Source organism: Aquimarina gracilis (assembly GCF_035285365.1).
Taxonomy (GTDB): Bacteria; Bacteroidota; Bacteroidia; order Flavobacteriales; family Flavobacteriaceae; genus Aquimarina; species Aquimarina gracilis.
The window spans coordinates 115,343-230,685 of record NZ_JAYKLX010000008.1 but is presented as its reverse complement, the minus strand read 5'-3'; the positions used below and the strand labels follow the sequence as shown (position 1 = coordinate 230,685).

General features: G+C 35.3%; 100 protein-coding genes and 1 tRNA gene (2 of these 101 running past the window's edge). 50 read left to right on the top strand and 51 right to left on the bottom strand.

Translation table 11 applies throughout. From position 1 onward, the window contains the following. The 4 genes from U6A24_RS17690 to U6A24_RS17675 form a co-directional block, all read right to left on the bottom strand. Window positions 1-285: the 5' portion of an antibiotic biosynthesis monooxygenase family protein gene (locus U6A24_RS17690; RefSeq protein ID WP_324181333.1), read on the bottom strand. The gene continues 21 nt to the left of window position 1, outside the view; 285 of the gene's 306 nt are visible here — the first part of the coding sequence; its start codon is at window positions 283-285; the stop codon falls past the left edge of the window. A 105-nt stretch (window positions 286-390) separates the two neighbouring features. Beyond that, window positions 391-5,916, bottom strand: coding sequence for an alpha-2-macroglobulin family protein (locus tag U6A24_RS17685; RefSeq protein WP_324181332.1), 5,526 nt, complete (start codon window positions 5,914-5,916; stop codon window positions 391-393). A gap of 99 nt (window positions 5,917-6,015) precedes the next feature. Beyond that, window positions 6,016-7,086: an isoaspartyl peptidase/L-asparaginase family protein gene (locus U6A24_RS17680; protein WP_324181331.1), complete on the bottom strand. Its 1,071-nt coding sequence runs from the start codon at window positions 7,084-7,086 to the stop codon at window positions 6,016-6,018. Between the two features lie 2 nt (window positions 7,087-7,088). Then, the gene (locus tag U6A24_RS17675) at window positions 7,089-8,072 is read right to left on the bottom strand and encodes a toll/interleukin-1 receptor domain-containing protein (protein ID WP_324181330.1); all 984 of its coding nucleotides are present in this window, start codon (window positions 8,070-8,072) and stop codon (window positions 7,089-7,091) included. 150 nt (window positions 8,073-8,222) lie between these two features. Here U6A24_RS17675 and U6A24_RS17670 point away from each other — a divergent pair, with 150 nt between their 5' ends. Then, window positions 8,223-9,299 carry a PA0069 family radical SAM protein gene (locus U6A24_RS17670; protein ID WP_324181329.1) on the top strand — a complete coding sequence of 359 codons (1,077 nt, stop codon included), beginning with the start codon at window positions 8,223-8,225 and terminating at the stop codon, window positions 9,297-9,299. Here the strand turns inward: U6A24_RS17670 and U6A24_RS17665 are convergent. The 4 genes from U6A24_RS17665 to U6A24_RS17650 all read right to left on the bottom strand — a co-directional run bounded on the left by U6A24_RS17665 (window position 9,296) and on the right by U6A24_RS17650 (window position 12,334). After that, the gene (locus U6A24_RS17665) at window positions 9,296-9,949 is read right to left on the bottom strand and encodes an HD domain-containing protein (protein WP_324181328.1); all 654 of its coding nucleotides are present in this window, start codon (window positions 9,947-9,949) and stop codon (window positions 9,296-9,298) included. The two genes, U6A24_RS17670 and U6A24_RS17665, sit on opposite strands and share 4 nt — an antisense overlap. 10 nt (window positions 9,950-9,959) lie before the next feature. After that, window positions 9,960-10,982, bottom strand: coding sequence for an acyl-ACP desaturase (locus U6A24_RS17660; protein ID WP_324181327.1), 1,023 nt, complete (start codon window positions 10,980-10,982; stop codon window positions 9,960-9,962). A gap of 13 nt (window positions 10,983-10,995) precedes the next feature. Further along, window positions 10,996-11,733 (bottom strand): lysophospholipid acyltransferase family protein, encoded by a 738-nt coding sequence (locus tag U6A24_RS17655; RefSeq protein WP_324181326.1) that lies wholly within the window; start codon window positions 11,731-11,733, stop codon window positions 10,996-10,998. A 190-nt stretch (window positions 11,734-11,923) separates the two neighbouring features. After that, window positions 11,924-12,334, bottom strand: a complete 411-nt coding sequence (locus U6A24_RS17650) for a BrxA/BrxB family bacilliredoxin (RefSeq protein WP_324181325.1) — start codon at window positions 12,332-12,334, stop codon at window positions 11,924-11,926. Window positions 12,335-12,546: 212 nt separating this feature from the next. Here U6A24_RS17650 and U6A24_RS17645 point away from each other — a divergent pair, with 212 nt between their 5' ends. Then, window positions 12,547-13,281, top strand: a complete 735-nt coding sequence (locus U6A24_RS17645; protein ID WP_324181324.1) for a TerB family tellurite resistance protein — start codon at window positions 12,547-12,549, stop codon at window positions 13,279-13,281. 35 nt (window positions 13,282-13,316) lie between these two features. On the opposite strand, the gene U6A24_RS17640 is transcribed toward U6A24_RS17645, so the two are convergent. From U6A24_RS17640 to crtD, 3 genes are read right to left on the bottom strand one after another with little or no spacing between them, the layout of a single operon-like run. Continuing rightward, a complete protein-coding gene (locus U6A24_RS17640) occupies window positions 13,317-14,456 on the bottom strand; it encodes a lycopene cyclase family protein (protein ID WP_324181323.1) in 1,140 nt (379 codons plus the stop codon). Then, window positions 14,457-15,083, bottom strand: coding sequence for a carotenoid biosynthesis protein (locus U6A24_RS17635; protein WP_324181322.1), 627 nt, complete (start codon window positions 15,081-15,083; stop codon window positions 14,457-14,459). It abuts the gene before it with no gap. Next, window positions 15,080-16,570 (bottom strand): 1-hydroxycarotenoid 3,4-desaturase CrtD, encoded by a 1,491-nt coding sequence (crtD, locus tag U6A24_RS17630; RefSeq protein ID WP_324181321.1) that lies wholly within the window; start codon window positions 16,568-16,570, stop codon window positions 15,080-15,082. The genes U6A24_RS17635 and crtD overlap by 4 nt, the downstream gene beginning before the upstream one ends. Window positions 16,571-16,669: 99 nt before the next feature. On the opposite strand from crtD, the gene U6A24_RS17625 reads away from it, so the two are divergent. The 3 genes from U6A24_RS17625 to U6A24_RS17615 all read left to right on the top strand — a co-directional run bounded on the left by U6A24_RS17625 (window position 16,670) and on the right by U6A24_RS17615 (window position 19,933). After that, window positions 16,670-17,095, top strand: a complete 426-nt coding sequence (locus U6A24_RS17625; RefSeq protein ID WP_324181320.1) for a hypothetical protein — start codon at window positions 16,670-16,672, stop codon at window positions 17,093-17,095. Window positions 17,096-17,134: 39 nt separating this feature from the next. Further along, window positions 17,135-18,055: a DMT family transporter gene (locus U6A24_RS17620; protein WP_324181319.1), complete on the top strand. Its 921-nt coding sequence runs from the start codon at window positions 17,135-17,137 to the stop codon at window positions 18,053-18,055. A 111-nt stretch (window positions 18,056-18,166) separates the two neighbouring features. Beyond that, entirely contained in the window at window positions 18,167-19,933 is a 1,767-nt protein-coding gene (locus U6A24_RS17615) for a NosD domain-containing protein (RefSeq protein ID WP_324181318.1), read from the top strand. A gap of 211 nt (window positions 19,934-20,144) precedes the next feature. On the opposite strand, the gene feoB is transcribed toward U6A24_RS17615, so the two are convergent. The 3 genes from feoB to U6A24_RS17600 all read right to left on the bottom strand — a co-directional run bounded on the left by feoB (window position 20,145) and on the right by U6A24_RS17600 (window position 23,259). After that, window positions 20,145-22,241: a ferrous iron transport protein B gene (feoB, locus tag U6A24_RS17610; protein WP_324181317.1), complete on the bottom strand. Its 2,097-nt coding sequence runs from the start codon at window positions 22,239-22,241 to the stop codon at window positions 20,145-20,147. A 14-nt stretch (window positions 22,242-22,255) separates the two neighbouring features. Next, window positions 22,256-22,483 (bottom strand): FeoA family protein, encoded by a 228-nt coding sequence (locus U6A24_RS17605; RefSeq protein WP_324181316.1) that lies wholly within the window; start codon window positions 22,481-22,483, stop codon window positions 22,256-22,258. Between the two features lie 104 nt (window positions 22,484-22,587). After that, window positions 22,588-23,259 (bottom strand): SCO family protein, encoded by a 672-nt coding sequence (locus tag U6A24_RS17600; RefSeq protein WP_324181315.1) that lies wholly within the window; start codon window positions 23,257-23,259, stop codon window positions 22,588-22,590. 156 nt (window positions 23,260-23,415) lie between these two features. On the opposite strand from U6A24_RS17600, the gene rseP reads away from it, so the two are divergent. Next, window positions 23,416-24,735, top strand: coding sequence for an RIP metalloprotease RseP (gene rseP, locus U6A24_RS17595; RefSeq protein WP_324181314.1), 1,320 nt, complete (start codon window positions 23,416-23,418; stop codon window positions 24,733-24,735). A 95-nt stretch (window positions 24,736-24,830) separates the two neighbouring features. Continuing rightward, window positions 24,831-24,904, top strand: a tRNA-Asn gene (locus U6A24_RS17590). A 217-nt stretch (window positions 24,905-25,121) separates the two neighbouring features. On the opposite strand, the gene U6A24_RS17585 is transcribed toward U6A24_RS17590, so the two are convergent. The 3 genes from U6A24_RS17585 to U6A24_RS17575 all read right to left on the bottom strand — a co-directional run bounded on the left by U6A24_RS17585 (window position 25,122) and on the right by U6A24_RS17575 (window position 26,956). Next, window positions 25,122-25,811, bottom strand: coding sequence for a hypothetical protein (locus tag U6A24_RS17585; RefSeq protein WP_324181313.1), 690 nt, complete (start codon window positions 25,809-25,811; stop codon window positions 25,122-25,124). 816 nt (window positions 25,812-26,627) lie between these two features. Then, window positions 26,628-26,795: a hypothetical protein gene (locus U6A24_RS17580; protein WP_324181312.1), complete on the bottom strand. Its 168-nt coding sequence runs from the start codon at window positions 26,793-26,795 to the stop codon at window positions 26,628-26,630. Beyond that, complete coding sequence (locus tag U6A24_RS17575; protein ID WP_324181311.1) at window positions 26,783-26,956, bottom strand: hypothetical protein; 174 nt, start codon at window positions 26,954-26,956, stop codon at window positions 26,783-26,785. The genes U6A24_RS17580 and U6A24_RS17575 overlap by 13 nt, the downstream gene beginning before the upstream one ends. Before the next feature lie 388 nt (window positions 26,957-27,344). Here U6A24_RS17575 and U6A24_RS17570 point away from each other — a divergent pair, with 388 nt between their 5' ends. The 10 genes from U6A24_RS17570 (at window position 27,345) to U6A24_RS17525 (ending at window position 38,909) form a co-directional block, all read left to right on the top strand. After that, window positions 27,345-29,396, top strand: coding sequence for a T9SS type A sorting domain-containing protein (locus U6A24_RS17570; RefSeq protein WP_324181310.1), 2,052 nt, complete (start codon window positions 27,345-27,347; stop codon window positions 29,394-29,396). A gap of 536 nt (window positions 29,397-29,932) precedes the next feature. Continuing rightward, window positions 29,933-30,187 (top strand): hypothetical protein, encoded by a 255-nt coding sequence (locus U6A24_RS17565; protein ID WP_324181309.1) that lies wholly within the window; start codon window positions 29,933-29,935, stop codon window positions 30,185-30,187. A 236-nt stretch (window positions 30,188-30,423) separates the two neighbouring features. After that, complete coding sequence (locus U6A24_RS17560) at window positions 30,424-32,040, top strand: helix-turn-helix domain-containing protein (RefSeq protein WP_324181308.1); 1,617 nt, start codon at window positions 30,424-30,426, stop codon at window positions 32,038-32,040. 146 nt (window positions 32,041-32,186) lie between these two features. Beyond that, window positions 32,187-32,360, top strand: a complete 174-nt coding sequence (locus U6A24_RS17555) for a class I lanthipeptide (protein WP_324181307.1) — start codon at window positions 32,187-32,189, stop codon at window positions 32,358-32,360. Between the two features lie 207 nt (window positions 32,361-32,567). Then, the gene (locus U6A24_RS17550; protein WP_324181306.1) at window positions 32,568-32,741 is read left to right on the top strand and encodes a hypothetical protein; all 174 of its coding nucleotides are present in this window, start codon (window positions 32,568-32,570) and stop codon (window positions 32,739-32,741) included. 80 nt (window positions 32,742-32,821) lie between these two features. After that, window positions 32,822-32,968 (top strand): hypothetical protein, encoded by a 147-nt coding sequence (locus tag U6A24_RS17545; protein WP_324181305.1) that lies wholly within the window; start codon window positions 32,822-32,824, stop codon window positions 32,966-32,968. Window positions 32,969-33,138: 170 nt separating this feature from the next. Beyond that, window positions 33,139-34,359 carry a lanthionine synthetase C family protein gene (locus U6A24_RS17540; RefSeq protein WP_324181304.1) on the top strand — a complete coding sequence of 407 codons (1,221 nt, stop codon included), beginning with the start codon at window positions 33,139-33,141 and terminating at the stop codon, window positions 34,357-34,359. Between the two features lie 183 nt (window positions 34,360-34,542). Then, window positions 34,543-35,754: a lanthionine synthetase C family protein gene (locus tag U6A24_RS17535; protein WP_324181303.1), complete on the top strand. Its 1,212-nt coding sequence runs from the start codon at window positions 34,543-34,545 to the stop codon at window positions 35,752-35,754. Between the two features lie 25 nt (window positions 35,755-35,779). Continuing rightward, window positions 35,780-38,023: a lantibiotic dehydratase family protein gene (locus U6A24_RS17530; protein ID WP_324181302.1), complete on the top strand. Its 2,244-nt coding sequence runs from the start codon at window positions 35,780-35,782 to the stop codon at window positions 38,021-38,023. After that, a complete protein-coding gene (locus U6A24_RS17525; protein ID WP_324181301.1) occupies window positions 38,016-38,909 on the top strand; it encodes a thiopeptide-type bacteriocin biosynthesis protein in 894 nt (297 codons plus the stop codon). The genes U6A24_RS17530 and U6A24_RS17525 overlap by 8 nt, the downstream gene beginning before the upstream one ends. Window positions 38,910-39,181: 272 nt before the next feature. Here the strand turns inward: U6A24_RS17525 and U6A24_RS17520 are convergent, their stop codons facing one another. The 5 genes from U6A24_RS17520 to U6A24_RS17500 form a co-directional block, all read right to left on the bottom strand. Next, window positions 39,182-39,430, bottom strand: a complete 249-nt coding sequence (locus U6A24_RS17520; RefSeq protein ID WP_324181300.1) for a hypothetical protein — start codon at window positions 39,428-39,430, stop codon at window positions 39,182-39,184. Between the two features lie 191 nt (window positions 39,431-39,621). Then, window positions 39,622-40,197, bottom strand: a complete 576-nt coding sequence (locus tag U6A24_RS17515) for a hypothetical protein (RefSeq protein WP_324181299.1) — start codon at window positions 40,195-40,197, stop codon at window positions 39,622-39,624. A 141-nt stretch (window positions 40,198-40,338) separates the two neighbouring features. Then, on the bottom strand, window positions 40,339-40,701 hold the full coding sequence (locus U6A24_RS17510; RefSeq protein ID WP_324181298.1) for a TfoX/Sxy family protein: 363 nt from the start codon (window positions 40,699-40,701) through the stop codon (window positions 40,339-40,341). Beyond that, window positions 40,701-41,366 carry a DUF2461 domain-containing protein gene (locus tag U6A24_RS17505; RefSeq protein ID WP_324181297.1) on the bottom strand — a complete coding sequence of 222 codons (666 nt, stop codon included), beginning with the start codon at window positions 41,364-41,366 and terminating at the stop codon, window positions 40,701-40,703. Before U6A24_RS17505 ends, U6A24_RS17510 begins: the two co-directional genes overlap by 1 nt. Window positions 41,367-41,496: 130 nt before the next feature. After that, window positions 41,497-41,859, bottom strand: a complete 363-nt coding sequence (locus U6A24_RS17500) for a VOC family protein (protein WP_324181296.1) — start codon at window positions 41,857-41,859, stop codon at window positions 41,497-41,499. A gap of 90 nt (window positions 41,860-41,949) precedes the next feature. On the opposite strand from U6A24_RS17500, the gene U6A24_RS17495 reads away from it, so the two are divergent. After that, window positions 41,950-43,341 (top strand): hypothetical protein, encoded by a 1,392-nt coding sequence (locus U6A24_RS17495; protein WP_324181295.1) that lies wholly within the window; start codon window positions 41,950-41,952, stop codon window positions 43,339-43,341. Between the two features lie 5 nt (window positions 43,342-43,346). Here U6A24_RS17495 and U6A24_RS17490 read toward each other — a convergent pair whose 3' ends face one another. Both U6A24_RS17490 and U6A24_RS17485 read right to left on the bottom strand, forming a co-directional pair. After that, on the bottom strand, window positions 43,347-44,036 hold the full coding sequence (locus U6A24_RS17490) for a LytR/AlgR family response regulator transcription factor (RefSeq protein ID WP_324181294.1): 690 nt from the start codon (window positions 44,034-44,036) through the stop codon (window positions 43,347-43,349). A gap of 1 nt (window position 44,037) precedes the next feature. Beyond that, window positions 44,038-45,078: a sensor histidine kinase gene (locus U6A24_RS17485; protein ID WP_324181293.1), complete on the bottom strand. Its 1,041-nt coding sequence runs from the start codon at window positions 45,076-45,078 to the stop codon at window positions 44,038-44,040. Between the two features lie 338 nt (window positions 45,079-45,416). On the opposite strand from U6A24_RS17485, the gene U6A24_RS17480 reads away from it, so the two are divergent. From U6A24_RS17480 to U6A24_RS17465, 4 genes are all read left to right on the top strand, one after another. Further along, the gene (locus tag U6A24_RS17480; protein WP_324181292.1) at window positions 45,417-46,484 is read left to right on the top strand and encodes a DUF2911 domain-containing protein; all 1,068 of its coding nucleotides are present in this window, start codon (window positions 45,417-45,419) and stop codon (window positions 46,482-46,484) included. Window positions 46,485-46,504: 20 nt separating this feature from the next. Then, entirely contained in the window at window positions 46,505-47,083 is a 579-nt protein-coding gene (locus tag U6A24_RS17475; protein WP_324181291.1) for a hypothetical protein, read from the top strand. Window positions 47,084-47,198: 115 nt separating this feature from the next. Further along, window positions 47,199-48,233 (top strand): SMP-30/gluconolactonase/LRE family protein, encoded by a 1,035-nt coding sequence (locus U6A24_RS17470; RefSeq protein WP_324181290.1) that lies wholly within the window; start codon window positions 47,199-47,201, stop codon window positions 48,231-48,233. Further along, complete coding sequence (locus U6A24_RS17465; protein WP_324181289.1) at window positions 48,226-48,726, top strand: hypothetical protein; 501 nt, start codon at window positions 48,226-48,228, stop codon at window positions 48,724-48,726. Before U6A24_RS17470 ends, U6A24_RS17465 begins: the two co-directional genes overlap by 8 nt. Window positions 48,727-48,813: 87 nt before the next feature. On the opposite strand, the gene U6A24_RS17460 is transcribed toward U6A24_RS17465, so the two are convergent. Together U6A24_RS17460 and U6A24_RS17455 are read right to left on the bottom strand one after the other, a co-directional pair. After that, the gene (locus tag U6A24_RS17460) at window positions 48,814-51,108 is read right to left on the bottom strand and encodes an N-acetylmuramoyl-L-alanine amidase (RefSeq protein WP_324181288.1); all 2,295 of its coding nucleotides are present in this window, start codon (window positions 51,106-51,108) and stop codon (window positions 48,814-48,816) included. 181 nt (window positions 51,109-51,289) lie between these two features. Next, window positions 51,290-52,867, bottom strand: coding sequence for a solute:sodium symporter family transporter (locus U6A24_RS17455; protein WP_324181287.1), 1,578 nt, complete (start codon window positions 52,865-52,867; stop codon window positions 51,290-51,292). A 556-nt stretch (window positions 52,868-53,423) separates the two neighbouring features. On the opposite strand from U6A24_RS17455, the gene U6A24_RS17450 reads away from it, so the two are divergent. Then, window positions 53,424-53,963 (top strand): hypothetical protein, encoded by a 540-nt coding sequence (locus U6A24_RS17450; protein WP_324181286.1) that lies wholly within the window; start codon window positions 53,424-53,426, stop codon window positions 53,961-53,963. Between the two features lie 15 nt (window positions 53,964-53,978). Then, entirely contained in the window at window positions 53,979-54,470 is a 492-nt protein-coding gene (locus U6A24_RS17445; RefSeq protein ID WP_324181285.1) for a nuclear transport factor 2 family protein, read from the top strand. On the opposite strand, the gene U6A24_RS17440 is transcribed toward U6A24_RS17445, so the two are convergent. The 6 genes from U6A24_RS17440 to U6A24_RS17415 form a co-directional block, all read right to left on the bottom strand. Further along, window positions 54,467-55,102 (bottom strand): HAD family hydrolase, encoded by a 636-nt coding sequence (locus tag U6A24_RS17440; RefSeq protein ID WP_324181413.1) that lies wholly within the window; start codon window positions 55,100-55,102, stop codon window positions 54,467-54,469. The two genes, U6A24_RS17445 and U6A24_RS17440, sit on opposite strands and share 4 nt — an antisense overlap. A gap of 30 nt (window positions 55,103-55,132) precedes the next feature. Then, a complete protein-coding gene (locus U6A24_RS17435; RefSeq protein ID WP_324181284.1) occupies window positions 55,133-57,541 on the bottom strand; it encodes a TonB-dependent receptor plug domain-containing protein in 2,409 nt (802 codons plus the stop codon). A gap of 4 nt (window positions 57,542-57,545) precedes the next feature. After that, on the bottom strand, window positions 57,546-58,265 hold the full coding sequence (recO, locus tag U6A24_RS17430) for a DNA repair protein RecO (protein WP_324181283.1): 720 nt from the start codon (window positions 58,263-58,265) through the stop codon (window positions 57,546-57,548). 44 nt (window positions 58,266-58,309) lie between these two features. Continuing rightward, the gene (locus tag U6A24_RS17425) at window positions 58,310-58,837 is read right to left on the bottom strand and encodes a DUF4136 domain-containing protein (protein WP_324181282.1); all 528 of its coding nucleotides are present in this window, start codon (window positions 58,835-58,837) and stop codon (window positions 58,310-58,312) included. A gap of 132 nt (window positions 58,838-58,969) precedes the next feature. Further along, window positions 58,970-60,313: an NADP-specific glutamate dehydrogenase gene (gene gdhA, locus U6A24_RS17420; protein ID WP_324181281.1), complete on the bottom strand. Its 1,344-nt coding sequence runs from the start codon at window positions 60,311-60,313 to the stop codon at window positions 58,970-58,972. 103 nt (window positions 60,314-60,416) lie between these two features. Further along, on the bottom strand, window positions 60,417-61,556 hold the full coding sequence (locus U6A24_RS17415) for a cystathionine gamma-synthase (protein WP_324181280.1): 1,140 nt from the start codon (window positions 61,554-61,556) through the stop codon (window positions 60,417-60,419). Window positions 61,557-61,671: 115 nt separating this feature from the next. On the opposite strand from U6A24_RS17415, the gene U6A24_RS17410 reads away from it, so the two are divergent. Continuing rightward, window positions 61,672-62,451 (top strand): DUF3298 and DUF4163 domain-containing protein, encoded by a 780-nt coding sequence (locus tag U6A24_RS17410; protein WP_324181279.1) that lies wholly within the window; start codon window positions 61,672-61,674, stop codon window positions 62,449-62,451. Here the strand turns inward: U6A24_RS17410 and U6A24_RS17405 are convergent. Both U6A24_RS17405 and U6A24_RS17400 read right to left on the bottom strand, forming a co-directional pair. After that, a complete protein-coding gene (locus U6A24_RS17405) occupies window positions 62,427-63,935 on the bottom strand; it encodes a serine hydrolase domain-containing protein (protein ID WP_324181278.1) in 1,509 nt (502 codons plus the stop codon). The two genes, U6A24_RS17410 and U6A24_RS17405, sit on opposite strands and share 25 nt — an antisense overlap. A 75-nt stretch (window positions 63,936-64,010) precedes the next feature. Further along, window positions 64,011-64,466 carry a DinB family protein gene (locus U6A24_RS17400; RefSeq protein WP_324181277.1) on the bottom strand — a complete coding sequence of 152 codons (456 nt, stop codon included), beginning with the start codon at window positions 64,464-64,466 and terminating at the stop codon, window positions 64,011-64,013. 88 nt (window positions 64,467-64,554) lie between these two features. On the opposite strand from U6A24_RS17400, the gene U6A24_RS17395 reads away from it, so the two are divergent. Together U6A24_RS17395 and U6A24_RS17390 are read left to right on the top strand one after the other, a co-directional pair. Further along, a complete protein-coding gene (locus U6A24_RS17395) occupies window positions 64,555-64,902 on the top strand; it encodes an arsenate reductase family protein (RefSeq protein ID WP_324181276.1) in 348 nt (115 codons plus the stop codon). A 3-nt stretch (window positions 64,903-64,905) separates the two neighbouring features. Continuing rightward, window positions 64,906-65,799: a DMT family transporter gene (locus U6A24_RS17390; protein WP_324181275.1), complete on the top strand. Its 894-nt coding sequence runs from the start codon at window positions 64,906-64,908 to the stop codon at window positions 65,797-65,799. On the opposite strand, the gene U6A24_RS17385 is transcribed toward U6A24_RS17390, so the two are convergent. Beyond that, the gene (locus tag U6A24_RS17385) at window positions 65,791-66,267 is read right to left on the bottom strand and encodes an acyl-CoA thioesterase (RefSeq protein WP_324181274.1); all 477 of its coding nucleotides are present in this window, start codon (window positions 66,265-66,267) and stop codon (window positions 65,791-65,793) included. The two genes, U6A24_RS17390 and U6A24_RS17385, sit on opposite strands and share 9 nt — an antisense overlap. Before the next feature lie 93 nt (window positions 66,268-66,360). Between U6A24_RS17385 and U6A24_RS17380 the strand changes: the two genes are divergently transcribed. The 18 genes from U6A24_RS17380 (at window position 66,361) to U6A24_RS17295 (ending at window position 83,661) form a co-directional block, all read left to right on the top strand. Further along, the gene (locus U6A24_RS17380) at window positions 66,361-67,269 is read left to right on the top strand and encodes a helix-turn-helix domain-containing protein (RefSeq protein WP_324181273.1); all 909 of its coding nucleotides are present in this window, start codon (window positions 66,361-66,363) and stop codon (window positions 67,267-67,269) included. Between the two features lie 358 nt (window positions 67,270-67,627). Further along, a complete protein-coding gene (locus U6A24_RS17375; RefSeq protein WP_324181272.1) occupies window positions 67,628-67,822 on the top strand; it encodes a hypothetical protein in 195 nt (64 codons plus the stop codon). Beyond that, window positions 67,823-68,518, top strand: coding sequence for a hypothetical protein (locus U6A24_RS17370; RefSeq protein WP_324181271.1), 696 nt, complete (start codon window positions 67,823-67,825; stop codon window positions 68,516-68,518). Window positions 68,519-68,895: 377 nt separating this feature from the next. Beyond that, on the top strand, window positions 68,896-69,663 hold the full coding sequence (locus U6A24_RS17365; RefSeq protein WP_324181270.1) for an SDR family oxidoreductase: 768 nt from the start codon (window positions 68,896-68,898) through the stop codon (window positions 69,661-69,663). Window positions 69,664-69,743: 80 nt separating this feature from the next. Then, entirely contained in the window at window positions 69,744-70,745 is a 1,002-nt protein-coding gene (locus U6A24_RS17360) for a bestrophin family protein (protein WP_324181269.1), read from the top strand. Then, window positions 70,745-71,716 (top strand): YheT family hydrolase, encoded by a 972-nt coding sequence (locus U6A24_RS17355; protein WP_324181268.1) that lies wholly within the window; start codon window positions 70,745-70,747, stop codon window positions 71,714-71,716. Before U6A24_RS17360 ends, U6A24_RS17355 begins: the two co-directional genes overlap by 1 nt. Window positions 71,717-71,905: 189 nt before the next feature. After that, window positions 71,906-75,550: a S8 family serine peptidase gene (locus tag U6A24_RS17350; protein WP_324181267.1), complete on the top strand. Its 3,645-nt coding sequence runs from the start codon at window positions 71,906-71,908 to the stop codon at window positions 75,548-75,550. 156 nt (window positions 75,551-75,706) lie between these two features. Beyond that, the gene (locus tag U6A24_RS17345) at window positions 75,707-76,321 is read left to right on the top strand and encodes a hypothetical protein (RefSeq protein WP_324181266.1); all 615 of its coding nucleotides are present in this window, start codon (window positions 75,707-75,709) and stop codon (window positions 76,319-76,321) included. Between the two features lie 104 nt (window positions 76,322-76,425). Continuing rightward, complete coding sequence (locus U6A24_RS17340; RefSeq protein WP_324181265.1) at window positions 76,426-76,848, top strand: hypothetical protein; 423 nt, start codon at window positions 76,426-76,428, stop codon at window positions 76,846-76,848. A 91-nt stretch (window positions 76,849-76,939) separates the two neighbouring features. Continuing rightward, a complete protein-coding gene (locus U6A24_RS17335) occupies window positions 76,940-77,227 on the top strand; it encodes a DUF6958 family protein (protein ID WP_324181264.1) in 288 nt (95 codons plus the stop codon). 59 nt (window positions 77,228-77,286) lie between these two features. After that, window positions 77,287-77,625: a DUF2834 domain-containing protein gene (locus tag U6A24_RS17330; protein WP_324181263.1), complete on the top strand. Its 339-nt coding sequence runs from the start codon at window positions 77,287-77,289 to the stop codon at window positions 77,623-77,625. Between the two features lie 60 nt (window positions 77,626-77,685). Further along, a complete protein-coding gene (locus tag U6A24_RS17325) occupies window positions 77,686-78,450 on the top strand; it encodes a cyclase family protein (RefSeq protein ID WP_324181262.1) in 765 nt (254 codons plus the stop codon). 122 nt (window positions 78,451-78,572) lie between these two features. Then, window positions 78,573-79,340, top strand: coding sequence for a molybdate ABC transporter substrate-binding protein (gene modA / locus U6A24_RS17320; protein WP_324181261.1), 768 nt, complete (start codon window positions 78,573-78,575; stop codon window positions 79,338-79,340). After that, window positions 79,337-79,735, top strand: coding sequence for a TOBE domain-containing protein (locus tag U6A24_RS17315; protein WP_324181260.1), 399 nt, complete (start codon window positions 79,337-79,339; stop codon window positions 79,733-79,735). The genes modA and U6A24_RS17315 overlap by 4 nt, the downstream gene beginning before the upstream one ends. Next, complete coding sequence (modB, locus tag U6A24_RS17310; protein ID WP_407654069.1) at window positions 79,735-80,406, top strand: molybdate ABC transporter permease subunit; 672 nt, start codon at window positions 79,735-79,737, stop codon at window positions 80,404-80,406. Before U6A24_RS17315 ends, modB begins: the two co-directional genes overlap by 1 nt. Then, the gene (locus U6A24_RS17305; protein WP_324181258.1) at window positions 80,403-81,278 is read left to right on the top strand and encodes an ABC transporter ATP-binding protein; all 876 of its coding nucleotides are present in this window, start codon (window positions 80,403-80,405) and stop codon (window positions 81,276-81,278) included. The genes modB and U6A24_RS17305 overlap by 4 nt, the downstream gene beginning before the upstream one ends. Window positions 81,279-81,704: 426 nt before the next feature. Further along, window positions 81,705-83,246 (top strand): glycoside hydrolase family 71/99-like protein, encoded by a 1,542-nt coding sequence (locus U6A24_RS17300; protein WP_324181257.1) that lies wholly within the window; start codon window positions 81,705-81,707, stop codon window positions 83,244-83,246. A gap of 4 nt (window positions 83,247-83,250) precedes the next feature. Then, window positions 83,251-83,661, top strand: a complete 411-nt coding sequence (locus U6A24_RS17295) for a hypothetical protein (protein WP_324181256.1) — start codon at window positions 83,251-83,253, stop codon at window positions 83,659-83,661. A gap of 4 nt (window positions 83,662-83,665) precedes the next feature. Here the strand turns inward: U6A24_RS17295 and U6A24_RS17290 are convergent, their stop codons facing one another. From U6A24_RS17290 to hemB, 7 genes are all read right to left on the bottom strand, one after another. Continuing rightward, window positions 83,666-84,379: a 3'-5' exonuclease gene (locus U6A24_RS17290; protein ID WP_324181255.1), complete on the bottom strand. Its 714-nt coding sequence runs from the start codon at window positions 84,377-84,379 to the stop codon at window positions 83,666-83,668. Continuing rightward, window positions 84,369-85,529, bottom strand: coding sequence for a serine hydrolase domain-containing protein (locus U6A24_RS17285; protein WP_324181254.1), 1,161 nt, complete (start codon window positions 85,527-85,529; stop codon window positions 84,369-84,371). Before U6A24_RS17285 ends, U6A24_RS17290 begins: the two co-directional genes overlap by 11 nt. 131 nt (window positions 85,530-85,660) lie before the next feature. Continuing rightward, window positions 85,661-86,140, bottom strand: a complete 480-nt coding sequence (locus U6A24_RS17280) for a methylated-DNA--[protein]-cysteine S-methyltransferase (RefSeq protein WP_324181253.1) — start codon at window positions 86,138-86,140, stop codon at window positions 85,661-85,663. Next, on the bottom strand, window positions 86,133-87,212 hold the full coding sequence (locus U6A24_RS17275; protein WP_324181252.1) for a CNNM domain-containing protein: 1,080 nt from the start codon (window positions 87,210-87,212) through the stop codon (window positions 86,133-86,135). The genes U6A24_RS17280 and U6A24_RS17275 overlap by 8 nt, the downstream gene beginning before the upstream one ends. 61 nt (window positions 87,213-87,273) lie before the next feature. Continuing rightward, window positions 87,274-87,663 (bottom strand): c-type cytochrome, encoded by a 390-nt coding sequence (locus U6A24_RS17270; RefSeq protein ID WP_324181251.1) that lies wholly within the window; start codon window positions 87,661-87,663, stop codon window positions 87,274-87,276. Between the two features lie 7 nt (window positions 87,664-87,670). Then, on the bottom strand, window positions 87,671-88,057 hold the full coding sequence (locus U6A24_RS17265; protein ID WP_324181250.1) for a tellurite resistance TerB family protein: 387 nt from the start codon (window positions 88,055-88,057) through the stop codon (window positions 87,671-87,673). A 190-nt stretch (window positions 88,058-88,247) separates the two neighbouring features. After that, on the bottom strand, window positions 88,248-89,222 hold the full coding sequence (gene hemB, locus U6A24_RS17260; RefSeq protein WP_324181249.1) for a porphobilinogen synthase: 975 nt from the start codon (window positions 89,220-89,222) through the stop codon (window positions 88,248-88,250). A gap of 241 nt (window positions 89,223-89,463) precedes the next feature. Here hemB and U6A24_RS17255 point away from each other — a divergent pair, with 241 nt between their 5' ends. From U6A24_RS17255 to U6A24_RS17235, 5 genes are all read left to right on the top strand, one after another. Then, complete coding sequence (locus U6A24_RS17255) at window positions 89,464-90,348, top strand: ABC transporter ATP-binding protein (protein ID WP_324181248.1); 885 nt, start codon at window positions 89,464-89,466, stop codon at window positions 90,346-90,348. Beyond that, complete coding sequence (locus U6A24_RS17250; RefSeq protein ID WP_324181247.1) at window positions 90,345-93,944, top strand: ABC transporter permease/M1 family aminopeptidase; 3,600 nt, start codon at window positions 90,345-90,347, stop codon at window positions 93,942-93,944. Before U6A24_RS17255 ends, U6A24_RS17250 begins: the two co-directional genes overlap by 4 nt. A 542-nt stretch (window positions 93,945-94,486) precedes the next feature. Further along, entirely contained in the window at window positions 94,487-94,708 is a 222-nt protein-coding gene (locus tag U6A24_RS17245) for a DUF6261 family protein (RefSeq protein ID WP_324181412.1), read from the top strand. Window positions 94,709-94,830: 122 nt separating this feature from the next. After that, complete coding sequence (locus U6A24_RS17240) at window positions 94,831-96,333, top strand: carboxypeptidase-like regulatory domain-containing protein (RefSeq protein WP_324181246.1); 1,503 nt, start codon at window positions 94,831-94,833, stop codon at window positions 96,331-96,333. Window positions 96,334-96,410: 77 nt separating this feature from the next. Further along, complete coding sequence (locus tag U6A24_RS17235) at window positions 96,411-96,821, top strand: endonuclease domain-containing protein (protein ID WP_324181245.1); 411 nt, start codon at window positions 96,411-96,413, stop codon at window positions 96,819-96,821. Between the two features lie 29 nt (window positions 96,822-96,850). On the opposite strand, the gene U6A24_RS17230 is transcribed toward U6A24_RS17235, so the two are convergent. From U6A24_RS17230 to U6A24_RS17190, 9 genes are all read right to left on the bottom strand, one after another. Then, window positions 96,851-97,513, bottom strand: a complete 663-nt coding sequence (locus tag U6A24_RS17230) for an ABC transporter ATP-binding protein (protein ID WP_324181244.1) — start codon at window positions 97,511-97,513, stop codon at window positions 96,851-96,853. An 81-nt stretch (window positions 97,514-97,594) separates the two neighbouring features. Beyond that, window positions 97,595-100,105 carry an ABC transporter permease gene (locus U6A24_RS17225; RefSeq protein ID WP_324181243.1) on the bottom strand — a complete coding sequence of 837 codons (2,511 nt, stop codon included), beginning with the start codon at window positions 100,103-100,105 and terminating at the stop codon, window positions 97,595-97,597. Window positions 100,106-100,116: 11 nt separating this feature from the next. Next, a complete protein-coding gene (locus tag U6A24_RS17220) occupies window positions 100,117-102,522 on the bottom strand; it encodes an ABC transporter permease (RefSeq protein WP_324181242.1) in 2,406 nt (801 codons plus the stop codon). Between the two features lie 18 nt (window positions 102,523-102,540). Beyond that, window positions 102,541-104,955 carry an ABC transporter permease gene (locus tag U6A24_RS17215; RefSeq protein WP_324181241.1) on the bottom strand — a complete coding sequence of 805 codons (2,415 nt, stop codon included), beginning with the start codon at window positions 104,953-104,955 and terminating at the stop codon, window positions 102,541-102,543. 35 nt (window positions 104,956-104,990) lie between these two features. Continuing rightward, on the bottom strand, window positions 104,991-107,414 hold the full coding sequence (locus U6A24_RS17210; protein WP_324181240.1) for an ABC transporter permease: 2,424 nt from the start codon (window positions 107,412-107,414) through the stop codon (window positions 104,991-104,993). Between the two features lie 28 nt (window positions 107,415-107,442). After that, on the bottom strand, window positions 107,443-109,809 hold the full coding sequence (locus U6A24_RS17205) for an ABC transporter permease (protein ID WP_324181239.1): 2,367 nt from the start codon (window positions 109,807-109,809) through the stop codon (window positions 107,443-107,445). A gap of 55 nt (window positions 109,810-109,864) precedes the next feature. Continuing rightward, window positions 109,865-112,285: an ABC transporter permease gene (locus U6A24_RS17200; protein ID WP_324181238.1), complete on the bottom strand. Its 2,421-nt coding sequence runs from the start codon at window positions 112,283-112,285 to the stop codon at window positions 109,865-109,867. A 12-nt stretch (window positions 112,286-112,297) separates the two neighbouring features. Further along, complete coding sequence (locus U6A24_RS17195) at window positions 112,298-113,398, bottom strand: S41 family peptidase (RefSeq protein WP_324181237.1); 1,101 nt, start codon at window positions 113,396-113,398, stop codon at window positions 112,298-112,300. A 27-nt stretch (window positions 113,399-113,425) separates the two neighbouring features. Continuing rightward, on the bottom strand, window positions 113,426-115,343 hold the 3' portion of the coding sequence (locus U6A24_RS17190; RefSeq protein ID WP_324181236.1) for an ABC transporter permease. It continues 497 nt past the right edge of the window; the window shows 1,918 of its 2,415 coding nt (coding positions 498-2,415); the start codon falls outside the window, past its right edge; its stop codon occupies window positions 113,426-113,428.

The window sequence follows — 115,343 nt, the reverse complement described above, 5'->3', positions numbered from 1 at the left end:
AACCGATTTATAATGTTGAACTGTTGGGAAGGGATCATAAAAGTGATGCAATAGCTCTGTCCATTCTTGATATTCATTAGATTTTCTAAATCCAATTTCATGATCCTCAAGAGTTTCCCACGCGACAAGAAGCAAATATTTATTTTCTTCCTCGATACACTTAAGCACATCATGGCGTATATATCCTGACATGGATGCTATTATCTTTTGGGCTTCTTTAAATGCTTTTTCAAAAGCTTGTGAATCACCTGGTTTTATGTTTAAGGTTACCTTTTCTAGGATCATTGTAAAAAACTAATTTTTAATAAAAACACCTCTCTAACTCTCCTCAAGGAGGGAATCCAATAACTATTCACTCTATACAAACTACTAACTACTAAAAACTAACTACTATTTAACCACCTCGACCCATTTTCCTTGTGTACGCACCAAATACGTATTGTCATACATCGCCTCACATTGTATGCCCGGTAAATAATATCTACCCAAATAAGAAGCATTCAACAGAATAGTCATGGTTTTACTTTCATTTGCCTTCAGGTCAAAATAGAAATTTACTCGGTCATCCCTAATATCGGTATGTGTGACTTTATTGGCCTTAAATGACCCAAAATCTGTAAATCGAGTATTAACCACTTCCCATCCTGATGGGAAGATTTCGCTAAGGGCTATATCCCTAATCTTGATATCTGTAGTATTGGTAATTGTCACTTCGGCTACAAAATCGGTTCCTTGCATAAGCTTTGCTGGATTAATAATCTTACCCTCTCTATCTTTATAATCTATAATAGCCCTGAACTTACTTTGTATCACCTTTTCTTGTCCTACAGGAAGAATACCACTTGTCGCTAATTGTACAAAAATTGTATTATCCTTATTGTTCTTGAGAACGAGTTTGTTGTTTTTCTGAATTACCAACTCTCCTGAAGTGGCAAGTGTTTTATTGGTACTCGTACTTGCTAATTTACCATTCAATGTGTAGTTAATAGCTACTCCCTTACCTCCTACATATAACGCATACTTTGCCATAGCCATCAAGGCATACGACGTAGTTTGTGTACTCATCCACTTTTTTGACGACAACGCCGCGGCCAGATCTACTGCCACCTGTTGCGCTTTGACCTTTTGGTCAAGCATTACCAATGTCTCTAATGCCATAGCTCGATTCCGGTTTGCAGAACCATAGGTATAATAATAGTTATGCAGCTCCCTAAAATTAATTTTGGCCGAGTTCAATAATTTTTTGGCTGCATTTTTCTGACCTATTAGCGCATAAGCCTCGGCAAGTCGAAGTTTGGCATTGTTAGAAAGGTCTGAAGTTTCTCGTAGGCGGTTCATAGAAGCCATATCGGGGCTTTCTGCCAGGGCCAAAGTATATAAACGATAAGCCTGTGCCAGGTGATTACCTCCGCTCCTCCAGCGTTTGGCCTGTTGTTGTTGATAATTGATCCAGTTACTTTTAAATCCTATAGGTAAAACATATCCTTTTTTGTTGGCTTCGAGCAAAAAGTGACCGGCATATGTGGTACCCCAATCATTAGGGTTACTGTATCCTGGCCAATAGGACAATCCGCCCGTAGGTTGGATATAACGTTTCAATTTATAAATTGCAGCTTCAACATTTTTTTGAATTTTATTTTGCTGTTCTGATGATAAATCGAAGATGTCTGACAAATATAATTGCGGAAACGCTGCAGAAGTAGTTTGCTCTACACAACCGTGTGGAAATCTGATAAGATACTTTAATCTACTTTCAAAATTCATTGGTGGTAGTGACGACATTTCTATCGTAGCACTATTACTCCCGTCGATGCCAAAAGCAGCAAAATCCAATTCTTGCCCACTATTGGGCTCCAAAATTATAGAAGTTAATTCGGTTGTAACAGGATTAGGATTAACAATATCTATCGGAACTTTGTAGGAGGCTTTTTCTCCGCCACCACTGGCAACAACTTCGATATCTGTAATTGAAGCTCCTTCGAGAACTTCAATATCAAAATATGTCATTTTTTCGTCGGGTTGCGAGAACGAAAGGCTCTTTTGGGTTTCACCCAAAACTGTAAACCCTTTATTTGGTTTAAGCGTTACATTTACATTCTTTACCTTGTTTTCCATTGCAAAAACCGTTACTGGGATGGTTACTTTTTCGCCAGGTGTTATTTTCCGAGGAATTGAAGTCAATACCATCAGTGGTTTTCTAACAGGTGTGGTTTTATCTGTACTACCATAGGCGGCATTTGTAGCATCTGAGGCCACAATCATGGTACGCACCGATCCAACATATTTTGGGATTTTGATTTGGTGTGATCTTGTTTCTCCCTTCTTTAATTCGAATGGACCTTGATACACCACCATTGGTTTAAAGCGATTTGCTTTTTTGGATTTGCTTCCACCAGCTTCTGCGTCACCACCAATACTAAAAATCTGATTAATGCTTCCTCCATAAGCACCAATTACGTCATCATAGATATCCCATGTTTTTACCCCTAATGCTTCTCGAGCGTAAAATGTATTCCAGGGGTTTGGTGTTTTAAATCGCGTAAGATCCAATAATCCCTCATCTACAATTGCGATAGAATAGGTCATTGGTTTTCCTTTGGTTTCTCCAACTTTTACAGTAATTGTTTCTTCCGGTCGCAGTACATCTGGCATCGTAAGTTTTGGTTGTACCCTGGTATTTGGATCCTCAACCGAAATTGGAACTACTCCATATAAACGAATAGGTAAATCATTTGCCGTAGAGGCATGCGGTTGTAATAAGGTAATATGAATATACACATTTGGTGTATACATACCCTCGATGGGTAACTCGAATTTGGTTTCATCTTTTTGCGGTGTTACCCACTGTGACGATAGCACTTCGGTTCCATTTTCTACCGTTACCAAAGCCCTTCCACCTTCACTAGAAGGAAACGTAACAATTGCCTTTTCTCCAACATTATATGTTTTCTTATCGGTAGAAAAAATTAACATTGTTGCTGCCGATGGATCATTCTTTCTAGATTTTCCTGCCCATCCCGGCCAATCGATATACATTGTTTTACCTGTTGCATGCCCGCCATTGGGATCAACTACTCTAACCAAATATCTTCCCCATTCGGGGTATTTTAATTGAAAGGTAAAATTACCTTTACCATTACTATTTGTATTTACTTTGGTATTGAATATCTCTTTGCGATAAGATCCACGATTGTAAGTCGACAAGTTATCTTCTGAGGCATCCCACCACCATCTCCAGCTTACTTTGTAAATATAGACCTCAAGGTTTTTGACAGCTTTTGGTTTTCCTTTTTCGTCTACGGCAATCACTTCAAAATTGTGATTGGTATCTGTTAACAGCATTCCCCTGGCTTTATCCCCTTTTGGAACATTAAGTCCAATGTAAGTATTATATGGCGAGTATTGTTTGGATATTACATCTGTGCTAAAATCACCTCCATTTTCGTATACTTTGGTAATAAAAGATGCTTTTAACATCCCTGCTGCTTTATTTTTTAGTTTTGGTTTTACGCTAAAAGACGCTTTCCCTTCTCCAGAAATTTTTCCTTTAAAAATTTCCTGTTCTTCGGTTCCAAAACGTCGTGTTGGATCATCAAAATTATAGCCAGGAAAGTTTTCGAAATTGGTTTTTGCAGGCGTGAAACGAACATTAATGTCTGCTTTTAAATTCTTGGCAACTGCACCATGTAACCAAAGGGCTTCAAGATTTCCCGTTATGTTTTTATTGACTCCTAAGACCTTATCATCAAAGGTTGTTTTGATTTTAAGACGATTAGGTTTTATGGTTTCAATTTTTAATGATTTCGTGAAACTGGCTCCCCCAACATTTACTTTGGCTTGCCAATTTCCGGTAGGGGCATCATCTGTAGTCTTAACTTCGAACTTATAAAAATTATTAACTCCATTAGTTCTGGTTTCCTGGTGTGTTACCTTTCCGTAGGGGTCCTTAAGTTCAAACTTAACCGGATGTCCAGATGGCAATTTATTGGCATTATCATTGAGCATAAAAGACAAAAACAAAGTATCACCAGGTCTCCAAACTCCTCGTTCGCCATAGATAAATCCTTTAATTCCTTTTTGCAATCTAACCCCAGAAACGTCAAATTTACTTACCGATAGAGCATTACCGTCACTTAGTTTTACATAGGTTTGTTGTTTTCCTGATCTGGCAATAGCGAAATAAGCTGGGCGATCGGCATCAAAACCAGTAATACCTTCGGCATCTGTGGTTGCTACACCCATTTCTTGTTGCTGGTAGTTATAAAAAGTAACTTTTACATTGGACACCGGGCTTGTAGTAACGATGTCATTTACGGTGATCTTGTATGAATGGTTAAGTCCTTTTTTCACTATAACCCCGAGATTAGAAGCTAAAATGTTTGCTCCAACTTTGCGATCTCTGTAATATGAATTATTACAAGGATTGTCTCGTTCTTGCCAGTTATAACCGTAATAATCTTCGTAATAATATTGCGAAGAATCCCAAAAACTTGATTCTTCTTCTTCATCATAATTTTCGGTCAGCTCGGTAATCGAAGTATCATCGGCTTTTTGACCATCACATTTGTATAGTGAATATGCTTTTCGGTAATTAAGTTCTACTCTATAAATTGCTCCTTGATCTGGTGAAATTAATGGTGCAAGATCTACTGCAAAGGCATTCCACTTGCTTAAATTTAAGGAAGCATTCTCTTGTAGATTAATTAGTTTTTTGGCCACAGGTCGTGCTACGCTTCTTAAATTTCCGTAACCATCCAGATTATTATTTTGAAGAAACTGAAGGACATTATCTTCAAATATCTTTATCACCTTGACTTCAACTGCTCTAAGGTTGATGGCTTCAAAATTAAACTTCAAATTATCTGAAGCAGGAAGAATTACGCCACTTTGTAGTAGTCGAACTTCAGGTTTTGGTTGTTGAAACGAGATGTTTTCAGAATATGTATTCTTTAATCGATAATTATCCTCACTCTGAATACCTTCAAAAACTTTCACCTCCAAAGTTCCTTTTAATTCTTTTTTTGGATATACTTTGAGAACATTTCCACTTACTAAATATTTCAAATTGTTTGCTTTCCCAATACTAACCAAGCCTTTGAAATCTTGTTCTTTTTTAAGGGGATCTGAAAAATTAATCTCTACATATTGATTGTCTACATTGGCAACAGAAATACTGATTACAGAGAAGTTATTCTTACCGGGAATAGGCAATGTCCCTTCTCCCTCAGTATCTATATCGAAAGCTTTCCCGGACCATTTAATTTGTATTTCAGAATCATCATCGAAACGTTGAATACTATCAATTCTGAAGCTAAATTGTCGACTTTTAGTAATAGATTCTCCAAACTTTACCGATACCTCTTTACCTTTTTGCGAAGCAGTAATCAGTTTCTTTGCCGTCTCCAACTCTAATTGGTCTGCAGCTGTTAATGTACCATCTATATATTGCCATTCTTTATTATAAGACTGAAGATTATCGGTAAGTACTGAAAATTGTTGTTTTAAGGTTTTGACACTAAATACAAATTCCTCATCAAGATCATCCTGTAAATTTTTGACCAAATCTTCAAGGTCCAGTGTAAATGTATATTGGGTATCCTGATCAAACTTTTCTTCGGGTTGAAAAGAAATAGTTCGATTGTTGATGGCAATTACCTTTCCTTTTATACCCGGCGAAACTTTTAATATTTTTTTTGATAGTTCCTGATTATCATCCCAGCCTTCTACCGGAGTTTGTAAAACAACGTATACATTATCCAATACCGAAATCACGCCAGTAGACACATCAGAAATATAGTCCTGATACTTATTAAGCTCTGAAGCGTTAGCCTCGGCTATAGCCTGTGCATCTTTTTTCTTGCATGAGAAAACTAGTGTTACCAAAAGTAACGCGCAGAAAAATTTTGAGAATCGCATAGAATAGAAAGGATTTAGTTGACCTTATAAATGTAAGGTATTTTACAAAAAAACCCTCCTAAGGGAGGGCACTTATTATTTTGAATAAAAATTCGACTGTTATTCCTTATAAATTCCAATTGTTAAATCCCCATTGGCATTCATAGTGGCGCGATACATCCCTGCAGTATTAAATTCCATAGCAACATTTCCTTGGTGATCAATTGCTATGATTCCTCCGGTTCCACCAAGTTTAGTTAGCTTATTTTGTATAACTTCTTTGGCTGCTTCTTGAAGAGATACTCCTTTATATTCCATCATTGCAGAAATATCATGAGCCACTTGAGCTCTAATAAAATACTCTCCCCAACCTGTACTCGATACCCCACAAGTAGCATTATTGGCATATGTACCCGATCCTATGATAGGCGAGTCTCCAATCCTGTTCCATTTCTTATTTGTCATTCCTCCGGTTGAAGTTCCTGCGGCGATATTACCGTGTTTATCTAATGCTGCACATCCCACGGTTCCGTATTTAGAATTTTTAATCACAGGATCATAAAATGAGGTAGCGCTTTTTGCATCGGGATGATCTGGTTTCTTTTTTACCTTTTCTAGGGCTTTCATACGATTTTCGGTATAGAAATACTTAGGATCCACAATTTCCAATCCTCTTTCGGCTGCAAATTGTGCTGCTCCTTTTCCAGATAACATTACATGGGGTGAGTTAAGCATAACTTCTCTAGCCAAATTGATTGGGTTTTTTACAGTTTTCACTCCTGCTACTGCTCCAGCATTAAGATTACTTCCATCCATTATGGATGCATCCAACTCATTAATCCCTTCATTGGTAAATACCGCCCCTTTTCCTGCATTAAACAATGGTGAATCTTCGAGTACATTGATTGTTTTTTCTACCGCTTCAAGACTTGTTCCTCCGTTGTTAAGAATAGTATGCCCCACTTTAATAGCTTCTTCAAGCTTGGCGCGATACTCTGCCTCTTTTTGCGCAGTCATATTTTCTTTTAAAATGGTACCTGCTCCACCATGGATCACAATACCAAAGGTATTTGAAGGTTTTTTGATTTGTTCTGTTACTGTATCCGAAACCGTAGTTTCTGCAGTTTCTTTTGGTTGTTCCTTGCATGCAAAAAACAACACAAAGCCCAAAAAGATGAATATCCTTTTCATATTTAGATTGATTTGTGTTTACAATAATCGGCCAATGCAATTCTTCCTTGAAAGAATCTGAAGGTTAAATGTATGATATTTCCACCGTTATCTTCTAAGGATAAAGATTTATTTAACTCGAAATCACAAGGTTGATTTGCTCCACCATCGATCGCTATATTGTCGGCATATAAGGCAAAGCCTTTATCGGTCTTGCGTATAGGTTCTATCTTACCCACAATACCCGGCACTTGACCAGATTTATTGATTACGACAGAACCAAAACCTATGGTTTTTTCGATAGTTACTTCGATATCTTCTTTTGGATTAATGTTCTTAAATAGTACGGCCGGATATTCTGGATGGGCAATTAGTACGGTATACATCTTACGGGTTCGAATTATAAAATGCGCAAGTCCTTTTTCATCGGATCGCCCCTCGATATATGTAGAATTGTTTGCCACCAAAACTACATGAGCATTTTTCACTAATTGCGCCTTTTGATCTATTATTTTAATAGAAAAAATAAAAGGTTTCGCATTTATCATAGTAGAGAGTTTCGACCATCGCCTTCTAAAAAACGTTTGATCTTTTTTTAACTTTTTTTCGATCAACATGGCTAATTCTTCAGGTGTTTTTTGTTGAAGATCGATATACCCTACCGTTTTAAGAATCCCCGGGATTTCTGTATCATCAAACCTAACGGGTAATATGTACTCCCGACTTTCTTGAAACGCTCGAGCTTGCATCGAAACTCTCTCATGATTGGTCCATAACTTCTTATTGTAAAAATTAGAGATAAATAGTATTGTATATCTGGCTTTGTTTTGATAGATCTCAGACAAATATTCATACAAATTTTTACCCCATAAATTTGCTTCTTCAAACAAATCATAGAATACTTTGATTCCTTTTCTATTCAGGCTATTTGCAACTTCTTCTACATAAGCCCGATCCTCTCCAGCAAAGGAGAGCGCAACATCATACTCATAGCTATTATTCTTCATCACTGACTTTTTTTTTAACCTAAAACCGACTTGTTTCTCTTTTGAAAAACTTCTATTACAAAATTACTTCGTTTATTTGGAAATATTCCATTTTTATTAGGAAATATTCCAACAAAAGTTTTACTTTTAAACCGTAAAAAAACCATACTCATGAGACCGAAAAACCACATTAAAGGAAGAGGTGCACAGGAAAAAATACACAACCGATTTTCTGAAAACACCTATGAAATAAGGGATGACTTCTTGAACTATTGCATGCAACAAGGAGAATCCATTAACAAGCATCAAACCACATTTATTGAAACATTTCCCAAAACTATTGTAAACAAAGTGACGAGTCCAGATGTTGGAATGGCATATTCCCTTAACCCTTATCAAGGTTGCGAACATGGCTGTGTATATTGCTACGCCAGAAATTCACATGAATATTGGGGGTATGGAGCCGGGTTAGATTTCGAAAGTAAAATTTTGATAAAGAAGAATGCCCCCTATCTGCTTGAAAAAAAATTGAAAAGTAAACATTGGCAAGCATACCCCATATCGCTTTCAGGAAATACCGATTGTTACCAACCTATCGAGAAAAAACTCAAGATCACGCGTAATCTCCTTGAGATCTTCTTGAAATATAAACATCCTGTAGGAATTATTACAAAAAATGCATTGATACAAAGGGATATGGATATTCTTTCCGATTTGGCTAAAGACAATCTAGTGGCCGTTTTTTTGTCTATAACATCTCTCAAAGAAGAAACCAGAAGAATTCTTGAACCTAGAACGGCGAGCATAAAAAAAAGGTTAGAAACTTTAGAAAAATTGAATGCTGCAGGAATCCCAACCAATGTGATGATGGCCCCCATTATACCTTCGATAAATAGTCATGAAATACTTTCTTTAACAAAAGAAGTTTCAAAACGGGGAGCCAAAAGTGTTGGCTATACTATAGTGCGTCTTAATGGGGCCATTGGAAAAATCTTCACTACTTGGCTCGAAAACGCCTTACCAGAGCGAAAAGACAAGATTCTTCACCAAATTAGGCAATGTCATGAAGGAAACTTAAATGACAGCGAGTTTGGAAGACGTATGACCGGATCTGGCAAAATAGCAGATCAAATTCACCAACTTTTTGATCTGGCCCGAAAGAAGTATTTTCCGAAAACAGAAAAACTAACGTTAAACTGTGATCTGCATGAACAATACAAGGATGGGCAGTTAAAGTTATTTAACTAGAACTCTCCTTCCCACTCCTTATAAAACTGATCCAGAAACTGCTCCATAAAAACGTGTCGTTGTTGTGCTAACTTCTTCCCTGTTTTGGTATTCATTCGGTCTTTAAGCAACAATAATTTTTCGTAAAAGTGATTAATGGTTGGAGCAGTAGATTTTTTGTATTCTTCTTTACTCATGTTCATATTGGGTTTAATTTCTGGGTCATACAACGCTCTATTTTTGAAACCCCCATAATTAAAACACCTTGCAATTCCCACGGCACCAATTGCATCTAGTCGATCGGCATCTTGAACAACATCCAGTTCTGGCGAAGTAAATTTCTGAGTTTCATTACCTCCTTTAAAAGAGATATTTTCTATAATCAAAACAACATGCGCAATAATCTCTTGATTTACTCCAATATTGCTTAAAAAATCTGCTGCAATTCTTGGGCCTATGGTTTCATCTCCGTTATGAAATTTGGAGTCGGCAATATCGTGCAATAAAGCGCCAAGAGAAACAATTAAAATGTTAACGTTTTCAGCTTTGGCAATGGTTTGAGAAGTTTTAAACACCCTTTGGATATGAAACCAATCATGCCCACCCTCTGCATCTGCCAACGTTTCTTTTACAAAATCTATGGTTTTCTTTATAATTTGCTCTTCAACCATATTATAAAAACTACTTAATCAAGGCAGGTTGTACCCATTTGAATTCAAAAATTTCCTCGGGTACTACTAGTCGTTCACTTATCCTTTGCATTCTGGCCGGTAATTTCATCACAAAATCTCTTGCTTTTTCTGCCTCATCAGTTAGATCGGCTAATTTGTCAATCTCCCATTTATCGATCAGGCGTTTCATAATATCGACATAATCTTGTGCAGTATATACTCCTAATCGTTGTGCTGAATTCGAAAATTCATCAAATGCACTTCCGATAGCCTCTCCTGTTTCTCTAAGAAAATGCGCAGGCATTACAATTTTGTGTTTCATCATATCACTAAATGCGAGCATCATCTGGCTAGGGTCTACTTCAAAAATGTTTTTTACAAATTCACTATATGCATTAAAGTGACGCATCTCGTCACCTGCAATAATTTTGCACATTTTGGCCAATGATTTATTAGAATATTGTTTGGCCAATTTTGCCACTCGGCTATGCGAAATATTTGTAGCCAATTCTTGGAAACTTGTATATACAAAATTCTTATACGGATCTTGATCTGTACCAATATCAAAACCATCACTGATCAAATGTTGCGTGGTTCTTTCTACTTCGATCATGTTTACCCGCCCTGATAAGTATAGATATTTATTTAGAGTATCGCCATGACGATTTTCTTCACCCGTCCAATACCTTACCCAACGGGCCCATCCATTATCGATCCCATTTTCATAGGGACCACTTCCTTTTTCTTGTTGGCTTATTCCAACTACATCCATCAACCATGATTCATAGGTTGGCAGGGCTTCTTCGGTAATGGTATCACCAACCAAAACTACCCAAAAATCATAGGGCAACTCTTTTGCCAGTTCTCTAAGTTCTTTTACTTCTTCAAAAAAAGTATCTTCATTTTGCGAGTCTGGCAGAAAATCTGTAGGCTGCCATACTTTGTCTATCGGAATCAAAAATTTATCAATAAAAGAATCAATCTTCTTTTCCAATAACTGCATTACTTCTAATCTAATATTATCTAAAGCCATTATGATAAGTGTGTTACGTTTTTACTGCTGATGTTACTTTTTGTTCTATCGTTTCTATGAACGATTCAATATCTGTAGAATTTATGGGTAAAGGTTCGTGAACATCAAGTGTCAAATGTATGCCCACTCCCATTGGAAAACTTCCAAATTGAACCAATTTCCAACTGTTATTTATGGTAACTGGTACTACTAACGCTTCCGGCGCTTTTTTAAATAAGATTTTTAATCCTGTCGCTGCAAACTTTTTAGGAACTCCGTTTCTACTTCGTGTTCCCTCAGGAAAAATAACTGCGGCAAACTTATTTTCTGCGATAAATTTTCCGAATCTTGTAAGTTCGGGAATAGATTGCTTTGGGTTTTTTCTATCAATCAAAGCATTTCCTCCATTTTTTAAATTGAAAGAAATACTAGGTATCCCCTTGCCCAATTCGATTTTTGAAATAAATTTTGTTTTATGTGCCCGCATAAACCAAATGATCATGGGGATATCAAACATGCTTTGATGGTTTGATACAATTATCTTTTCTTTGTTTTTGGGTAAGTTTTGTTTGTTTCGATAGCTTATTCGTACTCCAAGTATCAAAAGACACCCTAAAAGGCATAAATTCATGGCATTTACAGATCTTCTGTGAGCGCGGGGGCCCATTAACCGAAGAGCTCCCCATTGAATTGGGTGAAAAACCACCAATGTAAGCCCAAAAAACAGATAAAACAATATGCTTAATGGATAAGACAGTATCTTCTTAATCAATTTCATTTTATTTTGTGTGAATACCTAAAAAACAGTCCTTACCTCTACTAAAAAGGACAGTGCAAGGTCTAATATTATTTTTAGTTGACCAACAGTTTAACAGACTAATTTATGGCATCTAAAAAAACAAAAAACCGTTCCAGATCTGGAACGGTTTTAAGCTTTAATTCTTATATCGTAAATAAACTTTTTAGCAATGCTCGTTATACGCATCCATAAGGTTTTCTGCAATCATTTCTGCAGGTCTTCCTTCGATATGATGACGCTCTAACATATGCACCAATTCTCCATTCTTAAATAGTGCCATAGATGGTGATGACGGAGGAAAAGGGATCATATATCCTCTTGCCTTATCTGTTGCTTCTCTATCTACACCTGCAAATACAGTAACAAGATTATCTGGTTTTTTACTATTGTTTAAAGATGCTTTTGCTCCTGGGCGGGCATTGGCCGCAGCACAACCACACACAGAATTTACCACTACCAGGGTAGTTCCTTCTTTTGACATTGCTACATCTACCGCTTCTACAGTATGTAACTCTTCAAAACCAATATTGGTTAGATCTTCGCGCATTGGTTTTACTAAATCTGCTGGATACATATTTCTTACAATTTTTTTGTTTAAAATTTTTATGCAAATGTACAAATTATGTACCACATCATGCATACTGACAAGTAGTCGCAAGTGGAATATTTAGTTAACATTATGATTTTGATGCGTAACAAACCTGTCGATTTGCTGTCTAATTAAGATAAAAGGAAAACAATGCCCCATTATTTTCGCTTATCTTTACAACCCAAAAATTACTTTGAATGATAAAATGGTTTGTCGCCATACTAGGATATATATTTTTTAGATTTCCCGGAGCAATTCTGGGCTTTATACTTGGAAGTCTCCTTGATTCTACAACCGTAAAAACCAGTGGAGGTTTTAAAACCGTATTCTCTCAAGAAGAAAAAGTTACTCCAGCCGATTTTGAATTAAATCTACTGTCCCTATCTTCTATTGTTATAAAGGCCGACGGAAGAATCAATCAAACTGAATTGGATTATGTTCGACGCTATTTTGTTAGCGCCTACGGAAAAGAGCGCGCCAATGCAACCTTTAGAACGTTTAACGAAATTATTAAAAACAGAGATGTATCTGCTCAACGTATTTGTATGTACATCAACCAGCATACGCGATATCCCTCTAGATTACAAATTCTGCACTTTTTGTTTGGGATTGCCAATGCCGATGGTAGTGTGAGTACCGCCGAAGCAAACCAAATACAACAAATTGCACAATTTTTACGAATTCAACTTCGAGATTTTGAGAGTATAAAAGCTATGTTCTTCAAAACAGGTGATCACGCTTATAAAATCCTGGAAATTGAAAAAACTGCAACTGACACCGAAGTAAAAAAAGCATTTAGGACCATGGCCAAAAAATATCATCCGGATAAATTACAACATATGGATGAGGTCTATAAGAAAGGTGCCGAAGAAAAATTCAGAGAGGTACAAAAAGCTTATGATCAAATCAAAAAAGAAAGAGGAATTGGATAGTTGATAGTAAATTATCTTTTTTTATAATCGATCGACTAAAAAATTCTTTTCCAGAGCGCCTTTAAGAATGGTTTATTAGGTAAGCTTGTAGTAATTTTGATATCCTCGAGAAGTGAAGTCTCCTCATCCAGGAATTTTAAAATTTTCTTGCTATCATTCTTTCTAAATAATTGCGAAAACAAAAAGGACCCTTTCTCATTTTCTTTGTATAACAGGTCTATAAATAGTAAATCATAGTACCAAAACTTGGTTTTTTTACCAAATTTGGACAAGTCAGTCTTGTGTTTTAGATATCTGGTGAGTCGTTTGGTGTTTTTTGAAGTAATGCTAAACGTATATCCCGTACTTGGTTTGGTCCACCCGCCGGCTGTTCCTATATGAATAACATTTTTTGTATTCTGTTTTCTAAATTCATAACACGTCATTGGGATACATCCTTTTTCCTTTTCTATTATTTGATAGTGATCAATTCCTTTTTCGTTTAGGTATTTTTCAATTTCATCTTCGTATTCTTTCTCTTCAAGAAGATCTGCAGAGAACAAGGTATATTCTACCAATGCCTCTGTTTCAGACAGCGGTAACACATACATAAACCGAGTATTTCCTCTTTGTGGTACCGTAAAATCCATGAAAGTAGCCATTTCCGGATCAAAACTTGGAGTTTCAGTTTTTATAAACCATCCCAAAAAATGCTGGTTTAAAACCGGGAATTGGTTTTGTTCTCTATATGCTGAAGAAAGAAGTGCACTATTAAACACCTTATCGCCCAAATGGATTCTTTGATCTGTTTCTACAGCAACAATATCTCCTTCATCCTTAATAGAAATTACACTTTCTTTGGCAATTGTAATATTGGTTTTCTTTTCGATTTCTTTCAATAAAAAGCTATAAAAATCTTTACTGCGTATCATTTTATATTGATACGGATTAATTTTTATTTTTTCAGAAAAGGCATCGCTTCCAAAATAAATATGCTCCCATTTTTTGGCTAGAATAGCATCCCAAATTCCATCTTCAATTTCCCAAAAGCACCAAGTACGATCGTTTTGATTTTTATCTTCTTTATCGATCAGCAATATCTGTTTTTTATTAAAAAATGGGTCCAAAATCAGATGATACGTAAGCATGAGCCCCGATGCACCCATACCCGTAATTATGTAGTCATATTTTTGCATTCAGAAGATTAAAAATACAGAAAAGAAGACCAATATAGCAATAAAAATATGTAGTGAAATTCTAAAACGAAATACTTTTATGCTTTTTTGAAGTAAAAGATGTCCCACCAACGCCGTACAAAACCAACCAAAGTAATTTTTTAAAGGAACTACTCCATTTTCAAATTCCCAAAAATCAAATCTGGGGGCCGAAACTTCCATAATTACATCCAAAAAAACCATTCCAACGGCTCCCAAAATTGATGAAATCACAATATTATTATTAATTGCTCGTGCCATTGCCGCAGTACAATATGTCAAAATAGCCCAGTTTACTCCTATCATCAAAGGCACTCCAAACAATTTATAACCTAGATTCGCTCCATATTTATATTCCCCAAAAATTAATCCATAATTGACGCCCAGATATTCGGTTATCATTCCAATCCCAAATGGGATAAGCAAGGCTAACATTACGCTGCGATGCCGATTATTGTTCCATAAGATAAGCCATAGATAGACTGACAAATTGAGCCAGGTAAATGACAAAAACCAGTCCCGATATGTTGAAAGAATTCCCAGTATTCCAGAAATAGTAAACAACCATATAACAAAGATTGAAATCACAAGTTTTCTATCGGGATTCATACAATTTGGGTTTTAAAATCTTTTTGAACGAGTTCTGATACTATTTTTCCAGACAGTAAGCACAGTGGGATTCCACCTCCAGGGTGTACACTTCCTCCACAGAAATATAAATTCTTTATTTTCCTTGAAAAGTTAGGATGTCTCAAAAATGCAGCATATTTATTATTGCTGGAAGATCCATACAATGAACCCTGATACGATTGTGTATTACTCTCTATTTTTCTGGGATCAAGAATCTCTTCAGTCTCTATCAAATCTTCTATAGTTACTTTGAGTATTCTTGATAATTTTTTTACAATATTCTTTCGGGAAGACTCGATAATTTCATCCCAATTCTGTCCCTGATTGTTTGGCACATTGATCATTACAAACCAATTTTCGCACCCTTTTGGGGCATCTTTAGTCTCGTTTTTTGAAGTGATATTAATGTACACTGTGGGATCACTATGGACTTCTTTTTTATCAAATAAGCATTCAAATTCTTTTTTATAATTTTCTGAAAAGAAGATGTTATGCAAGTCAAGTTCTTGAAAAGTTTTGCGTATTCCCCAATAAAAAATTAGAGCCGAGCTTGATCGCGGTTGTTGTATAATTTTATGTGGGGCTTTTTGATGCGGCAACAACTTTTGATAGGTAGGAACGATATCCATATTTGAAACTATAATATCTGCTTCAATAATTTCTTTATTTATTACAACACCTGTAACCTTATTTTTTTCGACAATAATTTCGTCTACCCTGGTGTTGAAATAAAAAACAACTCCCAAATCTGTCGCCAATTCGAATAATCCTTTAGTAATACTATACATTCCTCCTTTTGGAAAAAAAGTACCATAATGCTGCTCGAGGTGAGGAATCATAGACATGATCCCAGGAGTAAGGTATGGTGATGACCCATTGTAGGTAGCATATCGATTAAATAGCTGTATCAATCTTGGATCGTGAAATCTTTTTCGATTAACTTGATCCAAAGATTTGTCGATATCCAAAGTACCTATCTTGGAAATCGCTTTTATGGTATCATTACTAAAATATGTAGATAACTTGTGAAGTGATTTCTCTAAAAACAGAGCAGATGTAAGGTCGTACTTTTCCTTACTTCTTTGGAGATATTTAAGAACTTGTGCTTCTGTATCCTCAAAAACTTCAGCTGCCGTCTTTGCAAATTTTATTTGATCGGCATGAGCCACAAATCGAGTTCCGTCTTCATAAAAATAATTACAGATTTGCTCCTTCTTTATATATTCAAAGTATCTTGAAGTGTCTTTTCCTGAGAGTTCGAAAAGTTCTTCAACAAATTGCGGCATGGTAAATAAAGACGGGCCACAATCAAAACGATATCCATTTTTATGCATCTCGGTCAACTTTCCACCAGGAGAATCATTGATTTCATATACCTGAACATCAAAATTCAATTTTCTTAATCGAATTGCAGCGGCAAGTCCGGCAATACCGGACCCAACTATTATTGCTTTTTTTCTTTTCATAGCATGGTTCAAAAGAACCTATCAAAATTCTGGAATAAGTCATTACATTCAATGAAATAGAATCGTTTTTTGTATATATTTAACTTCTGTTAAAGCAAAATGAGATCGCTACTAGTTTTATTCTTTTTTTTTGGCTTGGTTACATGGGCATATGCACAAGATTCAACCAAGATTGAACCTCCTAAAATTGTAGCGAGGCTTAAAGTAGGAAACACGGTTGATTTTGGCTCAAAACGTATAAAATTCATCAAAGTTACCGAGGATTCCAGGTGTCCGAAAGGAGTAGAATGTATTTGGCCCGGTGAAGCAAAGGCGATAATTGGAATCTATACACAAGATACTTTGATTGAAGAAAAAGAATTTATTTTTGGCGCCCAGGCTATTAATGAAAATCAAATCGAAAAAATCATACCTATCGACAAAAAGACCTTGTATTCTTATGGTTTAAGTCCGTATCCATCTTCTGAAAAACCTATCGATCCCTCATCTTATTATCTTGAATTAATTATTAAACAAAATAACTAGTTATGCTATGAACCAAACTAATTGTATTTTCGCTGCTGTATGATTTCAAACAAGTCCAAAGCTCATCTAGCCTTACTGAGCGTTAATATGATTTATGGAGCTAACTATCTAATTGCCAAGGGTTTAATGCCTCATAAAATTGAGGCTTCGGCTTTGGTTTTTCTTCGTATTAGCGGTGCTGGATTATTGTTTTTAATTCTGAAATTGTTTAGTAAAGAAAAGGTGGATCGCAAAGATATCCCAAGGTTGGCCCTGTGCGGTTTTTTGGGGGTCGCCACCAATCAATTCTTTTCTATGAATGGGCTTAGCCTTACCTCACCTGTTGATGCTGCAATTATTATTACCGCCATGCCTATTTTTACGGTAATTATTAGTCGTTTTTTACTCAAAGAACCCTTTACAGTGCAACGTATATTGGGTATTTCTATTGGAGGCGCCGGGGCCGTATTGCTAATCTATTTGGGGAACTCTGGAATAGGAACGGGCTCCTTGAAAGGAAATATTTTTGTTTGTATTAATGCATTAGCTTTTGCTTTTTATCTGGTTATCGTAAAACCTTTGATGTCCAAATATCAACCTGTTACCGTAATCATCTGGACATTCTTATTTGGGTTTATATGTATGTTCCCACTTTGTATTTCTCCCCTACTTCATACAGATTTTGGTTCTTTTGCCGCTTCAAATTGGGTTTCTTTGTTTTATGTAGTCGTTGGCCCTACATTTTTGGCCTATCTATTAAACATGTTTGCCCTGCAATATGTAAAACCTACGGTATCCAGTAGCTATATTTATGTACAACCTGCAGTAGCAATGATTTTGGTAGCTATAATCTCTTATCTGGTAGTAAACAGCCAATACAAAGGAGATCTAACTCTTGTTAAGCTTTTATGCTGCATTTTAATCTTTGCAGGTGTGTACTTAATTAGTGGTGGACGTTTGAAGTGGTTTAAAAGTTCATAGAGAAAATCATTTTCGAAATTATTTATCTGTTAAAAAAATAGAGTTTCAAAAAATGAAACTGGGATAAATTAGTTTTGCTACTAATAATCAATTTTTAAAACGTTAATTTCGATGTATAGCAAGATAATTTTATTTGTATCAGCTTTGTTTATTATAGCTTGTAGTCATGATAGTGATGAATTAATAAGTCCATCAGAAAGGGGCTACGAATTAAAAAGTGGCATCTCTATCATAGAAATTAATAATACTAACGATCCTATTTTTGAGCTGTTTAGATCAAATAACACTGTAGAACTTCAGGTAAACACCAAGTACATCTTTAGAGTTCCAATAGTTTTGAATGACATAAACAATTTAACTATAAACGGCAATAATGCTAAATTTTGTTTTCCTTTTGACGGTATTGCTGTTTCGATTTTGAATGGCAAAGATGTCCTAATTAAAGATTTGACAATTGATAATAAAGATAGTTCTGGAAACTATTATTTATCTGGTATAGAGAAAGGAAGAGTAGATGTAAGATCTTCAAGTTTTATTTCTTTGGATAATGTTATGTTAAATGAACAACGCAAACCGCAAGACACAGCAAAAACAAGAAAAAATCATATACAAGTTAACCTGTACAATTCGACAAATTGTAGTGTTTTAAATTCAAATTTACGTTTTTCAAATGGAGAACTTATCGTAGTTGATGGAAGTAACGATTGCCTTATTAAAAATAATGTTACATATGGTGGTTGGTCTGGAATTGCTACAAAAGGTAGGTTTATATCACCTGGTTTCTATAGAGGTTATAGGACAATCGTTGATTTAAATGAGGTTTACGACTGTACAACAGCGGGTATTACTATTAACGATAGACAAACGGAAGTAACATCGAATACTATCAAAAATCTAGGTGGTGAAAATGTAGGTGGTCCTGGCATAAGATTTGGGCATGCTCTAGTTGATAATGGCGCGAATGGGACTATGCCTATTGATCATTTAACAGCAAAGAATTGTGTTGCAAGAGGAAATATTATCGACGGTTTTTTAGTCAAAAACGTGCTTCCTGCCTCCAGTCCAGTAGGTATTAAAATTGACGCGTCTGTAGATAAAGATGGTTTTGGAAGCATCCTAATTGAAGAAAATCAAATAACAAATTGTAGATATGGAATAACTGTATCTGGTGTAGTAGGACAAAGTGGTCAAATTACAAATAATGCTATCCAGGTTCTAGGTAATGGAATTGATATTTTTGCTTTGGCTAATAACCCTGCACAAAAGTTCGACATTTTAGGAAATACAATAACCACCAATGGGAGTAATTTTAGTTCAGATTGGGGTAATTACGCTTTTAGGTATTTCAACAGTTTTGGAACTATAAAAGGAAACACTATTAACCTTACTTCTTCTAACAAATATGCTGCTGCCATTGGTATTGCAAGAAATACAGAGCATGCCAGAGTAACCATACAAGAAAACATTTTAAATCTTAATCGAAATCATGGCATTTTTCAACCAGGAGAAAAAGAATACCTCCAATTTCACAGAATGAAAAAAGCACATATCGAAAACAACACAATAAATAACTCGTATATTGGAATGCTGCTTAAATGTGAAGATTCGAAGATTTTGAACAATGAAATTCTTGATGCCACAGGTTATGGGATGTTATTTTGGGACACTTCAAAAAACAATGAAATTGCATTTAATACTATAAGTGTTCAGCATTCAGCTTGCATCAGAATACACAACACAGAAAACACACAAATTCATCATAACAATTTTGCACTTGAAGTTGGGGAATCTCTCTATGCAATTTATAAGACTGCCTGGAACGGAAATCCAACTATTCATTCAAACAATAACTTAAATTTTCCTTTTATAAATAATTAAAATAAGAAAATCGAAAACCTAATGACATCCACAATCAGTTGAGCCGCAAGAGCTGGAAGTTTTCTTTTTGGACGAGGATAAAGCTGGCTTCCAAAAGAATTTTTTAATCAAAAATCCTACGGCAATGCCAAAAACAAGAAGTACGAGTATATTTTGAATTACAATGTTCATGTCTATATCTGTTGTATAAAGATACTAAAACTTACAGGACTTATTTTAAAATTTGATATACAATTAACGCTACACTATAAGCCAGCAAACTCATAAAAACCAATTGTGTCATGGGCCATTTCCAACCGTTGGTTTCTCTCTTCACAATGGCCAATGTACTCATACACTGCATAGCAAAGGCATAAAACAACAGTAATGAAATTCCGCTGGCAAAATTAAACAACGGGCCACCGGTTTTTGGGTTAATCTCAGCCGCCATTCTGTTTTTTATAGTTTCTTCTTCATCGCTTCCTACACTATAAATAGTGGCGAGAGTACCAACAAAAACCTCTCTGGCTGCAAATGAGCTTATAATTCCAATACCTATTTTCCAATCGTACCCAAGAGGAGCTACCACTGGTTCGATAGCTTTTCCTGCATATCCTATAAAGGAATGTTCTAATTTGTAGGATGCTATTTTATTTTCTTTTTCTTCTTCAGAAAGGTTACTAAATGCCTTGTTTATGATTTCTTCGGCATTATCAAATTTATCATTGGGGCCAAAACTGGCAAGTACCCATAGTATTATTGAGATTGCCAGAATTATTTTTCCGGCTCCAAAAACAAACGCTTTTGTTCTTTCGATCACGTTTATGATAACATTCTTAAATAAGGGAACCTTATACCCCGGCATTTCGATGACAAAATAAGACCTGCTTTTGATTTTTAATAGCTTATTGAGTAACCAGGCAGATCCAACAGCCGCCCCAAAGCCAAGAAAATACAGGAACATCAACGTAAGGCTTTGGTATCCAAATATCCAACCTATCTTTTCATCGGGAATCACCAATGCGATTATGATGAGATACACCGGTAATCTTGCCGAACAGGTGGTGAAAGGAACCACCAGAATAGTGATTAAGCGTTCTTTCCAACTTTCTATATTTCTTGTGGCCATTACTGCGGGTATTGCGCATGCCGTTCCCGAAACTAGTGGTACAACACTTTTACCACTTAAGCCAAATCGCCTCATGACACGATCCATCAAAAAAACTACCCTACTCATATACCCACTTTCTTCTAAAATAGAAATGAAGAAAAACAGAAAAGCAATTTGCGGAATAAAAATGACAATCCCTCCCAGTCCAGGGATAATCCCTTCGGTAATGAGGTCTACAAATGGACCAGCCGGTAAGGTAGATTTTGCAGCTTCGCTAAGCCAGGCAAAACCTTCATCAATTAAATCCATTGGATAGGATGACCAATCATAAATGGTTTGAAAAATCAATAAAAGGATAGCAAAGAAAATAAAATACCCCCAAAACTTGTGTGTAAGCACTCTATCGAATCTTGCTCGCATTCCAGTTGCTGCATTTTCATCAATAAAATGTCCTTTTTTGAGTACATTATTAATGAACTGATATCGTTTTATGGTCTCCTTTTGTTGAAGTCGTTTCAGCTCACTTTCAGACTTTATCTTGAAATCGGGAGTAATATCAAGATCTTGTTTATCAATTTTCCTGAAGTTTACATCTTGTGTAATTACCAACCAAAGCTTATATAGCGATTGATTTGGAAAGGCTTTTTGAAGTCTTTCAAAATAATCGGGCGCAAAAGAAAGTGCATCCAGACAAGGTGCTTTGGGCAACAATGCATAGGACTCAATAAGTTTCTTGAGTTCATCGATACCTTCTTTTTTACGGGCACTTACCAATGCAATCTTGGTATTAAGTTCTTTTTCTAATAGCGGTATGTCTAGCGAAATTCCCTTTCGATTCATTCGATCGGCCATATTGATCACCAAAATAGTCGGGATCTCGAGATCTTTTATTTGTGTAAAAAGCAGTAAGTTTCTTTTTAGATTCTCTACATCGCTTACTACAATTGCAACATCGGGAAAGTCTTTATCCTTTTTATTAAGAAGCAATTCGATGACTACATTTTCGTCTAATGAAGATGCGTTAAGACTATATGTGCCCGGTAAATCAAGAATATGAGCTTTTACTCCTCGGGACAACTTACAAATTCCCTCTTTTTTCTCTACAGTGATACCGGGATAATTGCCGACCTGCTGATTAAGACCTGTAAGCAAATTAAAAACTGAAGTTTTTCCGGTGTTTGGGTTTCCAATAAGTGAAACTTTAATCTGCTTGGCCATAAAAGTAACTGCAATTATATAATTTCGACTTCAATCTGTGCTGCAATTTCTTTTCTGATCGCAAGATGACTACCGTTTACATTAAGGTAAATTGGGCATTCAAAAGGTGCGGTTTGAAGTAATTGTACTTCATTACCTGGCAAACATCCCATTTCCAAAAGCTTTAATGGAATCGTATCTGAGGTAATTTCTTTTATCAACGCACGTTGACCTTTTTTAAGATTAGCAATAGTAGTCTTCAAAAAAATTATTTAGATTGATTTTAAACAAGGCAAAAGTAACGCAAAAAATTGTATTGAAAAAGCGAAAGCCGCCAAATACTTATAAGAATGCGTTAAAAAATGGGCTATTCCTCCTCTTTTTTCAAAATAGCTATATCCTCGATAAGCCGATTAATATCTTCGGGATTGGTGCCATCATAAAAACCTCGAATGCGTTTTTGCTTATCCACCAACACAAAATTTTCGGTATGTACCATATCATATGGGCCGCCATCACCATCAGACTTGGCCGCCAAATATGATTTTCTGGCAAGATCATAGATTTGTTTTTTGTCACCTGTCACCAGATTCCATTTGGTATCGATTACACCTTTTTTGACAGCATATTTTTTTAATCTCGCTACACTATCGATTTTGGGAGTTACACTATGCGAAAGTAAGAGTACTTCGTTATCATCAATTAACCGATCCTGTATTTCTTTCATATGACCAGTCATTATAGGGCAAATTGTCTGACAAGTTGTAAAGAAAAAGTCGGCAACATAGATTTTGTCTTGATAATGATCCTGGGTTACCTCTTCTCCATTTTGATTGGTTAATTTGAAATCTGCTATCTTATGATATTTACGAACATATTGAACCGTACTGTCCACCAATTCGGTATTTACCATTTCGGGTTCGTATACCGGTAATTTTCTGTCTGGTTTTAAAATGGAATAAATAATAGATATAATGATTGCAGATAATACAAAGAGTACTACCGCAAAGAACTTGTATTTGGCAAAAAACTGAAGCATTATTATTTTTTCTGCCTGCAAAATTACAAGGAATCTGGTTCTTACCCGCCTGGTTTACATTAAAAAAATACTAAAAGTTGTGATATAGCATGACGATATTTTTATATACTCCTTTAAAAAGCTACTTTTGCGTGATTAAATTTTGAAGAACGACCTATGAGTCCATTTTTTGTAAAAGCAATACAGTTACTATTAAGTTTATCTATCCTAATCGTTTTGCACGAGTTGGGACACTTTATACCGGCAAAGTTATTTAAGACAAGAGTAGAGAAATTTTACCTCTTTTTTGATGTAAAGTTTTCCCTCTTCAAGAAAAAAATTGGAGAAACCGTTTATGGGATCGGATGGTTACCGCTTGGAGGTTATGTTAAAATCTCGGGGATGATTGATGAGAGTATGGATAAGGAGCAGATGGCGGGTCCGCCGCAACCCTGGGAATTTAGATCCAAACCAGCCTGGCAAAGACTTATCATCATGTTAGGAGGTGTAACCGTAAATGTAATCTTAGGATTCTTGATCTATATGGCCATTATCTTTACCTGGGGTACAGACCATGTTGGTATCGACGATATGCCAGAAGGATTTGCGATTCACGAATCTTTTAAAAAATTCGGTTTTCAGGATGGCGACAAAGTAGTTGCTCTTAACGGAGATCGTCTGGAAGATGTAATTGATGTAAATCATCATTTATTCATGAGGGATGTAAAAGACATTACTGTGTTGCATCAAAATGGTCAAAAAGAAACCATACAAATTCCAGAAGATATAGGCACCACCATGTTTGAATCTGGTATACTACGTCCTTTTTCTCCAATTATTGCACCAGTATTAGATAGTGTTGTCGCAGATACCCCTGCAGCACAATCTGGATTATTGAAAGGAGACAGGATTCTGGAAGTTAATGACCGGTCTATACAATATTGGAGCGATTTTACCGCCATAAAAGCTGCAGACACTACAAAATCTGCACTTAAGATAAAATACACTAGAAATGGGGCCGAAAACATTATCAATGTTACTCCCGATGAAGAAGGAACTATAGGAGTGTATCCATTTGTAAATTATACTTCGCAGCACAAAGACTATTCGTTTTTAGAAAGTATCTCAAAAGGTTTCGAATTTGGATATTGGACCTTGCATGATTATGTGGCTCAATTCAAATATGTATTTACAAAAAAAGGAGCTAGCCAGGTAGGTGGTTTTGGAGCTATTGGAAATCTTTTCCCAGATGCCTGGAACTGGAGAGCTTTTTGGGGCACTACAGCCTTTATTTCTATTATTCTGGCATTTATGAACATCTTACCTATTCCCGCATTAGATGGTGGGCATGTGATGTTTTTATTATATGAAATCATCGCTGGCAGAAAACCGAATGATAAGTTTATGGAGTATGCACAGTTGGTTGGTTTTATTATTCTTATTGCCTTATTATTGTTTGCAAATGGTAATGATATTTACCGGGCAATTTTTAAATAGAAGAAAAAATTAAAAAAATCTTTTCGAGATATAAAAAATAGTATATATTTGCACTCGCAAAAGAGAAAAACACTCTATATTTGCAAAACATAAATTCCTCCTTAGCTCAGTTGGTTAGAGCATTTGACTGTTAATCAAAGGGTCCTTGGTTCGAGCCCAAGAGGGGGAGCAAAAGTCCAGCAGAAATGTTGGACTTTTTTGTTTTAGCCCTTTACTGGAAGAGAGGTTTATATCGAATCAAGTTTAAGGAAGCTAATTATACTTTTTGAGGGTTTTTATTTTTACTTCCCTATAGATTTCTAGCCGCGAAATATTTCATTACACGATAAAAAGTAGTTCTAAGAAAGCCAACTTGTTTAAAAAATTCAAGCAAAAACATAAATAGACTAATCTTGAATGACGATAAAATTATCTGCCAACCAATTTATGATTATTTCGGCTCCTATAATGGTACAACCTATGATAGACAAAATTAATATTGGACCTATTTGTACTAGTGCTGCAAAAGAAAAAGATTTTACCCTGCTAATTTCGAAAACATACTTTAATAGCACCCCTTGGAAATAGCAAATTAATACTATAAGAAGAAAGCTAACTATTAATTGAATGGTTTCACCAGGAAAATAATATGTAACAACTGTTAGAGGGATAAACACCATAAAAACCGATATATTGGAAATTAAAAATTTAGTTTTTGGACTTTTAATGTTTATGTTGGATTTAAACAATTTTATAAAGATTATTGCCCAAATGTCTTGACTAAATATTATTAAAATCACAAATATTAACTCTTGAAATATTTGATGTCCAATTCCATCAAAAAGATTTGCCATTCCTATACTAACATCTTTATCAGATATGTTCCTAAAAAACTCAATTAGAATTCTATAAATTATATATGTGGCAATAATTTGTTTTACTAAATCCTGTATTTTAAATTGATTATTTTTAATTTTTAAAGCAAATTGCTTTGGCTTTACAACACTATTAAATCCGTTCAAATAAGACAAGAAAGGAGATAGGACTTCTGATAATAATATTTTTACATGAGCTAAATTTTTATTTCTTTCTTTCATTATTTAATAACTTCATTATAAAACCCAACTAAAAATGATAAACTTAAAAACAATATTATAAGCGATAATATATTACTGATAAACAGTTTAAGCAAAACATATTTTGTATGTATCAACAATGTTTTAAGTACTCTACTTTGCAAATAAAGTTGAATGATTAAAAAAATGTAAAATGAAATTGATCGCATTATTTCATCAATTCCTTGATAAAAAATTAAAACAACCATTAAGGAGAAGAGAAGAGATCGTATTGTAACATTCGAAAGTGCGATAGAACTATATGTAACGGGATAATTGCTACTTTTTTTTGTAATTCTCGTGAAAGTATACGCAACAATCAATTCCCAAAGTAGTACCATGCCAAAAAGCATAATTAAAACGATGTAACTATATATTCGTTTTAGTAACACCGATTCTTCTTGGCTCGGTATAATATCGATAATTACTAATGGCGCGATTAATAAATTAGCAAAAGCAATCATATTAAGAATATATGTAGTCTTGCTTTTTTCATTTAGAATACCTTCGGAAAACTTACTGGGGTTTAATACAGATATTAAAATGAATATGAACGAGTTGGGATTTCTTAAAAATTTTTCCATGTTAAATTAAAAGTGACCTAATCTTAACCATAAACAGTTCATCGAACTTAAAATTGATAGTTTTTGAACTTTACTAAATAATAAAACCCCATATCCAAAAGCTATGGACACAGGGTAACTATTTTTTAACTCACCTCTAAGTTATTAAATTTTAAATAATTACAAGGGTTTCTTTAAGAAATATTGAATCAAGATGGATTGATTTGACTTATTATTAATCTATCCATTCGATTTCGTGTCCCACTTCTACTTCTTCAATTTCACCAACTTTGAACCTAAGAATTTCTGTTGCAACTTTTTTAAATCGAGCTTTCCATTGTATCCATTCATCTTCATTCATGCGTGCTTCAAAATGAAGTCCACTAGGTTCTATTGATGCCAATATGTATTTTTCGTCTTCATTACAGCTAAACCTTCATATTCAACACAGTCTTTACCATAACCTAACCATCCGGGCATTTTCGAATAAACTAATTCTACCTTTGTCCAAATCTCTATAGACAAATCATACCTTATATTTAAATTACATTCGTGAAATTCCATTTACAACTCTTTTAATCTTATAAATACTAGCTAGTGTTATTAAAAGTAGGTTTTGTTTTTCATTTTATGTATAATACCTTTATATAGGTTCTGATAAATATTTCTCTATTTTCTGGGTAAATGTAAAACATCCCAGTTTTATTTTCGGGACTTATAAATTTTTTCATGACTTGTTTTTAACTAAAATCAAAACCTATATAGTTAAAATACAACCCTATATACCATAGTTTCTTTGGGAATGCGTATTTTTATACTTCTAATATTCAAGAGGTTTTAACCTCGTATCTGTTATTTGAAATAAGAGTTTGGGAAAACGAAAAAAGGATGTGATTGCGATTTATTTGTAGAAAGCATATCAGAATATTAACCTTTTTAAATACTACACGTCATGAAAAAACTCATTATTTTATTTTCCGCATGGACCCTTGTTTCATTGTATTTTGATCCTATTACTGCTCAACATACAATAGAAAGCTCCTCAATTACCATTCAGCAAAAAAACAAAAATCAACTACAGCAAAAAATTAAAACTTATACGCTGTTTGAAATTAATCTTAACGAACTGAACCGTATTTTAAAAAATGAAAAATCGTCTTCGATCAATCTAAAAATTGGCAACACCCGGTCTTTTGATATGCTCCTTCAGGAAAATGAAATCCGGTCGGAAACCTATCAGGAATTTGAATCTTCAGAAAACACCAAACGACAACTTCCCAAAAAATCAACAGTTAATACCTACAGCGGTACTTTAAGAAATGGAAAAATGGTCCGACTTACTGTGACCCATGATTTTATATACGGGATCATCGAAGTCGACTCTGGGTTTATGGTTATTGATCAATTGCGATATTATCTTTCCGATAAAAGATTATCTCCAAACAAGCTTATTCTCTACAACATCAATGACCTCATCGAAAAAGAAGGGTTTTGTTCGACTGTAGACACGGCAGAAAAAATTGAACATAATATTAAAAACAACAATACAGAAAAGATCACCACTGACTGCCAAATTTTGGAAGTCGCTACAGATGCCGATTTTGAATATTTTAGTACATATGGTGCCAATGCCAATACTAGAATTCTTGCAGAGTTTAATAACATCCAGGGGGTATATGCAAATACCTTTGCTCTCGAAATGGTGATTGTATTTCAAAATGTTTGGACCACGGTAGCAGATCCTTATGTCTCTACCAATGCTGCTACCATTACCAACGAGGTTATTAATACCTGGCAAAACAATTTTGGAAATGTGAATAGAGACCTGGTTGAAATGTTTACCGACAAAAACCTGGGCTCCTTATTGGGGAGAGCTTCGGGGATAGGAACGATTTGCAGACAAAGCTCCTCTTCAAGCTATACGGTAGATCGATTTGCGGCATTTAGAACACTAGGACATGAGATTGGACATAATTTTGGAGGTATACATGGTGATGGTGTATTATGTGGCGGATCAACTGCCAGTGTCATGTGCCAGGGAGACAAACAAATTCCTATTTATTTTTCTAACAATTCTATAAATCGAATCAACAACTACATCAATTCTAATTCGGGCTGTCTGTTTCAATTTAATAATATAAGCATTACCGGAGAAAGTTTAATCTGTAGCTCAAGCACTCAAAACTATACGCTTACTTCTGAACTTCCCGGTACGATTACCTGGTCGGTAAGTAGTGGTGCACTAACTATTATTGGCGGGCAGGGTACACCAACGGTTACTATACGAGGTTTTTCGGGAGATGGAAACGCTACGCTAACCGCTTCAGTAGAAGTGAACGGAGCCCTATGTGGCGCTCAAACCATCTCTAAAGCCATAACTATTGGTCAACCCATCGACGAAATTTACTTTACCAACGGTATTGGCGATGAAGGTTACTTTTGTACAAGCCATTATGGCAATGAATTTGAAATTCTGCCAAGAATACCCAATACCAGTTATCAAATTCGTCTTTTAAATTGGCCGGCCCTCAATGTAGTGTATTCACCTTCGGGTACTTTTAGTAATACAGGGACCATATCCTATACCCCCTACCCACAAGGGTTTTATGTTTTTGAAGCAAGAGCCATTAATTCATGTGGCACAGGAGACTGGGTAGGTTATGAAGTTGAATATACCGATTGCAGCCAAGGTCCTGGAGGCGGCGGAGAAGAATTCGCTTTTTATCCCAATCCATCTTCGGGTGAGATCTTTATCGAGAGAAAAAACGACAATGATAGTAGCGCCGAAATTTCAAATTTAGAGGTTTCGTCATCTTACCCCAATAATGAACCAATACGAATTGAAATCTATACTATTTTTGGCCAACTGGTTACATCAAAAGCATATCATGAATCCCAATCCGCACTGAGGTTTGACATTTCTAACTTAAAGAAAGGGAATTACTTTGTAAAAATTATGTATGTCAATAGCAACGAGGTACACCAACTCATTGTAGAGAACTAAAATATCTCTTAGCCTTCCTCTCTCTGGGAGGCTAAGATTTTTATAGCATTATTTCAATTTCAATGACATTAGGGTTATCTAGTGCTTCAAAAATAGAACAAGCCGGTTTCAAAAAATGAAACTGGCTTGTTTCTGTATTTCTTGATTTGTTGTACATCTAACAAGTAAGAATGTAATTATAGGCAATCATCATCTAGTAAATAGCTATTGATTTTTTATCACTTAAAACCCATTCATTGCCTTTGTAATCAAAAATGTAAAGGATTTCCTGTCCAACCCCTTTTCCTCCTTTACATTTTGTACTGTTTACAGAGATAAACGATAGCATAACTTTTCGAGTATTTGAAATATTTATTACACGAGAAAAATGGTATGTCATGTATCTTCCATTTTCTTTTACCCTGTCAACACTTAACATCAATTCTACTTCTTCTTTTTAAATATAAAAACTATCAATTTTTATATAATATCAAAGTAAAGACGGAAATGTTCCTTAAATCCGTAGACTATCGGGGTTATATAAAGGAGTACCCATCTTGGTAAGGGGTCGAGGCCGCGCCGAGGTGGTTCGAGTTGATAATTTGGCGCTTGCACGCGATAATTTGCCGCTTCGTTTTGATCTTTTGATCCTTGTTTTTGATCCATTACGGCTTCGAGGCGATAGTTTACCGATTATTTTTGATAAACAGATAAGTGCCGATCCAAAAAAAGGTGGTTCGAATTACCTTGGTATCGCTTCGCACTACCTTTTTGATAATTCGAAGCACCTATATAGGTGCTTCGAGCTGTAATTTTGATGCTTCGAGCTACCTTGTTACGGTCTAGAAGTACCTCTAAGACATTTACTTTGCATATCGAAGTAGACGATAAGATAACTTTTTGAGACCTCAGGGTTCGAAACGCAATCGAGGGCTGAGGCTCTCGAAGCCCGACGAACTAACTACCTCAAAGGCGAACCTCAACCCCCAAACCCTTCATATTTAAAAATGAATGCTTACTTTTGGGTAATCACACAAAATACAATAGGATGGGGGGCGTGAACATTCGATTTTTAGTAGGATATCTTGGTTTATTTTTATGGATACTACCTTACCAAAATATAACGGCTCAAGAAAATACAATCGAGCAAGCCGAGGAACTTTATAAAGAAGCTAAATCACTATACTTTGCGGAAGATTACAAGAAAAGTATCGAATTATTCAACAAAGTTGAAGCAATTGGCAGAGAATTAAAAGATGATATGCTCGTATGCATGGCTACGAATATGAAGGGTAATTCATATGTAATGAACGATCAAAATCAAAAAGCTTTGGATGCCTATTATGAGAGCTTACAAATTGCACGAAACCTTAACAATTTTGAACGTGAATTAATTACTGGTACAGGACTTGTTTTGGTATACAAGAAAACGAATCAATATGAAAAGGCACTCAAGCTTTCTCAAAAAATGCTCCAATCTGTCGACGGCACTTCTTTTAAAGATACGCGAACTCATGTAAGTGTCATAACAACAGGTATAGAGGTATATCTAGATACAGAGCAATACGATTCTGTAATGCATTATGCAGACCAAGGGATTGCGTTGAGTAAAGAACTGGAGTATAAAGAAGGCTTAATAGATCTTAATATCAAAAAGGCAGTGGTATACTATAATAGAGAACAACATAAAGCTTCTCTAGATTATTTGTTTAAGGCAGAAGAGTTGCTACAAAATCACGACATTAAAAACAGGTTTTATCCCACTGTAAATGCCAGCTATTTTGTGGCAAGCAATTACTACCAACAAGGGTTATATACTAAAGCGATAAAGCGATTACAAAGTAATATTGATAACTCCAAAGGGAATGACCTGTTTAAACTCCCGGTACTACAATCGCATTTGCTACTGGCCAATTGTTATGGCAAGCAGGGAGATTTTGAAAAGGCCCTGTATTGGAATAACAAATACATGATGCTTTCTGAAGATTTTCAAAAACGAAAAGATAAGATTATCAATAGGATCTATGAAAAAGAGGCCCAGATTTTAAAAGGCAGTATTGCCAATTTGCAAAGTGAGCAAGAAAAAAGTGAGCGTGTCAAAAAATATGCATATATCATAGCAACGATACTTTTTTTGATCGTACTCTTAGGCAGTCTTTTTTATAGTAAAAAACAACGATCCAATAAAGTGTTGTTTAACGATTTGGTACAAAAAATTAATACGCTTGAAGCCAAAGAACAAAAAATAGTTGATAAAAAAGAGACCACAAAAGCGATTGTTATCGATGATGATAAGGTACACGAAGTACTAAAAGGACTATCCAAACTTGAAACGCAGGAATTCTATTTACGATCGGATTGTAGCCTGCGATTGGTCGCCAAAAAAGTAAAAACCAATGCTACCTATCTATCCAAAATCATTAACATACATCGCGAGAAAAATTTTAACGAATATATAAATGATCTGCGCATCGATTATGTATTAAAGCGTATCAAGAATGACAAAAAATTCCGATCCTTTTCAGTAAAATCTATTGCTACCGAGATAGGATACAAAAGTGACTACTCGTTTGCCAAACATTTTAAAGCAAAAACAGGTTTAAATCCATCGTACTATATCAAGAACATCCAAAAGCAGGAAAAAACGCTGGAAAGTGTAGCATAAACCACCCTATTTTAAACAAATTAGGGTAATGGTATTGTATCGAGTGATCTTAAAAAAGTATATTCAAAATATAACATACAAAATGTATGGGTAGTTGCACAAGTTTGACTATCTATATCGGGAATTATCAATTAAATTATAACTCAATGAAAACACGCAAATCAAACAAAATCAATCTCAAAAAATTAACCATAGCAAAAATCACCGTAGACACTATGAATGCTGTAAAAGGTGGTAGTAGTACGCCTGCAACAGAGGAACTTGGACATTGCCGAGCCACCTCTCCAGGTCACGGCAGACCCTGTGTTCAACTTTATTAATAACCTTGTAAATAATAGCATAAAAAAACCTGTAGCATCTACAGGTTTTTTTATGCCCTAATTTTGTTTAATCTGGGGAAGCTTTGTTTTTCTGCTCATAGATAACCGGCTACTTTTAAGGTGAGATCAACACGATCTTTTTGCCAACAATAAGGGGAAGCCGAAAACCTTAACAACAGAGTAGGTAGTTCATAAAAATATATTCACATGAAAAAATCATTGAAAAGCCTAAAGCTTAAAAAAGAAGTGATCACCAAATTCGAGCAGGAAACAATTAAAGGAGGATGCCCAGTGCATGGTGGCGGTCCTGGAAACACATTTTTTTGCATCACCAACGGACCCTTAAATACGTGTCCACCTCCAGGAGTACAGTGCTATTAATAATAAAGTAAAATCAATAAGTAAAGTTCTATACATATAAAAATGTATTAGGACGGCCTTATAACATAATATTAAATATCATGAAAAAATCATTAAAAAAATTAGAACTTAAAAAAGACGTAATTACCAATTTTAAGTTAAACAAGATTAAAGGAGGACATTCTGCATGTTGCCCAACACAGGGAGCATTAAACTCATGTCCACCTCCTGGAATGCAGTGTTTCTAGAAAAAATTCTTTTTCAAAGGTAGCACCGCTTTATTTTTCATTTTTCCAAGTTTACTTTTTGAGGTGCTACTTTTTGAGGTGGGGTTTTAGTTGAAACACAATTCTTTTAAGGGTAAAAGCTGCCTGCTTTGGGCAGCTTTTAGTACTTTATGTTCAGAAACATGATACCAATGAACCAGGAAAAACTTTTATTACAAAAGTTAGAAGAAATTAGCTCGGCATTACAGCAAGAGTATCAAAACACCAATGAAATGGGGGTGCTATCGGGCAGAGCCGGCATTGCCCTGTTTCAGTTTTACTATTCCAAGTTTTTACAAGATGAGAAACCTGCCGATGTGGGTGTCGAGATTTTGTCATCTATTATCGAAGCGATTAATAACGGGTACAACTTTCATACCTATTGCTCGGGTATTGCCGGTGCAGGATGGGTTATAGATCTGTTGCAAGAAGAGGATCTTATCGACCTGGATTGCGATGAATTACTATCTACACTAGATGGTTTTTTGGTACAATCTATCAAGCATATGCAAGACGATCAAAACTTCTTCGATTTTTTGCATGGTGTTTTGGGTGTTGGATACTATTTCCTGAAAAGATATACCAACACAAAATCCAATGAGCTACGACGGCAGTACGAGGAAATCATAAACGATATCATTGTCTTGTTACAGGATCGAAGTGATATCGAAGATGATACTGCCAAATGGGAATCTTATCTTATTCGTGAAGAAGATCTAAAAGGCTATAATCTAAGCCTGGCTCATGGCAATACCAGTATCATTAACTTTTTATCAAGACTGGCAGCACATGACGCATTTAAAGACAAGGTAGAAATGTTGTTACATCAATCGGTTCGATATATCTTAGGTTTTAAGAATGAAGACCGGTATAAAACCTATTCTTTTCCCAGTTGGGTTACTACCAATAATGATCCAAGCGATAGTTCACGCCTGGCCTGGTGCTACGGAGATCTTGGCATCGCCATGACCCTTTGGAGAGCAGGAAAACAATTGGACACCACAGAATACAAAGACGTGGCGTTGCAAGTGTTACGCCATGCCGCCAAAAGGAAAGATCTTGAAGAAGCTGGGGTCAAAGATGCTGGTTTGTGTCATGGTGCTTTGGGTATAATGCATATCTATACTTATATGTATAAAGAGAGTAGCGAACCACTATTTAAAGAAACTGCCGAATATTGGATGGATCAGGCTTTGAATATGTCAGTACATGCTACTGGCCATGCTGGATACCTAAAATGGCAAGGTGGCGACAATCCGGGATGGGTACAAGAAATTAATCTTTTGGAAGGTACCGCCGGGATTGGTCTCTCTATATTGTCTTATCTGGCTCCTTTTGAAACCAAATGGGATCAATGCTTGTTAATAGGATAAATATTTGCCAAGATATAAGCGAGTATAAGCGTTGTGACTCACAGCGCTTTTTTTATGACCTAATTTGTTTAATATGATCTTAAAATATTTTTCATTTGCAGTTATGTATTCTATATTGTCATCAAAATTATTACACAAAACATTTTTAGATAGAATTTTAACTCACTTACTCTTTTCATACCCATGCTTGATCGGTCCTTATTAGAAAAAAAATTAAAGGAGATTTATGATATCCTAAAAGACATAGATGTTCAAAATGAGCATCACGGGGTTTTGGCAGGTATTTCTGGCATCTCTTTATTTCAGTTTTATTATTCCAAGTTAATTGAAGAAGAAGAACCTGCAGATCACGGTGTTGATCTTATTACTAAAACTATACAAGGCATAAATGAGGGCTATACCTTCCCTACCTTTTGTACAGGGATCGCAGGAGCTGGATGGGTGATCGAATTACTTAATGAAGAGGAATTTATAGATATTGATAATGATGAACTTTTGGAAGATCTGGACGAATTCTTGTTTAGGTCGATGAAAGAAAATATGAAGGATGGAAATTATGATTTTTTACACGGCGCCATTGGATATGGATACTACTTCTTAAAAAGGTATCGAAATACAGTATCGGCCGATTTAAAAAACAGATATAAAGAATATCTTTCCTATTTAATTTCGGCATTAAAAGACACCTCAGAAAGTAGTGATCAAGGAACTTACTGGAAAACCACCCTGTCCAAAGAAGATGATCTTATTGGTGTTAACTTGAGCCTATCTCATGGTTTATCGAGTATTGTTAATTTCTTGAGCAGAGTTTATGCCTACGAAGACTTCAAGAACGAAGTACGCGATCTATTGGTAGATACAGTTAGGTATATACGTAATCAAAAAAATGATGATCTCGGTTTGGCCTCTTTATATCCAAGTTGGATACACGAAGGGATGGAAAAAAACTCAAAATCTCGATTAGCATGGTGTTATGGCGATCTTGGGATTGGGCTTTCTTTATGGCAAGCCGGAAAAGCATTGGATAATACTGCTTATAAAGAAGAAGCGGTTAAAACCATAAAACATGCGACCAAAAGAAAAGACTTGGTAGAAGCCGGAATTAAGGATGCGGGTCTGTGTCATGGTTCTTTTGGTATTGCCGCTATATTTGATCGTATGCATAAAGAAACCGAAGATCCTGTTTTTAAGGAAACGGCAGATTATTGGATGCAGCAAGCACTAAAAATGGATAAACATCAAGGAAATGCCGGTTACCTGCAGTGGAGAGGCGATCTAGAAGAATGGAAAGAAGAATCCAATGTACTCGAGGGTATTGCCGGGATAGGACTTGTTCTCATTTCTTTTTTGGCTACTTTTGATACCAAATGGGACGAATGTTTAATGATTGGCTAATCCAAACCCGTACAGTACAGCTATTATGATTTACAAGAATTTTCCTAAATACGTTTTACGTGCCCCGTTGTTTTCGTTTTCCTTCTATCAAAAGCTCACGCAAGATACTATTTTGGAAGAAGAAGCCTTGCGCAAGGTTTGTGAAGATAAAATTATCAAAGAAGCTATTTTTTTGGCATCGCCCGCTTTATATTCAGAGTTCGAAAAGTGGCTTCGAGGAGATATCAAAGATCGTGACAAATCGGATAGAATGATGTATTCTGTGCTTAAGTATATAAGTCGTATGTCCTCAAGATGTACTCCTTTTGGACTTTTTGCAGGAACATCTGTAGGAGAATTTTCAGATGAAACGACTATCGAGCTTCAGGACAAATCAAAAAATGAAAGGCATACAAGATTGGACATGAATTATCTTGTGGCTCTGTCCCAGGATATCGTTAAAAATGAAGCCATACGAGATCAGTTGCTTTTCTTTCCAAATACAAGCATCTACAAAACGGGGCACCAGTTACGGTATGTAGAGTATACCTATGTAAACAGTCGAAGAATACATCATATTGTAGGTGTAGAACATTCTGATTATCTACAAGAGGTTATTGATAAAGCACAACAAGGAGCTTTACTAAGTGACCTGGCAGCGATATTGGTCGATGATGAAATCACTATAGAAGAGGCCACCGATTTTATTCATCAACTAGTCGAGAGTCAGTTACTCATTAGTGAATTAGAACCTTCTGTTTCGGGACCAGAGTTTATGGATCAAATACTTCCTGTATTGCGTAAATTAAAAGGTACTCAAGAGCTTATCACCGAACTTGAAAAAACGCAAGCTACGCTTGAAAAATTGGATTCAGCTATAGGCAATGAAGCCGAACATTATATCGCGTTAAGTGAATCTCTAAAGAAATTGGACGTTGGTTTTGAACTTAAATACATGTTTCAAACCGATATGTCGCTTTCTCCAAAGGTAAATACCCTCGAAAAGAAATGGCTCTATAAAGTTCAAAAAGCACTCACGCTACTTAATAGAATTACGTTGCCACCAAAAGAAACCTTGATCTCTTCTTTTAAATCTGCCTTTTACGAACGATACGAAGAAAGAGAAGTACCTTTATCCAAAGCGCTCGATGTAGAACTTGGTGTAGGTTTTTTACAAAACCAGGGATTGGGTGATGTAAGCAATATTATAGATGATTTGGTCCTGCCACAAAAAAACAATGGCAAAGTAGCCCGAGAGATACGGTGGTCACCTGTTGATGCGATACTTCAGAAAAAATTGGTTCGTTGTATTGAACAAAATCAAAATAGTATCATATTAACAGACAAAGATTTTGAAGACTTCGAAGAAAACTGGGATGATTTACCCGACACAATTTCAACAATGACCGAAATTGTAAAAATTGATGGCGAAGAAAAAATTATCTTATCAAGTGCCGGTGGGTCTAGTGCTGCAAATTTATTAGGGCGTTTTTGTCATGGCGATGAAGCATTGAATACATATACTCAAGCCATAATTGACATAGAACAACAAGAAAATCCCGATAAAATTCTAGCAGAAATTGTTCATTTGCCAGAATCCAGGGTAGGTAATATCCTTATGAGACCGGCTTTCAGAAAATATGAGATCCCCTACTTGGCAAAATCTATCTTGGACACCAAAAATCAACTTACTCTCGATGATTTAATGGTTTCGGCAACGGTACATGGCGGAGTAAAATTACGTTCAAAAAAGCTTAACAAAGAGGTGATACCCCACCTTACCAACGCCCATAATTATTCAGGAAATGCCTTACCTATTTATCAGTTTTTGGCCAATATGCAAACGCAAAACCTTCGTTCTGGAATAGGTTTTAACTGGGGACCACTTGCCAATGAATATGATTTTTTACCTAGGGTAGAATACAAAGGAGTTATATTCTCTGCAGCTACATGGAATATTAAAAGTGACGAAATTAAACCCATGCTTGACACTTATAATGCTCCCGATCAACTGACCGATAGGATAAACACCTTTGTAGTTTCAAAAAAATTACCGCAGTACATTTTATTAATTGATGGTGATAATGAACTTTTGGTAAATACCAGAAATATCACTTCGATGAAAATGCTACTGGAAACCATAAAGAAAAGAAATTCGTTTAAGATAAAAGAGTTTTTACATGCCGAAGAAGGTATCATAAAGGAAAAAGGAGAAGCATATACCAATCAGGTGATCTTTTCTTTTTACAACGAAAAAAAATTAAAAAACACAACCGCACATAATGAGTAATATCCAAAGATCTTTTATTGTTGGTGCAGAGTGGCTTTACTATAAAATATATACTGGGCCCAAAACCTCGGATTTGGTACTTACCAATATCATAAAACCTGTTGCCGAAACCTTACTTAAAAACGAAAGTATCGACCAGTGGTTTTTTATACGATATAGTGATCCCAAACCTCATATTCGTGTTCGATTTCACTATACAAATCCTGCCAACGTAGCCGAAATCATTAATTCGTTCTATGAGGCCATCAAAGAATATATTGAAGAAGATCTGGTTTGGAAAATACAAATAGACACGTATCAAAGAGAAATTGAACGATATGGTATAAAAACCATGGAACAATCTGAAGCGCTATTTTTTCATGATAGCACCATGATTATCAATTTTTTGGATATGGTTGAAGGTGACGAAGGCGAAGAACTGCGCTGGTTGTTTGGGGTTCGAGCAATAGATGCCTTGCTTAACGATTTTGGATACGACGAAGATCGAAAATTAAAATTGCTCGAAGGACTCAAAACAGGATTTGGGGCCGAATTTGGGATGAATAAATTCCTGAAAAAGCAACTTGATAAAAAATTTAGGGACGAAAAAGATAAAATTAAAGAGTTCTTGGTGTTCGAACGAAAAGACAACCCCGATTATGCTCCTATTCTTGATGTGTTGGATCAAAAAAGCGAAAACGGCAAAGCCGAAGTAAATAGTATTTTATCTATTATGAATGCCAATGAGATTGATAGGTTAATGGGAAGCTATATCCATATGCTAATGAATCGCTTATTCAGATCCAAAAACCGTTTGCATGAGATGGTATTGTATGACCTGCTTTACAGAACGTACAAAGTCGCCTGGGGAATTAGAAAATTTAAACAAAAAGAAACGGCAAAATAATAGTCAAAACATATACCGCAGAAAATTTGGTATTTGTTAAATCAAAATAAATTGTATATTTACACAACCCCTTGTGATTAATCAACCACACCTCTACGTTTTTTAATCGTTTTCATATAAATTTTAAATCATAACAAACAATAGCAGTTATTGAAATTGCTTGAGTTTTTATAATATAATTAGGTGCCAAATTTGGTTACTTAGGTAAAATACTTTTATCCCGAAACAGACGCAATCCTCATGCAAAATCCCTACTAGTGATAGTGGGGATTTTAAGTTTCTCTTTGTTTAATCTCTGCCTTAATTTGTTTAATTTGTTTATAGTTAAGAGGTATAATCGCCGATAATGCAATAGCTGTAATAAGCATTGGATCGAACTCTTTATTTTTAACCGATGTATAAATGGTAACAACAAACAAAACAAACAAAATACCGGCCAAAAGCCCTGTAAGCATTTTAAGGGAAGTTTCTTTCTTTTTTAGTTCCTCAATGGTCAAATCTTGTAGCTCTTCTTTTTTCATGAGTTATTTTTTATCCATAAGGAAGGTATTAAAACTAAATTTACTATTGAATTATTTGCCTCGAATTTTTGCTTTACCTTTCTTTATATAATTACCTTCTTTAATTAAAAAAAAGCAATGCTGTGGTATTGCTAGATATTATCACAACATTGCTCTTAACTATTCCTGATATTGAATTAAATATACGATTATTAGTTGCAATTAATATTGCAGAAATATCCGTATAGTACTTGACCTAAACAAACCTCTGCAAAGACTCTTTTCCTATTAAAATCAAGAGGGTCACAGGCATATCCAATAGTACAATATTGAGTATAATAGTACTGACAAAGGTTCTTCATATTATTAGCCGCCACCTCGTGATTATTCAACAATTGTAACTGATCCTTGGATAGTAACTTGTTTAGATTCATATTGCTTAGCAATTCTCCATCCTTTAATGATGCTTCAGCTTTTTCTAAAAGCCCTTTTGACTTCAGAAAATCCGAAATTCTGTAGTTCTCTTCTAGGGCGTTAGCATCCTTTTCGGATAATTCATCAAAAAATTGTTGTTTTTCTAGATCTGTTTTGTTTTCAAAACCTTTTGGAGGTTTTAAGTAGATCTTACCCGCTTCTTGTTCTGGTATAATACTAAGCTCCTGATTTTCGAGCAAGGTCTCAACTTCGTTAGTGATAACTTCATCCTTACTGCAAGATACTATTATTACAGATAGTACAACTAAGGTCATAAGGCTTAATTCTAATGGTTTCAACTTGAAATTTTTCATAGTTATAGGTTTTAAGGTTAAAGAAAAATTAATACTTAAAATTAGTTAAAACAAAGCCCTGAATAAAGCTCAACTTGTTGGCATTTATAAATTTAAACTTTGGATTTATAAATGTTGTGCACTTTCTGAATGATAAAATATCTACCGTCTCTTTTTACTTTTTTTGGCCAAAGGATTAAAGGCAAGACATAATTGAATCCAATATTCCAGATCTTTGTCCAGATCAAAGCCGCCGGGGGATACAAATACAAAGCCTTTCATGGGTTTACCTGTAAAATCCATAGGCAGACATCCCTCTTTTTGCATGGCTTGGTCTACAGCATCAGGACCAATACGTGCCATTAAAAGATCCATTTCTTTCTTCTTGTCAAAGTGAATTCCGCAGCACATTTTATCATCTACCATAAAACATAGACCACCCATCATTTTTTTCTCATAAAAGTTGGCTTTTTTCTCTCTAAAAACTTGTCGTATACGATCTGCTATAAATTCGTTATATGCCATTATGATATTGCTTTGGTTAAAAACTCGTTTACAGGCCCCATGACTTTCCAGTAATTCATAAGTTCATCGACCAATGTATTGCTAGTGATTAGATCGGGCGTCTCTTCGGCCACAAAATAAAACTGTTTATTGGCTATAAGCGGTTCTTTTTTGCATACTTCTTGCCACTCTTTGGGAATACGTTTCATTTTATCACCTTTGATCGCTCCAAATTTTTTAACGAAGTCTTTGTTTTCGATTAATTTTCGAAATGCAGTAGGGTTCTCACTTATTACAGTTCTTATTTTCTGAAGTTGCTCTTTTGAAGGGCCAAAGCATCCACCCATAATACCGATCATCTCGGGAGAAAATCGCAGAAAGATTCCCGGTATACTTTTGTCTTTTCTTCCTCCTCTGGAAATAAAGGCAGTATAATGCAGATTGTAAGGTGATTTATCTTTTGAAAATCGAATGTCTCTATTGATACGTAAAATACATTCTTTGGGTCCTATCTGTACATTCGAGTCATGCTTTTGTATTTCTTGAATCATTGCCTCTACAAATTTCTCAAATGGGTTCTTCACACTGGTTTCATATCGTTTTTTGTTGGCATGGAACCAATCTTTATGATTGTTATTTGCCAATGCTGCGAAAAAGTCTATAAAGTCTTTAGTAAAATATGACATATCCCTAAATCTTTGGATGATGAAGTTACTTAATTTTAACATATACCGTCGCACTGAACGGAGTCGAAGTGCCGATCCCTATGAAAGTCTCTCGACTACGCTCAAGATGACAGTATCATATCTTTTAATCTTATTTCATAGAATGAAAGGCAACTCTATTCCCCTCTGTATCTAGGAAAATTGCCATAAATCCATTCTCACCCAATGATGTTTTGGGCATCAATACTTTTCCTCCTGCCTTTTCTACCCTGGCCAGAGGTACCGAAAGATCTTCACCCCCATTAAGATAAGCAAAGGTTCCTTCTTGGGAAGGTTGATTACCATTACCATGCGTTACACACCCTCCTACTCCCCCATCTTTATAAGGGAAAAAGGCCATTTTGAACTCGGCATCTATAGGTTGTAATTCGGCGTCTAAAAGTTCGTTATAAAACTTTACAGCTCTTTCAAAATTGGTACTTGGTATTTCGAACCAGCTAATAGCATTTGACATAATGTTTATTTTTTGATTAGTAACTAATCAAAGATACCTCATCAAATGATTCAAAAAAATTATAATTTTGAAAAAACATAGGTTTCTAAAATGAAGAAAAACGAAGAGTTATTTTATCTTATCAAGTCCTTATCCAAAAGTGAAAAGCGCCATTTTAAACTAAGTACCCAGGGAAATGACTCTGCCGAGTACCTAACACTCTTTGATGCTATTGATACCCAAAAAAAGTATGATGAAAAAGCACTAAAAGAACAATTCAAAGATAGAGCATTCATCAATCAACTTACCACAATAAAAAATTATTTAAAGCATCGAATCCTGCAATCACTTCGAAATTATCACTCACGAATTTCTAGAAACGCAGAACTTATCGACATTATTCGCAATGTAGAAATTCTATATCACAAAGGGCAGTACCCCATTTGCGAAAGCGAATTGAAACGCGCCGAGAAAAAAGCCGTTAACTATCAACAAGATTTGTTACTATATCAGATTTATGATTGGAAAAGAAAAGTACATCAAGCGCTACGCCCCCAAGACCTGAAAACCATAAAAACGATAACCGAACAACAAAAAAATACCTTAAAATTCACCAATGAATATATAGATCTTATCCTTGCCAATATTGATCCTTCACAATTTTCTCTTTCGCATAAAAAAAGTGTTTCGCTACAAAACAAAACCCTTAAAACCCTTCACAAATACCGAAAATTACTGATTTCTAAAGACCACAACAAAGCAAAACGCACTTTAGAAGACTTGATCAAAGAATGGGAACAACAACCCGAGTTGCTTAAAGAATATTTTATCATGTATTTTTCGGTTTGTAATAATCTTCTTGGCTATTTGGTTTTTAAAAAACAATATAAAGAAGCTTTTGTACGCATTCTAAAAATCAAGCAAAAAGCACAAGCCATTGAAAACATCTCGGCAGCTTTTATTAAAGAAAAACTACGTCTATACAACATCGAACTTGAGATACATCGTAGTTTAAAAGATCTGCATACCACACATGTGGTTATTGATGAAATACAACAATTTGTTGAAAAACACAAAACACTAGTGCCAAGCAATTATCAATTATCTTTTCGATTTCAGTTTGCAACAATTTATTTCCTGAAAAATGATTATAAAAAAGCACTACATTGGATCAATGCAATTTTGAATAACCAAAGTAAAAATGATCGAAAGGACCTAATCACATATACCTATTGGCTTAATCTTTTGGTACATTATGAACTTGGAAACGGTTTTACGCTGCGTTATTTGATTGATAGTTTAAAAAAATATCTTAAAAAACAAAAAAACATAGAAGTCTATGAAAAAATACTACTCAAGTTTTTATCAAAAACAGTAGAGTTTTCTCTAAAACAGAAAAAAAATGCATTTCTAACTCTTCAAAAGGAGTTAACGAACCATCCGTTTCCCGAAAATGTTTTAGGTTATATTGATTTTATCGAATGGATCGATAGAAAAGTATAATCTGATTATTCCATTTTTTTGATAGCACGTTGAAATTGATCCTTATATGTATTACCTATAGATAATTGAGTATCGTTGATCTCAACATAGTCATTACCGTAAGCCTTTATTTTTTCCAAGGCAATTATAAAAGATTTATGAATGCGCACAAACAAGTTGCCAGGTAACAATTGCTCTAAATCCATAAGCTTATGATACACAACCAGATGTTTATCCTTTAGATGAATTTTTACATAATTGCTTAACCCTTCGATATAGGTAATATCGTCAAAATCTACACGTACATTTTTTCGGTCAATTTTGAAATAGGCATAGGTATTGGTTTCTATTTTTTCAATTCTTTTAGGGTTGTTGACTTTGTTAACTGCCTTTAAAAATCGTTCAAACGAAAATGGCTTTAATAAATAATCAACTACATCAAGTTCAAAACCTTCCAGGGCAAATTCTCTATACGCCGTTGTGACAATGGTTTGCGGCGGATTGGGTAATGTTTTCAAGAAACTCAATCCGGTTATTTTAGGCATTTCTATATCTAAGAAAAGTATATCAATTTCATGCTCCTGTAGTATTTTAAGGGCTTCCATAGCATTATCACAGATGGCAAACACCTCTAGATTGGGAGTATCTGTAACAAATCCTTTCACAATATTTTGTGCTATAGGTTCGTCGTCGACTATAAGGCATTTAAGATTCATCTTACTGCGATTTAATTTTTAAAACAACCTTAAAAGAAGTGTCCGTTTTGGTAATATCAAGGTCTTTTTGTTCCCCGTAAATTAAATCCAACCGGCGTGTTACATTTTGCAAGCCCAACCCACTTTCATTGGTTCCTTTTTCTTTTTCTTCGATACTAGAAATACTATTTTCGATCATAAAAAACAACAAATCTTTTGTTGCTTTGATATGAATTTTAATCCAACCTTTTTTGATTTCATTTTTTAATCCGTGTTTGAACGCATTTTCGATAAACGGAATCAAAATCAACGGCGGTATCTTAATTTTTTCTACCTTGCCTTCGACTTTGTAATCAATATCTACCCGTTTTTCGTATCGTTCTTTTTCTAAAGCAATAATATTTTCTATTAGTGCTAGTTCTTTACCTAAGTCTACTTTTTCGACATTTGATTCGTATAACGTATAGCTAAGAATCTCTGAAAGTTTAAGAATAAGGCTTGGCGTTTTTTCTGATTTTTCGAGCGCCAATCCATAAATACTGTTTAAAGTATTAAACAAGAAATGCGGATTGGTTTGAGATTTTAAAAACTTCAATTCTGCGTCTACTTTTTCCCTTCGTAACGCCTCGGTTTCCCTCCGTTCTTTAAACCAATCAAAAAACAACTTAAATCCAGTTGTAAACGCCACAGGAGATACAATAATGAGCGCTGCTTGTAAAAGATTAGAAAATTTCCATACATAAATATGACCTCCCTGAATCCACTGGGGAAAAAACTTAGGATACCCCCAATACAACACAAAATAGCGATGTGCAATCGCCATAATTGCCAATAACATCAACAAGTATAAAAAGTAGAAGAAAAATTTATTCTTGTATAAAACCCTTGGAATCAAAATAAACCAATTAACATATACTGCAATTAATCTTGAAGGCAAATACAACAACTCATAGATAATAGCATCTCCAAAAGTTTGTCGATATCCCCATTCTGAAATGGCAAATGAGAACATTATAACCACCCAAAATATAATATGATATGTGACCTGTTTTAAATTCGACACCTTAAATAAAGATAACAAACAAAGCTAACATTTATATTTTCTCTTCTTCTCTTTTTATGTTTACTGCCTAATAACTTATGTAAACTCCCATTTTTTAAATGACATAAAGAAAACGAGTGTATACCGCATAAAGATCGGTATTGGAATAAAATTCTACTTCGGTAACTTTCATGAGCGTACATTACATTCAATTTCTATTTTCATGGTTGATACAATGAAAAGTTCGATTTCTTTTTTTTTTGATTTTTATAGTACTTCTATTATCAGGATGTAAAGAACCTTACCTCTTTAGAAACAAGAATATTTATCAATTACGAGTGCAAAACCTCCTATAACTTATGAAAACAATTTTAACCCTCTGCATGCTGCTTTTTCAGGTTTCGTTCCTTGCTGCACAATGGGAATTTCGTGATATTATCAAACATGATAATATCACGTACCCAAAAACAAGCAAAAAAGCTTCAATTTCACAACAGATAGGAATTACCACAATTACTATAGATTATCATAGACCCGCCGTACGAAATAGAATAATTTGGGGGAAACTTTTGCCGTACGGCAAAGTTTGGAGAGCCGGGGCCGAAGAATCTACTACAATTACCTTTATGGATAATGTACTGGTTAACGGAAAATCCATTGGCCCGGGTAAATATGGTTTACATATGATCCCAGGAGCAGCTAGCTTTACAATTATATTTTCCAAAAATCACACACAATGGGGTAGCTTTTATTACAAACAAGAAGAAGATGCACTTAGAATTAAGGTTCCTATAGAAAAAGTAAACTTCCATGAATATCTGAAATATGATTTTGATCCCATTTCAGAAAATAAAGTAGGCATAACTATGAGTTGGGAAGAAATCGGTATTACATTCGAGGTCGAAGTAAACGAGATAGAAACTACCCTAGCCGTAATACGAGACGAATTGCGAACACTACCTAGGTTTACCTGGAAGGGCCTACGCGAAGCCGCTTTATTTTGTTGGCTTCACGATACAAATCTAGAAGAGGCTCTAAATTGGATTGATTTATCTATACGAAATGAAGAGAGATTTGAAAATGTATTTATAAAACATCTGATTTTAAAGTCATTAAGCCGCACTACCGAAGCACAAAAGTCTCTAGAAAAATCGAAAGAGTTAGGAAGTGCAAACAAAATGATTTATACCGCCAGAGAATCTATTGGGCATCATAAAAGTCTACAAAAGGCAATCGAAATTTTAAACCTTACGTTGTTACACTATCCTAATGCTTATGAAGCGTATCTTTATATGGGAGTTTCTTATGGTTGGTTGGGACAACTGGATCAGTCAAAATTAAATTTCGAAAAAGCCAAGAAAATAGCTTCGTCACAAAAGGAAAAAGACCGTGTGATCACTAGAATGTCTGAATTCAAGTTTAAATAATAACCAAAATCTGTTTTAGCATGAAAATTTCTCTTTTTATAGTTTCCATATTTTGGCTTGTAAGTATTTTTACGAGTACTTTAAACGCTCAATCAGAAAACCCTTTGGAACAACTCTCCTATTACATCGGTACCTGGAGACCGAATGCAGACCAACCTATGGTTAAAAGAAACCCGAAAATGAAAGATTACAAGGTCATCGACTTTAACTGGGGTAGCAACAAAAAGGTAATACATTCCAGAACAGGTATGTATGCTAATATAAAAGAAGAATTTTCTTCGGAAGGTATTATAACCTATAATCCAAATACCAAAAAAATAGTTTGGCTAGAATATCAAATTGATAACGAAATTCTTTTTGAAGGTGAATATAAAATACTAGGGAATAACAAAGTACAGCGCGTATACACTGTGTATTATGCAGAGAACTATCCTGATATTCCAAATCCACAACTCCCAGGATGGACCCGAAAATATAGAGAAACCTTTACCCCTGTATCCAAAAACACTATAAATTGGTTAACTGAAACCTTGATTGATGGTAAATGGGTTAAACAACAACAAAACAATGAGGGTTTTAAAGCGATAAGAGATCACTAATTTACATTTTACATAAAGAACCTATTACTACGCAAAATTGTTATCGTGATTTATATAAAAACCTTTTACCACATAATTAAGTTAACTACATTTAATTGATTTTAAATGTATTACTATGCAGTCGTCTATTTCATCTTTTTTAATTTTCATAATTTGCACTATTGTTTTTACCACAGAAACCTCTTCTCAAAGCTTAAACAACAGTGATATTGCTTTTACAATCCCCGAAAAAGACTTACTTCCTGAAAGCATTGCTTATGATTCAATCAACAAAGAATTTTATATAGGAAGTACTCGAAAAGGGAAAATAGTTAAGGTTTTAGAAAATGGAATTCATCAAGATTTCATTCTTTCGAAACAAGATGGTTTATGGATGGTCATTGGGATCAAAATAGATGTTAAAAGAAGACATTTATGGGTGTGTAGCTCTGGTGGTGATAATCTAGAAGAATATACCCTAAAAGATGAAAAAGAAGGTCGTCCTGCCGGTATTTTTAAATTTAATTTAGATACCAAAAAATTAATCAAAAAATATGTTTTAGACACTCCAGGCGAAGTACATTTTTTTAATGATTTGGTTATTGCCAAAAATGGTGACGTTTACATAACCCATATGTTTTCTGATCATTCTTTATACAAAATTTCCAAAACCGAAGATCAGCTCAAAAAAATGTCCTCATTAGATACTATAAAATACCCTAATGGAATCTCTTTATCTAATGATGAATCAAAACTCTACATAGCCCATTCTGAGGGAATCTCGATGGTAAACCTACAAGACGCCAGTCTAAAATCAGTATCAGTTCCTCATGGGATAAAACTTGCCAAACAAGAAAGCATTGATGGCTTGTACTTTTATAAAAATACGCTTATCGGGATACAACCCGATACCAAAACTGTAATACAGTTAAGTTTGGATAAACAGGGCTCAAAAATTACAAAAGCTACCCTGCTTGAAGTTGATCATCCCATGATGAATAACCCAACCACTGGCGTGTTAATTGAAGACCAGTTTTACTATGTTGCCAATGCACAGTTTGGAAGTTTTAATGAAGATGGATCCTTGTTTCCATCAGAAAAACTATACGAAGTATGCATTCTTAGATTATCATTAAAAAACAATCTCTCAAAAAACGAACATTATGAATAGGAAGCAATTTTTAACGACTGGTATTATAGCCACAAGCGTTTTCACATCACCATATTCGCTATTGGCGAATAAACAAGATGATCCAAAACTAGATAAAAAAATCGTAAAGGAATTTGTAAGTGCTGGACATGGGAAATTCGAAAAAGTAAAAGAGCTTCTCGAAGAGAATCCAACTTTATTAAATGCTGCTCATGACTGGAAATTTGGTGATTTTGAAACTGCATTGGGCGCTGCCAGCCATGTTGGTCATAAAGAATTAGCGCAATACCTGATCAACAAAGGAGCCCAGGCCAATATTTTTACCGCAGCTCTATTTGGAAGAATTGAAATTATAAAACCAATGCTGAATCTATTTCCTAGTGCTTTGCATGCCAAAGGGCCTCATGGGTTTACATTATTGCATCATGCCCAACGTGGTGGTGAAGAAGCAAAAGAAGTAACAGAATATTTGGTGTCGCTAGGTGCAAAAGAAACCAAAATTGCTCTCTACTAATCGTATTTCGCTTTACCACATGCAAAAGATGCAATATCAAAAAATGGTATTGCATCTTTACTAGCTGGCTTCCTTCAAATAAAGTCTTTACTTCTTGAGCATTTTTATAGTTTCGAGATAAGATCCCGATGTAAGTTTGATCATGTACAATCCAGCAGGAAGTCGGTTGGTAAATGAAGAAATATCCAAGGTGCTTTTTCCTTTATCCATATATTCTTTAGGCATTTGAGCAACCCTTCTTCCTTGCAAATCATAGGCTCCAATATACACGATACCATATTCAGGTTGCTGCCATGTCAATATTGCTTTATCATTTACTTCGTTAGGATACAAGGTAAGTTTCGGTGAAGCCTCTTCGGTAAATAACCTACCAAAATTCATAGTTACATCAAAGTTACCTGGAGCAGACCAATTACCAGCCTCATCTCTCACCATACTTTTTACTTTTCCACTTGTCGTCCTAAGGTCCTTACTATTGTCTGAATTTCCTGCGGTTACCTTCACACTATTCCCAGCTCTGAACTTATACACTTTTACATCATCAAGTTCGATAGCCGTCTTGTTGGTACGAAAAGAAAATGCAACTCCAGAAGCGATTGGACTGCTGTCGGTCCATTTCAAAAGATATTGATTGTTTTTCCAAATCTGAATCACACCATAGGCGGGGCTATATGTTACACGATATTTTGCCCAATCATTGTCCAAAGAAACATCGGCAATGGCTCTAAAATACAATACATTATTTACAGTTTCGTAGATACGAACTTTGTTATCCTCTCCACTAAACCAAATTAAATATGAGTTTCCTCTTTGGCTTAATGTTCCATCAGAAGACATAATATGAATTCCGAACTTTCGGGGGCCCGAAGTCGATGTAACTTTTGCGGCAAATTCGTATAAATAAGGTAGTCCCGAATCTTGAATCAGGTACGAGCTCCATAATGTATTATCTGAAGTCGTATTGGTTTGTTTTAATCTTCCTCCTGTTACGCTCCAACTACCGGCTCCTTTATCATACACTCCAAAATCCTGTCCAAAATTTTCATTGAAGAACCCATTTCTTCTATTGGCCAAAAAACTTGAGCTATACTTCTCGAGTACCTGGTAATATCTTCTGGCTATGCCAACGTTGTCATTATCGCTAAAAGACACTGTAAAATCTCCGGTTTGTACACTTCCTCCACTTATTGATGTTGTAGGGGGGGTCGTATCTGAAGGTGGTGGTGTCCCGCCACCGCCAGAACATCCATTAGACACCAAAAGATCTACTCCGCTGCGAATACCCCCCAGAGTTGCATAACCGCCATTTCCAGGACAAGCAGAACATCCTGCATCCCGATGTCCAGAGATGTGGGTAAGCGCTCGATTTACCGAATAATGAAATGATGAACCAAGAGGGTTTATATTTTCTTTATCGGCTTTCCATGCCAATAAACGTTTTAATGAGTTTTGTGTTGCCGTGGTTGGTGTAACCGATGAATAGTCACCAAGCATACAAACTCCCATGGTATTTCTATTTCTTCCACAAAAATGTGCTCCAATAGCATTATCTCCTCCTGCTCTTCCTTCATAAATTACTCCATTAGGGTCAACCAAAAAATTATATCCTATATCTGACCATCCATTACCATTAATATGGAAATTTTGTACTGCTCTTACTCTTGCTGCCCAATCACTGCTGGTATTAGATCCAAACTCATGATGTACAATAAGATGTGTAACATTTGAAGTAGCCGCTCCACTTCTAGGGATAGCACCCCATTGACCTCGGTTTACCACTGATGGTCTTGAGCAAGGGGCCTTTGTGGCATTTTTGGCATTCTCTTGAATTTGTTTCTGAACTTTCTTTGACGTTTCTCCAGGACTGTAATTGAATAGTTGAGCGTTGGAAATAATAACATTCTTCATGTTACTATTTAATGAAAGCTTGTATTGAATGTATCTCACCTGTTTATCCAAAAATTCCATTTTTGAAACTACACGTTCAGCAGTTTGTTCTAAGTGCCCATCGAATAGGGCGCTCTTCCAATCAGACCATGATTTTCCGTTTCTTGAAGTACGGTAACTGAGGTTCATTAGGGTGTAATTAAGATTTTCCCCTTCCCAAACCGTATATGACGAAATAAACGGTTTGGCTTTTTTTAGACGAATACGGGTAGGTTTTAAAATAAACTCGGGAGCCTCTTGTATCTTTTCTTGCATTGCGAGGCCGTTGGATTTTTGAGTAAATGCTGTACTAATCGATAAGGCATCTTGACTTGAGAAATTAATTTTGATAGTTTCGGAGCTTTCTCCTTTAAATACATGTCGCTTTTCTTGTGCGAAAGTATTAAGCACAAGAATTAGGCAACATATTACCTGGGGTAATACGCTTTTTTTCATAGTTGATGATTTGTGTTAGTCGAACTAAAATTGAAAAAAAGTTTTGTTTAATCCAAAGATGAGCCAGCAAAATTTGTAGTAAAATTCAAAATACCAGCCATCTATCCCCTAAAAACTAGCGTTCACAGGAATGGTTAAAAAATGTTATAAAAATGTTAAATAGAATTTCACTCACAAAACACTATGAGAAATAGATATAGATTCCTATAACCACAATACAAATTAAAGCTCCGGCAATTTTTACTCCTTTCCAGGGGGTAATGTCCACTTCTTCGGTATATTGCTGTTCATACGCCTGTTCTCTAGGCTTCAGTATTCCTATTAGGAGCATAACAATAACATTCAACACAAAAAGAATAGCCATCACATGTAAAAAATGCGGGAATTGACCTTCCATTACGGTAGCGTCTAGCACTACATAAATTAAGTACAAGACTGCTCCTGCAATAATGGCAATTTTGGCAGCAATTGCCGGAACATTTTTGGTCAAATATCCCACAACTATAATCGTAAGGATTGGGATGCTATAACAACCATTTACTTGCTGTAAGTAACTGAAGATACTTTCTGCACTTTGTAAGAGTGGCGCAATAAACATGGCAAACAAAGCAAGACCGATACCAAATAATTTCCCTGCCTTTACGGTTTGTTTTTCTGAAGCATCTTTATTGATATATTCTTTGTAAATATCAATCCCAAATAGTGTTACAGAGCTATTTAATGCACTATTAAATGAACTTAAAATTGCTCCAAAAAGTACAGCCGCAAAAAAACCAACAAGAGATAATGGTAATACTTTACTCACCAACATTGGATAAGCTTCGTCTGCCTTTTCTAGTGTATCACCAAACATATGAAAAGCAATTACCCCAGGAAGTACTACAATAAGAGGTCCCAATATTTTGATAAAAGAAGCCAACAGTAATCCTTTTTGACCTTCTTTTAAATTTTTTGCCCCCAACGCTCTTTGAATAATAGCCTGATTGGTCCCCCAATAAAACAACTGTACAAGCATCATCCCAGTAAAAATAGTAGCAAAAGGTACCGAAGCCTCATCACTACCAATAGAATCAAATTTTTCGGGATTCTCTTTAAGTAAAGTAGTGATTCCCTCTCCTATGCTTCCATCTCCAATCTCAAGCAACCCAAATATGGGAATCATGATACCTCCTATTAACAATCCAATAGCATTAATGGTATCCGATACTGCTACAGCTTTTAACCCCCCAAAAATTGCATAAATTGACCCAACAATTCCGATCCCAAAAACACAAATCCAAATAGAAGTATTTTTTGAAACTCCCAACAACTCGGGAACATCAAACATGGTACTTAATGCCAATGAACCTGTGTACAAAACTATTGGAAGCAATACAATGGCATATCCCGTAAGAAAAAGTCCAGAAGTTATTGCTTTGGTTGTCGTATCGTATCTTCTTTCCAAAAATTGGGGAACGGTAGTAATCCCACCTTTAAGATATCTAGGTAATAAAAATACCGCTGTGATGACCATAGCAATAGCTGCCAAGGTCTCCCAGGCCATTACCAAAATACCTTCAGAAAACGCACTACCATTTAATCCAACAATCTGCTCTGTAGAAAGATTGGTTAACAATAAGGATCCTGCAATAACCACCCCCGTTAAGCTTCTTCCTCCTAAAAAGTAGCCGTCAGAGGTGTTTTCATCTGTTTTTAATGTAGAAATGTATGCAATTACCCCTACCAGAAGAGTAAAGCCCAAAAAGGAAAGTATGCCCATGTTTTGTGTTTTTGAAGTACTAAATATATAGGATTTATTTTAATAAATGTATATACTACATTTAATTTAGAATCCTCAAGCAGCTAATTTAGGCTCAAAACAATTTCAAAAAAAACCATTCTTCTATATAGTTTCTTAACTTTTATCATATGTTCGTCGAAACCTTAACATCTCCTTAAAAAATGTTAAGTTTTTTAAAAAATAGTAATAATCAAAATGATTTGCGTTTACTATGCGTACATAATATTTTAAAACTCACAAACTCAACATATATGAAAATCAACTCACCAATTTTAATTAGGGAAACAAGTTCTTAATAATTGAACTACAAAGAATTAGCCAAATTCATCAAAATCAATCGGTGTATTTACCATGTCAAACAATGGTAACGCTTTAAAACATCGCGTACAAATGCGAATCCCTGAACTTAACCAATAATTACCTATGCATTTGTTGGACCTCAGATATAGTATATCTGAGGTCTTTTTTTGATTATTACTTACTTAAATCCGTAATAAATACCCTATTTTTGAGTCCTTATAAGTAAATATTGACAATGAATTTCTCTCGAATTTCTCTTCTGGTTATTGCAATACTGTGCTTTGCCTGTAAAAAAGAAAAACAAATCGTTCAGGATAGTTCTCAAACTATAGTGCGATTAGATAGTCTTTCTAATGCAAAAATCAATTTAAATCTTTTAAAACTTTCTGCAGAAGCCGAAAAGGATCTTGAGACTTTTGAAGATTTTAAAAACTTGAGATCTTTTATACAAACATTGAGTACAGCAAATCCCCATTACATACACAAACATGTAGATAGTTTGGATTTACTAATTCAAACTTTTGACGAAAATCTATCCGAAGAGCTTAATCTTAACACCATTAATTCTCGAATAACCGTCATGTCTACAGAATTAGGTTTGTTAAAATTATTATCTGAAAGTAAAAATCCGAATCCTGAAAAAATTCTGGAAGCCAATACTCGTATGGTAACTGCATACAACAGCCTTATTATTCAGTTGAATGAGTTATCTCTGGCCATACCAGAAAATATTGAAAAAGAACTGCTACGAGAAATAGAAGAAGACGAGGAATAAAAATCAAGTCAAAAGATGAAAAGAACAATCTTACCACTTTTACTCTTAATCGCTACCTTTTGTTCTGGGCAAGAGGGTGAAATCAATCTTGTAATTCAGAAATGGCATAAGGCCGCTGCCAATGCTAATTTTGAAGCTTATTTTGGTCTTATGACCGAAGACGCAATTTTTATAGGTACAGATCCAACCGAAAACTGGACCTATACTGAGTTCAAAGTCTTTGCAAAACCATACTTTGACAAGGGGAAGGCTTGGAGTTTTTCTGACCTTGAACGTAATATATTTATTGAAAATGATGCTAAAATTGCCTGGTTTGACGAATTATTAGATACTCAAATGGGAATATGCAGAGGTAGCGGTGTTCTACAGAAAACAGAAGAAGGATGGAAAATAAAGCATTATGTACTTTCTATAGCTATCCCAAATGAAAACGTAAAGGAAATTACAACGCTCAAGGAAAAATTTGATATTGATTTAATCGAAAAGTTAAGAGGTAATAAAAATTAAAAGAGCGCTTCTTTAAATTCTTTTAAATCTGAAAAACAGTTTTGAGCTCCGTTGGCTTCGAGCTTACTTCTGTTTCTGTCTCCTATTCCCACAAAATCAATAGAAAGGTTTTGCGCAGTTTTTAAATCCCAAATGCCATCACCAACAGATACTATGTTATCGAACTGTTCCTTATTATAAAAAGCTTTAGATCTTTCTATGGCATCCAACACAAATCCTTCTCTGGATTCATGAGTTTTCGACGTTGCCAAAATCTTCTTATCGAACCAGATATCACACTGTTCTAATTTTAGTATTGCAGGTCTAGGCAACGCTCCAGTTGCAAAACAAAATGAAACTTGCCGATCTTTAAAAAACTGAATTAGATTCCTCGCGCCTCTAATCTCTTTTACAGGATCAAAATTACTCATTTGGAGCACTAGATTCGTTTCAAAATCATCGAGTAATTCCTTCTGGAAAGTCTTTTTAAAATTACGTTCATAGTTATACCGTAAGGCATAACTATCTGTATGATGTTTATAATTATTATAATCGGTATCGATATCTGAAATTCCCATGGCCATGAGCGATTTTGTCACCGACATTAAATACATCGGTACACTATCTGTAAGCGTTCCGTCGATATCAAATATGTAAAGAGTATTTTTCAGAAGTTATGTGAATTAAAGTGAATACTTCAAGGATATTATAAAATTTCGCCCTGCTGCTGCAACACCTGAAGAATAGGGGCGATAACGTTGATCTGTAATATTTTCGACCGAAAATATGCTTCTAAGATTATCAGAAATTTGATATTGTGTTCTCAAGTTAAGTGTGTACCAAGATGGTGAATAAGGATTCCCGTCTTCATTTTTTGCATATAAAAAGGCATTATTTTGTTGGGAAGGTGCCAGGTCTTGAAAATCAAATTGACCGTTATACACAGCAAAAGCGTCCACTGTCCATTTTTGGGAAGTAAAGGTTAATCTGGTATTTCCAAATTGAGGAGCCACATGCCTTGTTGGCGTTGTCACGCCATCTTCTAATTCTTCTTCTCCCCCCACAAATGTATATTGTGAAGCCAACTTAAACCGTTTTGCGAATTGATATTTTATTCCTGCTTCAAAACCATAAATTCTGGCTCTAGCTGCATTTTGAATAGCTTGTACATTACTAAGCTCTCCGTCAAAAACGATTTCCGTTTCACCATTTAAGTTAAAATCTCTTCGTACCAAAGCATTATCCAAATAAGTATAATATGTAGCTAAGTCTATAGAAAAAATAGTTCCAAAATTTGCGCTTAAACCTAACTCTCCGTTATATGCATATTCGGGCCTAATATGAGGATTTGGCACTACAACCGACCCTGGCTCTGAATCAAAAATCTTACCTACATCGTCGATATTAGGTGCTCTAAACGCGGTTGAAAAATTTAATTTCCAATGTAAAATATTATTTGGCAACCAGCTTAGACCTGCCGTTCCAGTAAGTGCATCGGTATCTATGTTTGCTTCGTCGAAAGGGAAATCAAAAAAGTCGTTATTAAATTCTGAATACAAAATGATTCGATTGTATCGCAATCCTCCTTGAAACCTTAATTTTTCACTGAATTTATTTTTAATGCTTGCATACGCTGCTATAGACTGCCAGGTAGATCCATCGGGATATCGTGCTGGTGCAGCTGTTACTTCTCCGCTACTTCTATTGCGCTCAGAACCTTCAGAAAAGACATTATTTAAAATGTATTCTAGTCCATAATAAAGAGACGTTTTTTTAGTATACTGTTTTTCAAAATCCAGATTTAAAGAATATACATCAACTTGCTCCTGTGTTTGTGATAATATATCACTTCCAAAATCTCTATCGTTTCTGCTCTCTTCAAAATATTGATAGGCCGCTGTGATTTTTATTTTATCATACAGACTACTTCTTGACTTATGAAAAACCTGAAGATTTCCCATCCCCCATCGTTGTGGGCCATAGAACCACTCTGCCGACCTTAAGTCATCATCACGCCTTCTTATTAAACGATCATACCTGGGATAATCTGATGTTTCAGAATACATCAACCCTAAATTGATATCCCATTTTTCATTAGGAATATAATGTACCTTTTGTAAGAAATTTACTTGATTATACCCCGTAAAAACCTGTTCTTCGGGATCTGGATTTTGCAATACGATATCTTGCCCACTACTTGTATCTACATACTCGGTACGCAGGTAATCATCGGGGCCATGACTTCCCATTTTCAAGTCGCCAAAATCGGTATAACTTACACTAGTTAAAAATGCCCATTTTTCTAGGCCAATATTAAAATCAACATGCCCCGTTTTTTCATTACTGGCACTAGCATATCTCGCCAATACATTCCCGCTAACATGATTCTCATCTCTAATGGCAAACTTTGGTTGTGCTGTATAAAAATTCATTACTCCTCCTACGGCATCACTACCATACACAACAGATCCCGGACCTAAAATCACCTCGGTTCTATCAACCGTAAAAGGGTCGATAGATATCACATTTTGTACATTTCCTCCTCTAAAAATAGCAGTGTTCATTCGAACTCCATCTACGGTAAGCAATAATCGATTGGTAGAAAACCCTCTTATTATGGGACTACCTCCACCCAATTGACTTTTTTGTATAAATACCTGACCACTACTTTGCAATAGATCTGCAGACGTTTGTGGAGTGGCAATTGCAATATCTTCAGACGAAATGCTTACTATTTTTTGAGAAATATCCTTTTTATCCTGCTCCCATTTTGATACCGAAATAACGACTTCGGATAGTTGATTTTTATCCTCATCCAAATGAACTTTATTTCCCACCTTCAGCAATTCCGATTTTGAAACATTAAATGGTGTATGTAAGCTATGCCTGAAGTATAGTGTTTCATTCATAGAAAATTCAGAAATATCAGCCCTACCATCAAAATCGGTAACTACTCTTTTGGACTTTTCTTTATTTTCTATGATTACTTCAGGAATTGGTGTATCAGAACTTCGGTCTACAACAGTAATCTCTTGAGCTGTTGCAAACGAAATAGAAAACAGAAATAATAAAACTGATACAAATAAGCGCATTATCTTATTTAAAAATTTCGTTTAATACCGATAGCGATTTTGGTTTCTTAAAACCGTGCAAATGTAGTTCAAAATATACTAATAACATAGCTAGAATCTCTCTTCGCAAATTCTTGGACAATTTAATATTCATACTTGCCTCAAATGTTGTGCCTAAAAATTCTTTGAACAGCAGTACATGCGATCCACTAACGCAATATGGGTTAACACTAATGGATTGGAAGACACCCTCTTGAAGATTAAAATACGCTTCTTCTTTTTGAGAAAGTTCAGGAAAAAACCCAAGATATTGGGTAAGCTTAATAAGAAAAGTAATATGAAAATTTGCGATATTATCATGAGTATCTAACCAAAGTAGGGTGGTTTCCAGATATTCAAATAAATCAATATTAGTTTCTTCTTCTTGTATCGAGCTTTTTAAAATATCTGAAACAAAAAACACTAGGGCACTTTTCATATAATCTGTATGAAGTGTAGTATAATGAGAAACTACCCGAGCGTCTTTAATTCGTTCTAAAGTACCTTTGTTTTTATGGGAAGCCTCTATTTCTAAAACAGTAAGCGGTTGAAAAAAAGAAGATCGAATCTTTCCTTTTTTGGATTTTAGCACACCTCTTTGCAAATAGGATTTTAGCCCATCGGTTTTTGTAAAAAGAGTAACAATAAGATCTGCTTCGCCATACCGAATAGAGTGAATAACTATTGCCCGAGAGTTGATAATCATAGATAGAGCGAAAATAATCAAAAAAGGAAGTCAACAAAGGAGAATCAATTTTTCTTTTCTGGAGGATACTTGTCTAGCGATTTTTTGATCATCCTATGAAAAAGTTCGGTTTTGGTATTAGGAGAAGCGTTTTGATGAAATTTACTCTTGACAATCGCCTGCCATACCAATTCGTCTTTGGTTACATCTACAAAATCCATAGTAAGTTCGAGATAAGTATTTGAACCAATTGGAATATTACCCCCAATTCCAACATTTACTCCACCACCACCGCCTCCACCAAGGCCAACACCTATGGTATTGCCCGAAGCTTCTTTAGTAATTTGGGACGTGAAGTTAATATATATTCCAGGGGTTTCGGACCTTGCAAAACCTTCGGTTTGCATAAAAGATTCTGTAACCAATAGTAAACGTTTTTGATCCAATTCACTAAGTCCAGAATTCATCTCAGGATAAAAATTAAATGTTTTGTATATTGAGAAGTCTTGTTTTTCATCATAATCATGAATCACGTATGTACTGCCACAAGAGCATAATACTATCAAAAAAATAAAAAGAACTACTGGTTTCATACAAATTCGTTTTGCTATAAAATTACAAACAAAATCACAAGGATAGTATCTTTACAAGAATCTATAATAAAAGAAGCCGCTCAAATTAAATTTGAGCGGCTTTTAAATTTAATACTATTCTGTAGGTGTATGTTACACAACACCCTGGGCAAGCATTGCATCGGCTACTTTTACAAAACCGGCAATATTTGCTCCTTTTACATAATCAACGTATCCATTTCCATCGCTTCCATACTCAAGACAAGCGGCATGGATATCGTTCATGATTTGTTTTAACTTATCATCTACTTCTTCGCGAGTCCAATTAAAACGCAAAGAGTTTTGTGTCATTTCAAGACCTGATGTTGCTACACCTCCGGCATTAGAAGCTTTACCTGGTGCAAAAAAGATTTTTGCGTCATGAAATGCAGCAATAGCTTCGGGCGTACTAGGCATATTAGCACCTTCACTCACACAAATACAACCATTACCAATTAAGGTTTTGGCGTCATCCCCATTCAATTCATTTTGTGTAGCACATGGTAATGCAATATCACATTTTTCTCCCCAAGGTGTTTTGCCTTTGTGGAATACGGCAGAAGGGAACTTATCCACATACTCATGAATACGACCTCTTCTTTCATTTTTTAACTCCATAACAAAAGCTAATTTCTCATTGTCGATTCCATCTTTATCATAAATGTACCCTGAAGAATCTGAAAGTGTTACCACTTTTGCACCTAGCTGAATAGCTTTTTCGGTAGCATATTGTGCCACGTTTCCAGAACCTGAAACAGTAACTGTTTTTCCTTTAAAAGATTCTCCTTTGGTTTCTAGCATATTTTGAGCAAAATATACCGTACCGTATCCTGTTGCTTCAGGTCTGATCAAAGATCCTCCCCAGGTAATTCCTTTTCCGGTAAGAACACCGGTAAACTCGTTCTTCATTCTACGGTATTTTCCAAACAGGTATCCAATCTCACGAGTACCTACACCAATATCTCCAGCAGGAACATCGGTATTAGGGCCAATATGCCTGTATAATTCACTCATAAAACTATGGCAGAAACGCATAATTTCGTCATCTGATTTTCCCTTTGGATCAAAATCAGAGCCTCCTTTTCCACCTCCCATAGGAAGCGTAGTCAAGCTGTTCTTGAAAACTTGCTCAAAAGCCAAGAACTTAAGGATGCTTAAATTTACCGAAGGGTGAAAACGTAAACCTCCTTTATAAGGCCCGATAGCCGAATTCATCTGAATTCGATATCCTCTGTTTACATGAATTTCACCTTTATCATCTACCCACGGTACACGAAACATAATAGCTCTTTCTGGTTCTACCATTCTAAGCAAAATGTTTTTACCATTATAAATTTCATTTGAAGCGATGTAAGGAATTACAGTTTCTGCAACTTCTTGTACCGCTTGTAAGAACTCGGGCTCGTGAGCATTACGAGCTCTAACTTCTTCCATAAATGCATCAATCTTTGCTTGCATATGTTAAAAGGATTAATAGATTCTTATTTAATAACTAGAATTTGGACTCAAAGATATGATATTCCCAAAATACTAGCCCTATTTTTTTGAATTTAATAATAAATTAACCGATTGCCTGTTCCAAATCTGCAATGAGGTCATCCACATCCTCAATTCCAACACTAAGCCTAATTAGGGCATCCACTACCCCGGTCTTTTCTCGTTCTTCTTTTGGAATGGATGCATGAGTCATACTGGCAGGGTGTCCTGCAAGGCTTTCTACTCCACCAAGCGATTCGGCCAATGTAAAAATCTTTAGATTTTCAACTATTTTTATGGCACTTCCATAATTACTTCCTTTGGTTACAAAAGATATCATACCACCAAAACCGTCCATTTGCTCTTTGGCAATATCATGATTTGGATGATCCCCGAAACCTGGCCAATATACTTTTTCGATCTTAGGGTGATTCTTTAAATATTTTGCAATAGCCGCACCATTTTCACAATGGCGTTGCATACGAATATGTAATGTTTTGATTCCTCTTAGGGCAAGAAAACTATCTTGTGGACCACAAACAGCACCACTTGCATTTTGAATAAAATAGAGTTTTTCGGCAATTTCTTCATCTTTCACAATTAAGGCACCCATAACCAAGTCACTATGACCTCCAATATATTTTGTCGCACTGTGCATTACAATATCTGCCCCAAGATCCAAGGGTCTTTGTAAATAAGGAGTCGCAAAAGTATTATCTACTGCCAATAATAGGTTGTGCTTTTTTGAAACTACAGCAATTGACTTGATGTCTATGATATTCATCATTGGATTGGTAGGAGTTTCTACCCAAATCAATTTTGTGTTCTCATTCACATAACTTGCAACATTATCTGCATTTCCCATGCCGATGAAATGAAATTTGATCCCAAAATCTTCAAAAATCTTGGTAAACAATCGATAGGTTCCACCATATAAATCATTGGTAGAGATTACTTCATCACCTGGCTTTAATAATTTAATTACTGCATCTATAGCGGCAAGACCAGAACCAAAAGCCAAACCGAATTTTCCGTTTTCGATACTTGCCAATGAGTTTTCTAGTGCTTTCCTGGTTGGATTATGTGTTCTACTGTATTCAAATCCATTATGTCCTCCAGGAGTAGTTTGTGCATACGTAGAAGTTTGGTAAATAGGAGGCATTACAGCACCATAAGCCGGATCATGTTCTTGTCCTCCATGTATTGTTTTGGTATTAAATTTCACGTATTATATAATTTTCAATAAGAAAAAAATTAACTTACTCATTTTTATGTTAAAAAACTGAACAAATGTATGATTTAATTCGTTCTAATCATATTTCAATGAATATCTTTAGTAGATGATTAACACAAAAACTAACACAGGTTTAAAATTGTTTTTTTTCTTCGGAATTTTACTTGTTATCAAGGCCTGTAACACCGAAGAATCTTTCACTTTTGAAAAACAAAATGTAGCCGTAGAAAAACTACTAGATTGTAAAGATGATGACTGTGCTTCATTGGACATTAATCTGCTAAAAATCATAGATGACAAACCTGTCTGCAAAAAAATTAATACTGAAATCGAAAAAGTAGCCTGTGCCATTTTGAATGTAGGCGAAAACAAACCCCAAGAAACCGTAAAAGCAGCGGTGGTAGAATTTAATGAATCTTACAAAGATATGAGGGTAGAGTTTCCGGATGAGATCCCCCCTTATGAGGTCAGTATAACTTCAGAACTTAGTTTTCAATGCAAAAGTATGGTCTCGGTAATTATGGATTCTTATGTATTTACTGGTGGGGCTCATGGTTATGGTGGTATTTCTTTTATTAATATTGAAACCAAAACTGGGAAACGAATTCCAAACAAGGATTTGTTTAAGAGGTATTCAGATTTCATCACCTATGCAGAAAAAGTATTTCGCTCAAAGTTTGAAATCCTTGAGAATGAATCTATTAATAGCACCGGTTTCTTCTTTGAAGACGAAAAATTTAGTTTACCAGAAAATATTGGTTTTACCAACACCGAAGTTATCTTGTATTACAATCCCTACGAAATTAGCTCTTATGCTGAAGGACCTGTTGAAATAAAAATCAAAAAAGAAGATGTAGCGTCTTACTTTGCGTTTGACATATTGTAATCAGGTTTGTTTTTTGCTATCCAATTCATGGCTTCCGAAGTATACCAAAATTTAGAAAAATTATCAGCCTCAACGATCTGTTTAAAGTGATAAAAAGCTTTTTCTTGGTTACCTTTTCGATCGTGATAAACTCCCATATAAACATTTACATAAGGGTGTTCTGGATCTACTTTCAGTAATTTTGCGCTTATGGCTTCAATTTTTTCATCAAATTGATCGAATTCTCCAAGTTCTTTGTAAAAAGTAACCTCTTTTAAAAATGTAAGCGTGTGCAACAAATTGAGATCTGCATATTGCAAATAGTCAGGAAATTCAGAAAATGTTTTATTTAATAACACCTCACTTATTTCTATATGCTGATTATCAAATTGGGCCATAAAAGAGGATGCCAGGGCTTGCGCTAAAAGTTTTTTTCGATAAATATCAGTACTTGCATAATCCGCGCTACTTTTTAAAGATTCTTGATTTTCAAAAAGCGCCATTTCTGGTTCTAAAAAGACATAATTTTTTAAAAAACTTAAGGCAAAGAGTGATGACATTGCGTCTCCATAAATCAGCCTTGCCGGATCACTCATAAGATTATTATTTGCCAATAAGGTGAGCGTTAGTTTTTTTGATGGTACTTTAAGAAATAAACTCGAATAACAATCATACTGCCCATATCCCCATATTAAATTTTCGCCTTGAAATTCTTGATTAAAAATTCCATAACTATACGGTAAACTTGGGTCCAAGCCAGAAAACATCAATTTCTTAGATGCTTCAGAAATAAGGGTGTTATTGTCCAGAGCTTTATTAAAAATATGTAAATCGTTTATATCTGAAACAATCCCTGCAGAGGCTGAATACCCATAATCAATAAATCCGGTGGTAATACTATCTTTAAGAAAATAGGGCTTTGCAATTTTCAGACTATTTTGAGCAATTTGAATAGAATCTTTTAAAAGATGTGTGTTTTTTAAGCCTAAAGGAGTAAAAATTGCTTCATGCATATACGTATCAAAAGGTTTTTTTGAAGCTTCTGCAATTACTGCAGTTAGCGCCCCAAAACGATAGCTGTAATAAAAATTCTTACCTATTGCTCCTTGCGAAGTATGTGACAGGATGTGTTTTACAAGAATCGAATCATTAAGCTTGACATTGTGCAAATACTTTTGTAATGGGTCATCTAGTGACAGTTTCCCTTCTTCTGCTAATTTCATGATCAAAACACCAGAAAACACCTTGGTTAGCGATGCTACAGGAAATAATGTCGTTGTATCTAATTTTGTTTTTGATTCTAAATCAGAATAACCAAAATACTTCTGATACACTAGTTCTCCATCCTTCTGAACAGAGGCCGCCAAACCAGGAATTTGAAAGTACGTTTTTAGTTCTTTCAGTTCATCAGTAAATTGATCAGAGGTTTCGACTTTTATTGCTTTTTCCTTGGTGCACCCAAAAATCAAGACCATAACAAATATGAGTATAGATACGCTTCTCATGTTTATAGTTTATTGAATGAATAAATAACATAAGGATAATCTGTACTCAAACTAACGTATAAAAGGTTGATACCCCTAAAGCGCTTTTTTAAGTGCCAACATATATCCCAGGTGTATTCCTTCGTGAAAGTTATTAAAGTTCATAGCATCATCAAGCGATTTTAACACAAAACCTGTGCTGGTCGGATATTCATTAAAGTTTTTAAACAAGCCTGCTTCTAGGTCCTTTTCAGTTTGATCCAGAGTAGAAAACATTAGTGATTTTATCTGGTCGACTTCATCTTGAGATACGGCATCTTCAGTTTTTGTGCCCTTTCTAAATTTGCTAACCATATCATCATCAATCATCATAGGCAACCCGCTTAATTTATACATCAAAAGCTGCTGTGTAACAACAACATGAGCAATATTCCAGATTAGGTTGTTTTTAAAACCTTCGGGCACCTTATTTAATTGTTCTAATGAATGATTGTCCAAAATCTTCTGCATTAAACGGCGATTGGTTCTGGTGATTTCAAGAATATGTTGCATGTGGTTCTTAATTTTTAGCCAAAAATATGAGTTTTAATTTTGAAATGAATTTCCTTTGTGATGATTTTGACACTAAAAATTACTCACTGTGAAAAAAATTTATCATCTATCCACCTGCGATACTTGTAAGCGTATTTTGAATGAATTAAACCCTTCTTCAGAATTTATATTGCAAGACATTAAAACAGAAGCTATTACAACAGAACAAATTGAAGAAATGCACAAACTTGCTGGCAGCTATGAAGCTTTATTTAGTAAAAGAGCAAGATTGTATAAAGAACGTGACCTTAAAAATCAAAATCTATCAGAACAGGATTATAAAAATTTGATTCTTGAACATTATACCTTTCTAAAAAGACCTGTAATTATAACCGATAATCAAATTTTTGTAGGAAACAGCAAAAAAGTGGTTGAAGCTGCAAAATCGGTAATGTAATTTATGAGTAGAAGAGCCCTGGCCCTAGTTGCTGTAAGTTTTGTAGCGATATTTTATGGCGCAAACTATACCATCGCCAAAGATGTAATGCCACATTATATACAACCTTTTGGTTTTATCGTATTGAGGGTAGCAGGTGCTTTTCTATTGTTTTGGCTGATTAGTTTTTTGGGGCCTAAAGAAAAAATCGATCGCCAGGACTTTAAACAAATTGCCCTTGCGGCATTATTTGGTGTAGGAATTAATATGCTTGCTTTTTTTGAAGGTCTAAATCTTACAACTCCCATAAGTGCTTCCGTTTTGATGGTAACCACACCAATCATTGTTTTAATCCTGGCCGTTATTTTCCTTAAAGAAAAAATACGTTTTTTAAAGATTCTAGGAGTATTAATTGGTCTTTCGGGAACGTTACTTATCATACTTTATGGTACCGGAAAATCTATGACCGCCACTAATCCTACTTTAGGTAACTTTCTAATTTTTGTAAATGCGACCTCATATGCGTGCTACATTATCGTAGTTAAAAAAATCACTCAGAAATACCATCCCTTTACTTTTATAAAATGGATGTATGGTATAGGATTTTTCTTTGTCTTGCCTTTTGGACTATTTCAACTTCTGGAGATGCAACCTAGTACCATTCCGCTAGATGGATATCTAAAAATAGGGTACGTCATTGTGTTTGCAACTTTTGGGACTTATATCCTCAATATTTTTGCAATTAGAGAACTTAAGCCTACAACAGTCGCAGTATTTATTTATTTGCAACCAATGCTTGCATCAATTTTTGCTATAGGGTTGGGAAAAGACTCATTGGATATTGTCAAAATAACGGCCACCCTCCTGATTTTTATAGGAGTATACCTGGTAACCAAAAAGCCAAAAGTTTTAGGCTAAATCCACAGGTTTTTTATTAAATCTACGCGTATCTTCTTTGGTAAGCACTTTAAAGTCTGCCGGATGTTCTACCTTGTCCAAAAACTGTCGCATTTCGTCTGGAAGTGGAATTAATTTTCGGGTACCCAGATCCATCCATGCACCCATCATTTCGCATTGCGCAAAATTTCGTCCTTTGTAGTCGTAAAAATTATGCCTGAATTCGAAGAACATGCCATCTTCACTCATTCCAGATAACTCTAACGAAACTCGTACCGGTCTACCATAGAATACTTCTTTAAAATAATAAATGTGCTCATAAAACACTACCGGACCAATATTAAGCTTGCCTAATAACCTACGATCAAACCCTTTTTCTGTCAAAAAAGACATTCGTGTATGCGCCGCATATTCAATATAAGCTTTATTAGCCAAGTGACGATTGGCATCAATATCGTTCCATCTAATTTCAAAATCTTTTAAATACATATCCCCTGGTTTTGGAAATACAAAAATACAAAACATTTTATTATGCACGCATAATAAAATAGTATTAAAAATGCCGTATCTTTAGCTATACCTATGAATACCAAATCGAATATCAAGGCTTACAATAAGTTATCCGATCTCTACAAAGACGAAAGGGTTGGACAAAGCATCATGCAGGATGCCGATTTTACCATTCACCGTATGGAAATAGTGCATAACAAACCTGTTCAATCCCCTGTTTTTCGGGCCAATTACTTTTCGTTTGTATTAATCGAAAAAGGAAAAAGTTTTTATACCATTGATGATCATAAATTTCATACGAAGCCACACACCTTATATTTCACCAATCCAGGACATTTAAAATCTTTTGGAATCGAAGAAGTTGTGCATGGTTTTATTATCACTTCTTCTGAAGAATATTTAAAAGAACACATTCATGCCACAGTATTTGATGAGTTCTCTTTCTTACTCACAGAAATGGTTCCCCCTTGTTTTTTGGACAAAACCCGTTTTGATGAATTACAACATCTTGGCGAACAAATTTTTGAGGAACAAAACAAAAATTCGGCCCTTCGTCATAAAATAGTGAGCTCATTATTTATGGTGTTTTTATTGAAGGTTAAAGAATTTCTAATGCAAGACAATTCATTTAAAGTAGCCTATGATCGTGATAGTGAAATTGTAAATCAGTTCAAAAAAGACCTTGAAAGTACTTTTAGGTCAAATACGCTAAAAAACGGAGCTTTGCAGGTCTCGACTTTTGCCGAAACTCAACAACTGCATCCCGCCTATTTCTCAACGGTAATCAAAACCAAAACGGGTATTTCGGCAAATAAATGGATACAGGATAAAACTGTTACAGAAGCCCAAGCTTTACTTTCAAAATCTACTACACCCGTAAAAGAGATTGCGTATCGATTGGGATTTAATGAGCCTACTCATTTTTCTAAATTTTTTAAAAAACAAACAGGGTTAACGCCCAACCAATACCGAAAACAATAGGTTAGTGATTGAAAGAGAATTACACGTAAGTTTATATCATAAAAGAAAAGTTTGATTACGTATAGTAACTATGTATTTATAAAATAGCTAAGTTGTTGTATTTAGCAGTTAAAGGTCTTTAATTTAACATTATTACTGATATTAAAGTTAAAACAGGTTCTTATCTCATAGACAAACGGCTGATAATGAGGTTTTATATACGCAAATATTAGTTTAACTAAAGATTTAACTATAAAAATGTAACATCTGTGAGCTATATTCGTACTTATATATATGTAATATAAAACATATTTTAATTTGAATTAAAAGATTTTTATAATATATTTGAATCAACCCCCAAACTTCTAATCTTCTAAAAATGAGCGACAAAAAAGAAATAAAAGAAACTCAGAAGGAGTATACTAAAGTTACTAGTGAAGGTAAAATTTTTATAAAAACTTCCGATTTTTTTAAAATTGACAAAATACAAGAAACAATAAATCTATTTCTTGAATCAGATCTAATCAAAGAAATAGATAAAAGAAAGCAGCCTGTTGATAAAATAGTATCATAAATGCCTTGGAATCTTTTAATTTTTCCTCTTGCTGCAGCTTATTATGTTATAACAAGATCGTACCTTTTCAAATTTAGACAGCAAAGACTCGATAGACAACGACTTGTTTTTGAAAGTGTTCTTATTGGAACTTTTATAGCTTTTATAGCTTTTGTTCTTAGATTTTCTTTAGAGTTTATAAAGCCAGAATTAATACAACAGGTTTCTAAGGAGTTTCCTTTTAAACAACCTTTTACTATTACTTCGTTATCAACTGTAATATTATCTTGGTTTTTTGTTAAACTAAGTAATCCTCTATTAGATAAAAAGAAATACATAGGAAAATCAATTAAACGACTTGGTAATGAGTTAGAAATCATCTTAAAGGCTTCCTTTGATAAGAAAAAACTACTTCAATTTACTTTAAGTAGTGGTAAAGTATATGTTGGCTGGGTAAAAGAGTTACCAATACCATCTGTGTCTAATTATGTAAGAATAATACCGGCAATAAGTGGGTATAGGACAAATGAAACAAATGAAATTTTATTCACCTCTCAATATCTAAAAGTTTATTCAGAATATATTCAGGAAGGAAAAATAGTGACTTTGGATCAATTAAGTAGTGATTTAATTTTGGATTTAAATTGTGTTATAGGAGTTTCCTTTTTTGATTTAGAAATGTACGAAAGATTTAATCGATTAAGGAACGGAGAATAACTTCCTATAGATTAGATTTATCTTATTATTCCTAAAAGACATACCAAATATTATTTCTTCTTCAAGCAGTTTCTTTAGTAATATTTCCAACATCATGTATTTATGTTTTGGTGTACTAAAAACTTTTTATTAATTCTATTTCATATAAATTCACACAAGTTCCTTAAAAATCATTTTATCATGCAAACTAATCTTCTATTGTAAAACCTATTCAAGATTGATAATCTTCTTTTAACACCCCTCCAACCAAATACATAAATAAATACATTATCTTAAAAATGTACCTTTCTTCCTTAAAAATGTGCCTTTATCTGCGCGGTTTTCTAGATGATATTTGCAGTGTAATTATTTAATAATCATTTAAAAAACATAATATCATGAAAACTTTAGAAAACAAAATTGCATTGGTTACAGGAAGTAGCCGTGGACTAGGAAAAGAAATGGCGATTAGATTAGCACGGCAAGGTGCAGATATCTTGGTGACCTATAATTCAAACAAAACGCAAGCCAACGAAACGGTAAGTGAAATTGAAGCTTTAGGACAAAAGGCAGTTGCTTTTCAACTTAACGTTGGAGATGTCTCTACTTTTGACACTTTCTTTTCTGATGTAAAAAATGCTTTACAACAACACTGGAACGTTTCAAACTTTGATATTTTGGTGAATAATGCAGGGATCATTGCTCACGAAATGGTTGCCGAAACGTCTGAAGCTACTTTTGATAGCCTAATGAACATTCAGCTTAAAGGTCCTTTCTTTATTACTCAAAAGGCATTGACACTATTAAACGATGGCGGAAGAATTATTAATGTCTCTACTGGTTTGGCCAGATTTAGTATACCTGGGTACGGGGCCTATGCAGCCATGAAATCTGGTATTGAGACCCTTACCCGTTACCTTGCAAAAGAACTTGGTAGCAGACAAATTACTGTCAACACCATTGCACCTGGAGCCATTAATACCGACATGAATAAAGCTGCCCTAGAAAATAATCCAGAAATGGAAAAAATGTTATCCTCGGTAACCGCTTTGGGCCGTGTTGGGGTGGCACAAGACATTGGTGGTGTGGTAGCTTTTTTAGCCAGTGAAGATGCCCGTTGGATCAACGGTCAGCGTATCGAAGCTTCTGGCGGAATGTTCCTCTAATCTATTGATATCCATAAATTTTGACCCTACCGGTTTTGAAAACCAGTAGGGTCTTCTTATTTTAGAACAAAAATTCGCACATGTACATCAAAAGAAACATTGGTTGGGGACTCATTCTTCGCTATGCCTGGAAAAACGTTATTTTCTTTATTATTTATACCGCAGGGATCTTTTCTCTTTATTATTTTTTAGAATGGACCTTTATCGATATTCCGTTTCAACCCCTATCGGTTATTGGCATTGCCGTAGCATTTTATATTGGATTTAAAAATAGCCAAAGTTATGATCGCTTTTGGGAAGCCAGAAAAATCTGGGGAGGTATAGTAAACTATTCCCGTACATGGGCCAACCAGGTAGTAAGCCTGGTTAATGATACACAAGAAACCAAAAGTGTAATGATTCATCGTCATGTCGCTTGGATCAATGCACTTAGAATTCAACTGCGCCAACCTACTTCTTTTACGATTAAAGAAAATACAGCGGTAGAAAACCTTTTCAAAAAACATGGTGAACAAAAACCGGCTTGCGATGCGACCCGTGAATTTTTAAGCGAGGAAGAATATGCCGATTTATTACAACGTAAAAACACTGCGACCCATATCGTAAAAAACCAGGGGTTGCATGTTAAAAAGCTATGCGGCGAAGGAAAAATCACCGAATTCGATAAACAGCTCCTTCACGGTGTGCTAGAGGAATTATACAACCTTCAAGGGAAATGCGAACGAATCAAAAACACTCCATTTCCTAGGCAATACGCTTATTTTAGTACCGTATTTACCTGGATTTTTGTACTACTACTACCTTTTGGAATGTTGAATGTATTTGAATCTGAATTACAAGGCATGCATCAGGATATCCAACCTTGGTTTATCTTTTTAATGATTCCCTTATCTGTTTTGGTCTCATGGATATTCACTACCATGGAAAAAATAGGCAGCAATAGCGAAGATCCTTTTGAAGGTCGTGTAAATGATGTGCCTATGACTGCTTTGTGCAGGACTATAGAAATAGATCTGCGTGATATGCTTGATGAAGAAAATCTTCCTGAAAAAGTGCAAGCAAAAGATAATATCTTGTATTAATGCCAGTAATTAATTCAACCTATACCCCACCGCTAGTTTTTAGAAACGGACACTTTTCTACGATTTACCCCAACGTATTGCGAAAGGTAAATGGAGTACAACAGAAAAGGGAGCGTGTAGAACTAGATGATGGGGATTTCATTGACCTGGACTGGAGCTATGCATCTCCGACTACCAGCAAAGTTGCCATTATCATTCATGGACTAGAGGGAAATGCACAACGGCAATATATGATGGGGCTTGCCAAACATCTAAATCAAAATCATTGGGATACCGCATTGGTGAATCTTAGAAATTGTAGTGGTGAAGTTAATCGCCTTTACCGATCTTATAACGCCGGGGTTAGTGACGATTTAGAACGCATTGTAAACCATATAGTTTCAAAAGATAAATACACCAATATATCATTATGCGGATTTAGTCTCGGCGGAAACGTAACTTTAAAATATTTGGGCGAAGGACGAAATCTACCTTCAGAAATAACAGCAGCCGTAGCGGTTTCGGCACCATGTGACCTATACAATTCTCTTTTAGAGATCAACAAACCAAAAAATTACATCTATGAGCAGCGATTTATACGACATTTAAAGGCTAAGTTGTTTGAACGACAAGTAGTATTTCCAGACAAAATCACCAAATCTGATATCAAAGCTTGTTCTTCACTTATTGACATCGATAATCTGTACACTAGTTTAGCTCATGGGTATAAAGACGCCATTGATTATTATTCCCAATGCAGCAGTAGACAGTTCTTGAAAAACATTGAAACCCCCACATTGATCCTAAATGCCAAAAATGATTCTTTTTTAGGAAATCGCTGTTACCCAGAGGATGAAGCTAAAGAAAATCGAAATGTATTCCTCGAAATTCCAAAATACGGAGGGCATGTTGGATTTTATTTTCCGGGAAAAACCTACTACAATGAAGCACGAACCCTCGAATTTTTCGAAAAAATGTCTGATTTTCAATAGATAAAGTAAGACTTTACTTACAATAGTTTTCACTTAAACGAACGTTAAGCCATTGTTAAGGTTTTATAAAGAATTTTCTACTCATTTAATCGAAAAACTTTTTTTTATTAGGAATATTTTAAGAGTTTTGGTCGTTTCCTTAAGAATTTTCAAGGAAATCAAATTAATGCTAACTCAAACTCAATAAAAATGAAAAAAAGCTACAGAAGCCTCATTTCTTCACTGAGCTTCACGGAAAACAAATGGGGGACATTTGTATTTTTTACGATGCTACTTTTGTCTGCGGGAATTTATGCGCAGACCCCTGAACAAATTGGGAAAATGACCCAAGAGAACAATCAGGCAAAACTAAATCAACTGCAAGCTGACTTTTCCCAAAAAGCAGTATTAGACAAAAAACAAGCGGTACAAGCTGCTAAATTGTATGGATGGGAGACTAAAATCCAAGCAAAAGATGGAAGTTTTGCCGAATTACAAAAAGTATATACTGATTCTAAAGGAGTAAAACATCCTATCTATTTTACAACTTACAACGTAGATGCCGCTAGATCAACCAGAGCAGATCACTTGAATAGTGGTGGTTCTTTAGGCCTTAACCTAGACGGACAAAACATGACTGCCCACGTATGGGATGGTGGTCATGCTCGTATTACTCACCAGGAATATGACGGCCCTGGAGGAAACAATCGTGTTTCTGTAGAAGATGCCGCATCTGAAGGAGGTACACAGCTTAACTTCCATGCTGCGCACGTTACAGGAACAGTTGTAGCATCTGGGGTACAAGCTAGTGCAAAAGGTATGGCGCCTCAAGCAAAAGTTAAAGGATATATGTGGAACAACGATGTGGCTGAAGCAACTACCGCTGCTGCAAACGGAATGATTCTTTCTAACCACTCATATGGTTTTAGAAGTGACTTGGTTCCTGATCAGTATTTTGGTGCTTATATCGATGAGTCAAGAAACTGGGATGAAGTAATGTTCAACGCACCTTTCTACTTAATGGTTGTTGCAGCAGGTAACGATGGTAACCAAAACAGTTACAACGGTGCTCCGCTTGACGGAAACTCTTCTTATGATAAATTAACTGGTCACTCTACTTCAAAAAACAACCTTGTTGTTGCTAATGCTCAAGACGCGAATGTAAACAGCAATGGCTCTTTGGTAAGTGTTTCAATCAACAGTTCAAGTAGTGAAGGTCCTACTGATGATTATCGTATTAAGCCAGATATTACTGGTAATGGTACTGGTGTATACTCTACCTATCAAAACAGTGACACTGCCTATAATAGCATTACCGGTACGTCTATGGCATCGCCAAACGTAACGGGATCTCTTTTGTTATTACAGCAGCACTATAGCAACCTTAACGGAAACCTTATGAAAGCTGCAACCCTAAAAGGTTTAGCTTTACATACTGCAGATGATGCAGGACCTTCTGGACCAGATGCCGTTTACGGATGGGGATTATTAAACGCTAAAGCTGCTGCCGAAACTATTTCGAATGTAGCTGGTGGTGAGTCTAAAGTTGAAGAATTAACATTGACTAGTGGTCAAACCTATACAATTACTGTAGATTCTGATGGAGTAAACCCATTATTGGCTTCTATCTCTTGGACAGACAGACCTGGTACAGCTACTACAGCAACCAATTCAAACACTCCGGTACTTGTAAATGACTTAGATATTAGAGTATCTCAAGGGTCAACTACTTTTAGCCCTTACAGATTAACAGGAATTACAACAAATGGTACAGGAGACAACAACGTAGATCCTTTTGAAAGAGTAGACGTTTCTGGTGCTTCTGGAACATATACAATTACAGTAACTCACAAAGGTTCTTTAACAGGTGGAAGTCAAAACTTCTCTCTTGTAGTTACAGGTTTAACAGGAACTCCTGTAGTATGTAATGCAACAGTACCAACAGGTGTTGCTGCTTCAAATGTTACTTATGATTCAGCTACTATCGCATGGACTGCAGTACCTGCGGCAACTTATGATTTAAGATATCGTGTAGCTGGAGCTTCTTCTTGGACTAACCAACAAGATATTAGCGGTGCTTCTGCTAACCTTACTGGATTAACTGAATTAACTTCATACGAAGTACAGGTAAGAAGTAAGTGTTCTGATGGTACTACTTCTTCTTACAGCAGCACAGCTACGTTCAGCACTCCAGAGTTCCAATTGGTATATTGTGCGTCTAATGGGCAAAGTGTTGCCGACGAATATATAAGCAATGTACAATTAGAAACTATCAATAATGCATCTGGTGCAGGATCTGGTGGATATAATGATTTCACGTCAATCTCGACTAGTCTTGCAAAAGGTAGTGATTATACAATTACGGTTACACCAACATGGACAGGAACTACTTATAACGAAGGATATAGCGTTTGGATAGATTATAACCAAAATGGTGACTTTACTGATGCAGGTGAGCAAGTTTGGACACAGGCTGCTACACAAACGACACCAGTAAGTGGAACCTTTACAGTTCCTGCCGGAGCTCTTGATGGAAATACCAGAATGCGTGTTTCTATGAAGTACAATGGCGTTCCTACTTCTTGTGAGTCTTTCCAATATGGTGAAGTTGAAGATTATACAGTAGTAATCGGAGGAGCTACTGCAGATACTCAAGCTCCAACAGCTCCAACAGCATTAGCTGCTACGAGCGTTACAGAAACAACATTAACATTGAACTGGACAGCTTCTACCGATAATGTAGGAGTTACTGGATACGATGTATATCAAGGTAGCTCAGTTTTAGGAACTGTAACCAATACAACTGCCAATGTAACTGGATTAACTGCAAATACTGCTTATCAATTTAGTGTTATAGCAAAAGATGCTGCAGGTAACGAATCTGCTGCAAGTAATGTAGTAAATGTAACTACTGCCGGAGGTGGTGGTGGAACAGGATGTACTTCTGGCATTACTGCTTTCCCATATAATGAAGGATTTGAAAATACTTTAGGTGCATGGACTCAGTCTACTGCAGATGATATTAACTGGACAGTTGATGCTAGCGGAACTCCGTCAAACGGAACCGGACCTTCTAGTGCTAACCAAGGAACTTACTACATCTATGTAGAGGCTTCTGGAAATGGAACTGGATATCCTAACAAGCAAGCAATCTTAACTTCTCCTTGTTTTGATTTATCAAGCCTTGCTCAAGCTAGTTTCAAATTTAACTACCACATGTATGGCGCTGCCGATATGGGAAGTATTGCTGTAGAAGCTAGTACTGACGAAGGTGCTACATGGACAAGTATTTGGAGCCAAACTGGTAACAAAGGTAACTCTTGGCAAAGTGCAGATATCGACCTTGCTGCTTATGTAGGAGGTGGTGTACAGTTAAGATTCAATAGAATCACAGGTGCTACATGGCAAGCTGATATTGCTATCGATAATGTATCGTTAAGCGATAGTACAGGTGGCGGACCAGTAGATCAGTGTGAAGGTGTACCAGCATGGAGCAGCACACAATCATACCAAGCAGGTGATCGCGTAACATACCAAGGTAATCTATATGAAAGAACGGCTACAGGATGGACCAACCTTGGACCATGTGGTACTACGGCTTCATTTGCCACTACTAGTGACCTTGCAGGACCACCAGTATTTGGTAAGATTAGTGCATACCCTAACCCAACACGTGGAGATTTATTCATCTCTATGCAAGATAATAGAGAGCATACTTATGTAATCTATAGTTTACTTGGTAATGTAGTAGGTAAAGGAACCTTTATCAACAAAATTGACACAAGAAGCTTAGAAACTGGAGTATACATGCTTAGAATTGACGAAAGAGATATGATTCGATTCGCAAGACAGTAAAACCAATAAATAAACAAAGTTTTAAACCCCTGAAACAAATGTTTCAGGGGTTTGTTTTTATTTTAAAACAAAAAATATCAGTTTCAAAAAATGAAACTTAAATATTGTATTCTTGCAGTAGTCCAAATTCAATAACTCGACGGAATTTGTATAAAAATGAAATACTGGATCACCAATAGTGGAAATGACAAGGTAATAGTAATTACCAATGATGTAATCTACAACGCTAACCCAAGCAGGAAAAAAATCAACAGTTATACAAGAGAATTAGAAAAAGGCAATATTCCAAAACAAATTACTGGGGTTCCCATTTATCAAATCAAATCAATTCGCATAGATAATCACTCAGATAAGATTTACATCATTAAAAACAACAAAGACCAAGATGAAATTGATTTGGATACCCGCAATAATAAGATGGAAATATTTAACTATCTAAAGAGTGAAATATTCTCGGATAAAAAAGTTTTGGACTACGTCCAAAGTGTAGGCACAAGATTGTTCAAGCAAATTGTTCCATTGGCAGTGATATTATTTTTCACTTTTCTTACCTATTCATATGCACAAGATTTGGAAATTGGTTATGAATATCAAATTACAGGCCACCGAACAAGAGGAGTAGCTACTGGTGGAATTCTATTAGGTATAGCCGACACTCTAGGTAGTACAGGTGTATTATTACTAGGGACAACTTTAAGCCTGATTCCAATATACTTTATGATACAGGTAATAAGAACAAAGAAAAACATTACAAAGATTATTATTAAATGACTTCACTGCCGTTAAATACTCTATAATTAAATTTACAAACTGAATTTAACGAACCTTAACACAACGTCTACACCTTTTTTACATCTACAGTAAAAAGTAAAATGATGATTAAAAAGATAATCAGTTTGTTTTGTGTGGTATTTATGGTTACAAGTTGTAGCAACGACGATGATGTAAATACCAATTGTGATCAACTAGTAGAAGTAAGTGGAGAACAATTTAAAAACGCTCCCAACGATCAACACTTTATAAATAGCGTAGCTATTAATGGGGATTGTTTAAATATAAGTTTTAGTTCAGGTGGCTGTGATGGTGACAGCTGGGAAATAAAACTTATAGATTCAGAAGTGGTATTATTTTCCTCTCCTCCACAACGTAATCTACGACTATCCTTAAAAAATGAAGAGTTATGCGACGCCGTAATTACCAAAGAAATTACATTTGATATTCAAGCATTACAGGTTAGTGGTAATCAAATACTACTTAATATCGAAAATTTTGAAGATCAAATAAGCTACGAGTATTAAAGGATGATTTACTAAACAGCAGATACTTCTATACATTTTGTAACTTTATTGGATGACGTAGGTATTTTTTCTACTACAAAAATCCAATAACATGATAGATGATGATAAAATAATGACGCTACATCCCCAAGGTAAAACAGGAGTAAATATTCTTAAAAGAAGGTATAATATAATCAAAGATTTTATACTCAAAACCATCAAAGAACACACACAAATTTCTTATGAAAAATTAAGTGACATGGCAATAGAAGAACTTTCTACTTCTTTTGACGGTAAAGTTGTTTGGTACATTGTAACGGTAAAACTAGACCTTGAAGCCAGGGAAATCATTGAACGTGTCCCTAAAACCAGCCCGCATGAATTACGTCTGAAAAATTAAAATTATCGTCCTTTTCAAAGAATATATCACTCCACAATACTCTCAAGAAAACCCTCAATATGAAACGCAAGTACATTTTTTTAATTCTGGCCATAGTTGGTGTATGCTATACCTGGTATTTTAATATTCAGTTTTATATCACTGCCGAAGACACTTCTCTGCTTAACTACATTGCTCAAACCAAAACTACATTTCCTGCAAGATCTTTTAGTGCAGATCTTTTAGTTGTAGTCATCGCATTTTTTGTGTGGTACATTCCTGAGGCGATCAAATTAAAAATAAAATATTGGTGGATTTTGATCCCGCTCACATTTTTGGTAGCCATTGCCTTTACTTTTCCGCTTTTCTTGTATATGAGACAATCTAAATTAGATAAATTGAACACATCTGAACAATAAAAGTTACCTTAGTAATACTTTTTAAAACCTAAACAATAACCACAATAAGTATTACACATCATGAAAATCGTAGACCTGTCCAAACCTATCAAATACAACAAATCAGACCCTTGGTTTATGCGTGTTAAAATTAAGCACAAACCTCATAAAAAGGCCAAATGGCTCATTCGAATTCTTGGATTGCCTTTTAGACTTTTTCCTAAAAATTTTGACGGATGGGCAGATGATACTATTCAAAAAATGGGGGTTCATTCCACAACGCATATTGATGCCCCATGGCATTATTCACCGACCACCAATGGTAAAAAGTCAAAAACCATAGACGAGATACCACTGGATTGGTGCTATGGTAAGGGCTTGGTAATCGACATGAAGCATAAGGAAGATTTTGACCCAATTACTGTAACCGATATTGAACATTTTTTAACCAAAAACAAGTTAAAAATCAAACCCGGTATGATCGTGCTCATCAAAACGGGAAGAGATAAGTATAATGGTACCAAAGACTTTCACAAAATCGGAACCGGGATGAGTGCCCAAGCAACAGAATGGCTTATCGATCAAGGAATCAAAGTAATGGGAATAGATTCCTGGGGGTGGGATTTGCCATTACCTTACATGATGAAAAAAGCCAAAGAAACTGGAAATTCTGAACTGTTTTGGGAAGCACACCTGGTAGGACAACACAAAGAATATTGCCATATGGAACAATTGGTTAATCTTGATGCGTTACCCTATACTGGATTTAATGTAGCTGTATTTCCTCTTAAAATTGTTGGTGCTTCTGCAGCACCTGCCAGGGTGGTTGCCATGTTTGAAGAATAACCTAAAATGGTCGGTAAACTACTTCAGGGTCCTCCCCGAAGGTATTAGATTGAAAAATGATTAGATTTCAAGACAAGCCTGGCAGCATTTAAATCTCGATTATCGAGTAAAAGGAAAATAAAATGAACTTATTCTTTAAAAATCTTATTGGTAGTGTATTTTTATTGTCTCTAATTTTAGGTTGCACTACCAAAAACACCTCAAAAGTAACCATAGCAACCGCTTCCAACATGCACATTGCTATGAAAGAAATTACCATGGCTTTTACCAAGCAAACAGGAATTGACTGCGATGTAGTTGTAAGTTCTTCGGGTAAACTTACTGCACAAATTAAAGAAGGAGCACCTTATGATGTATTCGTTTCAGCCGACATGAAATACCCAGAAGCACTTTATAAAGATGGACATACAACCGAAAAACCTAAAATTTATGGATACGGAAAGTTGGTACTTTGGTCGATAAACGAACATATAAAACCAGATATAATATCGCTCATCGATAATAGTATAGAACATATTGCCGTTGCCAATCCTAAAACGGCTCCCTATGGAGAAGCTGCAATCTCTGTGCTGAATAACGCATATATATATGATAAGATATCAGATAAGTTGGTATTTGGCGAAAGCATCTCTCAAACCAATCAATTTATTGTTTCTGGTGCCGCCCAGGTCGGATTCACAGCAAAATCTATGGTACTATCTCCTCAAATGAAAGAAAAAGGCCAGTGGATCGAAATTGATCAAACTTTATACACTCCTATCGCTCAAGCGGCTGTAATTGTGAAAAAAGACTCGACTAGCATCGCTGCCAAAAAATTCTATACTTTCTTATTCTCTGAAGAATCAAAAGAAATTCTTGAAAATTTTGGATACCTTGCTGCTATAAAATGAATAAAATACAGGGACAAATATCAAATATTGAGGTCAATGGAAGCCTTTCTTTGGTTACGACCAAAGTAAAAGAAGTATTGTTTAAAGCTATAGTTATAGAAACTCCAGAAACTGCCTCTTATCTTACGGTTGGAAACACCATTAATCTATTGTTTAAAGAAACCGAAGTAGTCATCGCAACAGGAAACACAAACAATATTAGTTTACAAAACCAGGTTAACGGAATTGTTGAAAAACTCGAAAAAGGAGCTTTACTAAGTCAACTAAATATCAAAACCGTTATTGGCGATATTGTATCTATAATTACAACAAATGCGATTTCACAATTAAATATTGAAGAAGGAAATACAGTGACTGCTATGATTAAAACGAACGAAATATCAATTAGCAAATGATAGATTGGTCACCTCTTATATTAACTTTTAAATTGGCATTGATAACTACAATTCTATTATTGCTTGTGGGGATTCCCCTTGCCTATTGGTTAGCCTATTCAAAATCAAAGATCAAACCGGTTATCGAGACCTTGGTAAGTATGCCGTTAGTGCTACCCCCAACCGTATTGGGATTTTATTTATTAATTGCTTTTAGCCCGAACAACTCTTTTGGAAATTGGCTAAATGAATGGTTAGGACTACGCTTGATTTTCTCATTTGAAGGATTGGTACTAGCTTCGATTTTGTATAGTTTGCCTTTTATGGTGCAACCTATCCAATCTGGATTGGCGGCACTACCCAAGCAACTTAAAGAAGCATCTTATGTGCTTGGAAAATCAAAGCTAAGAACAGCCATTAAAGTACTATTACCTAATATAAAAACAGCGTTGCTTACAGGTACCGTACTTTCGTTTGCACATACCATAGGTGAATTTGGAGTAGTGTTAATGATCGGGGGCAATATTCCCGGAAAAACTAAAGTAGCATCAATCGCAATCTATGACGAGGTTGAAGCCTTAAATTATAATACTGCCAATATCTATTCCTTAATTCTACTAGGAATTACCTTTTCTATTTTGCTAATTGTTTATCTGGTTAATGGTGGATATTTAAAAAAGTTTAGTAGATGATAGCATTGTCCTTACATAAAATGTTGCACACAGCTCAGGGGAATATGCTTTTGGATATCGCTCTAAATGTTCCCCATGGAGAGTTTATTACCCTATATGGCGAATCTGGAGCTGGCAAAACCTCTATCCTACGCATACTTGCTGGTCTCCTTGATCCAGATGATGGCAAAATAGCAATAAACAATGATGTTTGGTTGGACACTGAAAAAAAAATTAACCTTTCCCCTCAAAAACGGAAAGTAGGTTATGTCTTTCAGGAATACGCTTTGTTTCCCAATATGACAGTAAGAAAAAACCTTGAATATGCCTTAGAAAAAAATCAGAAGAATCAAATCATAGATGAACTTATTGATGTAATAGAATTAGGCGATTTACAACATCGTAACCCAAGTACCTTATCTGGCGGGCAACAACAACGAGTTGCTCTTGCAAGGGCACTGGTACAAACACCCGATGTATTATTATTGGATGAACCGCTGTCTGCACTTGATATCAAAATGCGGTTAAAACTCCAAGCCTATATTTTAAAGGTTCACAAAAAATATAATTTAACCACAATATTAGTAAGTCACGACATTGGTGAAGTTCTAAAATTATCTGATAAAGTGTATGTTCTGGAGGAAGGAAAAATTATCCGCTCTGGAACACCTTCAGAAATTTTTACGTCTCATCAAATGAGTGCCAAATTTAGATTTACAGGCGAGGTAGTTTCTATTCAACAAGAAGAAGTAGTTTATATTGTTACCGTGCTAATAGGCAACAATGTTGTAAAAGTAATCGCACAAAACTCTGAAATTACAGATCTTACTGTTGGAGATAAAGTCATGGTAGCCTCAAAAGCTTTCAATCCTGTAATTCAAAAGATTACATAAACTACAAAAAAGATGTGTCTAAGGCCAAACACTTAGAACCCTTAAAAAAATGTTAATAATTAAGGTGCCATGTTAAAATAAATCTTTATATTCGCAGCATAAATCTTCTTCACAGAGATCACACATTTAATTTTCATTTCACGTTTACTCTTAAATTAATTACCGAAGACATTTTTGGTAGGGTTTGTTTATTTTCCACCCTGCTTGCTTTGTAATTATATCGAAGGGAATCGGCTCGAATGTAACAATTCGGGTTTGTTGGGGGACACGACTGGTATATAATTACACTAAATTCCCCCGCTTATTTATGGTGGGGGAAATTTTTAAGATTACCACCTACCTACCTTGATACTCTCGTAGTATAATAAATATGTTATTTTAGTACATTTTAATTAACCTTAACCAAAGACCATTTCTGAATTTACTATGAAAAAGTTTTTATTTATAGGAATCTTTATCAGTTCGATTATTTTCTCATGTAGTAGCGATGACCAACCTCAACCAAATCCAGAATCCGAACCTGAACCAGAAGTAGAATTGTCTTCTCAAAATAATATAACAGAATTGGTGTTAGAAAATAATGGTATAGATTATCTTACTTCTATATCATCTACAAATATTACGATTAATAATGACCTCCCTTATGGTACAGAAGAAATGACCATTAAGTCTCTTAAAGTATCTGAAAAGGCCGAGGCAAATATTACTGCTGGCGAAACAAAAAACCTCTCTAATGGTTCTTTTGAAATTATTGTTACTGCAGAAAATAATGAATCAAAAAAATATATCGTTACGGCAACTTTTGAGGAAAGAACTTTTAACGTTACTGTGTTTGACCCTGTTACCGTTTCAAAAACGTATAACACTCCTACCTATGCACATTACATGCCTTGGTTTGAAAGTCCAGAATATGCCGAGTTTCCACAAACAGATAAAGGGAATTGGGGGCTGCATTGGACGATGGCAAATAAAAACCCTTTAAACATTGATGCCAATGGTAAAAGAGAAATTGCTTCGCACTATTACCCTTTAATTGGTCCTTATGACAACGGAGAACCAGATTATCTAGAATATGCGGTCGTTTGTATGAAACTTTCTGGTCTAGATGGCATATTGATAGATAATCCTGGAATAACCGATGTTTATGACGGGAGATTATTGCAAGATCATACCGATGCCATTATTCCATGGTTAGAAAAAGCCGGACTCCAATACGCTTTGGTATATGAAGATTCGGCTCTAAAAAATGCTGAAGAACAAGGTATTATTTCTAACAGAGTCCAGGAAGCAAAAAGAGTAATTGCGCATATGGAAACGAATTATTTTTCTTCTAATAGCTATATAAAAGTTGATAATAAACCTCTTTTACTAAACTTTGGACCACAAGCTATATTTACAGAAGCAGAATGGCTCGATGTCTTTTCAGGTTTATCCGAAAAACCTATATTTATTCCCTTACCCTATAGGAATTTAGGAGCTGCTGCTGAAGGTGAGTTTGGATGGGTTGACGAATCTATTAATAACAACTTCTACCAAAGGTGTATCGATGTTAATCTTGATGTTTGTATTGGTGGTGCCATGCCTGGATTTGATGACTATTATCAAGAAGGAGGCTGGGGTAATGGGTTTACATTTTATGACGATCGCAACGGTCAACTTTTCAAAGAATCTTTGGATAGAGCCAAACTAAATGATATTACCATGTTGCAAATCATCACATGGAATGATTGGGGAGAAGGAACCATAATTGAACCTTCTGAAGAATTTGGATATGATAGACTAACGGTGCTACAAGAGTTTTTGGGTGTTTCTTATACTGAAAATGACGTATCGCTAGCCGTAGATCTATATCAAAAAAGAAAAGAATATAAAGATGACAGCTATGCAAATCAAGTAATGGATCAGGTATTCTACTATCTGATATCCCTTCAAATTGAAAAAGCAAGAGATTTACTTAAGCAATTATAAAGCTATGGACAATAAAAAATTAGATGCAATTTTTAGATCATTATCCGATCAAGTCGAAGGTACTGACGGAAATTGGGAATTTGTAATAAATGACATTCACTTTGTTTGTTTAACTGATGAGTTGCATAATCGTATGCGTATCATTGCTCCTATTAGAGATCATGAAACGATGTCTGAAAAAGATATTAAACGTTGCATGGAAGCCAATTTTCACTCTGCTTTGGATGTGAAATATTCTATTTCCGGGAAAGTACTTTGGGCGGCTTTTATGCACCCCTTAAAAGAACTTTCAGAATTTCAGGTCGAAGACGCTGTGCAACAGGTATATTCTGCCGTCATGACCTATGGAACTTCATATAGCAGTTCTAATCTATACTTCCCAACAAAAGATGATAGGCGTAATCGAATGAATTGATTGTTTAAACCGAAATTACTTCTTCATCAGAAAGTAATTCTTCTTGCCGAAGACGAAGTAAAATTTGGGCTACGGCTACAGTATCTTTTTCGCAATAAATAATAATACGATCGATATCTTGATCGTCGTAGTATACATTTCGTACCTGGCTACCATCAATATCATCTTTTGGCGATGGAATCCCCAAAATATTCGTTAGTAATTTTAATGAGGTGTAATGTTTATAATCTCCAAACTTCCATAGATCCAGGGTATCCAAGTGTGGTACCTCCCAAGGTTTTTTACCAAAAAGATTGAGCTTGTAGGGTAATGTTATATTGTGGATAATCATCCTGCGAGCAATATATGGGAAATCAAACTCTTTCCCATTATGCGCACAAAGTAAATGTTGAGGGCCACTAAAATGAGTTTCAATAAGATTTTTGAAATCCAGCAAAAGTTGTTTTTCTTCTCCATGAAATGAAGTGGTTCTAAAGGATCTTGTTTCCCCTTTAAAAGTAAAATATCCTACAGATATACAAACTATTTTACCAAATTCTGCCCAAATACCGGCACGTTCATAAAATTCTTCTGGTGAGAATTCTTCTTTTCGTTGATATTTGGTTTTGTCGGCCCAAAGGTATTTCATTTCCTCACTTAGACCATCAAAACTTTTATGTTCAGGAACCGTTTCAATATCCAGAAACAAGATATGTTCCAGGTTTAATTTATGAAGCATTCTCTAACATTTTATACCCTTCTTCAATGAAGATAAAAAAGTCTTCGGTAAAAGATTCGCCTGGCACAAAGTCCCCTCTATTATGCCCTAGTCTTACTATTATAACATCATCCTTGGGAATACAAATTACATATTGCCCAAGGATACCTCGCATGGCAAAGATTTCTTTATCCAAATGATCTGATAACCAAAAACCATAGCCGTACATATCGTCTTTTTCGAATCTTTTTTTGGTAGCCAGTTCTGTAAACTCTACGGGTAATAATTGCTTACCTGCAAAAACTCCTTTGTTTTTGAATAACACACCAAATCTGGCAAAATCTCTTGCATTACTCGCTACACAACAATAGGCTTTTTCCATACCGCTATCTTCACTATCCAATTGCCAGATTGCCTCTTGCTCCATTCCCATTGGTTTCCAAAAACTTTCACTTAAATATTCAGACAATGGCTTTCCTGTAGCCTTCTCTATTACCATTCCCAGCAGTTGGGTGTTTCCGCTTAGGTATTTAAATTCTTGTCCAGGTTCTTCGACCACTTCCAACCCTAATAACACCTCTCTAATATTTGTATCATAATATGCCTTGGCCGTGATAGAAAAAGGGCTTTTATAACTTTCTTCCCAATTGAGTCCAGAGGACATTGAAGAAAGGTCCCCTACAGTTGTTTTTGCCGCCAACCCTTCAGAAAACTCGGGAAAAAAATCTCCCAGCGGTTGGTCTAGACTTTTTATATAACCATCCATTATGGCTTTGCCTAGCATGGCCGTTACCATACTTTTTGCCATCGAGAATGAATTGGTTTTAGATTCGGTACCATATCCTTCGGCATACTTTTCATACCAAATACTGTCATTTTTAATAATCATATATGCCACAGTACCTAACTTATCGTTAATTTCATTCAACCTATCTGTTGCCTGGGTAGTATTATACTTTTTATGAATTGCCCAGGGGATACTTTTTGTACCAGTTTTAATTGGGCGATTGTCAAAATGCGTGTAATCGTCCAGATAGGCAGTATTATGACCCGTCATGTATACTACACGTACTCCTTTGAAGATATATTCACTATCAAAAACATATAATAAACCAATACATAATACTATGATTGCCAAAAGTCCTTTTAAAAAATTCTTGAAGATTCGCATGTTGAAGTTTAATTAGTGTGAAATTGAATTCTACCAATTTAATTAAAAAAAATGAACGACTTAAAGTGCAATGATAAAATAAGTCAGTTTCATTTTTTGAAACTATAAAAATGTTTTTTAGAAATTTTTGTTTAGAACAAAGATTGTTGTTTTACCGGGTTTTCATGATCCAGCAACCATTTTTTTCGCCATAATCCGCCGGCATAGCCAGTAAGTGACCCATCGCTGCCAATGACACGATGACAAGGTACAATGATCCATAAAGGATTTTTACCATTGGCCGTTGCAGCAGCTCGAATACATTTTGGGTCTCCCAATCGTTTGGCCATATCGAGATAAGTAGCAGTTTTCCCAAACGGGATTTTGAGTAACTCATTCCACACCTTTTTCTGAAAATCGGTGCCCAAGGGATTGAGTTTTAAATCAAAATGGGTGCGATTTCCTTCAAAATATTCGGTAAGTTGTGCTACAGCCTCTTGTAATTGTGCCGGTATATTCTTTGAAAGTTGTTTTTTGGATTCTCTGGTAACCGAAACACTAGAAATACCATTCTTATCACCAGATATTATGGCAATTCCCAATGGTGTTTCAATGTAGGCTTCATTACTCATCGTCTTCTAAAATACCCAGTTTTCTAGCTCTGTTTTCCCAATTTTTTCGTGCGAGATCTTGCATATTGGCATCGGTATCGCTTTCATCTACAATTTCCAATCCTAATAAGGTTTCAATTACATCTTCCATCGTTACAATCCCGCTTATCGAACCATATTCATCAACTACCAAGGCAATATGTTCTCTTTCTTCTACCAATTTTTCGAAAAGATTGGGTACCGCGACATTTCGCCCAACTACGATTAACTGTCTCTTAATATCTCCTAGTCTCTTGTCATGCTTATCCTCTGCCATTTGCTTATAAACCTCATCTTTCAAAACATAACCGGTAATATTGTCCGGATTATCTTTGTAAACCGGCACTCTTGAAAATCGAAGGTTTTTATTGGCTTCAAAAAAATCGGAGACACTTTGATCTTCTGGAGCCATTTTAAGAACTGTTCTAGGGGTCATGATACTCTTGGCCTGTATGGCTTTAAAGTTGAGTAGATTTTTAATCACTTTGGATTCAGACTCCTCAAAAACACCTTCTTCTTCAGCAATATCGGCCATGGCGGTGAAATCTTCTCTGCTTAAAACTGATCCATGATGCCCTTTACCACCAATAAGTTTTGTGGTGAGTCTAAGCAACCATAAAATCCCCGTATATTTAAGAGGAGCTATGAGTGCCAACAAGGCTTTGGATGTGAAGTTTGCCAATTGTTTCCAGTATGTAGCTCCGATGGTTTTGGGTATAATTTCAGAAACAACCAAAATTAAAATAGTCATTATTGCCGATACAATTCCCACAATATTTACCCCTAGGATTTCAACCTTATATGGTAGCTGTTCTGCTTGCACTCCTACCAAAATTGCTCCTACTGTATGCGCAATAGTGTTTAAGGTAAGAATGGCAATCAAGGGTTGATCTACATCTTTTTTTAAGTTCTCTAAAGTGGTGGCATAGGGCTTCCCTTCTTTTTTCTTAACGTTTATAAAAGTAGGGGTCACACTAAGTAATACTGCTTCTAGAATCGAACATAAAAACGAAAAGAAAATAGAAAGTACTGCGTATATTATAAGTAAGGTCATTGCGTTAAAAATATGCTACTAAAGTAAGGATTTGAATACAACTTTGATAATACCGCTACGTTTATTTACTCACTTTGATCATATATTCCTGAAGCGCCTTTAGTTCATCTTCAGAAAATGTTTTGATAATAGCAAAGTTTGTTTTCATTACGGCATACGTTTCTGGATCTACAATCGGATCTGCTTCTTGTTTTAGAAACGCTATCAAATCTCCATTTTTTTCTTTATAAATCTTCATAATTTCTACTACTCCCGGTCCAATTGATTTCTTATCAATTTTATGACATGTGTAACATTTTCCTTTTCCATTAAATATATTTTTACCGGTTTCGAAGACTGAAATTTCTTTCTTCTTTGTTCCGATTTTGATATCTTCTTTTTCTTTTTTTTCTGACTGGCAACTCACCAAAAGTAGAGTCATAGACAGTATAAGCAGGCCTGTTTTTTGCATTGTATGTTTATGTATATTTTTCTTTAATTTTTTCAATATCTTTTACAAATCGCTCTAATAAATCATTAGAGAAATTAGTGATTAACTTTTGTTCTTCGGCATTGACTCCTTTACTAGCATCAGCAATTTTGGTAAGCGCGTAAATCATAAAATCATATTCGTGATCGGGGCCATTATCTGAAAATACCTCGATGACCTTCTTATATAGGGTTTCTATATCATTTTGATTTGTACTTTCATAATCAAAAGACCATTTGATTTCTTTTCCTTTTGGGTGACCCTGTAAGATTTCTTCAAGAGTTTCAACTTCTTCTTTTTGGATAACCCCATCACTCATGGCCAGGACGTATAGCAATTCTCCAAAAGTTCGATATAATCTTTCTCTGCTCACCATAGCGTTTCTAATTTAAAAATTCTTACAACTGATACATGTTTTATTTCCTCTCCCTTGACGGAGAGGATTAAAGTGAGGGTGTTTATAAAAAATCCCCTCATCCTGACTCCAACACTTCGTCTCGCCTATTGCCATTATAATGTCGTCCAAGGAGAAGGAACGCTATAAACCCTACTATAAAAAACTCAAATCATCCTAAGAGCTTTACAACATCTTTGGCAAAATAGCTGGCAATAATATGTGCTCCTGCTCTTTTAAAAGCCATAATTTGTTCTAGCATCACTTTATCGTGATCTAACCATCCTTTTTCTGCTGCGGCCTTGAGCATAGCATATTCTCCACTTACTTGATAAACGGCAACGGGTACATCTACATTGTCTCTTACATCTCTTACCAAATCAAGATATGCCAAACCAGGTTTCACCATCACAATATCGGCACCTTCCTCGATATCCATTAATGTTTCTTTAATGGCTTCATCTCGATTTGCAAAATCCATTTGATAGGTTTTCTTATCTCCAAATCCAGGAGCAGAATCCAAAGCATCTCTAAAAGGCCCATAAAATGCCGATGCATATTTGGCGCTATAGCTCATGATACCTGTATTCTTAAAATTTTCCTGCTCGAGTAGCTCTCTTATAGTTAGAATTCGTCCATCCATCATATCGCTGGGAGCTACAAAATCAGCACCAGCGCGCGCATGAGATAGCGACATTTGTGCCAGCACTTCGCATGTTTCATCATTTACAATATATCCATCCTCTACAATCCCATCATGACCATAAGATGAATATGGATCCAGTGCAACGTCGGTCATTACCAACATATCTGGTACTGCATCTTTTACTGTTTTTATAGCACGCTGCATTAACCCATCGGCATTTAGGGCCTCGGTACCTTTATTATCTTTAAGTTTATCAGGAACTTTTACAAACAACAACACCGATTTTAAACCCAATGACCAAAGTTCTTTAACCTCATTTGTAAGCAAATCCAGACTATATCTATAATAGCCGGGCATAGAAGAAATTTCTTCTTTGACACCTTTTCCCTCTACTACAAAAAGAGGAACTAAAAAATCATGAGGGGTAATTGTATTTTCTCTCACCAAAGAACGAATAGCATCATTGGTTCTAAGTCTTCTGTTTCTGCGAAGTTGTTGCATTCTATGAATTAATTTAATGCTACAAAGATAAGCATATGTTTTGGGTAATGATCTTATTAAAATCACAAGAAATTGAGCATTAAAATATACTAAAACTTTTTAGTGTCGTTATTGGTAAAACTCTTATATATTTGAACGCCAAAGTTTTTATGTCTTTTATTACAAATAGCTATAATCTTGTAACAAAACCTTAACTACACATACTAACTTTAAAAACATTGAAATAGAAAAATTCTGAATTATGCTGACCATAAAAAATCTCAATAAAACTTATCCTAATGGTACACAGGCGCTTAATGATGTTTCGTTAACCTTAGAAAACGGAATGTTTGGTTTATTAGGCCCCAACGGTGCGGGAAAATCTACGCTTATGCGTACCATAGCTACCTTACAATTAGCAGATTCTGGTTCAATTGAGTTTGATGGTATTGATATTTTTAAACAACCGGGAGAATTAAGAAAAGTATTGGGGTATTTGCCTCAAGACTTTGGTGTATACCCAAAAGTTTCTGCAGAAATGATGCTTAATCATATCGCAAAAGTGAAAGGAATTAATAATAAGGCAGAACGCAAAGGTTATGTTGCTGATCTGCTTGAAAAAGTAAATCTTTACAAGTTTAGAAACAGAAATCTAGGTGATTTTTCGGGTGGTATGCGCCAGCGTTTTGGGATTGCACAGGCATTGTTGGGTAATCCAAAATTGATTATCGTAGATGAGCCCACGGCAGGTTTAGATCCTCTGGAACGTAATCGTTTTCATAATTTACTAAGTGAACTTGGCGAAAACGCAGTGGTTATTTTAAGTACCCATATTGTTGATGACGTTACCAATTTATGTCAAAAAATGGCCGTTTTTAATGAAGGTAAGATTTTGGTTCAAGGAAATCCACAAGAGTTATCCGATACCTTGAATGAAAAAGTATTCAGAAAACATATTGATAAATCTGAGCTACCTGCTCTAGAAAATGAATATACAGTATTATCCAATTATTTAAGAGGAGGTAAGTTTTATGTAAACGTGTATAACGAATCAAATCCGGGAGACGGTTTTGAAGCCGTATCTAATGACCTCGAGGATTTCTACTTCTACTGTATTAATAAAAAAGAAGAGGAGGCAGCACTATGAAAGAAACCTTTTTATTTGAGCTGCAATACCGCCTAAAAAGACCAGCTACTTGGATTTACATTGGTTTGGGTATTGGATTAGCTATTCTATTTGCTGCATTACAACGATCTTCGACTGCCGAGTTCGTAAATAGCCCCACAAAAATCACAAATGTGGTATCTGCCATATCGGTAATCAGTATTTTCTTTTATGCCGCTATCATGGGAGTACCCATTTTTAGGGATCACGATCATAAAACTGCACAAACGTATTTCACATTTCCCATTCCAGAAAAGTCGTATGTTTTAGGGCGTTTTTTGGGTAGTTTTACGATTACTACCCTGCTTAACCTTGGAATTTTACTTGGTGCCATAATAGGCTTTGGTATAGGCGAGTTTTTGGAACGCCCTGATTATGGGGATTACACTGCTTTTGATTTCTCTTCTTACCTACTTCCGTTTATTTTTATACTACAAATCAATGCCTTGCTGGTAGGGTCATTGTTTTTCTGTTTAATGGCTTTTTTCAAAAAGATGCCAATTATATATTTAGGGGGTATTTGTTTATTCCTATTAAATACTATGGCAGAAACCTTACTAGGGAATCTGGATAATCAATGGTTGAGTATATACCTTGATCCTTTTGGCGGAGAAGCTTTTGATTATGTAAAAAAATATTGGTCTATTAATGAACGTAATACAAACCAACTCCCCGTACACGGTAAATTCTTAATCAATAGATTATTATGGCTGGGGATTGGATTGGCATTTTTCCTAATCACACTTTTTAAATTTGATTACAAGAAGTTCTTACTTTCTAGTAAGAAAGAAAAGAAAACCAATAACGATGCCTATCAACCTTCGTTAATTACTTCGGTCACCCAGGTGTTTTCTAAGAAAGCTGAAAGACAGAATCTATTTTCCCTTAGCAAAATAGAATTCTTATCTATTGTAAAAGACCCGGTATTTGTTATTCTATTGGTTATTGGCATTGTAATTTCGGTAATCACAATTTTTGTGGCCAACAAAACCTACGGAACACCAAATCTTCCTCTTACACGCTATATTGCGTTCTATGCATCGGGGGGAATATCATTGCTTTCTGCCATTATTCTGGTAATCTATTCGGGAGAAGCCGTTCATAGAACCCGAAAAAACAAAACTTTTGTGTTTTATGATGCGTTACCCATAAGCGATGCTAGTCTATATTTTTCAAAAATTATTGCCTTATTTGGTGTGTCTGTGATTTTGGCGTTTACCAATATCGTTATTGGTATGTTATTTCAGACCTTTAATGGCTACTTTGCCTATGAACTGGATATGTACTTGATTTACAATTTTGTAATTCTGTTTCCCGGTTTGATTATGACGGTTCTACTAGCATTTTTTATTCACGTATTGGTCAATAATAAATTTTTGGGACACTTCATTGTCATCGTATTGTATATAGGATTACCCTTATTGGTCACCTTAGGATTCAAAAGCACCAATCCTTTGTTGATTTTTGGACAACCTACACCTTTTTTTATTAGCGATCTTAACGGTTTTGGTCATTACCTTGGCGGAATCACCTGGATGAATTTATACTGGGTATTATTTACGGCTATTTTAATGATGATTGGTAAGGTTTTCTGGACCCGCGGATTCTTTTCTTCAGTTAAAGAACGATTATCTCTGGCCAAAGAACGATTCGATAGTAAAACAATTTTAGCATCTACATTGATTGTTGTAGCCTTTATATCTATTGGTGCCTATAGCTATTATAATTTGAAAGTAATAAACACTATTCAAGATGGAAATTATACAGAAGAAGTAGCGGCAGATGCCGAAAAGAAATACGAAAAATACATTGGCAAAGAGCACCCTATAGTAACCGATCTTAAAGCGTATATTGATGTTTTTCCTAAAGAAAGAAATCTCACAGCCAAAGGGGAGTTTAAAATTATAAATCCTCACCAAAAAGCCATCGATACATTGCTACTGGAAGTACAGTATCCTGGTCAGCATTTCACATTAAAAAAGGTAATATACAAAGGACAAGAGCTGAACCCTGTCGTTACTGATTCGGTATATCGTATATATTTCTATAAGTTACCAGCTCCAATGCAACCAACAGAAAAAGCCGATCTTACCATAGAGGTTGAAGCCCTAACCAAAGGGTTTGCCAATGCTATGCAAACCCAGGTGTTGCACAATGGATCTTTTTTTAACAGTACTATTTTTCCGAGGTTTTACTACGAACGAAGCTTGGTAGACAACGGTGTTCGGGTAAAACATGGATTAAAAAAACTGGATTATTTGTACCCACCACGTACAGATTCTATAGCCCTTAAAAAGAATCTATTTAATGAAGATGCTCATTATATCAATTTTGAAGCTGTAGTAAGTACGGCTCAGGATCAAATAGCTTTAGCCCCAGGTGTATTGGCAAAAAAATGGAAAGAAAATGAGCGTGCTTATTACCACTATAAATTAGAATCACAAACCGACCTGTTTTTTAATGTAGTTTCGGCTCGATATGATATAGAAAAGTCTAGTTGGACTGCCCCCAGTGGAAAAAAGGTAGCCATAGAAATCTATCATTCCCAAAAACACAAACGCAATCTGAAACATTTTATAGACGGTGTTAAAGTAGCTTTGGACTATTGTTCCAAAAACTTTTACGAATATCCCAACTCGGTACTTCGAATTGTTGAATTTCCTGCCCATACCACCTTTGCACAATCTTTTGTAACCACTATTCCATATTCTGAAGATTTTGGTTTTGTAGCCAACTTTGATAAGGCAGAAGATTTTAATTATGCTTTTAGAGTAACAGCTCACGAAGTCGCTCACCAGTGGTGGGGTCATATCGTAACACCTAGCAAAACGTCGGGAGCCAATATTATCTCTGAAACCTTGGCAGAGTATACGTCATTAATGACTATGAAGCAGGAATATGGGGAAAACGGAATCAAAAACTTTTTGAAATATTCTTTGGACGATTATTTAAGAAGTAGAGCCTTTAGTTTTAAACCCGAACGATCCTTACTCAATGTAGAAGTGGGCCAGCATATCTGGTATCGCAAAGGGTCTATGGTCATGTATGAGCTACAGGATCTTATAGGCGAGGATAAAATTAATGCTGCATTGAAAGGTTTCTTAAATGAGTACAAACATTTTGAAAAAGGAGTATATCCAACCTCAGAAAATCTATTCGATGCTCTTTATAATGTCGCTCCAGACTCGTTAAAATATAGTGTGGTAGATGGTTTTAAAAAGATCGTGTTGTACGAAAACCGTGTTGTTGCCGCCAAGACCAAAAAACTGGATAACGGCACCTATGAAACCACATTTACTGTAAATTCGAACAAAATTTATTATGACGATAAAGGAAAAGAAGAACGCACCGATGATAAAACCAACTATATTGAGGTTGGACTGTTTGGCGAGGATATTATAGATGATCAAGAAGTACCCCTTAAAAATCCATATTACTTGGAGCGTAAATGGTTGCAACCGGGAGATAATACGTTTACGATTATCACCGATAAAAAACCAATCAAAGCAGGGATTGATCCCTATAACAAGTTAATCGATAGAAATTCTAATGATAACCTTAAATCTGTAGAAGAGTAAGTTTTTATCTTTAGGATTTTTAAAACCCCAATCAAAGAGCGCTGTTTTGATTGGGGTTTTTGTTTACTTCATTTTAAACACTTAAGGGTTCATAAATTTCTTCCCAGTAACGAAAAATGAAACTCGCAGCACCTATCATTGGATAATTTTTAAGGAAAAACAAGCTTGAAACTCCGGCAGCTTATTATCCCATCAGAATGTGTTGCCGGAAAACCCGGCACAACTTTCCGAGCGGGGAATATGCTGCCGGAAAACCCGGCACGTTTTTCCGGGCCCGGAAAAACGTGTCGGGTTTTCCGGGGCGTTTTTCCCAGGTGTAGAATCATTCTAAATAATTTAAGTTACATATAACCTATGAACCATGTATTGGTCATGCTACAATGAAAAAGTTTTAAGAACAGAAAATTTTCAAAGTACACCCGTACTTTCATAGAGCCTGGCGAAGAACAAGATCTCGATGCCATGAAGCTTATAATCAGCAAAGAGGTGTCATGGATGAGATTATCGAAGAAATAGAAACTAATATACTGTAGAGTGATGCTATAGACAATTTGAATCAACGTAAACATTTTAATGAAATGAAAACCGCACATCAAAAATTTGATACTCTTTTTAAAGATCGTATAAAAGAGCAACAACAAAATCAATCTGATTTAAGTATTACCGAGTTACGAAAACAAACCTCCCTGTCCTTACAAGAAGTATTAGATTGGATCTTTATTCATGCCAAAACAAAAGGAATTGTTTTTGATTTTTTGTTTTAATTAACTCTCTGTGTAACAAATACTTCTATTTTGGGTCTTATTTTTACTGTCTATAAAGGCAACTTTTACCGTATTAATATCGTCTATAATAACGAATACATATTTGAACAAAATTTTAAATCATGACAAACAAAAATATCGGGGCAGCACTTTTATTTTTTTCTTTCACCTTAATGGCATCCGCTCAAACCATTGCATCTCGTATTGTAGATAAAAAAACTAACGAGCCAATTCCGTATGCTACTATACAGCTATCAGAAAATCAAGGTATAATCACTAATGAAGAGGGAAGATTTAGCGTTACTCTTGAGGACACTAGACCACAAACCGATTCGATCTATATTTCATCCATGGGATACGAAAAAATAGGAATCGCAGTAAATCAGTCTACTGATAGTATTATTTATCTGGCTCCAAAAGCTATAGAATTAAATAGCGTTTATGTTTCGAACAAGAATTTAACCATCGATGAAATTATAGAAAATGTAAAGAATCGACTGGATCAGAATTATAATTTTGGGTTATCGCAAAAACGGCTGTTTTTTAGAAAATCAGAATTTAGTAATATCAAAAAACTAAATGTTGATTTCAAGAAATCTACCATTGAAGAACTTAATAAAAAACTTATTGATAGTGTTGTTTCTATTATTCCAAGAAAGTCACAATATTATACCGAAACCTTATGCAATCTCTATGGAGATTTTGAGAAAAGAAAGCTACATATCATTAAAGCTGCCGAGTTATACGATAAAAACAACGAAGTATCTATGGAAGCTATGTCTAAACGTATGGAAGACATATTTATGAAAAATGTAAAGCCCGATTCATATCTAAAAATAAAATCAGGAATTTTTGGAACCAAAGTCCAGGTCGATTCTATTCTCGAAAACAATGAAGAAGCCAACGCAGCTAAAGATGAAATCAAAGATAATAAAGAAGATAAAAGTCATTTTTTGAAACATCGAAAATCTGAACTTAAAAGCCTTATGTCGAGCTTCTTTTTCAATGAAGATGTAATGTCCAATTTCCTAAATAAGTCAAACCGATATACATTTGAGCTAGTCGATTATACAAATATCGAGGATTATAGTGTGTACATCATCAGTTTTACGCCAAAAAGGAAAGAAGATTTCGAAGGAACACTCTATGTAAATACCGAAGATTTTGCAGTAGTGCGAGTTGATTATCAAAATGTGAGAAATCTTAAAAACTTTAAGCTCTTAGGACTCCAATATCGAGACAATCTATATAAGGCAAAGATGCTATTCAACAAAGGAGGTAACCAAAAATATGATTTGAAATACCTTGAAATGTATCGAGGAAGATATTTTGGTGTAGATCGACCTCTCAAGGTGATCGAAAAAAACAAGCATGTAAAAGGCCGTCGAAAACAAAACGAATTAGCATTAGAAATCGATGCCGGTTTTGATAGTATGAATAAATATGAAATCGTGGTTTTCGACACTAAGGAATTAACACAGGCCGATTATGACAATAGTAAAGAAAATAAGTCAATTAAGCCTGAGTACTTATCCAAATATGATCCTCAATTCTGGCAAGGATACAATATTATTGAACCCAATGCAGCGATAAAACAATTTACAGCGGCTCCCGAAACAGAGTGAATTGGATAATTAATGAAGGAATTTGAATAATTGAAATTGCCTAACTCCCCTCTTGAGAGGGGTTGGGGGTGTGTAAAATGAGCAAGAAAAGAAAAATAATACCATATAATCCTAAATTAAAAGAACTAGCAAGACAGTTAAGAAATAATAGTACAAAAGCAGAAATTATTCTTTGGTTAAAGCTAAAAGGAAAACAAATGCATGGCTATGATTTCCATAGGCAGAAACCCATAGATGATTATATTTTAGATTTTTTTTGTCATGAACTTATGCTTGGTATTGAAATAGACGGATACTCACATGAATTAATAGAGATATATCAAAAAGATCAGAAAAAGGAAAAACGAATGAACGAGTTAGGAATAACTATTCTTCGATTTACAGATAACCAAGTTTTAAAAGACATGTTTAATGTATTACTTTCAATAGAAGATTATATTCGCCGTTTTGAAAAACACACCCCTAGCCCCTCTCAAGAGGGGAATTGATGTATTATTTACAGAAATAAATATACTATTTACACAATCTCCCCATCAAGTAAATTAATGATTCGAGAGCCATAACTAGTATTCTTTTCTGAATGTGTCACTTGTATAATCGTTACCCCCTGGTCATTCAATTCTTTAAAGGTTTCCATGATTTCTTCTCCTTGTTTTGAGTTTAAGTTTCCTGTAGGCTCATCGGCAAGAATAAGTTTGGGATTAGCGATAAGAGCTCTTGCAATTCCCACCAATTGTTGTTGCCCACCGCTAAGCTGTGCAGGAAAAAGATCTTTCTTACCAACAATATTAAAACGATCCAACATATCGGCTACCCGTGCTTTTCTTTCTGAACCACCATACTTTTTGTACAAAAGAGGCATTTCAAGGTTTTCTTTTACGGTTAGCTCGTCGATCAAATGATAGGATTGAAATACAAATCCGATATATTGTTTATAAAGGTTCGATCTATGTTTTTCTTTAAGTTTATGAACAGATTCATCAAGAAAAGTATATTCACCCTCATTGAAATCATCCAACATCCCAAGAACATTGAGTAATGTGGTTTTTCCTGATCCCGAGGGGCCCATGATTGAGATAAAATCTCCCTCGTGTACCCATAAATCAATATCTTTAAGAAGGTGTACTTTTTGACCTCCAGATTGTACCCATTTTGATATTTTATTTAGTTGTAAAAGCATTTTATTTAATTTTTGAATATGATTTTATTATTTTGTTAAACCCCAAAGGTTTTGAAAACCTTTGGGGTCTTGAAATTTTATTTATTCGGTTCGTAAACTATTTACGGGATTGGTATTAGCGATTTTTATGGTTTGAAAACTCACCGTAATTATGGTAATAATTACTGCAAACAACAAAGCAACTGCAAATACCCATATTTCGATTGGTGTTCTATATGCAAAATTGGTAAGCCATCGATCCACAAGGAAATAGGCTATAGGTGAAGCCAATAGTACAGATATTAACACCAGTTTTGTAAATTCTGAAGAAAACAACAGTGCCAGCTGAGATACTTTTGCACCAAGTACTTTTCTAATTCCCAATTCTTTGATTCGCTGCTCTGCCGAAAAAGCAGTGAGTCCAAATAATCCAAGACAAGCAATAATGAGTGCCAAAACTGTAAAAATATTCAGTACGGTTGCCATGCGTTGTTCGGTTCTAAACGTTTCTTCAAATTCCTGATCCATAAAACTATACTCAAACAAAATTGAAGCATCCATTCCTGCCATTTCTTCTTTGATATCGTCAATTAGCGCTTGAAGATCCCTTGTATTTTTAACAACATTAGGATTAAGTCTAGCCGATAAGAACGTGAGCCCTCTTTGATAATTCCATACCAAATCATTATCCTGATGTAATATCACCAGTGGTGCAATTTTTTCTTTGGTACTATTAAAATTGAAGTTCTTCACCACGCCCAACACCTCAAGCTTATCTTCATTTTCATTGGTCATTTCGACATATTTACCAATAGGAGAATTAGCTGCAAATGTCTCTTTTGGTCCCCACCCCAATACTTTAACCGCTTCTTCATTCAATATCACTCCGTATTTATCATTCTTACGTTCTGGGTCAAAATTTCTACCCGCCAGAAATTCTACTCCCAATAAATCCAGATAATCACCTTCGGTTCTAAAATCACTTAGATTGATTGCGGGCGTTTGAGATTCTGAAGCTTTATACCGATCTCCAGACCAGATATAAGGAGGGATACCATAGGATCTACCAACATGAGTAAAGGCCGAATTGGCTTCCAATTTCGATTTTAAGACTTTTACATTTTGTCTTAATTGTTCTGTATTATGTATCTGTAAGACATTATCTTTCGCCAGTCCAAGATCTAGTGATGACGAATACGCCAATTGTTTTTGTACAAAAAAGGTACAGATTATCAATGCAATTGATATGGTAAATTGAACCACTACCAATCCGTTACGCATCTTTTTCCCTTTAAATCCGGCACTTACTTTTCCTGTTAGTGTTTCTATAGGTTTAAATGCCGATAGGTAAAACGCAGGATAGCTACCCGCCAAAATACCTAAGAACGCTACAAAAGATACTAAGATTACCAAAAACACAGGATTACCCAGCATAGACAATAAGGATAACTCTTTTACGGCTATAGAATTAAATACATTTAATAGTAGTTGAACAATTATAAGTGCAAATACAGTACTTATACATACAAAGAGAGTAGACTCTAGGATAAACAGTTTGATTAATTTTCTTCTTTCTGAGCCCAATACTTTTCTAATTCCAACTTCTTTGGACCTCTTTGAAGATCGCGCAGTAGAAAGATTCATGAAATTGATGCTACTCAATACCAGGATTAAAATTCCGATAGCGCTAAAAAGTTTGACGTATTGTGGATTACCATTTGGTCCAAAACGGTGCTCTGCAGGATCATCTGATAAGTATATTTTTCTAAGTGGTTGCAAGTACAATTTCCATGGTTTTCCTGCTGTAAATTCATCATAAGTCTGATTAAAAATACGCTCGGTAGTATTGGCCGCCCATTTGGGAGGTATCGCCTGAATTTTTTGACGTAAAGCTTCTATATTGGTTCCTTCTTTCACCAGACCATAGGTTGAAAATCCGGTCCAAACCCATAACCAACCGTTTGATTTCATTCGTTCAGAAATGCTGTTTAAGGATATCAACATATCAAATTGAATATGAGACTTTGATGACACATTAGCTACTACTCCGGTAACGGTAAAAGTACTCCATGACCCATCATTTTCTCGTATTTCCAATGTTTTGTCAATAGGGTTTTCTTTTCCAAAATAACGCGCTGCCGTTTTTTGTGTGATGACAATGCTTTTTGGATCTTTAAGCGCCGTTTTAGGGTTTCCCTGAAGAAAATTAAAAGAGAATACTTCGAAAAAATTTTCTTCGGCCAAATAACATTGCTCTTCTTTATACAAGGTATTCTCTCTTCCCTTCAAATTTGTACGCATGGTCTGTGCCCCTTGATCCAATAATCTGGTGATCTGTTCAAATTCTGGAACATCGGAACGCAAAGCAATTCCTAAATTTGGCCCATTTGATGCGTATTGATCATTCCAATCTTCCCAAATGTGAGATTGATTTACTCTGTAAATGCGATCTCCTTTTTCATGAAAGGTATCATAGGTCATTTCATCGTATACATACAACCCGAGCACCAAACAAGTGGCGATTCCCAGGGTAAGTCCAACAATATTGAGAAAAGCAAATTGTTTTTGTCGAATCATGCTTCTCCAGATAATTTTGAAATAGTTTCTGATCATGATCTTTAGTTTTATTCGGTTCGTAAACTATTAACCGGATTGATAAGTGTGGCCTTGATCACTTGAAAACTCACAGTTAATAAGGTTAATACTAATGCTCCAAAAATGGCGATACCATAGATCCACCATGAAATTTGCATTCTATAATTATAATTCTGTAACCATTGTTCCATAAAATAATGGATAATGGGGATGGCTATCAAACAGGAAAGCAACGCCAATCCCATAAAAGAGCTCGATAACATTTTCCAAAGGTTATAAATAGATGCACCTAGCACTCTACGCACGCCTATTTCTTTGGTACGCCTTTCTACAACAAATGAGGCTAAGCCAAATAGACCAAGGCAACTAATTAAAATCGCCAATAGAGTGAAAACACCTGCCAAATTTCCCAGATATTGTTCTGATCTAAATTTGAATTCATAATCCTGATCTACAAAACGGTAGTCAAAATTTGCCGATGGGACTACGTGTGTAAATACAGATTTAATCTGTTCAATAGCTTCATTTACCTCAACATTAGCTTTCAGCTTTATATGCATGAAGTTGACATTGCTATAACTTATATAATATATAGCAGGGCTAACGGGTTTATAGGGAGATTCCATAACCATATTTTTGGCCACTGCAATGATTTTTAGAGGTTCACTTTTGCCATAAGTTATATAAGTTCCTACGGGTTCTTGTAGGTTCATGTATTTTACTGCTGCTTCATTAACAATAAGAGCCGACGAATCTGTAACCATCTCTCTAGAGAAATCTCTTCCTTTTATTAGTTCCCACCCCACTGTTCTTCCATAATCATGAGTTATAGCCATAAGACCAAATTCATCCTCCATTTCTGGATCTTTGCCCGGCCAGTCAAACCCTCCCCCTCTATTGTATATGGCAACCTGAGGAGAAAAAGATTGAGCCATTTCTTCAACTACTCCTGTACTTTTCAGTTTCTCTCGAAGTATGTCGTATTTCCCAGAATAATCTGGGTTGTTCATACTCAAGTATATTAGGTTATCTTTATTGTACCCGGTAGATCTATCTTTTGTATATTGAATTTGTTGAAATACAATAAAAGTGCCTATAGCAAGAATAATTGATATACTGAATTGGAATATAACTAAAGCTTTTCTTGGAGTCTCTGCACTTTTACCCACTTTAAAAGTTCCCTTCATTACTTTTACCGGACTAAAAGAAGAAAGATAGAAGGCCGGATAACTTCCAGCCAGTAGACCCGTAATTATTGTAAAAACGAACAATGCACCCCAGAAAAATATATTATCCCATGGTATATTCATTTCTTTATTGGCAAGTTCATTAAACCATGGTAATGAAATTAATACCAGTAATAAGGATAGTAAGAGCGCTATAAAAGATACTACAAGTGAGTCGATCAAAAATAGATTAATAAGTTGGCTCTTCCTGGAGCCCATAGTTTTTCTTACTCCAACTTCTTTGGCTCTCTTATCAGAACGAGCTGTACTAAGATTCATAAAGTTAATGCACGCAAGTAGTAAGACAAATATTGCTATAAGAATAAAAAGTTTAACAAAAGTAATACGTCCTTTTGTGGGTATGCCCTGTTCAAATTCTGAATATAGGTGCCATTTATTCATGGGATATACAAATGGATAAAGGCTACGTTCTCTATAACCTACCACTTGATCCTTGGGGCCATATTGTACATAAAACTTTTGTAAATCCTGGTTTACAAGATCAATATCAATTCCTGGTTTTAGCTCAACATACATATTAAAATACCAACCGTCCCATACATCTTTTACCCATTTGAACAAGTCATCGTTTGTTTCAAACAAATTCCAGTTGGCAAAAAATTGTACATTACGAAATCTTGTATTTCTGGGAAGGTCTTTAAAAACACCTTGTACTACGGCGTCCATTTTATTATTGATCTTGATACTTTTTCCTATTGGATTTTCTTCATTAAAAATAGCCAGTGCCGTCGATTCTGATAAAATAACGGCATTCAATTGATCCAAACTTGCATCCGTCCCCTTTATCATGTCTAACGAGAACATTTCTATCGCACCACTTTCTATAAATGTTCCTGCTTTTGTAGAAATTGTTTCCCCATTAGAAATCGTATGATCTTTAATCCAATCTGCTCTTAAAGCGTGTTTAAAATAATCAGGGTATTTTTCTTTTAAAACATTTCCAAAAGTATATAGTACAGAGGGATCTGTATCTATTTCATTTGTTTCTGGATTCGTGCTATTATGATAGATTTGCCCAATCCGATCGTAGTTTTTATGATATTTATTAAAAGTAACATCATCAAGTATCCATAAAGCAATAATAATAACAACTGCCATTCCCAAAGCAAGTCCACCAATATTTATTATAGAATACCACTTGGTTTTCTTTAGGTTCCTCAAGGCTATTTTTAGATACAAAGTGTTCATAAATTTTATAGGATTTATTTATTCTGTACGTAAACTATTAACAGGATTAGCTATCGCGGCCTTGATCACTTGAAAACCAACTGTAGCAAATGCGATCAAAAGGGCAATCCCGGTTGCTGAAGCAAAAAGCCACCAGCTCATTTCAATTTTATAGGCAAAATTCTCGAGCCATTTGTGTCCAAGGTAATAGGCCAATGGGCTCGCGATCGCCATTGCCAAAAGCACAAGCTTTAAAAAATCTTTGAGGTGCATCGAAGTAATCCCCATAATTGATGCTCCTAATACCCGACGAATTCCTACTTCTTTTTTTCGTTGTTCTGTGGTAAAAGATGCTAGGCCAAATAATCCTATACAGGCGATAAAAATGGCAATAAACATAAAGCTAAATACTACTTTTGATGTTTGTTTTTCTGTTAAATAATTTTTCTCAAAGTCCTGGTCAAGAAAAGAGTATTCGAAAGGGATTTCTGGGTTTATCTTTTGCCAGGTACTTTTAATATTGGCAATAGCACTTTGATAATCTGCGCCATCTCGTAATGTTGCTATAAAATAATTGGCCTGCCCCCACGTAATTCTAGTTATCCCAAATGGTGTAATCGGTTCATGAAGACTTTTATAATTGAAATCTTTTATAACTCCGATTATTTCTAAATGAAATTTTTCTTTATCCCATTCATAATAAATTTTACGTCCAATTGCATTTTCTGGTTCGTACCCTAGGTTTTTTACGGCCATTTCATTAAGAATAATTCCTATTGAATCTTTGGCTTTATTTGTTGAAAAAGTTCTTCCGTATAGTAATGTATACCCTAAAGTTTTTACATAGCCATCTTGTGATCGGGCATAATGTGTCCAAACATGATCTTCCATAGTCTTATCTTCGGCATAGAAAGAATTATCGCTCAACATTTCGAAACCGGGATAACTATCTCCCGCAGTAGCCGAAACAACATCAGGATGTTTCAACAATTCTGTTTTAAAAGTGTCATAACTATTTGCAGCAGCTTCGCTACGTAGCGGAATCACAAGTTGTTGATCTTTCTTAAATCCCAAATCCTTGTTTTGTAAAAATTCCATCTGTTGCCAAATCACGCCACCTACCAGGATAAGTGAAGCCGAAACTGTAAACTGAAAAACAACCAAACCTTTTCGTATTGCTGTGGCAGAAAATGTATTGACCAATTTTCCTTTTAGCGTAGTAATCGGCGCAAATGAAGAAAGGTAAAATGCAGGGTACAATCCTGATAGCAACCCTGTTAACAAGGTGAAACCTAGGATCCAAAAAACGATACTTGGATATTGCGCTAGCGCTAGTTCTTTGCCCGTAAGTGTATTAAACGTTGGTAACATAAGAAATACCACAGCAATAGCAATGCCCAGGGATAGTATACACAATACCATTGATTCTCCTAAAAACTGAAAGATAAGAGCCTCTCGTTTTGCACCAAGCACTTTTCGCATACCTACTTCTCTAGCTCTTTTTTCGGATCGTGCTGTTGACAAGTTCATGAAATTAACACAAGCAATTAACAATAGAAATGCTGCAATAGCACTAAAAATATAGATGTAGGTCATACTTCCATTTGTAGCTACTTCCCATTGAAGATCTGAAGTCAAATAAATACTAGCCAGTGGTTGCAAAAACATTCTTTTTGTAATCCCCGGAGTAGTCATATCTGGCATTATATATTTCTGAACAAAATCTGGGAATTTTGCTTCGAGTTGTGCTGCACTACTTCCTTTTTTGAGTTTGATATAGGTGTAAAAAAGGTTGTTTGTTGCCCAGTTTTTTTGCTGATCGATCCACTGCCCCATATCAGAGTTTTTCATCGATAAAAAGATCTTACCATTAATATGGGATCGATATTTATCTTTAAAAACTCCTTTTACCGTATATTCATTTTTGGCATATGGCATTTCGATACCAATCACCTTATTTATTGGATTAACGTCGCCAAACATCTTTTTGGAAACTTCTTCAGAAATCACAATACTATTGGGCTGATTTAAAGCAGTTTTTGGATTTCCATAAACAAAATCATATGTAAGTACCTTAAAAAAAGTTGAATCTGCATAATATCCGTGATCTACATAAAGCTGTTTGTCTTTATTTTTATCCTTCAATAAAAACTTGTCTACGTTTGGAAACTTCAACATTCTTGCTGCTTCTTCAATCTCTGGATAGTCATTTTTCAAGCCTCCAGCCATTGGTGCCGAAACTGTAGCAATTTGGTCATCTAGGGCCTCCATAGCTACACGATAAATTCGATCGGAATCTGTATGATGTTCGTCATAACTGGTTTCATCCATAATATATAGCGTAAGCAATAAACAGGTCGCCAGCCCTATCGATAATCCGAAAATGTTAATCATGGAAAAAAGCTTATTCTTAAGTAAGTTTCTCCAGGCGATTTTGATATAATTTTTAAACATAACTTTTCGTTTTTTGATGTTGTAAAATTGATATTTTACTCGGCCCGTAAGCTATTTACAGGATTCATCGATGCTGCCTTAAAGCTTTTCCATCCAATAGTTGTAAAGGCAATCAACAATGTAATTACTCCAGACAAAGCAAATATCCACCACTCTATTTGTATGCGATAGGCAAAATCCTGTAACCAGGTATTCATAAAATAAAAGCCAAGCGGAAATGCAATAAGGAATGAAATAACAACCAGTTTTAAGAAATCTGCTGAAAGCATGGCTACAATTTGAGGAATACTCGAACCTAATACTTTTCTGATCCCAATTTCTTTAAATCTTTGCTCGGCCGTAAAGGTTATAAGCCCAAATAAACCAAGACACGCCACAAAAATGGTGAGCAAAGCAAATATCCTAAGGATTGTACCCATTTTTTGTTCTTTGATATAGGTTTGGTTATACAGTTCATCTAGCAACCCATAGCTAAAAGGTTCTCCGGAGTTAAAGCCATTCCATAGACTTTTGGCACTTGCAATCAACCCTGCCATATCGGCCGTTTTTGCTCGAACAATAAGACCCGAACTTTTATCATTCAGCATAATAAGTTGATCAATAGGTTCATGCAATGAAGTAAAGTGAAAATCTTGAACCACCCCAATTACCGTATATACTCGTATGCCTCCTTCATTGTTTATGGCCATGGTCACAGTTTTCCCCACAGCATCATTGCCAAACCCCATAATTTTTGCCGACGTTTCATTAATAATCATGGTATTGGATTCTGATCCGAAATCTTTGGAAAAATTTCTACCCGCTACAAGTTTCATTCCCATTGTAGGAATGTATTGTTCATCTATGTTATAAACAATACTTCTTCTAATGGCTTCAGAATTCTGACCTGGATAGATACTAGTCATGTGCGTATACGAAGGTCCCGCAGGAATATGACCAGACATGGTTACATTTGAAACTCTTGGATCTTTACTTAGCTGTTCTTTAAAAGCCTCTTCATTGGTACCCAGCATCCATGAGTCTCGTAACACTAGCATCTGATCCTTTTGATAACCTATATCTTTATTTTGTATGTATGCCATTTGTTGATCTACGACAAGCGTTGCAATAATGAGTGCCACAGACAAAACGAATTGAAACACCACTAATCCACTGCGCAAACCTTTAGTTTTTCCTGTATTAACAAACTTACTTTTGAGTGCAGTAATGGGTCTAAATGAAGACAAGAAAAATGCTGGATAACTACCCGCCAAAAGGCTTATAAACAAACCCGTTAAACCAAAACAAAATAGAATTCTAGGATTAAGTATGTAGGATATATCTAAAGTCTTACCCGATAGTGTATTGAATAATGGCAACGCAATAATAACGGTAATTATCGCAATAGCCATTGCAATTAAGGTTGCAATGAATGATTCTGCCAAAAACTGTTTAATCAACCCTTTTTTTGAAGAACCTAATACTTTTTTAACTCCTACTTCTTTGGCTCTTTTGGAAGCCGCAGCCGTAGAAAGATTCATAAAATTAATACAAGCAATTAGTAAAATAAATATGGCTATAGCACCAAATATATATATCGTTTTCACATCACCTCCGGGTTCGAGATTGGAAACATCGGCAAAATCTGAACGCAGATGAATATCGGTCAATGGTTGAAGAAATAGTCCTATTTCATTGTTCTTACTAAACTCTTCAAAAGTCATTCCCATCGATTTTTTTATTTGAGGACCCATATATTTCTTTACGATCCCTGGTAGCTTACTTTCGGTCTCTTTAAAGCCACCTCGCTTATCAAGAAGCAAATAACTGTGATATCCAGATTCTATCCATCTCGTTTCTTTGGCGTGAGCAAACCCATTCATAGATCCTAATACATCAAAATGAAAATGAGAATTACTTGGTAATTTTTGCATCACTCCTGTAACCTTAAATTGTTGTTTCCATTCTTTGAAATCAAGAATTTTTCCTATGGGATCTTCTCGCCCGAAGTATTTTGTAGCTAGCTCCTGAGTAATGATAATCGTATTAGGTTCTTTTAATGCCGTTTTTGAATCACCTTTGATGAACGGAACTGTAAATACTTCAAAAAAGTTGGGGTCTACATATGCAAATTTATTATCTCGAAAAGTTTGATTTTTATAGGTTATTTGCGGTGTTCCTTGAGACTTAAGACGTGTTGCCTGAAGTACTTCGGGGAACTCTTCCTGAAGTGTTTGTGCCACTGGTCCAGGAGTAACCGCTTCTTTAATCAATTCTCCATTCATCTTACCCTTGAGCACGACGCGCACGATTTGATCTGATTTTTCATGAAAACGATCATAACTTAATTCATCAGAAACAAAAAGAAATATGATTAAAGCTGCCGCAATACCGATAGACAAACCAAGGATATTGATTGCAAATAACCCTTTGTGCTTCAACAAGGTTCGCCAGGCAATTTTTATATGATTATTAAACATGATGTGATGTTTTTTGATTGATTTTTAATTATTCGTCTCTCATTACTAATGCGGGGTTTACCCTGGCGGCTTTTAGACTTTGCCAACTTACCGTGATGAAAGCTATGGTAATAGACATAAAGCCTGCCAAAGCAAAAATCCACCAACTCAGTGTAGTTTTATAAGCAAAACTCTGTAACCACTTGTCCAATCCGTAATAGGCAATAGGACAAGCGATAAGGAATGCGATAATCACCCATCTCAAAAAATCTTTATTAAGCATTGACATAATCTGCAAGATTCCTGCTCCATTAACCTTACGAATTCCAATTTCCTTGGTTCTTCTGACCATTGTATACGATGATATTGCAAAGAGGCCCATGGATGAAAGCAAAATAGCTACAATAGAAAACCAACCTATCATAGTGTTAATCTTTACATATTCGTTATAATGTTCATTTAACTTTTCATCTGCAAAGAAGTATGTTAAGGATGATTCTTTCATGTTTGTTTTCCACTTTTCTTCTAGAAAATCTATTACTTGCAAGCTTGATCCTGGTTTAGTCTTTATTGATAGATAGTTCCAATCGGCTACATTTTCTCTTTCTACGAAAATATGAGCCAAAGGTTGTATTTCTCTTTGTAAACCCTGATAACTAAAATCCTCTACTGCGCCAATTAGTCGATATGCTTGTCCTGTTGCACTACTCTCATTGATTAACTGTCCATTGGCCACTTTAAAGCCCAATTCATTCATAGCAGTTTTATTTAGTATCAAGCTTTCTTGTAAAGTTTTCGTATTTGAATCAAACCCCGATCCACTTAACATTTGAATACCAAAAGTTTTAAAATAATTACGTCCAACGTATGCTTTTCTTAAGCCTAGTCTATCCACTTGGGCTTTTGTCTGTGGGAAAAATGTATTGTAATTTTCATGGTATGTACCTGGAATGCTTTGTGAAAAACTAACCGATTCTACCTGTGCACTAGATTTTAATTCTTCAGAAATTAGCTTCAACTTTTGAGACGCAGATTTTAAATTTTCAAATTGCCAGTTATCTGTTTGTATTACAATTACATTTTCGTTATCAAATTTAGGATCCTTGTTCATCATGAAATCTATTTGCTTACGAATCAAAAAAGTGCCCGAGATAAGAACAATGGCAATAACAAATTGTAATACGATCAAAGAATATCGGGAAAAAGAATTCTTATTGATAGAAAATAAATTGCCATGAAGACTATTAACCAGTTTTACTCGTACCCAAAACAAAAAAGGAATCAACCCGGCCAAAGAGCCAATAACAACCCAAATAAACATTAAAACAAAAATCAAAAACTTACTTTGCAGTGGATTAAAATGCAATTTTGTATTAAACAGCTCATTAAAATTTGGAAGAAAAAGGAAAACAAGGGTACTACCAAAAACAATGGCGGCAAGACCTACAATGAAAGACTCTGTACTAATCTGTATAAACAAATCGCGTGGGCTTGCTCCATGAACCTTTTTAATACCTATTTCTCTAATTCTAGATAAAGAATTGGTAATAGTAAGGTTTACAAAATTAACAATAGCAATACCCAAAATGCCCAAGGCTATAATACTCAAGATAGTAATTAACTTTGGATTGGATTCCTGGGTAACATGATACTCTTTAAAACTCTGTAGATTTAGATTTGTCGTATTCTCTCCTACTGGAAGAAAATTTTCCCTTACGATATTTTGAAGTTTACTTTGAATTTCATTGGGTTTTACACCATCTGCTAATTGTATATAGGTTGTTGAAAAAGTGTTGTACCAATCATGAACTTCTTTCATCATGGGTAGAATTTCTTCTCCAGTTTTGTATGAAGCCACAATATTAAATTTTATAGATGAGTTTGAGGGAATATCTACTACTCCCTTTACGGTGAGAAAAATATCTCCAAAATTAACTTGAAGCTTTTTACCAAAAGCAGTTTCATTTCCAAAGTATTTTTCGGCAAATTGAGTGCTTATTACTACATCATATTTATTTTGAATAGCATTATTATTTGACCCTTCGATAAAAGGAAAAGAAAAGATGGTAAAGAAGTCAGTATCTACATAATTTATATTTTCATAAAAAGCGATATTTTGATACTTTAATCTTGCACCCTCCCAATCAAAAATTCTAGTTCCATTTTCAATCTCTGGTATTTCTTCCAGCATTTTAGGCAATAATAGCCCTTTGGTTTGTACACTCTCACCCTCGCGAACTCGGTAAATATTAGAATAATTTTCATGAAATTGATTGTACGTAAGATCGTTGTATACATAAAGCGCAAGCGCTAAAAAAGAGGCAATCCCAATCCCTAATCCAATACTATTGATCAAAAAAGTGTTTCTGTTCTTTTTGATATTTCTCAGAAAAATTAAAAAATTGTGCTTTAACATAATTGTCTTTTTTATATGATCCAACTATCTTTACTTTCTCAACTTTGAAAAGCATTTACTCATCCCTAAGGGCATCTACAGGATTACCATTGGCTGCCATATAACTTTGCCAACTTACGGTTAACAGTGTAACCCCAAGAGCTGTAAGTCCTGCCAACACAAATATCCACCAGCTCATGGTTGTTTTTACCGCAAAATTTTCTAACCATAAATTCATGATGTACCATGCCACAGGAACTGCAATGATAAAAGCAATACCTACCCATTTGATAAAGTCAATGTTAAGCAACTTCAGTATCTTAAAAACCGAGGCACCGTTTACCTTCCTAATTCCGATTTCTTTTTTACGTTGTATACAGGTATACGAAGTGAGTCCAAACAATCCTAATGCTGCAATAAAGATGGCGAGAATTGTGAATATCGTAAACGCATCATTGAATTTTGTATCCTCATCATATTGAGCTTGAAACTTTTTATCAAGAAATGTGTAATCAAAAGTACGTTGTGGTTGTATTTGAGACCACTTTTCTTGTATCTCAGAAATTGCCCTACTGTACCCACCACCAGATGCCACAGTTTTATCAAGTTTTACTAGCAAGTTGCTACTACTGTTACCATGCAAGATAATCATTGGTACAACTCCTTTTTTGAGTCCAAAATGGTGGTAATTTTCTATCACCCCAGAAATGACCCAATCTTGACCAAAAAAGTGCATGCTTTTATTTATAGCCTCCTGTGGATTAAAAATTTCAATTTCCCGCATACAGGCTTCATTGATAAGAATCGTATTATTTTCTCTACTCGGTTCTCCAACAAAATTTGACCCGGCAAGAAGTTTAATATCTAATACGTCGAGATAATTTTTATCTACCCAATAATTGTAAAATGTTTTCCTTGAATCTTCTACTCCATTGGGGTATTTCAATCCTGTAAACGATGATAAGTTATCATAACTATCACCAGGATAGGTCTGGCTTTTAGCAATGTTTCGTACAAAAGGTAATTTTTTAAGTTCTTTTTCTAGTGTTATATATCTATTCTTACGCAAAGAATCTGATACTTTGTTCAAAAATTCACCGTGAAAAGAAACAACTTGATCAACTTGTGCCCCTATGGGTTGTTCTTTTATAAAATCAATTTGTTTTGTTACCACCATGGTTCCTATTAGTAGCACAATTGTTGCCAGAAACTGCAAAATGATCAGGCTTTTTCGAATATTCAACCCTTGTGCAGAGGCACGCACCTTACCTTTTAATGCTTTTGTGGGCGTATAACTGCTTAGCAAAATGGCGGGATATAGTCCTGCCAATATCATACCTACTAGAATTACTCCTAAAACGGGTAAGAAATTCATTATGCTCTTTTCATTGAAGTAGAGCTCTTTTCCTGTAAAGGAATTATAAATTGGAAACAAAAGAGCAGCAATACCTATAGCCAGTACAATAGCCATCACATTTAAAACTACCGATTCTATTAGAGATTGAAGAATGACTTGTTTTTTTTGTGCTCCTGCCACTTTTCTAACTCCAATTTCTTTGGCTCTTTCTAAAGACTTTGTGGTAGAAAGATTGATATAATTAAGCCATGATAGAATTAAAATTATAAAGGCTATGGCTGTTAAAAACCTAATGCGTGTCACGCTTCCATTAACTTCGGCTTCATAGGGTTTATCAGAATATAGATGAATCCCTTCTAAAGGTTCTATATTATATCGTTCTTCTTTATCGTCTTCAAAATCACTGGCCGCTATTTTGTCTTTTAGAAGTGTTCTGTTTGCATTGTGATCAATCTTTAGGTAAGTGTAAAAATTACAATGCGTCCAATTTAATTTGGTTCGTTCTTCTGAACCGAACCAATTTCCATAGGTCTTAAAAGAAATCAGAAAATTTGTTTTCATGTGAGTATTTTCAGGAATATCTTTTAATAACCCTGTAACTGTTAACACCACTTCTTCACCATTATAAAACCCAGATAGTGTTTTTCTCATTGGGTTTTGATTGCCAAATACTTTTTTTGCAAAAGATTCGGTAAGGACAATAGAATTTGGTTCTGTAAGTACATTTTTTCTATCGCCTTCTAAAATTGGATACTTAAAAATGTCTAGATACGTTTCATCGGCTAAAGAGCCATTAATCTCTTCAATTATTCTTTCATCATATTTAAACGTAACCTTTTCTAAACGATATATTCTAACGTGCTCTAAAACCTCGGGAAATTCCTGTTTTAACGTGGGCCCTATATAATTTGAAGTTTGCGCATCTGACTCTTCAAAAGTTTCCCCTACCAAAGCATCCATGTACACTCTGTATACATCTTCTGACCCTTCAAACTTATCATAGCTTCGTTCATAATTGACATAAGCCATGATTAAGATAAAAGATGCAACCCCAATGGCCAATCCAATAATATTAATAAACGAATACAGTTTATTTTTCAAAAGATATCTAAATGCTATTTTAATATACAGCGTATACATGGATGCTTTGATTTACGGTTTTTTAACTGATGAAATTGTTTTTTCTTGAAGTACCTCAAGCGCCTTGATCATTACAGAATCTGATTTGTTATCGATATCGGTAGCTGGGTTTAATACTTCAACATGAGGTTCGACTCCTTTTCCTTCATAATTTATCATGTCTGCAGAAAAATATTGTTGATGCGATAAAGTCGCCCACCAACCATTGGGTAGTTTAAAATCATCCATATCTGAAAAAATACCTCGGGTATAATCTCCTACAATGGTTACATTAGGAAGTTCTTTCATCACCAATGCAAATACATCGGTGGCACTGGCAGAATAATCACTAGTAACTAAAACGACTGGCTTTAGAAACTGCTTATCCCCTGTTGGTTTTAGATACCAGGTTTTTAGGGGAGTAAAGTCTTCAGTTCCTTTCTTTCTGGTTTTTTTTCGATGTCCAACAATAGTCTGGTTAGTAAATCTTCCTGCTATTTCATATGAAAACTTATCATCTCCTCCTCCATTAAATCGCACATCAACAATGACTCCTTTTTTATTTTCGAAAGCTTTTATGGCGTCATTTAGGATACTTTTCAATTTCCCTTTGCCTATGCCCTGCATTGATCGTATATCGATATAACCATATTGATCTGATGTAGAATATTTAATAATCTTTTTTTCCTTTGTAAATTCTGAAAATCCCTGCTCCTGTAATGTCAAATCTGTAACTTTTATAAGATCAGTAATGTTTGGAGATTTTTTCTTTGACTTCGGAAATTTTTCGAGCATCCTGGTCGGGGTGGCATTCTCATTAAGCTTTACGATTTTTCCTTTTTTGTATTCGATAAGATTTACATGATCGTCTTTAAGCTCATTGATCATTAGACTACATACTTCAAAAAGTGAATCGTTGGTTGTTTTTTCATTAATCAAGGAGCGGTATTTTTTATAGACTTGATTCCAATTCACTTTTTTGAGCTCAAAATTGGCATACCTATCATTAAATTCTGACCAAAGCTTTTCAAAATTCTTTATAGGTTCATCAATTTTACTTTGGGCAATAGAACTATGAACAACCAACAAGGTGAGCAACAAAAAGAGTGTATTTTTAAATTTTAATGATTTCATGTTTATTTTCTTTGACTTGTAATTATCTTATTCTGTTCGTAAACTCTTTACTGGATTTTGAAGGGCTGCCTTAATAGTTCCAAAGCTTATTGTTACCAGCGCAATTCCGAGAGCCAATAGTCCTGCAGCCAGAAAAAACCAAAGGTTTAGTTCCATTCTATAAGAGTATTCTTGCAACCATCGATCAGAATACCACCAAGCTATCGGTACAATAAAAACAAAGGCAATAACAACAAGCTTAACAAAGTCTTTGGCCAAAAGCAGTATTAATGAAACTACACTAGCTCCTACTACTTTTCTTACACCAATTTCTTTGGTACGCTTATTAACTACCAATAATGAAATTGCGAGCAATCCAATACAACTAAGTATAATGGCAATTACAGAACCACTAGTTATAATTGTGATCATGGTTTTTTCTCTCCTAAAGGTCCTATCTATATTCTCATCGAGAAAAGAGCCCAAAAATTCGGCATTGGGTTCCAAATTGCTCCATGCCTTTTCAATTTTATCGTAGGTACCAGAAATATCGGCATTGGCTATTTTGAAATACACATATCGAACATCTTTTTGACTATTCATGAATAGTGACATAGGTGCTATGGCGCGGTCCAGTTTTTTGAAGTTGAAATCTTTAACAACACCAACTATGGTATGTGTTATACTATCCCCTACAACGGCTAGTTGTTTTCCAATTGGGTCGGTTTCTTGTAGCTCCTTAACCATTGCCTCGTTAATAACCACCGACAGACTATCTGAAGCAAAGTTTCGATCAAAAGATCTTCCCGAAAGCAACTTGATGTCTAACGTTTCAATATAATCATGATCAACAAAAAGAATATGAGTACCCACCTGACGATTCTTATAATCAAACCCTATGGTACTGGTATATTGGCTCCCATCTTTTCCTCTTCCCAAATTGTTATCTGAAGCCGTTATGCTAATAATGTCTGTTTGATTTTTTAATTCTTCTCTCAAAAGGTTTACTACCTTATATCCTTTCTTTTTTCCGTTTAATGGTACCGAAATCACATATTCCTTATTGAATCCCAAATCTTTGGTACGCATATATTGAAGTTGCCCCCATAAAACAAAGCTCCCACTCACCAATAGGATTACGATTGCAAACTGAGTAATCATCAAGATATCGCGTACTTTGTCCCGGCCATTCACCTGAATTTTTCCCTTTAACGCTTGTAATGTCCCTAGTTTACTTAGCAAAAGAGCAGGATATCCACCTGCTATAGCAGTTATCATTAAAAACACCAAGGCAAGAACAATAATTGAAATCAAGGATAGGGTGTTACTAAAAGTTGCTCCCGTATTGAACAAGATTTTAAATTCATCAAGAAGCAAGACACTTAAAAGTGTTCCCAGGCCCAATGTTGCTATAAAAATTAGAATACTTTCGCACCAAAACTGCAAGAAAACGTGTTTTTTGGTACCACCAAGAGTTTTGCGCATTCCTATTTCCTGCAGCCTCGTTGTGCTCTTTGCAATACTCATGTTTATGAAGTTTACACAAGCAATAAAAAGTAATAGAAAAGCAATTCCCAATACAATATAGGGCAGGGCTCTGCTTACAACCAAGGTTCCTGGTTTATAACTTGTAAAATACAGGTCCTTAAAAGGGTGTAGTTTTAACTGAACATATTCACCATTTTCATTGGGAACGGCACCATCACGTTTGGTATTCTCTATGTCATTTTTAAAATGCAAATTTGAAAAACCATGGGTGCTCTTTTCAAATTGAGCCACAGAAATTCCATCCTGAAGCTGCATGTATACAAGATGATTTGAATGATCCCATTCGTTTTTAAGGATTTCGTATCTGGGAGAACTTTTAAAGTTTCCAAGGATTTCGAATTCCATACTACTATTATCTGGAATATCCTTTAAAACCGCTGCGATTGTAAAAGGTTCTTTTTGTCCATTAAGAAGAAGA

Coding starts and splice junctions, on each gene's coding strand:
- U6A24_RS17685 (WP_324181332.1), bottom strand. CDS start 5,916: ATGCGATTCTCAAAATTTTTCTGCGCGTTACTTTTGGTAACACTAGTT.
- U6A24_RS17680 (WP_324181331.1), bottom strand. CDS start 7,086: ATGAAAAGGATATTCATCTTTTTGGGCTTTGTGTTGTTTTTTGCATGC.
- U6A24_RS17675 (WP_324181330.1), bottom strand. CDS start 8,072: ATGAAGAATAATAGCTATGAGTATGATGTTGCGCTCTCCTTTGCTGGA.
- U6A24_RS17670 (WP_324181329.1), top strand. CDS start 8,223: ATGAGACCGAAAAACCACATTAAAGGAAGAGGTGCACAGGAAAAAATA.
- U6A24_RS17665 (WP_324181328.1), bottom strand. CDS start 9,949: ATGGTTGAAGAGCAAATTATAAAGAAAACCATAGATTTTGTAAAAGAA.
- U6A24_RS17660 (WP_324181327.1), bottom strand. CDS start 10,982: ATGGCTTTAGATAATATTAGATTAGAAGTAATGCAGTTATTGGAAAAG.
- U6A24_RS17650 (WP_324181325.1), bottom strand. CDS start 12,334: ATGTATCCAGCAGATTTAGTAAAACCAATGCGCGAAGATCTAACCAAT.
- U6A24_RS17645 (WP_324181324.1), top strand. CDS start 12,547: ATGATAAAATGGTTTGTCGCCATACTAGGATATATATTTTTTAGATTT.
- U6A24_RS17640 (WP_324181323.1), bottom strand. CDS start 14,456: ATGCAAAAATATGACTACATAATTACGGGTATGGGTGCATCGGGGCTC.
- U6A24_RS17635 (WP_324181322.1), bottom strand. CDS start 15,083: ATGAATCCCGATAGAAAACTTGTGATTTCAATCTTTGTTATATGGTTG.
- crtD (WP_324181321.1), bottom strand. CDS start 16,570: ATGAAAAGAAAAAAAGCAATAATAGTTGGGTCCGGTATTGCCGGACTT.
- U6A24_RS17625 (WP_324181320.1), top strand. CDS start 16,670: ATGAGATCGCTACTAGTTTTATTCTTTTTTTTTGGCTTGGTTACATGG.
- U6A24_RS17620 (WP_324181319.1), top strand. CDS start 17,135: ATGATTTCAAACAAGTCCAAAGCTCATCTAGCCTTACTGAGCGTTAAT.
- U6A24_RS17615 (WP_324181318.1), top strand. CDS start 18,167: ATGTATAGCAAGATAATTTTATTTGTATCAGCTTTGTTTATTATAGCT.
- feoB (WP_324181317.1), bottom strand. CDS start 22,241: ATGGCCAAGCAGATTAAAGTTTCACTTATTGGAAACCCAAACACCGGA.
- U6A24_RS17600 (WP_324181315.1), bottom strand. CDS start 23,259: ATGCTTCAGTTTTTTGCCAAATACAAGTTCTTTGCGGTAGTACTCTTT.
- rseP (WP_324181314.1), top strand. CDS start 23,416: ATGAGTCCATTTTTTGTAAAAGCAATACAGTTACTATTAAGTTTATCT.
- U6A24_RS17585 (WP_324181313.1), bottom strand. CDS start 25,811: ATGAAAGAAAGAAATAAAAATTTAGCTCATGTAAAAATATTATTATCA.
- U6A24_RS17575 (WP_324181311.1), bottom strand. CDS start 26,956: ATGGAATTTCACGAATGTAATTTAAATATAAGGTATGATTTGTCTATA.
- U6A24_RS17570 (WP_324181310.1), top strand. CDS start 27,345: ATGAAAAAACTCATTATTTTATTTTCCGCATGGACCCTTGTTTCATTG.
- U6A24_RS17560 (WP_324181308.1), top strand. CDS start 30,424: ATGGGGGGCGTGAACATTCGATTTTTAGTAGGATATCTTGGTTTATTT.
- U6A24_RS17555 (WP_324181307.1), top strand. CDS start 32,187: ATGAAAACACGCAAATCAAACAAAATCAATCTCAAAAAATTAACCATA.
- U6A24_RS17550 (WP_324181306.1), top strand. CDS start 32,568: ATGAAAAAATCATTGAAAAGCCTAAAGCTTAAAAAAGAAGTGATCACC.
- U6A24_RS17545 (WP_324181305.1), top strand. CDS start 32,822: ATGAAAAAATCATTAAAAAAATTAGAACTTAAAAAAGACGTAATTACC.
- U6A24_RS17540 (WP_324181304.1), top strand. CDS start 33,139: ATGAACCAGGAAAAACTTTTATTACAAAAGTTAGAAGAAATTAGCTCG.
- U6A24_RS17535 (WP_324181303.1), top strand. CDS start 34,543: ATGCTTGATCGGTCCTTATTAGAAAAAAAATTAAAGGAGATTTATGAT.
- U6A24_RS17530 (WP_324181302.1), top strand. CDS start 35,780: ATGATTTACAAGAATTTTCCTAAATACGTTTTACGTGCCCCGTTGTTT.
- U6A24_RS17525 (WP_324181301.1), top strand. CDS start 38,016: ATGAGTAATATCCAAAGATCTTTTATTGTTGGTGCAGAGTGGCTTTAC.
- U6A24_RS17520 (WP_324181300.1), bottom strand. CDS start 39,430: ATGAAAAAAGAAGAGCTACAAGATTTGACCATTGAGGAACTAAAAAAG.
- U6A24_RS17515 (WP_324181299.1), bottom strand. CDS start 40,197: ATGAAAAATTTCAAGTTGAAACCATTAGAATTAAGCCTTATGACCTTA.
- U6A24_RS17510 (WP_324181298.1), bottom strand. CDS start 40,701: ATGGCATATAACGAATTTATAGCAGATCGTATACGACAAGTTTTTAGA.
- U6A24_RS17505 (WP_324181297.1), bottom strand. CDS start 41,366: ATGTCATATTTTACTAAAGACTTTATAGACTTTTTCGCAGCATTGGCA.
- U6A24_RS17500 (WP_324181296.1), bottom strand. CDS start 41,859: ATGTCAAATGCTATTAGCTGGTTCGAAATACCAAGTACCAATTTTGAA.
- U6A24_RS17495 (WP_324181295.1), top strand. CDS start 41,950: ATGAAGAAAAACGAAGAGTTATTTTATCTTATCAAGTCCTTATCCAAA.
- U6A24_RS17490 (WP_324181294.1), bottom strand. CDS start 44,036: ATGAATCTTAAATGCCTTATAGTCGACGACGAACCTATAGCACAAAAT.
- U6A24_RS17480 (WP_324181292.1), top strand. CDS start 45,417: ATGAAAACAATTTTAACCCTCTGCATGCTGCTTTTTCAGGTTTCGTTC.
- U6A24_RS17475 (WP_324181291.1), top strand. CDS start 46,505: ATGAAAATTTCTCTTTTTATAGTTTCCATATTTTGGCTTGTAAGTATT.
- U6A24_RS17470 (WP_324181290.1), top strand. CDS start 47,199: ATGCAGTCGTCTATTTCATCTTTTTTAATTTTCATAATTTGCACTATT.
- U6A24_RS17465 (WP_324181289.1), top strand. CDS start 48,226: ATGAATAGGAAGCAATTTTTAACGACTGGTATTATAGCCACAAGCGTT.
- U6A24_RS17460 (WP_324181288.1), bottom strand. CDS start 51,108: ATGAAAAAAAGCGTATTACCCCAGGTAATATGTTGCCTAATTCTTGTG.
- U6A24_RS17455 (WP_324181287.1), bottom strand. CDS start 52,867: ATGGGCATACTTTCCTTTTTGGGCTTTACTCTTCTGGTAGGGGTAATT.
- U6A24_RS17450 (WP_324181286.1), top strand. CDS start 53,424: ATGAATTTCTCTCGAATTTCTCTTCTGGTTATTGCAATACTGTGCTTT.
- U6A24_RS17445 (WP_324181285.1), top strand. CDS start 53,979: ATGAAAAGAACAATCTTACCACTTTTACTCTTAATCGCTACCTTTTGT.
- U6A24_RS17435 (WP_324181284.1), bottom strand. CDS start 57,541: ATGCGCTTATTTGTATCAGTTTTATTATTTCTGTTTTCTATTTCGTTT.
- recO (WP_324181283.1), bottom strand. CDS start 58,265: ATGATTATCAACTCTCGGGCAATAGTTATTCACTCTATTCGGTATGGC.
- U6A24_RS17425 (WP_324181282.1), bottom strand. CDS start 58,837: ATGAAACCAGTAGTTCTTTTTATTTTTTTGATAGTATTATGCTCTTGT.
- gdhA (WP_324181281.1), bottom strand. CDS start 60,313: ATGCAAGCAAAGATTGATGCATTTATGGAAGAAGTTAGAGCTCGTAAT.
- U6A24_RS17410 (WP_324181279.1), top strand. CDS start 61,672: ATGATTAACACAAAAACTAACACAGGTTTAAAATTGTTTTTTTTCTTC.
- U6A24_RS17405 (WP_324181278.1), bottom strand. CDS start 63,935: ATGAGAAGCGTATCTATACTCATATTTGTTATGGTCTTGATTTTTGGG.
- U6A24_RS17400 (WP_324181277.1), bottom strand. CDS start 64,466: ATGCAACATATTCTTGAAATCACCAGAACCAATCGCCGTTTAATGCAG.
- U6A24_RS17390 (WP_324181275.1), top strand. CDS start 64,906: ATGAGTAGAAGAGCCCTGGCCCTAGTTGCTGTAAGTTTTGTAGCGATA.
- U6A24_RS17385 (WP_324181274.1), bottom strand. CDS start 66,267: ATGTATTTAAAAGATTTTGAAATTAGATGGAACGATATTGATGCCAAT.
- U6A24_RS17380 (WP_324181273.1), top strand. CDS start 66,361: ATGAATACCAAATCGAATATCAAGGCTTACAATAAGTTATCCGATCTC.
- U6A24_RS17375 (WP_324181272.1), top strand. CDS start 67,628: ATGAGCGACAAAAAAGAAATAAAAGAAACTCAGAAGGAGTATACTAAA.
- U6A24_RS17370 (WP_324181271.1), top strand. CDS start 67,823: ATGCCTTGGAATCTTTTAATTTTTCCTCTTGCTGCAGCTTATTATGTT.
- U6A24_RS17365 (WP_324181270.1), top strand. CDS start 68,896: ATGAAAACTTTAGAAAACAAAATTGCATTGGTTACAGGAAGTAGCCGT.
- U6A24_RS17360 (WP_324181269.1), top strand. CDS start 69,744: ATGTACATCAAAAGAAACATTGGTTGGGGACTCATTCTTCGCTATGCC.
- U6A24_RS17355 (WP_324181268.1), top strand. CDS start 70,745: ATGCCAGTAATTAATTCAACCTATACCCCACCGCTAGTTTTTAGAAAC.
- U6A24_RS17350 (WP_324181267.1), top strand. CDS start 71,906: ATGAAAAAAAGCTACAGAAGCCTCATTTCTTCACTGAGCTTCACGGAA.
- U6A24_RS17345 (WP_324181266.1), top strand. CDS start 75,707: ATGAAATACTGGATCACCAATAGTGGAAATGACAAGGTAATAGTAATT.
- U6A24_RS17340 (WP_324181265.1), top strand. CDS start 76,426: ATGATTAAAAAGATAATCAGTTTGTTTTGTGTGGTATTTATGGTTACA.
- U6A24_RS17335 (WP_324181264.1), top strand. CDS start 76,940: ATGATAGATGATGATAAAATAATGACGCTACATCCCCAAGGTAAAACA.
- U6A24_RS17330 (WP_324181263.1), top strand. CDS start 77,287: ATGAAACGCAAGTACATTTTTTTAATTCTGGCCATAGTTGGTGTATGC.
- U6A24_RS17325 (WP_324181262.1), top strand. CDS start 77,686: ATGAAAATCGTAGACCTGTCCAAACCTATCAAATACAACAAATCAGAC.
- modA (WP_324181261.1), top strand. CDS start 78,573: ATGAACTTATTCTTTAAAAATCTTATTGGTAGTGTATTTTTATTGTCT.
- U6A24_RS17315 (WP_324181260.1), top strand. CDS start 79,337: ATGAATAAAATACAGGGACAAATATCAAATATTGAGGTCAATGGAAGC.
- U6A24_RS17305 (WP_324181258.1), top strand. CDS start 80,403: ATGATAGCATTGTCCTTACATAAAATGTTGCACACAGCTCAGGGGAAT.
- U6A24_RS17300 (WP_324181257.1), top strand. CDS start 81,705: ATGAAAAAGTTTTTATTTATAGGAATCTTTATCAGTTCGATTATTTTC.
- U6A24_RS17295 (WP_324181256.1), top strand. CDS start 83,251: ATGGACAATAAAAAATTAGATGCAATTTTTAGATCATTATCCGATCAA.
- U6A24_RS17290 (WP_324181255.1), bottom strand. CDS start 84,379: ATGCTTCATAAATTAAACCTGGAACATATCTTGTTTCTGGATATTGAA.
- U6A24_RS17285 (WP_324181254.1), bottom strand. CDS start 85,529: ATGCGAATCTTCAAGAATTTTTTAAAAGGACTTTTGGCAATCATAGTA.
- U6A24_RS17280 (WP_324181253.1), bottom strand. CDS start 86,140: ATGAGTAATGAAGCCTACATTGAAACACCATTGGGAATTGCCATAATA.
- U6A24_RS17275 (WP_324181252.1), bottom strand. CDS start 87,212: ATGACCTTACTTATAATATACGCAGTACTTTCTATTTTCTTTTCGTTT.
- U6A24_RS17270 (WP_324181251.1), bottom strand. CDS start 87,663: ATGCAAAAAACAGGCCTGCTTATACTGTCTATGACTCTACTTTTGGTG.
- U6A24_RS17265 (WP_324181250.1), bottom strand. CDS start 88,057: ATGGTGAGCAGAGAAAGATTATATCGAACTTTTGGAGAATTGCTATAC.
- hemB (WP_324181249.1), bottom strand. CDS start 89,222: ATGCAACAACTTCGCAGAAACAGAAGACTTAGAACCAATGATGCTATT.
- U6A24_RS17255 (WP_324181248.1), top strand. CDS start 89,464: ATGCTGACCATAAAAAATCTCAATAAAACTTATCCTAATGGTACACAG.
- U6A24_RS17250 (WP_324181247.1), top strand. CDS start 90,345: ATGAAAGAAACCTTTTTATTTGAGCTGCAATACCGCCTAAAAAGACCA.
- U6A24_RS17240 (WP_324181246.1), top strand. CDS start 94,831: ATGACAAACAAAAATATCGGGGCAGCACTTTTATTTTTTTCTTTCACC.
- U6A24_RS17235 (WP_324181245.1), top strand. CDS start 96,411: ATGAGCAAGAAAAGAAAAATAATACCATATAATCCTAAATTAAAAGAA.
- U6A24_RS17230 (WP_324181244.1), bottom strand. CDS start 97,513: ATGCTTTTACAACTAAATAAAATATCAAAATGGGTACAATCTGGAGGT.
- U6A24_RS17225 (WP_324181243.1), bottom strand. CDS start 100,105: ATGATCAGAAACTATTTCAAAATTATCTGGAGAAGCATGATTCGACAA.
- U6A24_RS17220 (WP_324181242.1), bottom strand. CDS start 102,522: ATGAACACTTTGTATCTAAAAATAGCCTTGAGGAACCTAAAGAAAACC.
- U6A24_RS17215 (WP_324181241.1), bottom strand. CDS start 104,955: ATGTTTAAAAATTATATCAAAATCGCCTGGAGAAACTTACTTAAGAAT.
- U6A24_RS17210 (WP_324181240.1), bottom strand. CDS start 107,414: ATGTTTAATAATCATATAAAAATTGCCTGGCGAACCTTGTTGAAGCAC.
- U6A24_RS17205 (WP_324181239.1), bottom strand. CDS start 109,809: ATGTTAAAGCACAATTTTTTAATTTTTCTGAGAAATATCAAAAAGAAC.
- U6A24_RS17200 (WP_324181238.1), bottom strand. CDS start 112,285: ATGTATACGCTGTATATTAAAATAGCATTTAGATATCTTTTGAAAAAT.
- U6A24_RS17195 (WP_324181237.1), bottom strand. CDS start 113,398: ATGAAATCATTAAAATTTAAAAATACACTCTTTTTGTTGCTCACCTTG.